Below are 115,343 nucleotides of genomic sequence, written 5' to 3' on the forward strand. Positions count from 1 at the left end.
TTGGGCCTGTCTTCTGTGCATTCATGGGCGTGGTATTCATGATCTGGGGCTTGTCGTCGCCGCACGGGATAAAGGACTTCACCTTCATTCTTGGCTGCGGCTTCCTGGCTTTCGGTGCTCTCGCCTATCGGCAAGCCCGGAGGTCGTTGGTCGTAGGGGATACAAGGCGCAGTGATCGTTAGGAAGTATTCGCCGGCGGTTGGCTTAGCCTTGCTCGAAGTGCGAGTCAGATCTTAGGGACGGCGACTGGCTTTCGTTATGCCGCTTTCGAGCGAGCGCCTTGAGGCGTCGTCTATTTACGGGGGAGTTGGATGCGATTTGTAGTCGTGGTTATGCTCTTTGTAGTTTCGCAGTGGGTGCATGCAACTACACCGATCCCGCCATCATCGCTGGTCGGTCTGTGGCAGTTTGGCGGACATACCGTTTGGGTGAAGATCAATGCAGACGGAACAGCGCTCCAGTGTCGGATTGCGCCGGGCGGTACTGTCTACCAATCCGAAGGGCGTTACGTCTTACCCCAGTCCATTCATTGGCAAAAAATCTGGGAGACAGACGAAATTACCTCGGCTGATGGGGAGATTACCCTTCATGGTAAATGGGGAAATTTTGCTTACCATCGCACTACAGAAGTCATGAGCTCCGCATGTCTCTCACCGCAAAATAAAGATAACGGACTCAACTAGATCGATCAGCCTCGTCAGTGAGGCTGCGATATCGTCTGCTTTTCAACCAAAGCGGACATTGTCAGAACGAAGCCAGGACTTCCCGAGTGAATGTTTCGCCGCAAGATAAAGAACTTCTGTGCAGGATCGATGAAGTCCTTCACTACATGTGGGATCCCATCGGCGTTGCCGGCATCCCCCAAGCCAGAGATGAGTACGAAAGCTATGTCCCACAGATCTTTCGATTGCTGAAAGCCACCGTAGACGGGAAGGACATCGCCGAATACTTGTATTGGCTAAGTACGGAACGTATGGGTGGAGGCGGCAATCGAGGTCGAGACGCGAAAGTGGTTGGCTTGCTCCTAGGATGGCGAGATCATCTAGATGGCTAGCTTAGTCAAAGGCTGTTTCCGACTCATATCGGGCATCGCGATAGCATCTGCAGCCCCTTAGGTTTGGCGCTTCCAAGCCCATGTTTGAGAAACATTCTATCGAGTGCTCCAGTCACAGGCATCAAGAGGCAGCGTTCGTATGTCGGCACGTCTTTGAGTCGTTGTCCTCAGGTGAATCAGCTCCCGACGGGTCATTCGGTGGCATGTCTCAAACTCGCCTCCACAGGGACATTGCGAGCTGGATCGAGACCGCCAATGTCGAGTCGAGCGGCCCTTTTCTTACCGTCCGTAGACCAGCGCTAAAATGACCCCGGACGGGGCGAGGGGCTAAGGCCATGTGGAAGCGGATAGTCGGCTACGGGGCGCTGCTGGCGGTGGGGACGCTCGCCCTGCAGTGGCTCGACTACCAGCGTCTGGCGCGGATGCATTCGGGCGACATCTACCTGTTCCTGGTCGCCGCTGCCTTCCTGGTGCTCGGCATCGTCCTGGGCGTGCGGGTCTTCGCCGCGCCAGCGGCGCTCACCTTTGACGGCAACCCGAAGGCGCAAGCGGCGCTGGGCCTGAGCGAGCGTGAGCTGGAGGTACTGCACGAACTGGCCGCTGGCCATTCCAACAAGGAGATCGCGGTACGCCTCCACGTTTCGCCGAACACGGTCAAGACGCATGTGGCGCGGCTGTTCGAGAAGCTGGGCGCGAAGCGGCGCACCGAGGCGGTTCGCCGGGCGCGCGAGCTTGGGATCGTGCCCTGACACCACGTTATTTGGGGTGAACAGGCCAAAATCATCCTTTCGGGCGATTGCCGGACACCGCCGGATCGCGCGCAATGGCGGCTCCATCCACCACTGGGGAGTAGCACCGTGTTACGCAACATTCTGAAATATGGCGTGATCGCCGGCCTGATCGTCGGCGGGTTCGAGCTCGTCACCTTCGTCCTGTTCTCCGGGATGCCGCCGCTGAAATACGGCATGGTGATTGGCTATACGACGATGCTGATCGCACTGAGCGCGGTTTTCGTCGGGATCAAACGGCACCGGGACGTGGACCGGGGTGGAGTCATCGGCTTCTGGCAGGGACTCGGGGTCGGGCTGGGCATCAGCTTCATCGCCGGCATTTTCTATGTGGCCGCATGGGAAGCCGTGCAGGCGATGACGCACATGGATTTTGCCACCTCCTATGCGCAGGCGATCATTGCGGCCGAGAAGGCCAAGGGCGCGAGTGCCGAGAAGCTGGCGAAGCTGACTACCGACATGGAGACGTTCAAGGTCCAGTACGCGAACCCGATGTTCCGCCTGCCGATGACGTTCGTGGAGATCTTTCCGGTCGGGGTGCTGGTGTCGCTCGTCTCGGCGGGGCTGCTACGTAACAGCCGGTTTTTGCCAGCGCGGCGGGGTTGAAGCTTTTATGTTGGAGGGCAAGTCGGGCGGTGAGTCAGGCGGGCTGCCGAGCTTCGGGCTTTTTGACTGCCCCTGGCACAAGTCGTCGGTACTCAACATGGTATTTGTCCGTGTGTAAGCTTCCAGGGCAAACCAGCTAAACGCTACCCACACCGGAGTCGACGCATGCCCATCCCTGCCACCGTAGGTGCCTTCGCTATCGTTCCCAGCAACGATCTGCCGGCTGCGATTCCGTTTTGGGAGCGCCTGGGCTTTGTCCGCACGGGCGGCGACGATAACTACATCATCATGACCGGCTGGGACTGCGAAGTGCACCTTACCCAGGCTGGAAGCGGCCCCTGGGCCGTTCCGGAGAAGCACAACCCGTTCGGTGTTTTCATCCGCACGCCAGACGTGGATGCTATCGCCGCACGCGTGGACGATTTGATCATCCGCCCGGGAGGCGTGCTACGACACCGCGAGTGGGGTCTGTATGAGGTCGGGATCTGTGGGCCGGACGGGCTTCTTGTTCGCATCGGCTGGCCGTCCCGTCTCATGCAAGGCGGCGAAACCAAAACATCAAGCTGACGAACCAAGCAGACTTTGCATCCGGAACAACAGTGAACCCGTGGATATGGCAATACCCACTGGAGCCGCCCAATAGGTTGGTTGGAGCTACACTCGCCGAATGGATTATCAACTCATCATCAAGTTCTGGCGCAAATCTCTGGCCGATGAAGCGTTTCTCGCGGTGATTGAAGGCAAGTTGAAGGAGGCATTGGGCGATGCCGTCGAACTGGAAGGCTACGATGTCAGTCCAAAAGAGATCAATCTTTTCATGCTCGCGTCTGATCCGCGACATTCCTTTCGACGCTCAAAAGACGTTCTGGAAGGATTGGGTGTTCTGAACGGCATGTCGGCCGCCTTCCGCGTGGCAGGCGGCGCCCAGTTCACATCCATCTGGCCGCCACGTGCCACTCGAAAGTTCAAGCTGCCGTAGTGCCAGTGGAAGCCTGACAGTTTGTTGTGTTGATGGAACTCCTCAAAGCGGTCACGTATTGCGAGGCAAATAGATGCCTAAATCGGTTACTCGGCAACAGCGCCGGTTGGCGGAGAGACGCAACGAAAAGCAGAAAGCGTCGTCTGAGAGTGCGCGCGCAATCACGGCTCGTAGAGTTGCCGTGCAAGATGCTTGGCGTAGCAGGCACATTACACCTCGCAGTCCCTGGCAAAAATTCACACTAGTCTGCGAAGTCTTGTTTTATGTCTTTGGTGGTCAGCTTGTAAGGTTTTTATATACGCCAAGCTGGTCTGCCAAACGAAAGAGCCCACAAAAATACTGAGCGATGAAGGCGCATTTTCAAACCGAAGCGAGTACCTGTCGATCCTCAACTCGAGGAGGGTCGGGTGCCACATCCGTCTGACCGGATCAAACTTCTGATCGAAGAGAACGCCGCTGAGATCGCTCGCCTGAATCGGCGCATCCGTGAAACATTTGCCACAAGAGATGCAAGCCCTAAGAAGAAAGAAGAGTGGTCACGAGCCTGCGAGGTTTATCATCATAGATACGACGAACTGGCTTTTCCCGGTGGGTACAAAGGCGCTCTGGATCGCCTGGTCGCAGGTGATATCGAGACGATGGAAGCCGCCATCTGCTTTCTCGAGGTCAGGCCCTACTTTTTCAGATCTGGCTACATGTTTGATGCGCTTCTGCGCAAGGCCAAGCATGCGCCTCTCAGTCAGGAGCAACGTGCCCGGCTACAGATCGTCATCGACGAAGTCCGAGCCTGGAAGGCGTCAAAACGCGAGAAGCAAAAGCAGGACGAAGCCGGCATTTGATTGGCAACCAGACTGTCCGCTTCACGAGCGGACAGTCCCAAGTAAACGCGCTATCGGGTGATCAGCCATCTCATCAACCTGCCACGCACAGGTCTCACGGCTGCCCGCCAGCGCGTATCGTCGCCTCATTGATCGCGCGCACCTTGGCTTCGTCCACCTTTTCGATCTTGCGGTCGTAGGTGAACAGGCCGTTGTGCTCGCCCTCGACATCGGTGATCTGGGTGTAGACGCTGCCGGACATGCCATTGGCCACGCCTTTGTCGCGCAATACGGCAGTATTGGCGACGTAGCCGGCGTTCAACGCGTCGCGGTCCTTCACATCCCCATAGGGATTGATCGGCGTGTTGGGCCAGACATGGTCGGGAATGCCCAGGGTCAGGCCGCCATGTTCGCCGTCGATGGCAGCACGCTGTGCATCCGGGCTGGGCAGGCCGGGGCCTTGGTAGTCGTGCACGTCGTAAACATCGCCGGCGTGTGGATCGCCCTTGGTGTCGCAGCAGTTAGCGCCGCTGCGCGCATCGACCAGACGCGAGGGATCGAGTTGCTTGATCTGCGTGGCCAATTCGGCGGCAGCGGGAATGCTCCATTGGCCCCAACCTTCGTTGAACGGAATCCAGCCGATGATCGAGGTTTCGCCCTTGAGCTGATCGACGATGGCCGAGACGTCGGCACGAAAGGTCGCCTTGTCGGCATCACTGAGCTTGTCGTTGTTTCCCGTAGGCAGCGCCGGCATGTCCTGCCATACCATCAGGCCGATACGGTCGGCCCAGTAATACCAACGTGCCGGCTCCACCTTGATGTGTTTGCGGATGGTGTTGAAGCCGAGGTCTTTGGTCTTCTGTATATCGAACTTGAGTGCCGCATCGGTGGGCGCGGTGTAGATACCGTCCGGCCAATACCCCTGATCCAGCGTGGCCAGCAGGAAGGTCGGTTTGCCGTTCAATACGATGCGGTTGCGCCCATCCACCTTCGCGATGGCAATGCTGCGCATGCCGGCATAGCTGGTGACTTCGTCGCGTTGATCACCTTGCGTGAGCGTGGCCTTGAAGGTGTACAGGAAAGGATCCTGCGGGCTCCATAGATGCGGATGCGCGACAGCCAAGTGCAACGATTGCCCGGCTGGCCCACTCGCCTCGCCCACCGCCTTGCCATCCGCATAGGCGGTGACGTGCAGCTTGGCTGCACCAGGATGGCCGTCCACTTTTGACGTGACAGTGAAGGCATCCAGACTGCGAACCGGTGTGAAGTTCAGTTGCGCCAGGCTGGTAGCCGGCACCGGCTCCAGCCACACCGATTGCCAGATGCCCGAAGCCGCGGTGTAGAAGATGCCGTCCGGTTTCAGCCGTTGCTTGCCGACCATCACGTTGGCGCCGTCCACCGGCGCATGCACGGCAACGATGATCTCCTGCGCACCCTGTGCGTGAAGTGCCGAGGTGATGTCCGCACTGAAGGACGTATAGCCGCCCTTATGTTGCGCCACCTGCTTGCCGTTGACGTAGACCGTGGCGTCCTGCCCCACTGCGCCGAAGTTCAGTCGCACATGTTGTCCGTGCGCGGTGAAATCAGCCGGGATATCTACCATCCGACGATAGAACATGAAGTCCGAATGGGCTTGTACGCCCGATAGCACCGACTCGATCGGATAGGGCACCAGCACCTTGTCCTTCAGCGTCTGGCCGAACGGCGGTGCACCTTGCCCCTCGTTCGATGCGTATTGCCACAGCCCGTTGAGATTCATCCATTGTGGATGCTCCAGCGAGGGGCGCGCCAGCTGCGGACGGGGGTACCCGGGTAACGCGTTGCTGGGCGACACCTCAGCCGTCCACGGTGTCGCCAGTGGCGCCGCTTTGCCGTTCCAGACAGTCGCTTGATTCGACGCGGCCATGGCCGTCGAAGCAATACTTGTGGCCATGGCCAAGCCCATCCACACACTCGCGTGCCATATTCCGATCTTGATTGCATTCATGGCTGTTTCTCCGACATGGATCGCGGCGCATCCTGCGGATCGGTACCCCACGCCTTGTTTGGCTCGGGTCCCATCGTGAGTACCAAGGTGGCACCTTTCGCGATGTCGGCGTGGCTGAACCACGGTTTGTTCCATGGCTTGCCGTTGAGCGTAGCGGACTGGATATACATGTTCTGGGCCGAGTTGTTGCGCGCGACGATCTCGAAGATCTTGCCGTTACCCATATGCAGGCGGACGCGATCGAAGATCGGGCTGCCAAGGATGTAATCGGGGCTGGAAGGATCGACCGGATAGAAGCCCATCGCGCTCAGCACATACCAGGACGAGGTCGAACCTTGGTCGTCCATGCCGGGATAACCGTAACCGGTCGCATCGCTGCCGTACATGTCGTCGAGAATGCGGCGGGTCAGCGCCTGCGTCTTCCAGGGCTGTCCGCTCCATGCATAAAGGTAGGCCGCTTGCTGGTCCGGCTGGTTGCCTTGCACGTATTGCCCGATCAGGCCGGTGCAATCGCGGCAGACGCCCTTGGCCTGGTAGGGCGTGGAGAAGAAGGCATCGAGCTTGGCGTTGAACGCATCGCGCCCACCGAGCAATCCCATCAAACCCTGCACGTCGTGCGGCACCAGCCACAAGGTGGACCAGCCCGAGGCTTCCTTCATCATGAAGTTGTAGTACGGCTCGCCTGGATCGAAGGGTGAAATCCACTTGCCGTCATCGGTGCGCCCACGCATGAAGCCTACCGACGGATCGAACACGTTGCGGTAGTTGGCGGCGCGGCGCATGAACATCTGGGCGTCGTCCGTCTTGCCGAGCCGCTGGGCGATATCGGCCAAGGCGTGATCGTCCCAGGCATATTCGAGTGTGGTGGCGGCGCCTGCCTTGCCACCAGCGTAGGGCGGGCTGGGATTGCCTGGCGGAATGATGTCGGAGATCCAGCCGTTCTTCATATACTCGGCCAGGTATCCGCGTGGCCCCTTGGGATCGGTCGCGTTCTTGCGCAGGTACTCGTAGACGGCAGCGTAGTCGAACGAGATGCCGCGCTGCCATGCGCCGTCATAGAGGAACGAGGCATGGTCGCCGTGGAACGAGGTATTCATGTAGCCGGTGTCGCGCGCACGATCCAGCTCGGACTGCATGATGTCCTGCACGACCTTCGGTTCCAGCAACATCAGCAAGATGACCTGGTTGCGACCGGTATCCCAGAAAGGCACGGGGCCATAGCGGTCGTAGCTGGCGACCTGAACCTTGCCATCGGTACCGGTGAAGCGATCGCCTTTGCGCGCGATCAATCGTGGGCTGGCGAAAGCGTGATACAGCGTCGAGTAGAACAGCGTGCGCTGCTTCGGCGTGCCTCCCTCGACTTCGACGCGATCGAACAACTTCGCCCATGCTGTTCGCGCCTGATCGTGCGTACGCTCAAAATTCCAATCAGAACCCGCGGCACGCAGTCGCTGCTCGGCTTCTTCGGCGCTGTGGCCGTGAGCAATCCGCACCAGTACCTGCTCACCCGCCTGCGTGTCGAAAGTGACATAGGCTCCCGCGTAGTTGCCCGATACCGTGCGCCGATCGGCCTGGACGTCCTCATTACCGAGCCCGCGATTGCGCTCGTCCTGTTCTGCATGGAAGGTGCCGAAGCTGGCGAACGGTCGCGAGAACTCGGCAACGAACCAGGGACCGTCCGAGTCGTACTCCTTGCGCCCGCCCATGGTGGCCACACCGCGAATGGTGCGATCGCCGACCACTTCCACGTTACCGCCGGCGCGACGCAGGTTGACGACGACGTTCGAGCGATGGCTTGCCGGGAAGGTGAAGCGCATCAGGCTGGTCCACTGCGTCACGGTCAGTTCGACGTGGGTGTGGAACGTGGCCAGATCCACCGCGTAATAGCCGGGCGACGCTTTCTCGCTCGCCTTGTCGTAATACGACTGCGCATAGTCCGGCGGCATGGTCCAGTCGCCTACGACCGGCATGATCATCGGCGCGGCGCGCGCGCCATAGGTCGAGCCGCCGCCGGTAAACCCGATCATGGTCGGCCGGGCATAGCCGTACGCCACGGCCACGCCCGTGGGATAGCTGAGATCGGCATTGATATTGACCGGTGCCGCCTCGGTCGCGCTTTGCGGCAGGCTCGCGCCCGGCGATGTCATGCCCGAATACAACGGCTCGCCCGGTGGCGGTGCGTTGCCGATCAGCTTTTGTTGGTCCAACGGTGCTGTACCGACCAGTGGATTGGCTTCATCGACCGTCGCAGTCGAGGGTAGCGAGGTCGTGCTGTTCTTGGCGTGGCTGACGCCGATGCAACCGGATGCCATGGCCGCCAGAGCGAAGGCTAATACAGCGCGATGGCGACGACGTGTGGGAGGGGGGATCATCAGTTCTTCCTGCTGTGGCACTGAGGAAAGCTTCAAGAGGTGCTCTTCGCATCAGACGGCAACGTTGAGAGCAGAGGCGCTGGGCCCCGGCCTGCGCCGGGGCGACGATGGACACCGCCGTTGCGGGATCGAGCGCGAAGCCCGACCCCGCGTACCTCGTTCAATCACCCTCTCCGAACTTGTACGTGACACCCACGTAGTACTGTCGCCCGGCATATTCGAGTTGATACAGGCGTGCCGTCGTATCGCCACCCAGATACTCGCGCGGCGTGGACTTCGTCACGTTGATGACCGACGCGGTCAACATCAGGTGCTTGTTGAACTCGTAATCACCGTTCAAGTCGAGCTGGTGGTAGGGCTGCGTATAGATCGGAAGACCCGACGACAGTCCTTGCATGGTCCGACCCGTCCAGTTGCTGGTCGCGCGCAGCAGGAGACCATTCTTTTCATAGAACAACGAAAGGTTCGCTGCAAACTTGGCGCTGCCGATCAGCTCCGATTTACCGACCGCCGTATCGCCCAGCGTGACCGGCGTTTCGCTGGTCTTGTTGAGCGTGTAGTTGGCGATGTAGCCAAAGCCCATCTGGAAGGTGTGCTGCGTGTAGATTTCCACGCCCTTGGATGTGCCGGAGCGGCCGTTGGCGTTGGTGCTGTATTGCATGAAGTTCTGCTGCGTGCCGCCGACGTCGACATTGATGTTATCGACGGTGACCGGAACGACGAAGTTCTTCACCTTCTTCTGGAACACATCCACGCCGACGACCGATTCGGGTGCGTAGTACCACTCGCCCGCCAAGTCGAACTGGGTGGCTGTGAAAGGCTTCAGGTCCGCGTTGGCGCCGCTGCCGTACCAGCCCGGCAAGGGTGCGCCGAACTGCTTGCGGTCGTTGTAGTAGTCCTGCGTGTTGTTGGTGAGGCTACCGAGCTGAGCCAGGTCGGTGTAGTTGGCACGGGCCATCGCCTGCGATCCGGCCGCGCGTATCACGAAGTTGTTCGGGAGCGTCCAGGCAACGTTGAAGCTCGGCAGGAGCTTGTTGTAACGCTTGCTGGTGGAGGCATTGGTGAATGTCTGGATCACCGATTGCTCGCGCGGCAGGTATTGGAAGTCACCCGGTGCGCACGGGCCGCCGGCGATGTTCTTGCCGGTGGTCGGACAGATCAGGATGTTGCCGCCCGCATCGTGGTAGTACACCGCGTTGTTGGTGGTGATCTCATCGGCGACGGTGAGGTCTTGCTTGGTGCTGACAAAACGCAAGCCCACGTTGCCGCGTAGCGTGCCGGTATCGAAGTTGGCCTGGACATAGGCGGCCGAGATCTTTTCCTGGACCGTGGATTTGTCTTCGGGATGGTTGTACAGCACCCGGTCGTAGGTGGAGTTGAGATAGTTGTAGTAAGCCGGGAAATTGATCGCCGGGAAGGTGCTGTCGTTGTACGCCTCGGTGTGACCATCGAGCGTGTTCGGCAGCAGGAAACCCGCAGGTAGCTGGCCGGCATTCGGATCGCAGGTCTGAAACTGCAGCGTGGTGCCTTTGCAATACCAGCGCAGTTCGTTGTTCTGCTGCTCGGCGTGATTGTCGCGGTACTTCACGCCGAACTGCAGCGATTGCATCCAGCTGTTATCGAAGGCCCAGGTGAAATCCAGCTGCGCGAAGTTCTGCGAGGTGCTGGTATTGACCATGTTGGAGCCGGTGGAACCAAGATCCACCTGTCCCTGACCGGCCAGCATGTTCTGCAGCACGTTTGGCGACGCGGTGATGGTCGGCGTGCCGTTCAGCGTCCACGCGGCCCCGTTGCTACCGTCCACCCACTGGCCGTTGACGAAGTTGCGCGGCTTGGCGGCCATACCCAGCTCTATCGACGGGCCACCTGTCGCCCAGGTACGGCCGACGTTGAACGATCCGCTGAGGCTGCCGCCGTTATCCCACTCACCTTCGAGGTTGAGAGTCTGCGATGTGGCCTTTTCGACCGAGTAGTTGCCGTTGAGCCACGGAATTTCGGTGGAGCACACGTCCACCGCCTGTCGTTGCGCACCGGTGACAGGATTCGTCGTCGCGTTACAACCCTGGCCGGCGGGCGGGAGGACGTAGTTCGCGCCGGTGACGATGGTGTGCGACGGATCGAAGGTCAGGCCGTTGGGGGCAAGCAACCTGCCTTGCTGGTCCGTGAAGTCGTTGTTGCTGGGCAGTCCCCACTCGGGAACCTCCAGGGTATTGGTGATCTGGGTCTGCTGCCGCTGGAAGCGAAAGTAGTTACCGGTCAGCAGGAAATGGTCGCTGGGCTTGAACTGCAACGTGGCCTGTGCGCCCTTGGACTTCAGGTCCAGCTGATTCCGGCTGGTGGCGAACTGCTGCGGCATCCAGTAGCCCGAATAGCCTTTACCGGACTGATCGACCACACCGCCTCCCGGCCACAAAGCCAGGTTGGGTGCGACGTCGGGGCCGTATTGCTGGCCATGCACGTTGGTCGGCTGGTGGGTACACGTTGTCGGATCGGTACAGTTGTTGTCCCACCAGTGCCAGCTCGATGCATTGGCCGTGTAGTCGATATCCCGGCGCTTCAGATACGAGCCCGCGACGAGCACGCCGAACGTCTGGTCCTTGTTCTTCCACGACCACAGCGCCGAGCCCTGGGGCGTGATCTTGCTGCTGTTATCCGAGCCTGCCGCATTGACGGAAACGAAGCCGTCGTTCGCTGCCATTTCCAACGGACGGCGCGTGTGCAGGTCGACGTTGCCGCCGATGCCGCCCTCGTCCAGGCGCGCCTCGAGGCTCTTGTAGAGCTTGATGTCCGAGAACATGTTGGCCGGCATCAAGGTGTAGTTGAACGAGCGCGTCAGGCCGGCCGAGGTATCGGCCGAGGCCACGTAGTTGCCGTTTAATTCGGTCAACGTGAGCTCGGGCGCAAGGCCGCGAATGCTGACTGTCTTGCCTTCGCCCGATTCGCGCGTGATGACTACACCGGGCACGTGCGCAAGCGCGTCGGCAATGTTCTTGGCGGGAAACTGCGCGATGTTCTGCGCGTTGATCACCTCGACGATCGAGTTGGAATCGCGCTTGTCCTGCATGTTCTGGTCGATCGACTGGCGAAAGCTCGTGACGACGACCGTATCGAGCGTCGTGGCATTGGCCGCGCTCCCGGTTTTCTCCTTATCGGATTTCTTGTCCTTGCCGTCTTTCTTCGCCGTTGCGCTATCGGTCGACTGGGGCGGTGTTGTCGTTGAGGTCACCGCGGGCGCGGAGGTCTGCGCAAAGGCGATCGTGGGTATTCCAAGGCCGCCCCCTGAGAGAGTCGCCAAGGCAAGCGCGACGTATAACGGCTTGCGCGTAAACACGTATGGCAGGTAAGTCATTTTCTTGAATCCCCTACTTTGGTGCGCGCCAGTTTTTTGGAGTCGGCGCGGTGATCCCCCGTTTGATCACATGCAGCAGATGCTCGATTTGTGCGGTAGACGCTCTCCTTCCCCTCAAATTTGGATCGATCTAATTTTTTGGCGTTCAATGAGCCCACGATCAGTAAGCGTTGAATGGCTAAATGCGCAGGGACGCGCTATTGCGAAGGGCGAGATCGGCGCTGCGAAGACGTGTGGTGCGAGCTGGCAACAGCTCCCGCGAACGCGGGCGGGCGCGATGTACGAACGCCTGTCATGACGGGATTGCGAGCGGTTTCTGGCTTCATGTGACGGCTCCCCATTTCTCTCGACCTGCCTGGCGGGAAGCAACGACATCCAGGGCGGCGCTAACGCGCACGTCCCAAACTCTCCCCACCCCTGGTCCAAGCCGGTCAGTCCCATCGCAGCCGCGATGTGATCTGAATCACACCAACTTGGATCGATCTAAATCCCCTGGCGGCAAATTAGACCCAGAAAGCGCAAGGTGTCACGCTGCGGCGCAAAAACGCGACGTCAGATCGTTGGGGGTTGCGTGGGCTGGATCTGCGGCAGCAGCTCAGGTCAAGCGGGCATGTCGAAGTCGCCAATTTCAGGCTGTCTGGTGCGATCACCGAGAGCCGAATGCACCCGTTCGGAGGAGATTTCAGCAGTTAGGCGAGCGTGATGTGGGCGACGACTCTCCGTGCCACACCCGGCAATGTCTCACAACAACGCAACCACCAAGACGAATGGTAAGCACCCAATGAACATAACTCGCGCGATCAAGCCGCCCCGTCGGATGGCATAAGGCATTTCGGGACCCGTCACATCGGAGTCGAAGATCATATCGAGCACTTCCAAAGCATGACCCATCGTCCAAGGCTGATTCTCGAAATAGGTAGGCTCAAAACGCCGCAGCTTCCATGCCGTCCAAAAGGCGACAGCGTTATATAAGGCAACATAGAACCAAACGACCATGAATCTTTCATTGAAAGTCATCTGAGGGCCACAGTATTCCTTCGATCAATTGAGGCTATCAGGAAACATCCCTAGACCTTCCGCAAGAGCAACCCTTTCAAATAGTCGCCTTCGGGAAAGTTCAGCGATACGGGATGGTCGATATCTGCCGTAAATCGTTCGATCAGCCGCATATCGGCTCTCACGTCCCAGGCGCTACCCGCCACGACCTTCTGAAACAATTCGGCGGTCATGCCGCCGGAGCAGGTAAAGGTGGCGAGGTGACCGCCTGTGCGCAGCAGTTTCATGGCCCACAGGTTGATGTCCTTGTACGCACGTGAGGCGCGTTCCACATGCTGCGCCGTAGGGGCAAATTTCGGTGGGTCCAGTACGATCAAGTCGTAGCTTCGGCCCTCATCGCGTAGCCGACGCAAGTATTGAAAGACATCGGCCTCCATCCATGTGGCGCGTTCGCTGGGCAGATCATTCAAGCTCAGGTTGACGCGTGCGGCGCCGAGAGCGTCACCGGAACTGTCCACCGATAACACCGAGCGAGCGCCGCCACGCAATGCGGCCAGGGAAAAACCACCCGTGTAGCAAAAGCAGTTCAGCACATCCGCGCCGTTGGCCAGGCTGCCGATGCGGTGTCGATTGGCGCGCTGATCAAGATAGAAACCCGTCTTCTGACCTGCCGCGACATTGACGCGATAGCGCAGGCCATGTTCGATAATATCCGTGACCGCCGGCAGCTCGCCGCGCAACAAGCCGCTGCGTAGCGGCAACCCTTCCAGTTCTCGTACATCCGCATCGGAGCGCTCGTAGATGGCTTGCACGCCGGTGAGTGCCTGCAGCTCGTCGCAAAGGACATCGCGCCAGGATTCCGGACCGGCGGCGAGCAACTGCATCACCAGCACCTCGCCATAGCGATCGACGATCAGGCCGGGAAGCCCGTCCGACTCCCCGTTCACCAGGCGCATGGCGTCACTCGCATGATCCATGCCGCTGCGTAGCTCGATCGCTCGACTCAAGCGCCGACGGAAAAAATCCCGATCGATGGTTTCACGCTCATCGAAACTCCAGAAGCGCAGGCGTATCTGCGATTCACCGCTCCATGCCGCCCAGCCCAGAAAGCGACCGTTGGTGTCCAGCACCCTGACCGTTTCGCCTGATCCTGGCGTACCTGCCGGCGGGTTCATTGCTCCGGAAAATAACCAGGGATGTCGGTGCAGCGCGGTTTTTTCGCGGCCTGGGTTGATTTTTACGACATGCATGATGATTGATCCGGAATGCCACGACGTTCGACGCTGACTGCCGGATCACCGTTGCTCAGGTGATAAGGGGTCACATGCATTGGAGAGTACATGGGATTGTCGCAAACGCTGGCATCGCACCGGTGTAAAAAGGCCGATATTTTTTGCTGCCGACAACGCTGGCCCTGGTGTTCATGGGATCGACACCTTGCCTTCAAGGTATTTCGAATGGTCTCCTACTCGTCATTCCGGCGTAGGCCGGAACCCAGTGGCGACATTATTGGGTTTTCGTAAAAGCGATGAATTTTACTCGCGAAAACCAACAACCGAAGTCACTGGGTCCCGGCCTACGCCTGGATGACGATAGGAAAAAACCGAGGTTATTCGAGGCATCCTTTGTGGAAAGGGTGCTCAAAAAGAATACGTGCGTCGCATTATTATCTGAACGCCAGAGCCCATCGGCGTTATTCGGTTGCGGGCCGATTTGGAAGGGACTATACGGTGACAATCGGCATTGTGCATGCCGGAGTTACGGGCACGTCTCTGGCCGCTTTGCTCTATCAAACTGTGCCCGCCAAGAAGGGAGAACACCGTTATGAAAATGGTCTTCGCTGGACTGGTTCTGATCGCTGGGACGCTCACTGCGAATGCCGGCGACATCGGCAATGCAGGTGAGCAGCAGCATGGCCTTGCCAACGCGCCGGTATGTCCACCAGGGCAAGTGGCAAAGTTCGTCGGCGTAATCAATGGTCACGCTACCTGGGAATGCGTGCCTGCGGGCACTTGAGCGACCCCACACGTTGGTGGATAGACTCTTCACGCTCGAAGTATGAGCGTGAAGAGTCACCTCCGGCCGCAAGCATCGTCAAAATTTTCTGCGCTTCGACTTGATGTTCAACTCGCTGCTCATCTCGGTTTCCGGATAAAGTTATTCGATCCCCGACTTGAGCAAGCCGAATGGATCCCTTCTCCGATTCGCAAGCCGTAGCCCGCTACACCGAAGGCCCGCCACGCATCGTGCCAGGCTACGAAGGCATGCAACGCATGACGACGCTGCTGCTTGCCGAGCACGTGCCGGAAGACGGCCGGGTACTGGTACTGGGCGCTGGCGGCGGGCTGGAGTTGAAAGCCTTCGCGCAGGCCCAACCAGGTTGGACCTTCGACGGTGTCGACCCGGCTCCCGAGATGCTGAAGCTCGCCGAGCAAGTCCTGGGGCCGCTCGCCTCACGAGCTACGTTGCATCAGGGCTATATCGATGACGCTCCGACCGGGCCGTTCGACGCGGCGACCTGTCTGCTGACCTTGCACTTCTTGACGCTCGAAGAGCGACGACGAACCGTGGCCGAAGTGCACCGCCGCCTGAAGCCTGGCGCGCCCTTCGTGGTCGCACACCTGAGTATTCCGCAAGGGGAAGGCGAGCGAGCGCTTTGGCTATCACGATACGCCGCCTTCGTGGTGTCCTCCGGTATCGATCCCGACAAGGCAGCGGCTGCACGCGCGGCGATCGACACCCAGCTGACCTTGCTCACGCCGGAGCAGGACGAAGCGATTCTGCGCGAAGCAGGTTTCTCGAATGTCAGCCTGTTCTATGCCGGTTTTACGTTTCGGGGCTGGGTGGGCTACGCCTGAGCTGGTCGAGGTACGCGCAAAACATATCCGCCATGGCGTCGGCATAAGTCTCGATCTCGATCTGGGCTCGAGGGCTTTCCGAAAAATCCTTTCCTACCGTACTGAGCGTTGTCGTCATCAACTCGCCCGCCAGCGTGCGAATAGCTTCTGACGCTTCGGGCAATACCTCTTGCATGAAGACCTGGATGGTTTGCTGTCCGGAGGCTTTGGCCGCCTGCGCCTCGGGCGCGTCACGATAGAGCGGCGCGGCGTCATTGAGCGCCACCCGCATTTCGGCCTCTTCGCATTCCGAACGAATGAAGGCGTGGACGAGGATGCGCAGCCGATCCAACGGTGGTCGCTGAACGTCCTCGAGGATGTCGCGCAGCAAGCCAGTCGTCTGGCGCCACTCGTCGCTCTGCAATCGAAAGAGAATCGCCGCCTTGTTCGGGAAATACTGATACAGCGACCCGACGCTCACTCCGGCCTTCTCCGCCACCCGCGCCGTGGTGAAGCGCTGCGCGCCTTCCTTCGCCAAAACCTGAGCAGCCGCTTCCAGAATGATGGCGATAAGCCCGGTCGAGCGAGCCTGTTTTGGCTGTTTTCGCGGGGAAATCGGGGGGTTTCGGCGATCGGTCATGGCAGCGTGACAATGCGAATAGTGAACCTGACGAATTCGTCGCATTCTATGCCGACGCGCTCACAGACGCACTTCAAACCGGAGATTTGCATGACCACCCTCGCTACCACCCCGTTGGCCCCATTGCTGGATCGCTTGTTCAAAGAGGCCGATGCCGCATCACCAGCAACGATCCCTGCACTGGCTGCCCTCTCTGCCGAAGAGCATCACCGGCTGATGCGGAGCAAGACCGACTACATCGACTTTTACGGTCAGCTCAAGGACCTCCCTCTCGCTGTTTCGCGAGAGACTGGCGTGCTGCTCTATATGCTGGCGCGCAGCGGCGGTGCGCGAACGATCGTCGAGTTCGGTACTTCGTTCGGCATCTCGACGTTGCACCTTGCCGCGGCTTTACGGGATAACGGCGGTGGCCGCTTGATCACCAGCGAGTTCGAGTCGTCCAAAGTGGCGCGCGCCCGGGAACATCTGACGGCTGGCGGTCTTGTCGATCTGGTGGAGATTCGGGAGGGCGATGCACTGCAAACCTTGCGCGTCGATCTGCCCGACACGATCGACCTGCTGCTGCTCGATGGCGCCAAGGCGCTCTATCCCGAGATTCTGCACCTGGTCGAGAGCCGCCTCAGGCCGGGTGCCTTCATCGTCGCCGACAATGCCGATTACAGTCCTGACTATCTGGCATACGTGCGCTCGCCGGCCAATGGCTATATGTCCATACCGTTCGGCGAGGATGTGGAGCTGTCCATGCGGATCGGCTAGAGCTCGTCTGTCGACCTCGGTTGTGGTGGCGCGGTCGCGGCTTCAGTCGCGACCGCAACCTCCCAGGACAGCCAGGCATCCGATCGCGGCAACCGACTCATACCTCCAACCGATCATCAGGACGTGCAACAAGCGTGTAAAGCACCGGCATAAGAAAGACGCTGATCAGGAGGCGCGTGAACAAGCCGCTGACGATGACCAGGGCGAACGGTCGTTGGGTATCCGTACCCACGCCTGTGGCCAGGGCCGCAGGCAGCAAGCCCAGTGCCGCGACGAGTGCCGTCATCATGATCGGCCGCAACCGCAAGATGGCGCCTTCGCGAATGGCCTCAGTGAGCGGGGTGCCGCCGCGGCGAAGTTCGTTGACGTAGGAAATATAGACGACCGCGGTCTGTACCGAGACACCAAACAAGGCCAGGAAGCCGACACCGGACGACACCGAGAACGGCGTACCGGTGATCCACAGTGCCACGATGCCACCCACCGGCGCGGACAGCAGCACGCCAAGCACGGTAATGAAGGGAAACTTGAAGTTGCTGTAGAGCGTGAACAGCAACAAAAAGATCAAGCCGAGTGTCAGTGGCAGAATGATATTCAGCTGCGCCCGCGATGCGGTGTATTCCGTGTATTCGCCACCCCAGTCCAGACGGTAGCTCTGCGGCAACTTCACCTTGGCGTTCACCTGTTGGATGGCGTCCTCCACCGCACCGGCAAGATCGCGACCCTCAACGGAGAACTGCACGCCGATGTAACGCGAGTTGTCCTGGCGATAGATAAATGACGCGCCGTTGGTCACCTGGATATTGGCAAATTCCTTGAGCGGTATCTGTTGCCCGGCTGGCGTGGTCACCAGCAGGTTCCGGATTTCTTCGGGGTTGTTGCGGTACGGCTCATCGAGTCGCACAACAAGATCGAATTCCTTCTCGCCCTGCACGACTTGCGTGGCCACGTCGCCGCCAATCGCCGTCTGGATCAGGCCATTGATGTCGGAGACGTTCAGGCCATAACGAGCGATCTGGGCGCGATTAATGTCGATGGTAAGACTGGGCTGCCCGAGCTCACGTACCAGCGTGACGTCGCGAATGCCGCGCACGTGTTCCAGCAGCTGTTTGATGGCCTTGCCTTTCTGCTCGAGCGTATCGAGGTTGGAACCAAAAACCTTGACGGCCAGTGCGCTTTTCAGACCGGTTTCCGCTTCGTCCACCGCATCTTCCGCCGGCTGGGTGTAGTTGAAAATGATCCCAGGGAAAGCCTCCAGCTTATGGTTGATGGCCTCGATCAAGGCGGCCTTGTTGCGGTACGAGCCCGTCCATTGCGAATAAGGCTTGAGGCCCACATAGAACTCGACATTGAAAAAGCCGGTCGCATCCGTGCCGTCATCCGGACGGCCAAGTTCCGACGCGACGGTGGTGACTTCGGGAAAGGAGCGCAATATGTCGCGCACTTTTGGCGTCACCTTCGATGCCTCTTCGAACGAGATGGTGTAAGGCATCGTTGCGCGCACCCACAACGCACCCTCGTCCAGTTGCGGCATGAACTCGGCGCCAATGCGCGGGATGAGCAGCAACGAGACGACCAGCACGATGCCCGAGGCAGCCGCGGTACCCCAGGGGCGCGCCAGACAGAAATCCAGGCCCTTGATGTAGATCGACTTGATCGCCTCGAACACGCGATTACGCCGTTCGCGGACGCCCTTGCGCATGAATACGGCGCAAAGCACGGGCAGCAAGGTCAACGTAACCACCAGCGAACCGACCAACGCGAAAATCATCGTGTCGGCCATCGGCTTGAACAACGTGCCGGAAGGCCCGGACAACACATAGATCGGCAGGAAGCTGACCACGATAACCGCAACGGCATAGAACAACGGTCGGTCCACTTCCGCGGCGGCATCGCGGATGATCTCCCTGACGTTGATCGGCGTGCCTTTGCGCTCGGCGATCTGGCGGAAGATGTTCTCCACCATGACGACCGCGGCATCGACAAGAATGCCGAAATCCACCGCGCCAATGGATAGCAGGTTGGCCGAAGCGCCCTGCAGATCCAGACAGATAAAGGCGAACAGCAGCGCCAGCGGAATCGTAGTGGCGACGATCAGGCCCGCGCGAAAATCGTAGAGAAAAAAGATAAGAATCACCACGACCAGCAACATGCCGCGCAGCAGATTGTCTTCGACGATCCTGGTAGTCAGCGTGATCAGATCGGTGCGGTCGTAGAACGGTACAACCTTGACGTCCTTGGGCAGGATCTGGTCGTTGAGCTCGCGGGTTTTTGCCTCGACGCGCTTCAAGACATCCTGGGTTTTCTCGCCGGTTCGCAACAGGATCACGCCTTCGACCGCGTCATCCTGCTTCTCGTAGCCGAACTCGCCGAGGCGAGGCGCGATGCCGATCGTTACGCGGCCAACGTCTTTCACCAGCACCGGCACGCCGTCGTGCACTGCCACCACCACGTTGCCGATGTCTTCGAGCGTTTCCATGCGACCGGCGCCGCGCACGTAGTAGAACTGTCCACCTTGCGAGTAAAAGCCGCCACCGGCATTGGCATTGTTGGCCGTCAACGCGGCCTCGACCTGAACCGCGGACAGTCCCACCGCCGCGATCTTGGTCTGGTCGAGCAACACCTGATACTGCATGGTGCCGCCGCCAAACCCGGAGTCGTCGGCGACGCCCGGAACGGATCGGTACTGCGGTTCGACCGTCCAGTCCTCGAGCGTCTTGAGGTCCATCGGCGAACGATCGGTGCTTTGCAGTACGTAGCGATAGATCAGGCCCGAAGGCGCGGACAACGGCGATACCGAAGGCGTTACCCCGCTCGGCAAACTCAGGTCGCCCAGGCGGTTGAAGACTTCCTGGCGAGCGAAGTTGTTATCCGTGCCGTTCTGGAAGGTGAGAATGACGTCGGACAAACCGTAGAGCGAGATGGAACGCGTGGTGGTGGTTTTCGGCACCCCGTTCATCCCGCGCTCGACCGGCACTGTGATCAACCGCTCGACTTCTTCGGCAGCATGTCCCGGCCATTGCGTGATGATTTCCACGATGGGTGGCGACAGATCGGGATAGGCATCGACCGGCAATCGCTGGAGCGAGCGCACACCGGCGCCCGTCAACAACAGCATCATGAGGATGACCACAAATCGTTGCGCCAGCGACGCGGCGACGATCCGGTTCATGACAGACGCCGTTCGCGACGGCGGCAGGTTGGATGGCTGCTGATCGCTCATTGGTTCTGCATGAACTGGACGAAGATGCCACCATCGACCACGACCTGCTCCCCAGGCTGCAAGCCGGAAGGAATGTCGAACTGGTCACCGACACGATAACCCACGCTGACCGACCGTCGCGCAAAGCTGCCATCGCGCTGGACGACATACACGAACGGCAGGTTCTCTTCGTCGCGCAGAATGGCCGACACCGGGATCAACAAACCTTCCGCCTCCTGTTGCGAATGAATCTGCACGCTGACGTACATCTGCTTTTTCAGCAGGCTTTGCGGGTTGTCGACAACGACACGTACCGGCACCAGACGCGTATCGGGATTCACCAGCGACGAGATATTGGTCACCTTGCCGGCGATGCCTTTTGAGTCTGCGGCCGGCATGACATCGGCCATATCGCCAACGGCCACCGACGGAAGGTCGGCGGCGGAAACCTGTGCCATCACCCATACACGCGACAGATCGGCCACGGTAAAAGCGGGCGTGGTGCCGGCCTGCAGAAGCTGCCCTGGCGCGATCTGCCTGTCCACGACGGTGCCAGCGATCGGCGAGCGGATGACGCCATCGATGTGCGAAATCGGCCGGCCCTGCTCGATCGCCTTGATCGTCTGCGGATCGACGTGCAACGAGATCAGTGCCTGCAGGGCGGCCTCGAGATCGGCGTCGGCGTTGGCGGCGTCGGTTTCGGCCTGGTCCTCTTCGCGCTTGGCCACGCCCTGGTGCTCGACCAGATCCTTTTCCAGATTGGCGAGCCGACGCGCGGTGTGCGCGGTGGTCAACGCCTTGCGATACGTGCTGATGGCGGTGGCGAAATCCGGCGAATCCACGATCGCCAATGGATCGCCTTTCTTGACATGGTCGCCAATGTCGACCAATAGCCGCGATACCGGGCCGGAGATCGGTGCCAGCACGGCCGTGGCGTGATCGTTGTCGAAATCCACGGAGCCGGTGACTTCCACCGTTCGCTGGAACCGCGAACGCACAACGGTATGCAGGCCGACGTTCTTGCGCTGATCCGGTGTCAGTGTCACGTTGCTCGCCGTGGCCGAAGCAGTCGATGCGCTGTCATCGCTTTTGCCGGTGCAGCCGGCAACCGCCAGTACAAGCAGCGCGAAGGCAGCGGCCGGAATCGGCAGGCGTTGTCTTCCACGTTTCAACGAGGGCGCTCCGTAAGGCGATTTATTTTCCATTTTTATCCTGGGCTAGATCCGCGCGATTCCACCATCCGCCACCAAGCGCTTGAAATAGCGCAGCGGTGTCGGCATAGCGGCTGGCCTGGGCTTGCACCAGATTGATCCGCGCTTGCTGATAGGACTGTTCCGCACTCAACAACGAGAGATAGTTCGCATAGCCGGCCTGCCATTGCCGCTGCGATAGATCCAGCGTTCGTTTGGCGGCATCCGCGGCGGCGGCGGCGGCTTTCAGACCGGCGGCATCCTGGTCGAGCGCCACCAGGGTGTCGGCGACATTCTGGAACGCGGTCATCACGGTGCTGCGATACTGCTCGGCAGCGGCCACATAGTTCGCCTTGGCGGCGCGTTCCTGATGCAATAGCGTGCCACCCTGGAAAATCGGCGCGGTGATATCCGCACCCACGCCCCAGAAGCCTGTGCCCGAGTTGAACAATTGGTCCATGGCCAGGGCCGTGTTGCCGGCGTTGGCGCTCAGCACGATATTGGGCAGGCGATTGGCGATGGCGATACCGATCTGCGCGCTGGCCGCATGCATATTGGCTTCGGCCTGCAACACATCCGGGCGCTGCGCAACAATCTCCGAAGGCAGGCTCAGTGGAAGCTCCTGCGGTAACTTCAGGCTCGAAAGATCAAAGGACAGATCCGCCGACTGGCTCGGAAAGCGGCCGACCAGTACGGCCAGCAAGTCGCGCTGCTGCTCCAACTGCTTGAGCAAGGGCGGCAGCGTCGCACGGGTTTGCTCAAGCTGCAATTCCTGTGCGGCCAGATCCAACCCGCTCGCATAACCCTTGTCGACCTGATCGCGCAGGATCTTCAGCATGTGCGCATTGAGGTCGATGAGCTCGCGCGTCGCATCCACCTGCGACTGCAAGGCGGCGAGCTGCACGGCTGCGGCCACGACGTTCGTGCTCAAGGTGATCTGCGCCGCTATCGTCTGGAACCGGACCGCTTGCTCCTGCGCCTGCGCCGACTCCACCGTTCGGCGATTCAGGCCGAAGATATCCGGTACGTAGGAAACACTGACCTGCGGCGTGAACAGGTTGTACTGAAAGGCATTCGAACTAGGCGTTGGCGCAATGGTTCCGGCTTGCTTCTGACGGGTGGCCGAGAAACTCGCCGTCACGCTCGGGTAGTAGGTACCCCGCTGCGCCAGCACATTTTCTCTCGCTGCCGACAACGCCGCCTGTGCCGCTTTGAGGTCGTGATTGTTGGCAAGCGATTGCTCGATCAGCTCGTTGAGCGGCTGAGAGTGAAACAGCGTCCACCAGTCCCCGGGAATCTGCGCTCCGCTGGCGAAGCGCTGCGCCTCGCCGCCCGCCACGTTCGCACTGGCGACGGTTTCGGTGATGGGGTGGGCCGTGTATCGATCGACCTCCGGCGCGGCAGGCCGCTTGAAGTCGGGCCCCACGGCGCATCCGGCCAGCAGCGACGAAGCCATGACCATGGCCAGGCGCAGGCGGTACGGCAACAACCTGGGGGCGAACCGGGAGCCAGTCATACGAGAACCACTCTGCTCTATCGACCCGCGTGAATCACGCATGGGCCTCGGCCACACTCTATCGCCACTTTCGCTCTCCCCCGATGGTCGCGGAGATATAACACATGGCCGTTGGACATCTTCACGGAGCTACGGCGAAAGTTTTCGCGATGGCTTGTGGCTGTGGGGTGGCTTGAAGAGCCCCCCTCACCCCAGCCCTCTCCCCCGGCAAAGCCAGGGGAGAGGGAGCAAAAGCGCGCAATGTTGAAGCCTTGCCTCAATCAGCCCCCTCTCCCCTGGCTTTGCCGGGGGAGAGGGTTGGGGTGAGGGGGCGCATGCGACGAAGCGAGCCCTATCCCGATCACCCAAAGCTAGGCGTCCTTGCGATTCCACCACCCGCCGCCCAGCGCCTGGAACAACGCTGCCGTGTCGGCGAAACGCGCAGCCTTGGCCTGGATGAGTGCCAGGCTCGCCTGCCGCCAGGTCAGCTCGGCGACAAGCAAGCTGCTCTCGCTGATGTCGCCCAGCGCCTGTTGCTTGCCGGCTATCTGCAAGCTCCGCATGGCCGCGCGCTCCGCACGCTCCGCGGCAACCAGTGCTTCGCCATCCGCCTGGATCGCGTGGAGCACATCGGCGACGTTCTGCGCGGCGGAAATCACCGTGCTTCGGTACTGTGCCGCCGCCTGACGGTAACTCGCCTCGGCCGCGCGCTGCTTGTGCTTCAGGGAGCCGCCGTCAAACAACGGCTGCGTCAGGTTGGCCCCGATGCTCCAGAATCCGGTGCCTGTCGTGAACAGTGAACTGGTCTGTTCCGAAGCGCTGCCCAGGCTGGCGCTGATCTGTACATTGGGCAGCCGATTGGCCAACGCCACACCGATCGCCGCACTGGCGGCATGCAGTTGCTCTTCGCTGGCGCGTACATCCGGTCGCTGCTCGACGAGCTGCGCCGGCAGGCTAAGCGGTAGTTCTGCCGGCAGGTGCAGGCTTTCGAGGTCGAACTGCGCTTCGATCGGCTGATCGGGCATGCGCCCGCTCAACGCGGCGATCAGGTCACGCTGTTGATCCAGTTGCTTTCGAAGCGGCGGTAGCGTCTGTCGCGTTTGTTCCAATACCGCAACTTGTGCCGCGACCGACGCTTCAGCCACGTCACCCAGCACCTGTTGACGCCGCAACGTATCCAGTACCTTGGTTTGCGCATCGATCATCTGTTGCGTCGCATCGATCTGCGCATGCAGCGAGGCTTCCTCGATCGCTGCGTTGACCAGATTCGATGTGAGCGTGAGATAGGTCGCCTCCAGTTCAAAGCGCTGTGCGTTGGCTTGTGCGACCGCCGACTCGACTTGTCGCCGCGTTCCGCCCCACAGATCGGGTGCATAGGACACACTCACCTGCGCCGTGGTGAGGGTGTAGAGGTTGGCGTTCGATGAAAGGGCACTGGCCACTTCGCTGGCGTTCTTCTGGCGTGTTGGATTGACGCCGGCCGAGACGGTGGGGAAATAGGCGCCGCGCTCTGCATAAGCGTTTTCCCATGCCACTTGCAGCGCGGCGTGCGCCGCTTCGACGTCGGGGTTGTGTTTCAATGCATCGTCGATAAGCGCATCCAGGGGTGCGGAACGGAACAAGGTCCACCACTGGCCGGGTATGTCCATCGACTTGACCAGGCGTTGTGTGTCGCCACTGCTGTCGGAACCGGCAGGAGCATAGTCCGTCGACTTGGGCGCCTCAGGCCGATGATAGTCAGGCCCCACTGCACAGCCGGCGAGCATGCTGCTTGCGCCGATCGACAGCAGCCACATGATTGTTGTCTGCAAGGAACGCATGATCAGATCTCCCTCGGCGGGTTCGGATGGCGTCGGCGACGCTCGACCGTGCGTTCGAGCACGTCATAGAACGCTGGAAGAATGAAGAGTGTCAGCAGCGTGGCGATGATGAGGCCACCGACGACCACCGTCGCCAGGCCACGCTGCACATCGGTGCCGATACCGGTGGCCAATGCCGCCGGCAGCATACCCACGCTGGCAACGGTCGCCGTCATCAAGACGGGGCGAAAGCGCTCCTTGGCGCCCAGCAACACGGCATCGCGTACGCCGTGCCCGTCGCGGCGCATGCGGTTGAAGTTCGCCACCATGATGATACCGTTCTGCACCGCTACACCGAACAGCGCGATGAACCCCACCGCCGTTGCGATGTTGAGCGTTTCGCCCTTCACATGCAGCGAGATCAGACCGCCCAGTGTCGCCAGCGGCACCACCGCCAGCACCAGCAACGCCTGCCGCAGGTTGCCGAACTCGGCAAACAGCAGCACTGTCATCACTGCGAGTACAAGGCCCATCACCAGCACCAGTCGCGCTTGTGCGCGCTGCTGGTTCTCGAACTGGCCCGCCCATTCGAGCCGGTATTTTTGCGCATCGAATTTGACCGTCTTGCCGATCTTGTCCTGCGCGTCGGCCAGATAGTCGGATAATGCGCGCCCACGATTGTCGATACGAATGGTCAACTGGCGATGTCCCTGCTCGTGCGCGATCGTGCTTTCGCCCGTCTGCAACGAGATTCGGGTGAGCATGGCCAGCGGTACGCGCGCGCCGGAAGGCGCCGTAACCACCAGCTGGCCCAATGCATCGGGATCGGCCGCCACCTGATGCGGTACGCGCGCGGTGACGTTGTAGACCCGGTCTTCGACATAGGCCTGCGTAATGGGTGCGCCGCCCACGCCGGTTTCGATCAGCGTATTGATGTCGGCCACGTTGATGCCATACCGCGCAGCGGCTTCGCGATTCACCGTTACCGTCAGCTGTGGGATAGGCGCTTCCTGAAAGATCGATGCATCGGCCGTGCCGCGTGTATCGTGCAGCACATCGACGATCTCGTTGCCGATCCGGCGGAGTTCCTTGAAGTCGTCGCCATAGATACGCAGCACCAGCGGGCTGTGCGCGCCACCGACCATGTCGTTCTCGCCATCGATGATCGGCTGGCTGATACCGACGCTGATGCCGGGAATCTGCTGCAGGCGCTGGTTGAGGCGGCGTACGAAGTCAGCCTTGTTTTCACCCGACGGCCAGGCGTCGTAAGGTTTGAGCCCCACACCCGATTCGATATGCGAAGGTGTCCAGGGATCGCTGCCGGTATCGTTGCGGCCGAGCTGGGTGACCACGTAACTCACTTCGGGAAACTCACCCACGACTTTCCGGTACTCGCTCGCCATCTCGCTGGCTTTTTCCAACGACAGGCCACTGGGGAGCTGCACTTGCACCCACAACGAACCCTCGTCCAGGTCCGGCAGGAATTCACGTCCGATACTCACGCCAAGCACAACAACCGCGATAAGCGCAGCGCCTGCGATGCTGTAAGAAATGCGCGGCCGTCGCAGCAATTGTTCCAGCGACTTGAGATAGCCCGATTGTAGACGCTCCAACGGCTTGTTGTGGAACATCTTGCGCGGCTTGCGCAGCGCCAGAAAAGCCAGTGCAGGTACCAGGGTCAGCGAACACAGCAACGCACCGAGCAAGGCGTAACCGACCGTATGGGCCATCGGCGAGAACAGCTTGCCTTCGGCGTGTTCGAACGCGAGCAGCGGCGCGTAGGCCGTCACGATGATCAGCGTGGCAAAGAAAATCGACCGCGCCACCGGCTTGGTCGCCGCCATGATGTCCGACTCGTGCAACATCGATTGCGGCCGCGCTTCGCGCTTGCGCAGGATCGCCTCGGTGACCACGATGGCGCCGTCGACGATGACACCGAAGTCGATCGCTCCCAGCGAAAAGAGATTCGCCGGCATCTTGGTGAAATGCATGACAATAAAAACGGTAACCAGCGCGAACGGGATGGTCACCGCCGCGACCATCGCGCTGCGCGGGCTGCCGAGAAAGAGAATCAGCACGATGCAAACCAGCACCACGCCTTCGATGACGGTATGCGACACCTTGCTTACCGTCGCCTGCACCAGGTCATCGCGATCGATGAACGGCACGATGCGCACTCCCAAAGGCGCCAGCTGTTTGTTCAGCTCGTCGACCTTGGCGTGAATGTCCTTGAGCACCAGGGACGGATTTTCGTACTTGAGCAGGTCGACGATGCCTTCGATGGTGTCCGGGTTGTTGTCCTTGCCCAGAATGCCTTCGCGAATCTGGTGACCATACTGCAGCTTGCCCAGGTCGCTTACCCGGATCGGATTGCCATCGTGCTGCGTCACGACGATGTCGCCCATATCCTTGAGCGAACGCATCAAGCCTTCGCCGCGGATCACATAGGATTGCTCGCCACGCGTCACCCGACCACCGCCGGCATTGGTGTTGTTGGTGCTGAGGGCGGTGATGACATCGTTCATGCCCACGCCATACTGCAAGAGCTTCTGCGGATCGACTTCGAGCTGGAATTCCTTGGTGAAGCCACCGAAGTTATCGACGTTCGCCACGCCAGGCACTTGCTGCAAGGCGGGGATCACTTTCCAGTGCTGCAGTTCGGATAGCTGCATCAGGTTCTGGCTGTCCGATTCGAGCGTGTAGCGATAGATCTCGCCGGCAGGGCCCGACACCGGATCGAGCGATGGCGTGACGCCGGCAGGCAAGGTGACATTGGACAACCGTTCCATGACGCGTTGGCGCGACCAGTAGTCTTCCGCGCCATCGCGAAAAACCAGGGTGATCAACGACAAGCCGAATGTGCTGCTCGAACGCATCGAGACCAGACCGGGCGTGCCGGCGAGCGCGCGTTCCAGCGGCGTGGTGATCTGCTGTTCGATTTCTTCGGCCGCCAGGCCGGGCACCTGGGTGGTGACCTGCGCGGTCACGTCGCTGAGTTCCGGATAGGCCTCGATCGCCAGCTGCGTCCAGGCGTAATGGCCGTAGATCACGACCAGGATCGCCACACCGAACATCAACGTGCGATTGTGCAAGCACCATTTGATGAGCTTCTCAATCATTGATCAGCACTCCACCGGCGACCACGATACGGTCGCCCGGCTGCAGTCCCTTGGTGATACGCGCCTCGCTGCCGATATCCTGGCCAAGCTCCACCACGCGGCGCACGAATACCCATGGCGAGACTTCGACCAGCACGGTGACGCTGTCGTTGTTCATCAGCAGGGCCGACTGCGGCACCAGCAAGGCCTGCGGCTGCGGCACCTGAAAAGTGGCGGTGGCGAACATGTTCGGCTTCAGCGCACCGTCCGCGTTCGGCACGACAATGCGCGCCTTGACGCGGCGCGAATCGGCATCGAGCACAGCACTCACCGACTGTACGGTGCCGTGGAAATCACGGCCCGGCCATGCCGGCAGCGTCACGCCCGCGTGCAGATTCGGCACGATCAGCCGGGCTTCGTTTTCGGCCACGTTCGCGGTAACCCAGACATGATCCAGGTCGGTCACGGTCATCAATACGGCGTTCGGATCGTTGGCGAACGAGCCGACCGCCGTCGACAACGTCGTGATACTGCCATCGGCGGGCGACAGCACTTGCATGCGACGCATATCGCCCTTACCAGTAGAAACACCGCCAAGAGACGCCAGTCGCGTCTGCGCGCGCGTGTATTCCGCTTGCGCTTGCACGAACGTGCTGCGCGCCGTTTCCAGGTCTTTTTCAGCGGCACCACCGGCTTCTTTCACCGCCTCGGCGCGTTCCAATGCTTTCCTGGTCAGGGCGAGCGCATCGGTCGCCTTGGTGCTATCGGAGGTCGCCTGTGCGTAGTCGCCCGAGACAAGGACCGCGAGCACTTGTCCGCGCGATACACGATCGCCCAGCGCAACCTTCAGTTCGGCAACCCGCCCGGTCAGCGGAGCAAGCACGTTGACCGTATGCGCCGGATCGGCTTCCACCATGGCCGGCGTCATCAGCGGCTGGCTGACGTCGCGCAGCGCCACGCTCTGCACTTTCAGCCGCGTGCGCAGCGGAGACTTTTCAGGCACGCGCCATTGCCCGTGTTCGGCCATGACTGCAGGCGCGAGATCCTGCTGATCGGATGTGTCGTGCGAGCACGCCGCGACCGACAACGACAAGGCCACAGTGAAATAGATGTGCGGTAGTTTTTTTTCTGAGCGAAACAACATGGTTATTCCCCTGATGGGATCGGGCACAAACGCACCCGCTGCAGCTGGCGGCTACAGGGAAGGCGAGCAGAGGGGAGGCATGAGGCTCAAGAGCCGTGAGCGCACCCGTCCGCGGTCAAACCGCTAACGGTCGCCGCATCCGGGCATGGCTCGGAAACAACGTCAGTGCGGTCGGTGAATCGGAATAAGATCGCTGCTAGGGTCTGGGTCCAAGGTCGTTTGTTTCCTTTGGTCGGGCGGGAGGCAGCATCGAGCAGCGCGGTCGGCGCGTGGCGTCTACGCAGCTTGCCGACGGTCGTCGGTGGAGACCGCGTAGGACGGCGGCTTCGAATGAGCGTGGCTGATCTGCGCGATGGACACTGTCGCGACCTCACTCAACGGTTGGGGCACCGTTACCTTCAAGACCGCTTGGGAACGTGCACGTCGAACGCCCAGCAAACGCCGGCCGGCCACATGCAGGCGCAAAAGAATTTCGCGAAGGAGCTTCATAGCCCATCTCCTTGTAACGGCGCCTGTGGCAACCGTCAGGAGTGGGCCGGTCTTCCCTAGTCCAGGAAAGCGCCAGCCGACCGCAGGCGGTCGCCGCAGACAATCAGCTTGTTATGCAATGCCGGCACCCGATGCTCGCGGATGTCGACGTTGCGACTAGGGTAAACGTCCATATGCCTTGGTTTGATCAGACAGAAAACCGGTCGCACGTGGCGTCCGGTGGCGCGAATTGTCGTGCTGCGTTGCGGCAGAGTCAACCCGCGGCGAGATGATCGGAGGTTACGCTGTCGTGTAGCTGACAACGAGGCTGAATTACTGTTCCGCATGCTGAACATGGTCGAACTTCGCCGAGCACATGCTGTAGTTCCTGCGATCGCGAGCGGCGTTTAGTTGCCTGTCGTTTACTGCAGGAGGGCTTGCGATGCGTAGCTTTGCATTGAGGAATATTCGGTCCATTCGTCGCACGCTGCTGGTTCGCCACTGCGCGGCTGCGTTGGCCCTGGCCATCGTGGGCGTTTCTGTCGCGCCGAAGGCGGAGGCGGCCGTGTTCGTTGGCGTAACGATTACCACGGCGCCACCGGTGTTGCCCGTCTATGTGCAGCCGGCGATTCCCGCGCCGGGCTACATATGGACACCGGGTTACTGGGCCTGGGGCGACGATGGTTATTTCTGGGTGCCGGGCACCTGGATATTGCCGCCCTATGTCGGCGCACTGTGGACACCGGGATATTGGGGTTGGTCCAGCGGCGTCTACATTTTTCATGCAGGTTACTGGGGCCGCCACGTAGGTTTTTACGGCGGCATCAATTACGGCTTCGGTTACACCGGCGTCGGCTATGGCGGAGGCTACTGGGGGCACGGCGGCTTTTACTACAACCGCTCGGTCAACCAGATCAATAACGTGCACATCACCAACGTCTACAACAAGACGGTGATCAACAACGTCACGGTCAATCGCGTGAGCTACAACGGCGGCAATGGCGGCATCAGCACGCGCCCGTCATCGCAAGAAATGGCTTATGCGCACGAGCAACATACCGCACCGATGGCCGCGCAGATGCAACAACGCCAACTGGCAAGCCAGAACCAGTCGCTGCGTGCATCGTTCAACCACGGCGCACCACCGATTGCGGCTACGGCGCATCCGGGTGCCTTCGCCGGTCACGACGTCGTCGCTGCACACGGTGCGCCACAGGCGAACGCAGCCCACGCCATGGCGATGCAGAACCATGCGACGACTGCGCCGAATCGTCTCAACGCATTGCCTTCGGCCGGCTTCGCGCATCCCGCCAACGGCCAACGTCCCGGTATGCCGAACAACGGCGCGAATCGCTTCAACACACAAGCTCATGCCATGCAGACCGCGCACGCAGGCCAGCCACAAATGTCACCGCATGCGAGGCCGCAGGCGTTCGGAGAAGCGCGCCCACCGGCCATGATTCACCAAGGCGAACCGCGGCCTGGCGGCGCCCCTCATAGCGCGCCGCAACCGCATCCGAGTCATCCGGGCGGAGGTCAGCCGCACGAGCGACATGAACGCTGAGCAAGCGAGCAAGGCCGTGCCATACGGCCTTGCTCTTGCGACATCTACTTATCCAGCAACCTGCTTTCGATGCGCCGATCGGGGATGAACCACAACGCGGCAACCACCGCATAGAGCACGCAGGAAATGATCGGGTTGTAGATCGCCAGCACAATGGCGATCGCATAGATGACGATCGATGATTTGCCTTTCCAGTCCGAGCCGAGTGCTTCGGCCAGTTCGCAATCGGCACCACCATTGGCTTCGATCAACGAACGAGACAGCGGCACCCACGACACGGCGGTGAGGAAAAGAATGAAGCCATAGAAGATGGTCGGCACCAGCGCCGGATGCGGGTGCGCTTCGTTGAGCCATGCGGTGGCAAAGGGAAGCAGCGACAGGCTGAACAGGAAAAACAGGTTGGCCCACATCGCCTTGCCGTTGATGCGTTTCACCAGCTGCAACATGTGATGGTGGTTGTTCCAGTAAATGCCGACGTAGATAAAACTGAGGATATAGCTCAGAAAGACCGGCCACGACTTCAATAGCTCAGGCCAGGTCGGCTCGGCCGGTGTCTTCAGTTCCAGCACCATGATGGTGATGATGACGGCGATCACGCCATCGGTGAATGCTTCAAGTCTGGATTTCTTCATGCCATCCCCCAGGAACGCCCCATCGGAGACAGTGTGCAACAGCGCGGCAGGATCGTAAATCGAGTGCGTGCTGCTTTGAGCTTGCTGATCTTCGTATATGGCCTTGGGCTGGTGTCGTCGAACGTGGGTGGCGCGCCGCACGCAAGCCAGGCCCCGGCCTCTGGCCGGCTCAGTCCGACGCCTTGAAGCTGGCCAACTTGTCGCGCAGGAAGGTTGCCGATTCGATCGTGTGCCCATCCGGAAAACGGATCGTGTATTTGATGCCGGTGACGGAAGATTCGGTCGCACAGTAGACAATGAAATCTTCGGCGGTCTTTACCCGGCTTCCAGCCATGCGCAGCTTGAGGCGCATATGCGATGCCGCCTGTTCGGCATTGTAGGAGGACCCGTTGCGAATGAAGGACACGTCTTTGAGACCTTCCACGGAAGCGATCAGATAGTTGATCTTCTGCTGCTCGATGTCCTGATGCTGGATGTCCTGCCGGGCGATCGCCGGGGTCAACATGGCCAGCCATAGCAACCACATGGCCATGACTGTGCGAACAAGCCCACGATGCTGCCGTGTCGAGAAAGTAACAGGTGCAAGCATCAAGTGTTTCCTTTCGTCCGGCGATTCAGAGCATGCCATCGATAGGCAGCAGCCGGAGCAAGGCTACCTCAAGGCGGCGTTGCAGGGCCGCGTCCGGATCGTGGTTGTAGCGCAACGGCTTATCGCCATCGCTTGCCTGCCACTGCAAGGCATGGCTATGCGGTGAATCCGGATTGCGCAGCACGACGTGATAGGCATTGGCAGGCAGCACCGCGGAATCGAAGAACTGGGCTACCGCCTCGGCCAATGCCGGCGAGTCCACGATAATTCCCATCTCCGTATTCAACAGCTTGGAGCGCTGGTCCATATTCATCGAGCCGACGAAGACCTGCCGCCGGTCCACTACGATGGCCTTGGCATGCAGGCTGACGCCTGAGGACGTGCCGCGCGCCGTCACCTTCTGGCTCGTACCCGCCGCTGGCCGAAGTTCATAGATCAGCACGCCCTTGTGCAGCTGTGTCGCGCGGTAGCGCGAATAGCCCGTGTGTACGGCTGGCTCGTCGGTGGATGCGAGTGAGTTGGTCAGCACCTTCACCGTCACGCCTCGCGCAACCAGATCGCCCAGGTAGTTCACGCCGTTGTCGCCGGGAATGAAGTACGGCGATATCAACAGCACCTGTTGCTGCGCACCGTCGGTCACGGCCTTGATCTGCGGACCGATGCGCAATGCCGGTTCGTCATGATCGGTTTCGATTTTCTCCGGCTGGTCGGCGACCAGTACGGCCGTACCCCAGAACCAGGCACCAGGATGGTCCGCCGAGGGGCCATTGGGGAGTTCATCCAGCGTCGACTGGGCGTAATCCGATTGCGCGAACTTGCGCGCGTCGTGCGCGAGATCGGTGCGCAGCTTCGCCAGGTCATAGTGATTGGCGTGGTTGCCATGGAAGGCCTTGAGCGGATAGGCCGCGTCGCAGTTCCAGTAGTCGTCGAATGTGCGCGAGGCTTCTTTGACCACCGGGCCAATGGCGATCAGGTCGAGATCGCGGAAGTTGGTGTTATCGCCGGCATCGAAATAGCCGTTGCCGATATTTCGCCCACCGACCACGGCCACATTGCCGTCCACGATAAACGACTTGTTGTGCATGCGCCGATTCAGACGGTGCGCATCGACCATGAATTGCATCGCCTTGGATAAGAACGAAGGGTTGTGCGTGGAGAACGGATTGAAAAGTCGTATCTCGATGTTCGGATGCGCATCGAGCGCATCGAGCATATCCACCTCGTTGCGGACATTGATATCGTCCAGCAGCAGGCGCACGCGCACGCCGCGATCGGCCGCCTGCAGGAGATGCAATGCCACCAGCCGGCCTGTCTCGTCGTTGTCGAAAATGTAGTACTGCAGGTCGATCGAATGCTGCGCGTGATCGGCCAGTGCGATACGGCTCAGCAGCGCATTCGTATTGAGCGTCAACAGGCGGAATCCGGATAGATCCTGATGCTGGTCGACCTGCGCATGGATGTAGCTACCCGTCGGTGTCGCCGTGGCCGGCGGCAATGCCTTGGATGGGTGTTTGCTATCGGTCGGGAGTGACGCGCAAGCGCCTATCGCCAAGGCGACTAGCGTGACAATCAGAGAGCGCGTGCAACGCAACATGAAGTCCCCGGGATCGGATGGACAAGTGCGGCAAGAACCAGGCGGTCCTCAGGTCTCGCACCGGCTCAACATGATCCAGATGCTGTGAAGACGAGCGCAAGACGCTCACCCGGCATGGTGGTCATATCGGTCAGCCAGGGCATCCGTGGCTTTGACCAGCACATCGACAATCGCCGGGTCGGCGGCGCTGTGGCCCGCCATCACAATGTGAAAGTCCGCTTCCGGCCACGCGCAGGCCAGGTCATAGGCACTCTTGACCGGGCAAATGATGTCGTAGCGTCCTTGGACGATGGTCGCCGGGATATGGCGGATACGTTCGACGTCGCGCACAAGCTGATCGGGTTCCAGAAAAACCGCATGACGGAAATAGTGCGCCTCGGCCCTTGCGACGCTTATCGCTACCTGTGGGTCTTCAAAGTTGCCGGCCTCGTTGGGATCGTGCAGCAAGGTCGTGCTGCCTCCTTCCCAATAACTCCAGGCCTTGGCCGCCGCCAGGCGTACTGCGTGGTCGGGGCTATCGAGTCGACGCCAATACGCCTCGACCATCTCGCCGCGCTCCTGGACTGGAATGTGTTCGAGGTAATGCGCCCAACGCTCGGGAAAGATCCACGAGGCGCCGCCGTCGAGTTCATTGAACCAACGCAGCTCGCCCGGCCGGCCAAGAAAGATCCCGCGCAATACCAGGCCGATCACCGGCTCCGGATGCTTCTGCGCGTACGCCAGCGCCAGGGTCGAACCCCACGAGCCGCCGAAGACCACCCAGCGTTCGATACCGAAATGCGCGCGGATGCGTTCGATATCCGCAACCAGATGCCAGGTCGTGTTGTTGCGCAGCTCCGCATGTGGGGTCGACTTGCCTGCGCCGCGTTGATCGAACAGTACGATGCGGTAACGCGCCGGATCGAAGAAGCGACGGTAGTAAGGAGACAATCCCACGCCGGGACCACCATGGAGAAAGATCACAGGCAATCCATCGGGGTTGCCGCACTCCTCTACATGGAGCTCGTGAAGCTCGTCGACAGCGAGGCGGTGAGTGGCGTAGGGTTCGATCTCGGGATATAGCTCGCGCACAGGTCCGTTCCCAGGTTTTCGCCTGAGCATACCTGCCCGCATGGATCGAGCGAACAGGACGCCTAAGACAAGCCTAAGCAAACCGCCGGTCCGCATCACCCCTATGCAACAGAACTGTAAAACGGGCCTCCCACGCTAACAGGCTTACGTCACCCACCGTGTAGGCCACCATGCAAAGCCGTTTCCGCCGCTCGCGCGTTCGCGCGCAATCCCTTGTTCTTCATCCAATAGTTCGCGGTATTCGGCAATGGCATGCCCCCCTTTCCCTGGCCATGCTGGCCGGCTTTTGCTTGAGCGCTCCCGCCTTCGCCGACGATGCAACCACGGCGGCAGCGACCGCGCCGGCTGTGGCGACCAGCAAGCAGCCCAAGCAGCTGGAAGAGATCGAGGTGCAGGGTGCGGTCAGCAACTCGGCGCTGACCCAGGCGCCGACCCAGGCCGACCTGACCATCACCCAACCGCAATCGGTGATCGGGCTGGACTGGATCAGCAACCATGTGGCGCCAACGGCGGACTACGCCACGATCGCCGCGATCGCCCCAGGCGTCACCAATGTCAGCACGGCCGGACCGGGCCTTGGCGAATCCAAGCAGATGACGCTGCGCGGCTTCAACGATAACCAATACAACGTGACCTACGACGGCATTCCGTTCGGCGATACCAACGATTTCAGCCATCACACCAGCAGCTACTTCCCGGCCAAGATGATCGGCCAGGTGCTAGTTGATCGCGGTCCCGGCAGCGCCAGCACCATCGGTGAGGCCACCTTCGGCGGCACCGTGGCGCTCAGTTCCAAGGATCCGCTGGACTCGTTCTCGTTCATCCCTACCCAGAGCTTCGGCAGCTACGGCACCTCGCTGACGCATCTTGAAGTCAACACAGGTCGCTTGGATGACCTGGGCGGCGGCAAGCTGATCGCCAGCGCCCAGTACATCAGCACCGACACTGCCAAGACGGATGGCGATACCTCGCGCAAGACCGGCTACATCAAGTATGTGCAGCCGATCGGCACCGGCACCGAGATCACCTTTCTCAGCAACTACAACTACATCCGTTTCAACAACCCGGACCTGAGTTCGCTGACGCTGAAGCAGATCGCGCAGCTCGGTCGCAATTTCGGCCTCAACAACGATCCGACCAGCACCAACTGTGCCTGCTATAACTTTCAGACCAAGCAGACCGATCTCGAGTACCTGGGTGTGCACAGCGCACTGTCGGAGACCTGGTCGCTGGACAACAAGGTCTATACCTACGCGTACGACAACACCAGTCACGAAAGCCCGTACGTAGGTACCAAGGCGTCGCCGACCAATATGGGCGGCTATATCAAGATCAACAATTACCGTGCCTGGGGCGACACCTTCGCGCTGGTGCACGCCGACGACTACGGCCAGTTCCGCACGGGCGGCTGGTACGAGTACACCAACAACCAGCGCAGCAGCGTTGCCGTCGACTACGGTCGTGATCAGGCCATCGACGTCAAGGCCGGTCAGCCGCTGCAAGGCAGCTTCAACGCCAAGGGCGTGTATAGCGGTCCGTACAAGTACATCATGAAGGACCAGCTGCACACGGGGCAGCTCTATGCCGAGTACGAGTGGCACCCGATCAACGGGCTGAGCATCACCCCAGGCGTGAAATACCTCGATATCAGCCGCGATATCGAGGCACCGATCAACCAGACCAGCAAGGTTCCGTTGCGCTACAGCCAGACCTGGGACAAGACGCTCGGCTATCTGACCGCCAACTATCTGCTGCGCGACGACTGGAGCATCTATGCAACGGCCGCGCAGGGCTTTCTGACGCCCAACCTCAATGAGTTCTACGTACCGGATCCGTCGCTGAACAAGGCGCACCCGGAGCAGACGATGAACTATCAGTTCGGCTCGGTCTACAAGACCGATCGCTTCAATGCGGATGCCGACGTCTACTTCATCAACTTCAAGAACTACGCTTTCTCGACCACGATCCCAGGCACCACCGATGCGGTCTATTACGTCGCCAAGGGCGCCTATATCAAGGGCATCGAAGCGGAGATGACCTACTACGTCGGCGCCGGCACCAGCGTGTTCGCCAACGGGTCGTTGCAGGACGCCACCTTCAAGGGCTCGCGACTGGACATCCCCAACGTGCCCGACCGCACGGCAGCCATCGGCGTGCTGTACGAGAACGACGGTTTCTTCGCGTCGCTGTTCGACAAATATGCCGGTAGCCAGAAGGGCTACAACTCGAGCTTCAACCCCGATCAAGCATCGTCGGTCACCTCGACCATTTCGACGGGTGGCTTCTGGCAGGCAGCGATGAGCGTGGGTTACGGCCAGAACCTGAGCGGCTCGGTGATCAAGAGCTACAAGGTTCGCCTGCAGGTGGACAACCTGTTCGACGCGCACAACCTGGTGATCAACTCGGTCAGCGGAAGCACCGGCTCGTACTACGTGTTGCCGGGCCGCAGCTGGTTCGCCTCTGTATCGCTGGCACTCTGACAAGGCAACCGGAATCGAATCATGAAACATATCCTCAACCGTCTTGCCTTCGTTCTGATCGCTGCCCTCGCCTGCACCGTTACTCATGCGCGCGACGCCCATCCGACCGAGGTTTATCTGAGCGCCAGCCAGGTCAACACCGTGCTCGCCATGCTCCCGCCGCCCAGTGCACCGGGCAGCGCGGAAGACCAGGCCGATCGCGCCACCACCGATCGTGCGTTCGCGCAACGCTCCAGCGCCGATTTCGATGCAGCGGAGCAGGAAGAGAAGTTCGATGCCTTCGCGTTCGCGTCAGTGGTAGGCCCCGGGTTCCAGGCCGACAAGCTCCCGCACGTAGCTGCGCTTTTCAAGGAAGCCGAGCACGAGACCAAGGAAGCTGTCGACACCTCCAAGAACCATTGGCGGCGCGTGCGGCCTTGTCCGCCCGCGTCGGCCTGCGCGATGAATCCCGAGCATGCCTCGAAGAAAAGCTTCGGCTATCCCAGCGGGCATTCCAGTCGCGCCACGGTCGACGCCATCCTTCTGACGCAGTTGTTTCCACAGGACGGCGACGCCCTGATGCAGCACGCCAGGGACATCGGCTGGCGACGCGTGGTCAAGGGCGTGCACACATTGCAGGACATCTATGCCGGGCGGATGTTCGGCCAGGCCTTGGCCAGCGCGATGCTGACCTCGCCGGCGATGCAGCATGATCTTGCGGCCGCCGCCGCGGAACTGCGTGCCGCCGGTTTGACCGGCGACGCTCATTCGACACCTTGATCTGGCTGCGACAAGGGACCCGAACTACCCGCTTACCCGCGACTGTCACAAACCTGTAAGACAATCGCTCGTGGCGTCGTGTCCCACCCGGCCGACGATGCAACGACAGCCATTGGCGGAGTGACACGTGCATATCATCCTGATTGAAGACGACCAGGAGCTCGGCGCAGCAATACGCCGGGCTCTTGAGCGTCTCTCGTACACGGTGACATGGTTGCTCGATGGCGAGGGCGCCGTGGCCGCGATGCGCGACGAAACCGCCGACCTTGTACTGCTCGATCTCGGTCTCCCCGGCAAGGATGGCCTGGATGTGCTGGTCGAGGCGCGCCGTGCCCGTATCCGAACGCCAGTGCTGATCCTTACCGCACGCGATGCCGTCCAGGCGCGCGTACATGGGCTCGACGCAGGCGCCGACGACTATCTCACCAAGCCGTTTCATCTGGACGAACTGGGAGCGCGGATCCGTTCGCTCACTCGCCGCATGCAGGGCCTGGCCGACAACCGCATCGAGGTGGGTTCGCTATGCCTCGACCTCGCCACGCTGGAGGTGACTTTTCGTGGCCAGCGTGTCGACCTGACCCGGCGCGAGTTCTCGTTGCTGCAGGCGTTGATGGAACGCGCCGGTCGGCTGGTGCGGCGCGATTTTCTGGAGAGTTCGCTTTACGGCAACGACAAGGTTGTGGGCGATAGCGCCCTGGACGTCATCGTTCATTCGCTACGACGCAAGCTGAGCTTCGAGACGATCCAGAACATACGCGCCTTCGGCTACATGATTCCACGAGAACCGCAATGAGGCACCCCAGCCTGCGTGGACGGCTGCGCTGGTTGATCGTGACCATGCTGGTGCTCGTGCTGCTTCCGCTCGCGCTCTACAGCTTTCGCCGTACCACGGCAGAAATGGAAGAGCTGTCCGATGGGCGACTGGCGCAGGCGGCGCATACGATCGGCTCGTTGGTCCAGCGAACCGGCGTTCGCGCCTTGATCGGCAATGAGGCGCTGCTGGTTCCGGTGCAGAAGAAATCGACGCTGCGCAGCTTGGGGGAAGTGCGTACCGACGAGTCGGAAGTCGGCTTTCAGGTTTTCAACGGGCGGGGACAGTTGCTCCTGGGAACGGCCAATCTTTCGACCTTGCCGTCGTCCGCGATGGATCGTTCCGAATTTCTCGACCTGAAAAAAGCCCATCACATCTGGCGCGTCTTTACCTTTGTCGATAAACCCAATGACATGGTGATCCGTGTGGCGGATCGCTACGACACACGCGAGGAGATCGTTCACGCGCTGTGGCTCGACCATGGCCTGCCCTTTTTGTTCGGTTTGCCCGTGCTCGCGCTGCTGGTCGGCTGGGCGGTCAAGCGCGGCCTGCAGCCGTTGACCGGCCTGGCATCGGCGCTGGCGGCACGTGAGCCGGGCAATCGCGAGCCGATTACCCTCGATCATTCCCCGCTTGAACTTCAACCGGTGCTTGCCGCGCTCAACGAGCAAATCGAACGCCAGGAAAACGCGTTGGAACGCGAGCGACGCTTCAGCGCTGACGTAGCGCACGAACTGCGCACGCCTGCAGCATCCATCACGCTCAATCTGGAGAGCGCGATGGCAACGACGGACCTGGCCGAGATCTACGACAGCATTGCAGGTGCGCAAAACAGCGTTCGCCTGCTCTCGCGACGTATCGAACAACTGCTTGCGCTGGCGAGGCTCGAAGCCAATGTCGCGACCAACCAGCCCGCTACGATCGACTTGCTCGAAATCGCCAGTGACGTCATTGCCGAGCTGGGTCCTTCCATCGCCGGCAGCGGCGTAGCGCTGGGCCTGCCGCAACGACAGTCTCCCGTATTGGTGCAAGGTTACGACGCCGCACTCGCAGCGCTGCTGCGCAATCTCCTTGAGAACGCGATTCGACATGTTCCGCGTGGCGGACAGGTTCAACTGGCGATCGAGCAGAACGCGCATGAAACGACACTGGAAGTGATCGACGACGGCCCCGGTATTCCGCCGGAACGCCGCCATGCCGTGTTCGCGCGCTTTCATCGCGAAGCATCCAGCCGAGGCGACGGCTATGGCCTGGGGCTTTCCATCGTGCAACGCGTCGCCTGGCTACACCGTGCGTCGATCGAGCTGCTCGATTCGCCTTTGGGCAAGGGACTGAGAGTCAGGGTCGCTATCCCGCTCGGAGCGTAGCGACCCGGCCCCTCACGACGCCTCTCGCCACTCCCGTATGACCACCGGGACGGATTTGTACGACGGCGTGCCCGATTGGGGGTCATGGTCGTCCAGCCCTACCAGGCAGTTGCCTTCCGGGTAATACATCGCCACCGTGCCGCGGGCGATCGGATAGGACACGGCGGTAAAGCCAACCACCGAACGCTTGGCCCGGGTTGCAGAGGTTTCGACGACGATGCGATCGCCGTGTTTGAGGCCGCGCGCGGCGAGGTCGTCGGCATGCATGAAGATCACATCGCGGCGACCGGTAATGCCACGATAACGATCGTTGAGACTGTAAATAGTGGTGTTGTACTGGTCATGCGCACGCAGCGTGGTCAGCACCAGCGTGCCGTCTTCCAGACCGTCGTCTTCCTCGATGCCCGGCGCCACCAGGAAATGCGCCTTGCCATCCGGCGTGTTCCACTTGCGCTCGGAGGCTGCGATAAACAGGCGGAAGCCGCCCGGCTCGCGTACGCGCTGATTGAAATTGGCGAAGGCCGGAAACACGATTTCGATCTTGTCACGGATGCGGTCGTAGTCGGCGATCAGGTGATCCCAGTCCACCTGTGTGTTGGGCAAAGTCGCCTTGGCCATCTGAGCGACGATCCAGGGCTCCGAGCGCAGATGTTCCGAGGCCGGCGTGAGTCCGCCACGCGAGGCGTGGACCATCGACATGGAATCCTCCACCGTCACCGACTGCGCGCCTTCGGCCTGCATATCGATTTCAGTGCGGCCCAGGCATGGCAGGATGATCGACTCCTTGGCCAGGATCAGATGCGAGCGATTGAGCTTGGTGGCGATATGCACCGCCAGATCGAGCTTGCGCATTGCATCGAACGTAGCGTCGGGATCGGGCATCGCTACCGCGAGGTTGCCGCCCAGGCATATCAACGCCCGGGACTGGCCGTCGCGAATCGCCTTGACCGCGGCCACGGCATCGTGGCCGTGTTCCGGCGATGTGTCGAAACCGAATGCGAGCTTCATGCCCTTGATGAGCGCGGCATCGGGTTTCTCGGTAATGCCGACGGTGCGATCGCCCTGCACATTGGAATGGCCGCGCAACGGGCAGATGCCCGCGCCTTCGCGGCCGAGGTTGCCGCGCAGCATCAGCAGGTTCGCCAGCTGCTGCACATTCTGCGTGCCGTGACGATGCTGGGTGATGCCCATGCCGTAGCAGATGATGACGCGCTTGGCCTGCGCGTAGATCGAACCGGCGTGCTCGATATCGGCACGGGACAGCCCGCTCTTGCTTTCGATATCGCTCCACTGCGCGGCACGGAGGTCGCTGGCCAGCGCCTCGAAGCCGGTCGTGTTCTCGGCGATGAACGCACGATCGAGCAGACCCTGGCCGCCGCCGGCGATGTCCTGCGCATCGGCATCGAGCAACCATTTCATCATGCCCTTGAGAAACGCCAGGTCGCCGCCGCAGCTCACCTGGTAGTACGTCGTGGCCAGCGGCGTCTCGCCGCCTGTCATCATCTCGACCGGGCTTTGCGGCGAGGTGAATCGCTCCAGGCCGCGCTCGGGCAACGGATTGATCGCGACGATGGGGACGTTGCGCTTGGCAACCTCGCGCAAGGTCGCAAGCATGCGCGGATGGTTGGTGCCCGGATTGTGGCCGATGCAAAAGACCGCATCGCAATGATCGAAATCCTCGATCGTGACCGTGCCCTTGCCGACGCCGATCGACTGGGGCAGGCCCACGCTGGTGGCCTCGTGGCACATGTTCGAGCAATCGGGGAAGTTGTTGCAGCCGTACTCGCGCACAAACGCCTGATACAGGAATGCCGCTTCGTTCGAGGTACGGCCGGAGGTATAGAACTCGGCCATGCGCGGGTCCGGCAGCGCACGTAGCGCCGCGCCGATGCGTTGCATCGCATCGTCCCAGCCGATCGCCACATAGGTGTCGCTACCCGCGTCATAGGCCAGCGGATGGGTCAGGCGGCCAAGCCCTTCGAGCGCGTAATCACTGAGTTGCCACAGCGACGTTACCGTGTTGGCCTGAAAGAATTCCGGCTTGACCCGCTTGGCGGTGGCTTCCCACGACACCGCCTTGGCGCCGTTCTCGCAGAACTCGAAAGAACTGGTGTGCTTGGGGTCGGGCCAGGCGCAGCCGGGGCAATCGAAGCCGTCCGGCTGATTCATCTTCCTCAACGCCAAAGCTTCCCGACCCACTGCGAGCTGGCCGCTGATGGCCTTGGCCACGGCCCGTAACGCACCCCAGCCGCCGGCGGGACCTTCGTACTCGGATACGCCTGGGATCTCGGTTTCATTGCTCATGGCGCGGACTCTGCAGGGTGTCAGGGGGGAGCGGCTGACCGTTTTTGGCCGACTGGCCAGCCAAGCCATAAGAGTAACTCCGGGAGCGTGAGGGACGTAGGCCCAGATGGTCGCAGCGAAAGAAATGGCCGTCAGATCAGGTCCTTGTAGCCGGCGCCGATCGATGTAACGTCGCTAGCATCCGGCTGCGGTATAAACCGGCGCATCGGATTGTTCCGGTCACAGGAGAGGACGAGATGAGTCACCCATGGACATTGGTCTTGCCGGTTGTACTGGCATTTTCGGGCTATGCATCCGCCCAGGCGACACAGTCACCACCCCTTGGCACCCAGGCGCATCAAGTCACGGTCCAGTGCACGCTTACCCATACGACGGATGCCCCTTGCACACAGGAAGCACGACGCGACTGTGCCGGCGATGCAAAGCTCAAACAAATCGTGCCGCATACGGCAATGCCGGTGACCGAGGGCGTTGACCAGCACGCCGATTCGCTCGTGCGTTATGTCGCGATCTATAGCTGCTCACGCTGAGCGCGACGGAATGGGCGCAATTTCAGGAAACCCTTTAAACCTTCCCTAGCAGCTCTGTTCACTCCTGAATTTCACATCCCCAGCCATCGTTCTGCCCGGCAAACGCTTCGGCCTCATCGGCCAGCAACGCCTCGTAACCGGAAATATTTTCGTGGGTAGGGACCATGAAGGGATGGGCCTGGACCTGCCACGGCAGTTCGTCGTGTTCTTCGTATTCGGAGAACGACACTTTCTGGCCGTTGCGCAAGAGCAGGACCGCAAATTTCAGGGCGGCGTCTTCGGTGGGAAAGATGACCGAGAAGTCGATTTCGCGCGGCGTCTCCAGGTTGTCGCCCTGCTCGCTCATCTGACGCAATACGTCGCCGTTTTCATCATCAGGAAAAGCTACTTGATGGTTAACCATGGGTTCTTCGATCCGCTCGGTCACAGGATGGGTGGCTGCAAGCCTACCGCGATATACCGCGAGACGTCAGACGGCCCGCATGGCGCGAAGGCTCGTTCAGCCCGACGTGAGCCAATCGACGCAACGATCGATGTCGCTCGATGCGTGCCAACCGTGCAGCGCGATGCGCAGATAGCCGTCGCGGGTGCTCGCGCTGATGCCTTGCGCCTCGCCACGCTGCAGTAATGCGTCGATCGTGGTTTGTTCCAGCGCAAACGAAAGTACGGAGCCGACACGATGGGCCTCGACCAGGCGCTTCAGACGCGTCGCTTCGTTGACCCAGGCCGGATATCGCAAGAGCCGGTCGAGCAAACGCAGTTGCAGCTTGATGACATGATCGCGAATGGCGGCCGCACCACCGGCGACCAGCAATAAATCGATCGACGCCGCCAGTGCGCCGCAACCGAGAATGGTCGGACTGCCCGCTTCGAGATAACGCCCATCGTCGGCCCAGAGGTTTTCTTGGATCGCCTGGACGCCGCCCTGGGAAAAACTGGCGGGTGCCGATAGCCAGGTGCCCAGCGGCAGAAGCTGCCGACGGAAGTTCGCATCGGTCCACAGCAGGCCCTGCCCCTGCCCACCCAGCAACCCCTTGTGCCCACCGGTAGCAAAAGCGCTGGCGTGTTTGAGATCGGGCACCATCGTACCGGCCCCCTGAATGCCGTCGACCACCAGGTGCACGCCGCGCGCGCGGCACCCGTGGCCGAGTTTGGCCAGATCCAGGCGGATACCGTCCTGAAAGCGCACCCATGACACAGCCACGATACGCGTGTTCGGCGTGATCGCATCGAGCAGGAGATGCTCCGGCTCGATCATGGCATCGGGCACGCGATGATTCGGCCACAGGTCGACTTCGGTACAGCGCACGCCGCGTTGGTTCAGTGCCAGCCAGGGCAGGCGGTTACTCGGGAACTCACCCGCCGGTATGACGACCTCGTCGCCGGCCTTCCAGGGAAAACCATAGGCAATGGCTTCCAGTCCGGTCGAGGTGCAGGTCACCAAGCTCACATCCTTGGCCGCCACGCCCAGCAAGGCCGCGCCGGCGTTGCGCAACTTCTGCTGCACGTCTAGGAAATCGTTCTGCCAGCGCAGTTCCCACGGCCGTAGCTCGGTCTGCAGCAAGGCCATCAACGCATTGGCCGCGACACGCGGCATCGGGCCATCCTTGCAGTGCGACAACCATAGGCCACCGGCGGGAAACTCGAATTGCGCGGGCGAAATAAGCGGGGCGATATCGGCAGACACGAGCGAACCTTTGCTCAAAGCTATCGCTGCTATCTTGCAGGACGGCGCGTTATCTCGCCAGTTCCTCGGCGGCATTTAACAAAGGCTGGCCGGATACACGAATGATGCCCGAGTACGGCGTTTCGAATTCCAGTATCAGAAATACCGAGCCGGCAAACGCCAATGCGGAACAGACGAGCACGACGCGCACGGAACGATTGTGTACGGTGAACGCGCCCAGGCCGACAAAGATCAGAAAGACCCAGGCTGCGACGACCACCAGCAACAGTACGGGTACCGATTGCACGCTCTGCTCGGAGGTGACGACACGTTCACGGCTCAGGTCGCCGCTTAGCGTCAAGGCACGTGCCTGAAACCAGCGCTGCGCGTCGTTGGCCGGTTTGAGCGCCAGGATCGACTGTTGTAATTCTGTCAGCAAGCTCAGGTTGGTCAGCGGAACCCGAAAGACGACCTCCGTGACATTGCCATCGGCTGCGACGCGGCTTGTTGCGCGATTCAGAAAGGCGCGCAGCTGGTCGCGCGCCGGGCGGGCTTCATCGCCATAACCCGACAGCGCCCGGTCCACCATGACGATCGATGTGGATACGGCGACGACATCATCGGTTGCGCGATCGAACGAGGATCGCGCCGAGGTAATCATGAAACCCAGTACCAGTGCCGCCAGCGTCGACATCATGCCGATGCCGATCTGCGCCGAGTTGCGCGCGTCGTTGGACAGGTGATCCCGCGGCAACCGTGGCGCCAACCACGCGCCCAGCCACAGGCCGACCCAGGCCAGCACAAAGACGCCCAAGCTGATCGCAATCGCGGCCATAACCCCTCGGAGCCAGTCCGGCTCGGGCGAGTTTGCCACTTTCCGGAAAGCCTGTGCTTAGCGCTTATGGCGTAAGCGCGCCGCGAGCTAGCCGTATGGCTTGCCTGGCCAGGGATTGATCCCGTCACGCAGCCAATGCAGCGTGTCCGCCCAGAAACCCTGCGTATGCCGGGCATGGAACAGGTCGAAGTGACCCACGCTCTCCCGACCCAGATCATGTGGTGACAGCATCACTTCGGTCTTTGCTGCCGCTCCGTAGTAACCCAGGGAGCGCCGCACGGCCGAAACGGTGCCCAGTTCATCGTCGCTGACGACCACGGCGAGAATGGGCGCCTGAAATGCGGCGAAGCGTTCCAGTACCACCGCTCGACTGGCTTTGGGATAGCTGCGTTCGGTACGTGCGCCCTTGAAGCTCCATTCGTTGGCGACGCCGGCGGGCAGATCTTCCAGCCAGCCGAACTTGCGGCCCGGAAAATAACCAAGCAATGCCGTAACCGCGGGCATGACCACGTGCCATTTGAAGAACAGCCTGGCTCGCTGCTTCGCCGCGTAATCGGGCCAGTACGCATATTGCGCGCCCACGGTGAGCATGCGTTCGACCAGGTGCCCATTTTCCGCCAGGCCCGGAAGAAAGCCACCGACGCTGTGACCGACAACCAGCAAGGACCCCTGCCTCCGCCGCTGATTGGCGAAGCGAATCGCCGCATCAAAGTCGAGTTGCCCCCAATCGCGCCAGCGATATCCGCTGCCACGCAGCCGCTCGGGACGCGACAGGCCAATACCGCGGTAATCGTAGGTCAGGACATCGAAACCCGACGCGGTCAGAAAGCGCGCGTAGTAATGGTAGTAACGAGCCAGCACGCCAGTCGCCGGATTGATGACCACCAGTCCGAGAGGCACTGCGGTCGCGGTCGGCCACCAGTGGCCACCGAGCGCGACGCCGTCGTCGCAACGAATGGTTATCGCTTCTGCAGATTCGGGTGCGACAGATGCCATGGGGATAGGCAGGCTTGTGCCAAAACGAAAGTATTTAAGATTAAGGGTTTGCTGTCGCCGGCACCACGGTGCCCTGCGCGATCGCGCACAGGATCTCCTCGCCATCGCGAACCGCGAATATCTCGCACTGGCATACGGCCTGGCGTTTGCCCACGGCCTTGGCATGAGCACGCGCGACAAGGATCGAGCCAAGCGCCGGCTTCAGATAGTTGATCTTGAACTCCGAAGTCAACGCGTTGCCGCCAAAGGCCAACCCACCGGCGAAGGTGATCGCGTTATCGGCCAGATAACTCAGGACGCCGCCGTGAACGAAACCGTGCTGCTGCTTGAGATGATCGACGATCGGCAGACTTATCTCTGCGGTGCCGGGTCCTGCCTGCGTCAGTTGTGCGCCGAGAAAGCGACTGAACGGCTGGGCGTCGAAAACCTGCTGGGCGAACGCGCGTAGATCCTCCACGACTCGATCCTTTCATTACGTCGAATGAGGGCTTCGATTCTACGGGATCTCGACCATGCATCTCCTACCCGTCATCCCCCGCAGGCCGGGATGACGATGAATACTGAAGCTATTTTGCTGCTTTCGGTTTATTGGCGTGAAATCCTCGGCGGCTTTCGCCGCCGAGGACTGAGACACAACGGCGTTTACTTCACACCAACAAACGACTTCCACGCGCTGAGCAGGTTGTTGGCGTCCACCGAACCCAATCCGGTGGCAAAGCTCCAACCCGGTTGCGCGGCGAAGGCTTCGGTCTTGGCGCTGTACTTCTTGCTCGGATCGGTCGACATCAGGCCGAGCTGGCCCGGACCGAGCAGGAACTCCGGATTGGTGATGTAGAAGTAGCAATCCGGCGTCGGGGTGGCCGCGCCATTCAACTGATAGCACTGGGTGGAGATACTGCCGCGCACCACATTGTGGAAGACGCACTTGGCCGTACCCTTGGTGCCGTTATCGGAACTGCAACCGTCCAGCGTGGCCGGTGCCGTGCCGGTCGGGCCGCCGTATTCCTTGGCCGCGAGTGCGTACAAGGTCGGTGCTGCATTGCCCTGATTGGCAGGCAGGCCCGCTTCGGACAAGCCCTGGTCCATCAAGGCCTGGATACCGGCAAACATCGGTGCCGACAACGAAGTGCCGCCTTCGAGCACGGTGGGGGTGGTGAAGTTGGGTGCGCACGGATCGGCCGCCGTGCACAGGATCACGGCCGAGTGCTGGCCATACGAACCGGCAAACAAGGCCACGTCCGGCACGTCGCGCGATTGGTCCTTTGCCGTTCCCTTGACCAGACGCTGCCACACCGGTTTCGCGTCCACCGAGGATGGGCCGCCGCTGCCGCCCTCGGAGGTGGTGTAGATGCTGAGCGGATCGAACACGACCGCCTCCTTGCAGAAGGCGATCGAGTCGGTGAAGCCAAGCGACTTGGCCGCCACGTCATTGCCGCAGGACTGGTTCCACGGAATTTCCGGCACATACGAAAGCGCCGATCCATAAACGTCATTGATTGTCGAACTGAAGTATTTCTTGGTCGTGCCATCGAGCACGTCGGCGGTGTCCGTGCCGCCTACCGTCGTGACATTCGGCGACGTGCCGAGAGAGTTGGCGTCGATACCCGCACCGTTGATCACGCCACCATTGAAGCTCGGGTTGGCACCGGAGTCGCCGCTGGAGACGAACACTGATATGCCTTCGGCATCGGCCTGCGCCCACATCAGATCGATCGCGCTCTTGCTGGCCGCATCGGTCGAACCTTCGCCGAAGCCGTAGCTGGCACTGATGATGTTCGGACGGCTCGTGCCGTTGATCAGGTTGGTCGCCGCGGTGAACACACCACCGAAGAAGTTGTTGCTGTTGCCACTATCGCAGGTAGCCACCACGATGTTTGCGCCCGGCGCCATCGCGGTTGCCCACTCCGCATCCAGTACCGTTTCGGTAAAGTCGGAGTTGGGACTGGCGATATTCGGATCCACGCAGTTGGTAAGGCCATCGGCCTGCGGCTGCACCTGTGAGAACGTTCCGCCGAAGCTGCCCAGATTGAACTGGCTGACAAAGTTGGTCCAATCGCCGGGCACCATCGACTCTACGTCGACCACCGCGATGGTGATGCCCTTGCCGGTAATGCCGCTGCTCTGCAGCTTGTCGACACCGTAGATCTTGGCCAGATCGTAGGGCGCGAAGCCGCGTTCGCCGGTAGTGAACGGTACGGCATCCGGGCCCAGCTTCGCGAGTGAGGACTTGGCGAAATTGGTCTTGCCCGGCTGCTGCGGCACCGCGAACATCCGCGTCGACGGATTGAACTGAGCCACCTGTGGTGCCGTGTGCTGCGGATCGGGATGGATATCATTGAGGCCAGCGACACCGACAATGACGTCATTCAATGCCGTCGGGATGCTGATATCGCCGGCATTGGCGATGTGCACCGCGTTGTTGATGGTGTAGCGGTTCTCTTGGGTATGGAAGGCCTGCCTGACCGCGCCGGCCGTACCGCTGAAATCGATCTGCATCTTGTTCGGGTAGACGCCGTTGACGGTAAAGCCCTGCGCCTTGAGCCAGGACGATACAGCGGCGATATCGGCATCGCTGACGCCGAAGGTCTGGCCGAACTGTGCCGGCGTCAGCCATTGATGAAATTTCGCGGACGAGGGATCGTGCTGGTCGGCAATCAATTTGCTCAATGCGTTGGCACGCAGCCCGCTGCGCTTGAGCACTAGCTGCATATGGTTCATTGGCAGCGAATCGGCCACGGTCTCCGTGGGTTTCGTTTTTGCCACCAGCCCCAGATGGGTGTTGGCTACCGCCGTCAACGCGCGATTGTCGATGGTCGCGGTGACACGCGGCGCTTCGTTAGTGTTGATACCCGCAAGTGCGGCTGTCGCCGTGTCAGTGGCCAGGCCAAGACTCGGCAGTACAGCTAAAGCAGCGGCAATCGATGCACCGATCACAAGCTCGTTTTTCATGACTCTCTCCCAAAGATGATGCCAAAAGGAAATAACGAGTCCCCCTGTGATGTTGCGTCGTACAACAACGTTTTGTGTCTCTTTTCGACTCCAGTGGTTTCGCGATGCCTCTTGTTGCAGGGCGCATGCTTCCAGCCATCTCATCGGACAGCTTTATGGAAGTCGCATTGGATATCCGTTGTACTTCGGCCTGCAGCCAAAGGCAGGCGATCATGCTCATGCATCAACAAGATCGTCTAGTGCTTTGGCGGCATTTGAACGCTGCGTTTTGATGAAACAAACTGAAACGGTGAACACGCACGTGAATTTGGACGTCCAAATGATGGACGGCTATATGTAACGGTTTGTAACAAGGCGCGTATACGTAACCTCTTGCGTGAAACGCAAAATTTTCTGTAGCAAATGCAACAAAAAAGGCCGCTGACGAATCAGCGGCCTTCGCTTGGAGTCACGGGAGCGTTAGTTGGTCGGCGGTAGATACTTGCCAAACCAGCTCAGCGCACGTTGCAACACATCGCGCTGGTTGGCCGGGTTGACGAAACCGTGGCCCTCGCCCGGGTACACCACCAGCGACGTTGGCACATTCTGCGCACGCAGCGCATGCCAGAACTCGAACGACTGCGGTGCGGGACATTCGGCGTCACGCTCGCCGACCACGATCAGGGTCGGGGTTTTCGCCTGCTTGATGAAATTGATCGCCGAGCTCTTTGCGTACACCTTCGGATCGTCATAGACCGACGCACCGAAAAACGGCGTCATCCACTGATCGATCAGGTTCTGGCCGTAGTAGCTCTGCCAGTTGGAGATGCCGGCGCCGGCCACGGCGGCGTGGAAACGCTGCGTCTGGGTCACCGAGAACATCGTCATGAAGCCGCCATAGCTCCAGCCCGTCAGGCCCAGGCGCTTGTCGTCAACCGGCAGTTTCTTTTCAATCGCATCGACGCCGGCAAGGATGTCGCGCAGGTCGCCATAGCCGAAATCCTTGCGATTGGCCTGCGTGAAGGCCTGGCCCTGGCCATAGCTGCCACGCGGGTTGGGCATGAACACGAAGTAGCCCAGCGCGGAGAGCGGTGCGCCGCCAAAACCAACCCCCGGCCAGCGCGGGATCACCGCACTCGACGGGCCACCGTGCACGGTAACGATCATCGGATACGACTTGGACGGATCGTAGTTGGCCGGATACAGCAGCCAACCCTGTACGTGGAAACCCTCGTTATCCCATTCCACCGATTCGGCCTTGCCCCACGACGGCTTGAGCGCGGCGTTGATCGACGTCACGGCCGGCGGCGCCTGCGTATCGAGTGCACCTGCGTGTACTTCGGCCGGATGCGCGTAATCGCTTTGCACAAAGGCGACCTGCTTGTTGTCGCGGCTTAGCGAGAGCGACATCGACAGATCGCCGCTGCCGATACTGGAGGGCACGGTGAAGAACGTGCGTGTCGGCTTGGCCGTGCTGGCTGTCACCGCATACTCGGCGACCTCGCTCTGACCGTTGCTGACCTGCGACACCACCAACTGGTTGGCGCCGGACCAGCTGAACCATACCGGCGTGACGTGCGTGCCGGTCGTAAGATTGGTCGGCGTGGCATTGGCACTTACGGCGGTGCTGTAGATATCGCCGCCGGTCGCACCCTGATCGCTCATCAGGCCACCGATAAAAGCGATGCGGTTGCCATCGGGTGAGAAGCGCGGCACGGCCATCTGCAAGCCGTGCAACGGGCCGCTGACGGTGGCCGGGTCGACGACGACCGTGTTTGCGGTACCCGGGATCGCGTTCTGCACATACAGCTTGGAGATCCACCAGTTGTTGTCGCCGGGCGGCGGCGCTGCGGTATAGGTAAAGCGCTTGCTGTCGGGCGACCAGGCGTATTCATAGACGTGCAGCGACACGGGCGTGACCTGCTCGATCGTGCCGCCATCGGCCGGCAGCGTCGCGATGCGCTGTTCGACGATATTGTCGACGCCGATCTCGCCGACCGAAGGATCCGCTGCGGCCGTGGCGCTCGCGCGACGGTCCGAGCCTTCAACGTAGAGGAACGAAAGTTTCTTGCCATCCGGCGACCAGGTCAGCGCGTGCGCGTAACCGTTGAGCGTGCCGAGCCGGCGCGGCTTCTCGCCGGCCTTGTTTGCATCGACAACATAGACGCCTTTGTCGTGCTTGCTTGGACCATTGCCGCTGGCCGGCTTGCTGACGCAGTCGGCGATGAAGGCCAACTGGCGCGCATCCGGCGACCAGGCAATGGCGCTGCCGTTGCAGTCGGCCGCATTGCCCACGCCGATTTGCTGCACGCCGCTACCGTTCGCCGTCGCCAATTCGATCTGGGCGTGCTTGTCCTTGTGGCGAACCCAGGCCAGCAGGCGGCCATCGGGAGAAAGCTCGCTTTCGTCGATGCGCTGCGACTTGGCAAGCTCAACCAGCAAGTCGTTGATGCGTGGGTCGGTGCCGTTGTTGGCAGCAGCCGGAACATCGGGCGTGGCAAATGCGCTGGTGACACAAAAGGCCAGCAGCGCCGGTAGCAAGCGAGCGGATCGAGGCATGGTCGAATCTCGTGGGACGGACGAAAGTCGACACGCTAGCAGCTTGGTTTGGCTCGATCCAAGTCCAGGAAGTTACGATCTGCAATGCCCGCTGAAAAATCCTTGAAACTCAAGGCTTGGCGGTTGCAGGCATCGCTGCATGCTGCAGTGCCTCACGCTCGGCGATCTTGGCGCGGATGGCCGGGATCGCCGCCAGGGTGGCACGCTCGCCTTCCAGGATCGCCCTGTCTTTCTGCTCGAAAGCGGTCGCACCGATGCCGCCGACCTTGGGCCGGATCACTACATCGGCGCGCGCCAGCTCCTGCGCACCGAGCTTCTCGCCCATGATGTTGATCGACTGGCCGATGGTGCCGAGCATGCCGTCGGGTTTGTTGTCCGCCGCTTTGGTCGAGATATCCACCGCGATCACGATGTCGGCGCCAAGCTGGCGTGCCGCATCTACCGGTACCGGGCTGGAAACACCGCCGTCGACATAGCGTTTGCCGTTGATCACGGCCGGCTCGAACACGCCCGGGATGCTGCTGGACGCACGCACCGCCTGGCCGGTATTGCCGCGCACGAAGACCACGCGCTGACCGGTGTCCAGTTCCGTCGATACCGCGGCGAAGGGCAGTTTCAGTTTGTCCATCGGACGGTTGTCGACCAGTTGGTTGACGTAGTCCTGCAGCTTCTGACCCTGCACCAGGCCACCGGAGAACAGACGCACGTCGCGAACCTTCGATTCGTCCAGCGAAAACGCCTGCTCCTGTAGCTGGAATGCATCCATGCCGCTGGCGTACAACGCACCGACCACACTACCGGCGCTGGTGCCCGATACCACGTCCGGATGAATGCCGCTGGCTTCGAGCATCTTGATCACGCCGATATGCGCAAAGCCTTTTGCGGCACCGCCGCCCAGCGCCAGGCCGATACGCAGCTTTACCGGCGTTACCACCGCTGCGGTGGTTGGCGGCGGTGGCTTCTTATGGCCGAGCACGCCGCAGCCGCCGATCAGCGCGACGGCGAGCAAAGGCATCAAACGACGTGCGCAAGCGGCAGGACTCATGGATCACTCATGGAAAAAGGGGAAGCGCGCGGCATTGTAATGGCCGGTCCGCTCCGCATAGATGGCAAAACCCGGGCGTATTCGCGCCCGTTGCCGGCCGTTAAGAGCTGTAGAGCTGCTCGGCGCGCTTGAACAGGATCCAGCTGGTGGCGATGTATTTGTCGCCCCCGCGTGGCCGGTTGCCGCGATGGGTATGGGTAAATGCAGCCGGCGCGATCAGCAGGCTGCCGCGACGCGGCGCCACCTTGCGATTCTGGTGCAGGAACTCGGTTTCGCCTTCGGTGAACGCGTCGTTGAGGTAAATCGTCCACAACAGGTGCCGATGCAACGTCTGCGCGTCGGCATGGCGCGGGAACAACTCGCAATGCCAGTACGGATAGCCGCCCTGGTCGGCACGGTAACGCTGCAGGTTGATATCGCCCGGCATGAAGACCTGCCGTGCCAACGCGCCCAGCTCTGCATCGCTCATGCTGGCGATGTCATCGGCCTGCAGGCGGCGCAGCTGGCCGTCCGAACCCGGTACCTGCAGCATCAGGGGAGCAATCAAGGTATAGGGATAGCGGCGCAGGTACGCGGTGAGTCCCGCCAACATGGCGAGGTTCAACGTGACTTCGTTATCGCGCCAGCCCGGTTTGCCGCTGATCGTGATATCGCTGGAACGCTTGAGCTGCGGATAGACACCACCACCGACCTGTCCGTCCACCGCCTGCCCGCTGGCTTCGAACGCGTCGATCAGTGCCGCGCATTGCGCGGCACTGAGGGCGTCTTCATAGACCTCGATAAAATCGGCGGTCATTACGCCTTGGCGCCGTCGGCCTGCTGGTGATAGTGCGTGGCCACCTCGACTTCCTGCTTCGAGCCGAGAAATACCGGCACGCGCTGGTGCAGGCCATGCGGCTGAAGCTCCATGATCCGCTCGCGACCGGTGGTCGCCGCGCCGCCGGCCTGCTCGACAATGAACGCCATCGGGTTGGCCTCGTACATCAGGCGCAGCTTGCCGCCCTTGGACATGATCTTGGCGTCCAGCGGATAGAAGAACACGCCACCACGGGTCACGATGCGATGCACGTCGGCCACCATCGAGGCCACCCAGCGCATATTGAAATCCTTGCCGCGTGGACCGTCCTTGCCGGCCAGCAGCTCGCCGATATAGCGCTGCATCGGCGCTTCCCAGTGGCGCTGGTTGGACATGTTGATGGCGAACTCGGCCGTCTCGTTCGGGATGCGGATATCGCGGCGGCTGAGGATGAAGCTGCCGACTTCGCGATCCAGCGTGAACTCGTGCGTGCCGTGCCCGAAGGTCAGCACCAGCAAGGTCGCCGGGCCATAGACCACATAACCCGCCGCGAGCTGGGTTGTCCCCGGCTGCAGGAAGTGCTCCATCTTCGGCTCGGTCACGCCATCGGGGCAGCGCAGCACGGAGAAAATCGTTCCGACGGAGATATTGACGTCGATGTTCGACGAACCGTCCAGCGGATCGAACAACAGCAGGTGGTTGCCCTTCGGGTACATGTCCGGGATCTGCTGCGGATCCTCCATTTCCTCCGAAGCGCACGCGGCCAGGTGGCCACCCCAGGCATTGGCCTCGAGCAGGATCTCGTTGGAGATCACATCCAGCTTCTTCTGCGCCTCGCCCTGCACGTTGTCGCTGCCGGCGTTGCCCAGTACACCACCCAATGCGCCTTTGTTCGTCGCTACGGCAATGCGCTTGCAGGCACGCGCCACCACCTCGATCAGCAACGACAGCTCGTTATTGATGTGACCGGCGCGGCGTTCCTCGATCAGGAACTGGATGAGGGAAATGGACTTCATGGTCGGCCCGATGGAAGAAGGATGCGTATTGTCGCTGGTGGGACTGAATGCTGCCAGTTGATGCGAGAGGCCCCCTCTCCCCAACCCTCTCCCCTGGCTCTGCGGGGGAAGGGGGTTGGGGTGACGGGACTGGATGCTCCCCGGACCATTCCCTACTGACAACACGTTGGCAGCAGCCCCCCTCCATGATCTCAACATCAGCGGAGGGAGAGGTCATGCGAGACACGGTTTATTTCTTGGCTTTTGAAGGATTTGCGGACTGGCAGGCCGCGCTGGCGCTGTGCGAAATCCGTCGCCCCGGCGATTGGCAGTTGCGCACCGTCGGTTTCTCGATGCAACCGGTGGTGTCGATGGGCGGGCTGCGCATGTTGCCCGAGCTGACCCTGGAACAACTCGATGCCGATGACGCCGCCTTGCTGATCCTGCCTGGTGGCCATCTATGGGAGCGACGCCAGAGCGAGAGCGCACTGGCGGCCATTGCCCGGATGCATGAGCAGGGCGTGACCCTGGCGGCTATCGACAACGCCGTGTTGGCACTGGCACGTGTGGGCTTGCTCGAAGCGCGTCGCCACACCGCCAGCTGGCCGGGCCAGATCGCCACGCACGTGCCGCAATACCACGGCCAGGGCCGTTACGACGATCGCGCACTGGCCGTGGCCGACGGCGGCGTGATCACCGCCAGTCATCTGGGTAGCGTGGAATTCGGACGCGAAGTGATCCGGGCACTGGATCTGTACAGCCCGATGGATCGCGAGCATTGGTATCGCATGTTCAAGCTTGCCGTACCGCCGCCGTGGTTGGGCAGCGGGCAGGCGGCGGCCTGAAGGAGGGCGTCATGGGCAAGGCATGGCAACGCGCGTTGATGACGGCCTACCGGCCGATGCAACTGCGCGGAATGATGGTCGAAGGCCAATACCGGCTGCCGGCCACCACATCCGAAACACGACTACCGCAGCGGCGCATGCTGCTGCTCGCACTTACCGCCGGATGGTTTCGGCATCGCTCCAAGGGAAATCCATGATCAAGACTTATCAAGGCAGCTGCCATTGCGGCGCGGTCCGTTTCGAAACCGATCTCGACCTGGCCGCAGGCACCGGCAAATGCAACTGCTCGTACTGCGGCAAGACCAGGCAATGGGGCACCATCGTCAAGCCCGATGCGTTTCGCATGCTGACTGGCGAAGAAGCATTGAGCCATTATCAGTTCAATACGCAGAGCATGCATCACCTGTTCTGCAAGCACTGCGGCGTACATGCGTTCGGCCGCGGGCATCTGGAGGTTCTCGGCGGCGATTTCATCTCGATCCACGTCGCCTCGCTGGACAATGCGTCGGATGCCGAATTGGCAGCCTCGCCCGTGCACTATTCGGACGGCCGCAACGACAACTGGCAGAACCCGCCGGCCGAGACGAGGCACCTGTAGCCATGACGAGGCGGCCGACCCGTACCCATGACCTGTGTCGCAAGCCCTGCGACCGCGGATCGGTCATGATGCGTGCATGCGACGCGCCGACCGCCTCTTTCTTATCATTCACGCCTTACGCGGGCGCCGCACCGCCTTGCCGGCGCGGCAGCTCGCCGAGACGCTCGACGTCTCGCTGCGTACGGTCTACCGCGACGTGGCCGACCTGCAGCTATCGGGCGTGCCGATCGAAGGCGAGGCCGGCGTCGGCTACGTGCTGCGCAAGGGCTCGGACATCCCCCCGCTGATGTTTACCGCCGACGAGCTCGAATCGCTGGTGGTCGGCACGCGCTTTGTCCGCGCATTCGCCGGCGAACGGCTGGCTGAAGGGGCCAAGGCCGCGCTGCTGAAAATCGAGGCCGTGCTGCCGCCCGAGTTGCGCGAGCGCGCCGCGCATACGCGTATCTACGCGCCGGTCTGGCGTAGCAAGCAGGCATCGGATTTCGCCGGACTGATCGACCGCCTGCATCAGGCCATCGCCACGTCGCAGGTCCTGCAACTGGAGTATCGCGACGAAGGCGGTCGCAGCAGTTCGCGCGAGATCGAGCCGCTGTGCCTGTCGTTCTGGGGCGGCGCGTGGACCTTGGGCGCATGGTGCCGGCTACGCAGCGATTTCCGTAATTTCCGCCCCGACCGCATCGCCGAATGCCGCCATCTGGACGAACGCTTCGTCGAACAGGACGGGCGCAACCTTGCTGCGTATCTGCGTTCGGTGCAGAACGAATACACAGCGATGGAGTGAGAGGATTGTTCCGGGAATAATGCGATGATTGATCGTATTGTCGTGATCGCATCGTGGTGATCGCATGGTCCTTGGGGAATCCGCATCGTGAAGAATCTGCACCGTAGCGCGCTTTGGCTCACCGTCACCCTGGCGCTCGCCGCACCTGCCTTTGCCGATGCCACGCATGACACCGATGCACGCTTTCGTCAGATCTATACGCAAGAATGGGCGTGGCGCAACGGCCAGGCCGGCGTACAGACCTCGGGCGAGACACAGGTCAACAACGGTCGGCTCGATCGCGTCGATGCCGCCAGCCAGGTGCAGCGACAGAACGAGTGGCAGCAGGTGCTCAAGCAGCTGGACGGCATCGATGTAAAGCAGCTGTCGCCGGAAGAGCAGATCAACTACGCGGTGTATCGCGCACAGATCCAGAACCTGCTGGCGGCCCAGCAGTTCAAGCAGTGGCAGATGCCGTTCAATAGCGACTCGGCGTTCTGGAGTGACGTCGGTTACGAGCTCGACAGCGACAACCTGCATAACCTCAAGGATTACCGCAGCTATCTCGATCGGCTCGGCCAGGTCCCTGCATACTTCTCGCAGGAGATCGACAATATGCGCGATGGTCTGGCGCGAGGTTTCAGCGTGCCGCGCGAGGTGCTCAACGGTCGCGATGTGTCGATCGCCGCGGTGGCCGAACTGAAGGATCCGACCCAGAGCAGCTTCTACAAGCCTTTCCTCAAGCTGCCGGACAACATCGAGCCCGTCGATGCCGAACAACTGCGCAAGCAGGCGCGGGCGCTGATCGCCGACAAGATCATTCCAGCCTACGCGCAACTGCTCGCTTTCTTTCGCAACGAGTACGTGCCCAAGGCGCGCACCACGCTGGCGGCTGAAAAGATGCCGGACGGCGAGGCTTGGTATCGCCAGCAGATCATCGAATACACCACGCTCGACGTCACGCCTGGCGCAGTGCACGAAGTGGGCTTGAACCTGGTCGCCAAGCTGCATGACGAGATGGTCAAGACCATGCAGGAGACGGGCTTCAAGGGCAGCTTTGCCGACTTCCTGCATTTCCTTCGAACCGATCCGCAGTTCTACGCCAAGACGCCCGATGAGCTGCTGATGCGCACCGCCTGGGTGGCCAAGCAGGTCGATGCGCAACTGGGCCACTACTTCGGCCGTCTGCCGCGCCAGCGTTTCGCGATCGTGCCGGTGCCCGACGATATCGCGCCCTACTACACCTCCGGCCGCGGCGGCGCGAGCACGTACCTGGTCAATACCTACGACCTGCCCTCGCGCCCGCTCTACAACATGCCTGCACTGACCTTGCACGAGTCCATGCCAGGCCATTCGCTGCAGCTCGCGCTCGCCCAGGAGCAGCACGACCAACCCGACTTCCGTCGCAATGGCTATATCTCCGCCTACGGTGAAGGCTGGGGTTTGTACTCGGAGTATCTCGGCAACGAGATGGGCATCTACAAGACGCCTTACGAACGCTTCGGCTATCTCACTTACCAGATGTGGCGCGCGTGCCGCCTGGTGGTGGATACCGGTATCCATCACCTTGGCTGGACGCGCCAACAAGCGATCGACTACATGACGCAGAACACCGCCTTGTCCGATCGCGAGATCGCCAACGAGGTCGATCGCTACATCAGTTGGCCCGGGCAGGCGTTGAGTTACGAACTGGGTTACTTGAAGTTGCTGGAGTTGCGCAAGAAAGCCGAACAGGATCTCGGGCCGAAATTCGACATTCGGCATTTCCACGACACGGTGCTGGCGCTGGGGTCGGTACCGTTGCCTGTACTGGAGAAGCGCATCGACCGGTTTATCGCCGAGGGCGGGCCGGCGCCGGATGTTGGCTGCGATTGCGCAAAGAAGAAGTAGTCAAGGCGAGGAATGATGCGTCGCCATCACTACCAGGTCCAACGCAGCCCCGCATTCGCATACAGACTGTCCCGCTTTGTATTCGTCGTGCGCCTCACCGCCATCTGGCCGCCGCCTGATGCATAAGCGGTCAGACGCGCCGTCAAACGCGCGGTGACACCGGCCGACAATTCGACACGACTCGCCTGAACAACCGCCGGCACCGAGCCCAGATCGTCGTAGCCGGTGGTCGCCCGCGCGCCCCAGTCGCGCCACCAGTTCACCGCGACATAGGGCTGCCAGCGTTGTCCGCTGGCGGTGGTCCATGACCACTTGCCACGCAGCCCGACGCGACCCGTATTGCCATAGGCGCTGCCCAGCGCGACTTCGCCCAGGCCATCGTCGCCGGAACCGAAGCGGCTTTTTTGCCAGATCACCTGAATCTGCGGTTCGAGCACGAAACCTGGACCGAGCGCGGCCCACGGAAACGGATAGCCTGCCTCCAGCGAGCCGAGCAAATCGGTACCCCTGGTATCGAGGCTGGTATTGGATGTATTGGCACGACCGCGATAACTCGTCGCCTGCACCACGCCGTCCACATACCAATCGCCTGGGCCGTAATGCGTGAAATAGGCGCCGAACGAGGTGGCGTAGAGCCTCAATGTGCCGGTCTGTTGCATCTCGTAGCCGGTGGCTTCGTCGTTGGTCACCAGTCCGCGCACATCCGCGCCGGCACTACCGTAAGCCAGGTAAGCTCCCATCCGATCGGCATGGCCCGATATCCATTCGCCCTGCCACAGGTCGGCACCGACCTGGATGCCATACATGTCGCCATCGGCCCGAGGCGCAGCAAAAGACCGGTAGCTGTGGTTGAAACTGTTGGCAAATACGCGTGCCCACACGGACGGTCCGTGATCGCTATCGGCATGTTCCGATGCCATCAGCGCGCTGTCTCCGATGCGTTGGTCCAACGTACCCAGTTCGAATTGCGCCAGATCGCGCGCCACCGGCATCACGGAACTGTAGGTGGCGATCTGTGGACCGATGATCGGATACACGCCGGGAGGCAACACGGGTTCAACCGGCGGATCGATGGGCAGCACCTCTTCCGGAGGACCCGGCGGCTCGGGCGGAACGACGAACTCGTTGCGCAGATACCAGCTGTCCACATTGCTGCCATCGGCACCACCACGGAACAGGCGATAATCGAGTGCGCCGCTACGCAGCTCGCCGGCGAGCTTGAACGCGTCGGTCGTTGTTGTTGCACCATTGATCGCCGATACCACCAGAACACCGTTACCGGTGGTCTCGCCTATCGTCGAGGCCGTGTTGTGCGCGATCACTGTCGTCGATCCTGTCACCGCACCGCCGTCAATGATCAATCGGTCCGATGGCGAATCGTCGCCCCCCATATACGTGTTCAGTTCAAGCACACCACCCTGGCCGACGTAGTTGCCGCGTATCGTCAACGAGCCATACTGAGTGTCGCCAATGACGGGATTGCCAGGCCACACCCGGCCCTGGTTCTGAACATCGCCGCCGATCACGCCAAAGCCCGACAAGGTCGCGCCCGGCGCCACCGTTACCGTGTTCGACTGAATCGAACCATCGATTGCAAGGGTACCCGCCACTATCCGGGTCGGCCCGGCATACGTCTGATCGCCGCTGAAACGCACTGTTCCCGGCCCGAGTTGGTCGACGCCGCCGGTGCCACTGATGATGTTCGAATAGGTCAGGTCATCGGAACGGTTGAACGCCAGCGTGCCGTTGTCCGTGATATTGCCGATAACGCTGCCGGTCGTACCGCCATGGCCCAGTTGCAGCACGCCGGCGTTAATCGCGGTGCCGCCCGTATAGGTATTGTCGCTGGCGAGAATCGTGGTGCCCGTGCCTGTCTGCGCCAGCGAGCCACTACCGGAGATCATGCTTGAAAGGGTCAACGTATCGGCGCGATCGATACTCAGCGAGCTGTTGTCGAGGATCGTGCCGACCACGCTGCCGGTACTGCCGCCGTTACCCAGCTGCAGTCCACCGGAGCCTTGCTCAATCGTGGTTCCGCCGGTGAACGTGTTGTCACCCGTCAACACGGTGACACCCGAACCTGCGACAGACAAGCTACCGCTGCCTGAAATGGTTCCATCGAAAGTAACGGCATCGGAGCGATTGAACTGCAGCGAAGCATTGTCTACGACATTACCGACAATGCTTCCGGATGTTCCGCCATCGCCCAACTGCAATTGACCGGCGTTGATGGTGGTGCCACCCGCGTAGGTATTGCCGGCCGTCAGCGTCAATGCACCTTGCCCGTTCTTGATCAGCTGCCCGGGGCCGGTCAGCACACTGGCAAGCGTGACGTCATTGAGCTGAGTATCGAATGTCGCGCCACCCGCTCCCAAAGGATTCAATCGCGGGGAAACATCGACCGTGCTGCCTGCCGCCCACTGCAGGCCGCCTCCATCGAGCGTGATGTTGCCCGCACCGAGGTTGTCGAGCGTCGCGAAATTGATCAGGCCACCGGTAACCGTCGTACCGCCTGCGTACGTGCTGGCGCCGGTCAGAGCTAGCGTGCCGGGGCCGATCTTGGTGAATCCTCCGGCACCGCTCAACACCGAGCTCACCGTGGCGGTCGCATCGACGCCATCGACATCAAAGATCCGATTGCCGGTACCGGCCAGCGTGATGCTGGGTATCGACACCGTCATATCGGAACCCTCTGCATAGTTGCCGAGGGTTCCGGCATTCCAGTTGAAGTTGCGGGTTCCGCCACCGGCACCCGGTTGGATCGTCTGCGCCAGTAGCACGCCGCCATTTAGATTCAGCGTCGCCGTCGCCGTGCCGGCCGCGCGTGCGTCGCTGCCGAGTGTGAGGGTCTGTGTGGTGACGGTCGCATTGTTGATAGTCAGGGTGCCCGACGCCGAGCCGGTTCCGGCTGTGCCATCGCGCAATCCGAGCACGATCGAGGTTGCGTCCAGCGTGCCCTTGTCCAGCGTCAAGGCGCCAACACCTGAAAATGAGCCGCTTCTCGATTCGCCGATCGTCAGGTTGGTCACTTTCGCATCCAGCGTCCCTCCACTGAGATCGACGGTGCCTGAAGTGTTCGCGTTACCGGTACCGTTGATACCGATATTCCAGTTGGCGACAGGGCTGGCTCCATCGACACCGCGCAATGCCAATGTCGCATCCCCGGTGCTGCTCTGAAACGATAGCGTGCCACCGGTTCTGGATGCCGTACCCACATTGATTGTGTCGGCGTTGATGCTGTTGCTTTTGCCGAGGCGTACGGTACCGAGATTCTGGAACGCACCGCCTGCGCCGTTTGCTACGCTGCCTACGCTGAATGATGACGTTGTAATGGCATTACTGCTCTGCGCAAGAAAGAGCGTTCCACTGCCGGCTCCGGTATTGCTGCGCCCGCTCACGATGAACGTTTGCGTGGGGTTGTTGAAAACAAAGTTCGTCAACCCGGTCATATCGAGCTGCATACGCGAGGTCGCCGATGTGCCACCCAAAATGAAGCCGGTCGTAGCGCCGGTATACGTCAGTGTGTAGCCTGGCCCGGTTATCACGCCATTGACGTTATTGCCGACCGTGACGGCCGAGACCGTCTGGTTACCCGTCAGTACATACCTTGGGCTGCCACTCGTCAGGTTGATCGTCTGGGCATCGACTGTCCGGCCGGCCATGCCCATTCCGGCCGCAAGCAATCCGAGACATATCGGTCGTAGTCGCTGCGACGCGAGAGCAAGGAATTTTCGGTCGAGCGCATCGGCAGCAATAAGGCCGCCCATCCCTGGGCGTTCATGCAGGCGGCAACGAAACCCTTTTTTGACTTGCATGACCTCGCCCTCTATTTGAAAAGAAGCACTCGGTACTGCAATCCCGTCCGTGTCGCGCAGCCATCAATCGTCGGAGCGGGTGTTGAATCGGTTGCTTAATACGATAGGGAAACTCGAAACATTCGCCCCGAAAAGGCGCCTATGCAAAAGAGCTTGGTGGTTACATAAAGCAATCCGCCGCGCCGTGCAATATAGCGCTCATTGATATGGGCGTTTATTTAATAGCAATTGTAGATAATGTCGAGAAGTCCTCAGAATCTCCCCCGCTTCCACGAGCCCATAGCGGAAAATACGCCATCCCGGCGTATCAGCCCATGCAACAGGGCCGCTCCCAGATGAGCAAGCACCACCCCGAACAGCAACAGTGCCAAGGTCACGTGCACAGCATGCAGTAGCGCATACAACGGCGCGCTCTGCGACACGATCGGAGGCAGGTGGATCGAGCCGAACAGGCTGATCGGATAGCCGCCGGCCGACAACATCGCCCACCCGATCAGCGGCAGCGCGAACATCAGCACATAAAGCAGCACATGCGACGCATGCGCGGCGAGCTTCTGAATGGCCGGCAGATCCGCAGGTAAAGGCGGCGCCTTGGTAACCAGCCGAACGATCAAACGGATCGCGGCCAGCACGAGAATCAGAATGCCCAACGGCTTGTGCAGCTCATACAGCCAACGCCGCGCATCGGAGGCGGTCGACATCATGCCAACGCCGACAAACAGCATGGCCAGGATCATCAGCGCCATCAGCCAGTGCAGTGCGCGCAGGGCAAGCGAGAAACGGATCGGCGTGTTCATCAGCGTGCTCCTTCCAGAACAGAACGTGCGGCCGCGTCTTTGGACAAGGCGCTCGGCGGCGTGGGCTGTTCACCGGCACGACGGGTGAACGAGCGCGCATAGGCGGCCGAACGTGCGGCAAGCAGCGGGTCGTCGGACGCGGATATGCCGGCCGGAAGGATCAACGGATCGAAAGTGACATCGCGGCACGGGCCGTTGTCTTCGAGCGACGCGCGGTCGAGCACCAGCGTGCCCACATCGACCTGTTCGCGATCGGCCGGCCATGGCTTGGTCGCATCATTGGTCGAATCACCCGGTTGAGCCAGCGTCACGATGAGTTCCCAGCGCAACGGTTGTTGGCTCAGGCGTTGAATCGCATCGTCGAACAGAAAGTTGGGCTGCGTCTTGTTGAGGTCGGCCAGCTTGGCCTTGTCGATCTCGACAAACGGCGCCTCGGGCTTGAGCGACCAGCGCACGGCGCGTGTCTGCCCTTCGCTGTTGGTGAAACGAAACGCGTTGATCGAGTAATACGTGCTGGCCGCGAAACTCGCCGCGAACGGCGCGTCGTGCAGCCACTTTACGAAAGCACGCGTTTCCGGATGGGCCGCCATATAGGCCTGCACGCGTGCCGGGTCGGGCTTGCCGGTGGCCTTGTCCGGCGCGGTGGCCAGCTGAAAATCGACAAACGACTGCGGTGTAGCGATCGGGAAAATCGGCGTGTCGTCCATCGCGGTGCGCCAGATCTCGCCATTGGTCTGTTGAAAGCTCAATGCGATGGCGTGGAAGCCCGGCACGCCATCGGGCGAGTTCGGGTCGCCAACGCCAAGCGAGAAGCGTCCAAAGACGGGCGTGCGTCCCTGAGCGAATACCCCGGCCCTGGACAGGGCCGTGCCGTTGCCGTTGGCATCGAAATGCCCGGCGAAGCACAGGCCTTTTTCGTGCGCGCGGCGCACGCCAGGGTGGACCCCATGGGTTTCCAGGGCATCCACTATCCGGCCCCCCGATATGCGTGACGGGCTGAGCCAGCCGGCGGCCCAGACAAACAAGCCGGCGATGACAGCGAGGATGACCCCGATCAATGCGCCCTTGGCCAAGGTTTCGGGGCGGCGGGGAGGTGTGGGTTCGGACATGGCTTGGGCTCCTAGAGTGGCTAGTACCGACCAGGGCGAGACGCCGCAGACGCGGCTTTATTCCCGATGGAATAAATTCCAGGTTGCGGCGTCACATCACGGTACTCCGGAACCGGCCCCATGAACCCCATCAACGACGACGATCTGCGTGAGCTGCTGCCGGCCCTGCGGCGTTTCGCGCTATGGCTGGCCCGCGACGCCGCGACGGCCGACGACCTGGTCCAGACCTGCATGGAAAAAGCACTGTCGCGCTGGGCTTCGCGCCGCGACGGTGATCTGAAGGCCTGGCTGTTCTCGATCCTGTATCGCCAGTTCATCGACGACAAACGGCGCGCCAAGCGTTGGGGCCGGTTGTTCGACGCTTTTCGGCGGGATGACCTGGAGCAGGAACCTTCGGCCGAAGACACCTACGCGGCGCGCAGTGCGCTGGGCAGTTTCGATCAATTGAGCGACGACCAGCGCGCGGTGTTGCTGATGGTCACCGTGGAAGGCTTGAGCTACGAAGAAACCGCTGCCGCGCTGGATCTCCCGCTCGGTACCGTCATGTCGCGCCTGTCACGGGCACGCAAGGCTTATCGCGAGTTGACCGGCAACGGCAGCTCAACCACCGCGTTGCGGAGGGTGAAATGAATCCGTTTGTTCCTACCGAAGACGAGCTCCACGCTTATGTGGATGGCCAGCTGGACGCCACCCGGCGCAGCGATATCGAGGCATGGCTGGCCGAGCATCCCGATCAGGCCGCCGAGGTCGCGCAATGGCGCCGCCAGGCCGAGATGCTTCGCACCGCGCTGCCGGCTTATCTGCTGCCAGCCAATCCAGCGCTCGATCCTGTCGCGGTGCGCCGCACCGTGCACCGCCGTCGACAGCGGCGGCTTGCGCTATGCGCGTCGCTGCTGATCACCCTGGGCGCCGGTGGCATGGGTGGTTGGCAGGCCCGCAATGTCAGCCTGGCGGCGGCCCATCCGCCCATGCAGGACGCGCTGGAGGCTTATCGGACCTTTGCCACCGACCGGCTACGTCCGGTGGAAATGGATGGCAGCCACGCCAATGCCCTGGAAAGCTGGCTCTCGGGGCGGATCGGGCGACCGATGTCCCTGCCGAATCTGGGCTCCTACGGCTTCAAGTTGCTCGGCGGTCGCCTGCTATCCACCAGCGATGGCCCGGCGGCCCTGGTGATGTACGAGGACGAGCAGGGGCAACGCATCAGCCTTTATGTCCGGCCCAGCACCCGCTTTCCGGGCGACCTCAGCGGCTCACGGCAGGACAACGGCCTGTTGGCCAAGTATTGGTTCCGCAACGGCTATGGTTTTGCCGTGGTGGGCCGGGCGGATGACCCGCGGACCTCGGTGGTACAGGCGGCCATCCCCTCGGCGACGTGACGGGCGCGTTATGGCAACAACTTCACCAGTGTGGTAAAGTTGCTATCAACTTCACACAGGAAGTTACGTGGCCATGCATTCCGCCGTCACCCATACGCCGCAAAAGAACGGCCCGGCCGACCAGCCGATCGAGGAACTGGGCGGCGCCGCATTGCGTGCCTTTTTCCGTCTTGCCGATGCCTGGGAGCTGCGCATCGTCGACCAGCGCAAGCTGCTTGGCGGCCCGCCCGAATCCACCTTCTACAAGTGGAAGCGCGAGCAGGACGGCACACCCGGTCGCGACGTCATCGAACGTATCAGTTATCTATTGGGCATCTATAAAAGCCTGCATATTCTGTTCAGCGATCCGGATCAGGCCAACGCCTGGGTCCATCGGTCGAATCAGGCACCATTGTTCGGCGGGCACACAGCGATGGAACGGATGCTTTCTGGCAACGTCGCCGATCTCTATGTCGTGCGTCAGTATCTGGATGCGCAGCGCGGCTGACATTAAAGCTGTACTGGATGAATCTGTGCGGCCTTGAGAGATACGCTACGCTTAAAGCGAGTCGCGTCGCAGTCAGCGATACTCCCGATTGCTATGCTGTGATTTCCGATTCGCCAGGCAGGGAATTGCCGAATGACCCAGCTACCGCCCGTCAAACGCATCCGCTGGATTCACGCCTACCGCATCGTTCCCAGCCGCTTTCCGCCGGTGGGCGTGTTCGATCGCATCGCCGATCCGCGCGATCTGGATGCGATCTTCGCGATCGAGGCCATGACCAATCCGCGGCTGCGCCAGGAAGCGGGCGAGCTGAGCCTCGTGCCGCCCGAGCGCCGTATCAGCGGCCCGGGCAGTACGCCGGTGATGGCGGCATTCACGCATTTGAATCCCGATGGCAGCCGTTTTTCCGATGGTAGCTGGGGCGTGTTCTATGCCGGGCATAGCGTCAACACCGCCGTGGAAGAAACCGTCTATCACCGCGAGCGCTTTCTGGCCGCCACCTCGGAACCGCCATGCGACCTGGAGGTGCGCTGCTATCGCACCAGCATCAATGCCCTGCTGCATGACCTGCGCGGCGGCTGGCCAGCGGAGCATGATCCCAACAGCTACGTCGCCAGTGTCGCCTTGGCGCGAAAGCTGCGCTCGCAGGGTTCGGACGGGCTGGTCTTCGACAGCGTGCGCGATCCCGGTGGCGAATGCGTCGCCGTGTTCTATCCGGACCGCGTCGCGCCCTGCGTGCAGAGCGAACATTTCATCTACCGCTGGGACGGCACGCGGGTCAGCCAGGTGCTGTCGATCAGCGAGTGGAAGCGGCGCTGAAGGGTGTGAAGTCGGCCACTGCGTGGCCTGTAAAGGGGAAAGAGTAAAGGGGAAAGAGCAAGAGCCATGAACTGCCGACTCGAAGCTTTTCCCCTTTACTCTTTACAGCGCCGAAGGCGCGACTTTACAGGCCACGCAGTGGCCGACTTTACCGCCCCATCAAGTATCAGCGGCCGTCGACCAACCCTCACGCGTGCCGCGGTTGAACACACGATCGACATCGAGCACATCGCCCGCCGCATGCGCCGGCTCGTCGAGCAGCTTGGCGTAGATCGGCGTGAAGTCCGGACGCGTCGCGTCGAACAACTGCTCGAAGCTGTCGATGACGAAGTAGGTCTGCTGGAACGTGTCGATGCGATAGCGCGTGCTCATCACGCGCTCCAGCCCGAAGCCGATGCGATTGGGCGCCGCCGAGTCGAGCGAGTAAATCGATTCGCCCTTGGAGCTGACGATGCCGGCACCGTAGATGCGCATGCCGGCGGCGGTGTTGATCAGGCCGAATTCCACCGTGTACCAATACAGGCGCGTCAGATTCATCAACGCTTCGGGGCCGATCGCAAAGGCCTTCATGCCGCCCTTGCCGTAGGCCTGCATGTAATCGGCAAAAACCGGGTTGAGCAGCAGCGGCACATGCCCGAACAGATCGTGGAAAAGATCGGGCTCGCTCAAGTAGTCGAGCTGATCGGGCTTGCGGATCCACCAGCTGACCGGAAAACGACGATTGGCCAGGTGATCGAAAAACACTTCGTCGGGGAGCAGGCCTTCGACCGCCACCAGCTCCCAGCCGGTGGCCTTGCCCAGCACCTTGTTCAGATCGGCGAACTTCGGAATGCCGCCGTCACCCAGGCCAAAGCGCTCGACGCCGGCCAGGAATTCATCACAGGCGCGCCCTGGAAGCAGCTCGCGCTGACGCTTGAACAAGGTGTCCCACACCTCATGGTCGGTGCGGCTATAACCGGACCACGGCTGCTCGACCACGCCGGTGGCGTAAACCGGCACATAGCCGCGATCGGTCTGCTGGTGTTCGACGCGACGGGGAGTGGTGTCCATGGCGGCCTCGGTAGTTCTTCAAGCGGAGCAACAGAATACGCCCGGCGAGTCGCACGATGGTTGTTTTATTGCATCTATTCCTCGCATAGGTGCAATATTCAACCTATTGATTCGATATTATCGGTGAAATATTGCATGATCGAGCTCGATCGCACGGATTTACGCATGCTGGCGGTATTGCAGGGCGAGGGCCGTATCACCAATGCCGAGCTGGCCGAGCGGGTCAACCTGTCGCCGTCGGCCTGCCTGCGCCGGCTGCAACGACTGGAAGGCGAAGGGGTGCTCACCGGCTATACCGCCCAGGTCGACCCGCAGGCCGTCGGGCTGGGGCTGCAGGCGTTCGTTCGCGTGCAGCTGGCCAAGCATGAAGCCGAGGCGGTCGAACGCTTCGCCGCGCAGGTCAACGCCTGGGACGAAGTCGTCGCCTGCTATGCGCTGACCGGTGACATGGACTATCTCCTGCAAATCTACGTCAGCGACCTGCAGGATTTTTCGCGCTTCCTGTTGGACCGGTTGCTCAATGCGACGGGCGTGGCCGACGTCAATTCGAGCTTCGTGCTGCGTACCGTGAAGCGCTCGCCGGCGTTGCCGTTGAAGCAGCTGGAGCATTAGGCATTCCTCAAAAAGTTGCGTGGCTTTTTGTAGGAATGGCGACCGCAATCGCGTCAACTAACGGTAAACTAACCGGACCGATGAGTACCGACACCGTTCCTGCCCGAGTCAGCGACCCGATTCGTCCCTTGCGCTACCTGTGGCGCGTGCCGCTGCTGCTGCTGCACGTCGTGCTGGGTGTGCTGCTGTGCGGCGGCATCCTGACCTGGAACCGCCATCAGGTGATGAAGAACGGCCGTGAGCCGTTTACGCACCGGATGATTCGCTGGTGGTCGACCGTACTGCTGCGCATCTTCGGATTGCGCTCGGTGCGAGTGGGGCAACCGCTGGCCGATCCGGTCATGTTCGTGGCCAACCACACCTCGTGGATCGACATCGAGCTCCTGCATAGCCAGCGCGCGGCCTGTTTCGTCGCCAAGGCCGAAATCGCCCACTGGCCGCTGGTTGGCTGGCTGGCCGCCGCGGGCGGCACCATTTTCCACCGCCGCGGTAGCAACCATTCGCTGGCGGCGGTGATGCAGGTGATGGTCGACCGCCTGCATGCCGGCCGTTCGGTCGCCGTGTTCCCTGAAGGAGGCACCGGGCACAACGGCGTGCTGCGCGTTTTCCATGCGCGCATCTTTCAGGCCGCGTTGGATGCGGAAGTGGCCGTGCAGCCGGTGGCGCTACGTTTTGCGCGCAACGGTCGCCGTGTCGTCGACGCTGGCTTCCGCGAAAACGAGAACTTCATGCAGAACTTCCTGCGCCTGCTCGGCGAAGCGCCGCTGGATGCGGAGGTGCATTTCCTCGAGCCGGTACCGGCGTCGCCGGATGCGCGCCGTCGCATGGCGGAGTACTCGCGCGAACGCATTGCCGCCGCGCTGGAAGACAGCCCGCAATGACGTTGCCCTCAGGTAAGGACTTTCGTCCGCCCTGGCCGCTGACCAGCGGTCACATCCAGACCATGCTTTCGTCCAGCGGCGTGCGCCGCCAGCTGTTGCCCGGTCGCGCGCATAGCGTGCAGGACGGTGCCGAGCATGTGGTGGTCGACGGCGGCGACGGTGTACGACTGACCGGTGCATACACTGCCCAGCACGTGCAAAAAGAAGCACGCGGCCTGGCCGTGCTGTTCCATGGTTGGGAAGGCAGCGTCGACTCCACCTATGTGTTGCAGACCGGCAGCCGCCTGCTGCAGGACGGCTGGGACGTGTTTCGGCTGAACTTTCGCGATCACGGCGACAGTCACCAGCTCAACGAAGCACTGTTTCATTCGTGCCGCATCGACGAGGTCGTCAATGCGCTGGCCGATATCGCGCGGCGGTATCCCGCACGGCCGATGGCACTGGCCGGCTTCTCGCTGGGCGGCAATTTTGCCTTGCGCGCCGCCTTGCGTGCGCCGCAGGCTGGCATCCCGCTCGTTTACGCGCTGGCCGTGTGCCCGATCATCGATCCGGGCGAAGGCCTGTTCTCGCTGGAAGAAACCGCGCCGTGGTTCTACCAGGCGTACTTCATGCACAAGTGGCGCCGTTCGTTGAAGACCAAGCAGGCCGCCTTCCCCAATCGGGAATTTTTCGAGCTGGCCGAACTCAGGCAAAGCCTGCGTGGCCTGACCGAAGCGCTGGTGCTGCGCCATACCGACTTCGGTTCGCTGCAAGCCTATCTGGACGGCTATTCGGTGGCCGGCAATGCACTGGCCGCGATGCCGATCCCGGCCACCATTCTTACCGCCGAAGACGACCCGGTGATTCCCGTGTCGAGCTTTCGCAACCTGCAATTGCCATCGAACGTGGAACTGGATATTTCCCGCTACGGTGGCCATTGCGGCTTTATCAGCGGCTTCAACATGACCAGCTTTACCGACGACTACATCGCTGCGCGCTTCAACGCCGTAGCGGACGCACGCTGAACATCCGCGTGCGCATGGCGACAAGACGAACCTTGCTCTTGACGTCGATGTATCCCGGGCGTGACGATGTCGAACTCAGGAACGGGTCCGGGGGGACTTGATGTCGGCAGGTACACGCATCGCCGCAGCGTGTTTTATAACGGCATTTGGTTTGGCGGCATTCGCTTCGAAACTACCACCCGCTGTTGCATCGACAGAGAGTCGCATCATGACTGAGCACGCCAAAGGCACGTTCGACGTCAAAGTGCTACCGCAGACCGACGACGTCGCTATCGGCGATCCCTCGATCGGCCGCTTCGCCCTGGAAAAGCAGTTCCACGGCGACCTGGACGCGGTCAGCAAAGGGCAGATGCTCGGTTCGCGTTCGGACAACAGCACCGGCGGTTACGTCGCCATCGAGCGCATCAGCGGCAGCTTGTCCGGCCGCAAGGGCAGCTTCTCGCTGCAGCACATAGGGACCATGCAGGGCGGGAAGTCGACCATGGATGTGCAGGTCGTGCCCGGCTCGGGTTCAGGCGAACTGGAAGGCATCAACGGCCGCATGACGATCATCGTCACCGACGGCAAGCACGCCTACGACTTCCAATACTCGTTGCCCGTGCATTAATCGGCGAGCACGCAACGACCTTGCGCCCATTGCCGTAGTGCTTCGACCTGCTCGCGCATCAGCACCGACAAGGGGCGTGTGGAACGCAGGGCATCGAGCAAGGCCGGCTGCGCTATCGGCTGCCCACTGGTGCTGGCGTCGTAAAGCGCGCTGACAATGCTCTGCTCGATTTCCGCGCCCGAAAACCCGTCGCTGGCCGCGGCCAGTGCGGGGAGATCGAAGGCCTCGATCGGCAGCTTGCGTCGCTTCAAATGCAGGGCGAATACCTGCTCGCGCACGTCCTGGTGCGGTAGATCGACAAAGAAGATCTCGTCGAAGCGGCCTTTGCGCAACAGCTCGGCAGGCAATTCGTGGACCGCGTTGGCCGTCGCCACGACGAACACCTTGGACTTGCGTTCGGCCATCCAGGTCAGCAGATAACCGAGCACACGGCGAGATACGCCACCGTCATCGCCGCCGCTGGCCAGGCCTTTCTCAATCTCATCGATCCACAGCACGCATGGCGTCAGCAACTCGGTGCTGGCCAGCGCCTCGCGCAGGTTTTTTTCGGTTTCGCCCTGGTACTTGTTGTAGAGCGAACCGAAATCCAGGCGCACCAACGGTACGCCGAACCCGCCGGCGATCGCCTTGGCGGCCAGGCTCTTGCCGCAGCCCTGCACGCCGAGCAACAACACGCCCTTGGGCGGGTCGAGCATCGGGTTGGGTTCGGCGGCGAGAAACACCGTGCGTCTGCGCTGCACCCATTCGCGCAAGCGCGCGACGCCGGCGATATCGGCGAAGCTGGCGGTCGCGTATTCGTAGTGCAGCAAACCGGAACGATTGAGCAGCTCGAACTTCGTCTGCATCAGCTCCGGCAGATCGTCGGCTCTCAACGCCCCGTCGTTGTAGATCAGCTTGCGCACGATGCGCCGTGCATCCGGAGCGGCCAGACCCAACAGATTGCGTACGATCGTGCGCGCGGCATCGCCGTCCACCTCGACCCGGCGGCCGTGTTCGCGCTGATAAGCCAGCGCTTCGGCCCGCATGATCGCCGCCAGCTCCTTGATGTCGGGCAACGACAGCGGCACGCGCAGCGCCAGTGCTTCCAGATCGTCCGGTAATTCGATCTTCGCGCCGACCAGTACGATGGTGTGCGCGGCCGAACGTTGGCGTTGCACGATTTCGCGTAGCTGGCGAAGGCTCATCGCATAACGCAGCAGCGGGTGCATGTCGAACAGCAGATAGATGCCTGCGGCGTTGGCTGCACGGATGGTTTCCAGGGTGGAATCGACATCCGGCGCACTGGCATGATCGTCCTGCCCGAAGTCGAGCCGCGAGAGGCCGTCGGTCAGGGTCCAGCGCCACAACGGCCGCAGCGTTTGCGAAATGACATGCCGAAAACACTCGATGACGCGTTGCTCGTCGATCGTCTCGATCACCAGCAGCGGGGTCGCCGCGCGTACCAACGTCGTCAGGTCTTGCAGTTCACTCATTACCGTATCCCTGTCCCTGGCGCGCACCTTAGCAGACCGGATAGCACCGAACGACGGGCCCCGGAGTGATGCCGACAGGCGCCAACGCAGGGCCTGGGGGTATGATCGGCTCTTCGAAATCTCCAGGGATAATGGCGATGCGCAAACGGGCATGTGCTCTGTAAGGCAGCCGGCCGCCTGGCCGACGTACGGCCGTTGCCCGACGGCAGCTTGCTGGTCAGCGACGATCTCCGTGCTGCGTTGTATCGCGTAACCTACGGGCCATAATCTTTCGTCTTCGCAGAACTCAAGGAATCACCCATGCAGTTGCGCAGCGACAGTTTCCAGAACGGTCAGGCGATCCCAGCCGAGTTCGCTTTCGCCAGGCAGGCCTCGCCGGTCGAGCTCTCCGACAACCGCAGCCCTCACCTGGCTTGGCGCGATGCGCCGCATGAGACGCGCTCGTTCGTGCTTACCTGTCTCGACTACGACGTGCCCAGCAAGCCCGACGACGTCAACCAGCAAGGGCGTACCGTGCCGGCCGACCTGCCGCGCGTGGAGTTCGTGCATTGGCTGATGGCAAACATTCCGCGCGAATGCGGCGAGTTCGAAGCCGGCGCCTGCAGCGATGGTGTCGTGGCGCGGGGCAAGCGTGTGCCGTACGGGCCACCCGGCAGTGTGCAAGGTATGAACAGCTATACCGGCTGGTTCGAAGGCGACAAGGACATGGCCGGCGAATATCTCGGCTATGACGGTCCCTGCCCGCCGTGGAACGACTCCATCGTGCATCACTATCATTTTCGTGTGTACGCGCTCGACGTGGACAACCTGAATCTGGCCGACGGATTCACGCTGGACGCACTGCGCACGGCGATGGCCGGCCATGTGTTGGCCGAAGCCGAAGTCATGGGCACGTACAGCCTCAATCCGGCCGTAAAAGCCTGAAGCACGAAACGGTGCGTCCTTAGTCAGGATATGAAGCCAGATGAATGGCCGGATGAATGGCCAGATGAATGATAAGACGCATACAAACCGTGAAAGCTCCTCTCTTCACGCCCACAAGGCACGGGCAAGGGAATGATGGCTATCACACCTGCCGTTGCCGATGACACGCCGACAGCGGGGTGGTAGCCATAGAGGAGAACACCCATGCTTCATTACGCCCTGATTTTTCTGGTGATCGCGCTTATCGCCGCGTTCCTCGGCTTCGGCGGCATTGCCGGTACAGCGGCCATGATCGCGAAGGTGCTGTTTGTCATTTTCCTCGTGCTCGCCATCATTGCGTTCTTCCGTCGCGCAAGTTGACCGAACGGTTCCCTACCGCACCGTGCGCCATGGTCGCCGCGGTGCCGCATAACCCGCTAAAGTGAGGTCCAGCATGCCTACGGAGAACGACATGACCAAGCAGATCCCAGCGCGCGAAGCGGAAGCTACCGGCCGCATCGAGGAAGGCGCGGAGCGCATCAAGCAGGCGACCTCCGACGCGGTAGCCAGCACCAAGGAAACGGTCAATCGCACTGCCGACCGGGTCGAAGAAGGGCTGCATCGCGCTACCGACAAGGCCGCCGGTGCCGCCACGCGGGCTACCGAAAAAGCTGCCGATATCAGCGAGCGCGGGCGCGAAGCCTATGACGATGCGATGGATCAAGCCGATCTGTGGCTGGAGCGGGCACGCGAATATGTGCGCGAGAAACCCGTACAGTCGGTCGCCATCGCACTTGGCGCAGGCTGGCTGTTAGGCCGTATCCTTCGTCGCTGATGCGACCGAAGGAGGCCATCCATGCAACAAGCCGGGCCGGAGGAGGCCGCCGGTCCGACCGGTGGCGAAGCACCCCAGCAGCCGAAACCATCGAATTTTCTCGATGACATAGGCCGGCTTGGCCGCGCCTTCAAGCAGTTGTTCGGCGCGCAACTGTCATTGCTTTCGGCCGAACTCGGCCTGGCGCGCAGCGCGGTATCCTGGATGCTTGCCGCGGGGCTCGTCGCCACCGTCGCCGGCGTTGCGCTGGGCCTGACCTTGCTGGGATTGGTCGGTGTCGCCTTGGCACAGTGGTTCGGCTCCTGGCTTTGGGCACTGGGCGCGCTGGCGATACTGCAATTGTCGTTACTGCTCGGTGCGCTCTGGCTCTTCCGCCGTTGCATGCATTGGATGAGCCTGCCGGAAACACGCGGCCAGTGGCGCGCTATCGTGCACGACACGGTACAGCGTGCCGATATTCGTGCAGCCGCCGATGCACAGGAACGTGCCGGCGCGCGGCAAGGGGAAAGACCATGAGCATCCACAAAAAAGTGGCCAAGGTGCGCGAAGCGCAGGCGAAGATGAGCCTGGCGCGCCAGGCTGTCGTCGAACCCGCATCCGCCTTGCTGGCGCGTAGCGAGCGCTATCCGCTGATGACGGTTGGCGCGGCTGCCGGAGCCGGCGTGATACTTGGGCAATTGAACGTGCACCCGTTGCGCATCCCCGGCCTGGGTTCGCTGCTCAGCGGCACCGCCGCGGAAATCGTTGCGTATGCCACGCGAATGATCGCCGAGTTCGCCAGCCAGGCCGGCGACAACGTGGCCGACGATGGCATCGACGACGCGTCATGAACGTACCGGCGCCGCCTGATCAGATACCGCTCCCCACGGCGGCCGAACCGATGATCACGGTGCCTGCCGAGGCTGTGCCCAAACTGCAACGCAAGCTCTCCCAGCGCCTGCAGACCATGCAGGCGACACGCCGCCACCTGCGTGCGATCCGGGTGATCTTGAACATGCTGCTGGCGCTGGCGCTGCTTTATACGATCACCATCATCAAGGCACTGCTGATTCCCCTGGTACTGGCTGGCTTTATCGGCCTGGCACTCAACCCCATCGTGCATTTCGGCGCACGTCGGCGCATCCCGCGCTGGCTGACCGCCAGCGTGCTGGTCATCGGGTTGATCGTGGGCATCGGTGCCGGTATCGGCATGCTCGCACCGTCGGCGATTCATTGGTTCCACGACATGCCCGCGGTGATCAAGAACCTGGTGCCGAAGCTGAAAAGCGTGGTCGAGCCGATCGAAGCGGCCAACCGCGCCACGCAAAGCCTGGTCGGCACGCCGGTGCGTGCGCAACCACCACGGCCGGCGGCATTGGCATTCAACGTGTGGGACGTGGCATCGACTACGCCAAAGGTCGTGGCGGCGGTGCTGACGGTGATCCTGCTGGTGTTCTTCTTTTTGATCTACGGCGACCTGATCCTTCGGCGTCTGGTCGAGGCCTCGCCCGGATTTGGCTACAAACGTCACGCCGTAAGCATCGTGCGTGGCATCCAGAGCGAAGTGTCGCGTTATCTGCTGACCACGATGCTCATCAACGCAACCCTGGGCGCGCTCACCGCTGGCATGCTCTGGCTGTATCACATCCCCGACCCGCTGCTGTGGGGCACCGTGGCGATGATGGCCAATTTCATCCCGTATGTTGGCGCGATCACGACCACCTCCGTACTCGCGCTGGTCGGCCTGATGAATATCGACAATCCCGGCCAGGCGTTGCTACCGGCGCTGACATTTGCGGCCATTACCGCGGTCGAAGGCAACCTGATCACGCCGTTGATCCAGGGTCGGCGCATGCGCCTGTCGCCGATCGCCATTCTGCTGTGGCTGCTGTTGTGGGGCTGGCTATGGGGCATCCCCGGCGCCTTGCTTGCCGTGCCGATGCTGACCAGCACCAAGCTGATCGCCGAGCGTGTGCGTGGCTGGGGCTGGTTTGCACAGATGGTGCAGCGCTAAGCCTAGGGCTGCGCCGACGCGCCGAGTTGCTCGCTCAATGCATGGGCCATGGCCTGCAACGGATAGTTCTGTTCCAGCTGCCGATCCATTTCGCCGAAGACAGGCGTGGAGATCGTCCACCCCAAAGGAATGGGATAGTTGCCGTGGCACAAACGGAAATGCCACAGCATGTCGCCGGCAGCGGGGTTGCTGTCGGATGCGTGCAGGGCATTTTTCAGCTGTACGCGCGCATATTCGCCACGCGCACCGCGCGTATCGAGCAGCGCCAGCAACGGCGCGGTCGCCTCGCCGCTTTCGTTGTCCTTGGGCGTAGGTTCGCTCGCCGGACACGCCGCGGAGAACCACGGCTGGAATCGGTTCTTGTCGTGTTGATCGATGAAATCGCTCATATCCGGATCGTTGCTGATATGCAGCACGATAAAGCGCAATGCGATGGCTCGCTGTTTCGCGACCGCACGCAGTTGGCGCATGACTTCAAGCAATGTCGTGGTACCTGAGTTCTCGAAGTAGCCGCCATCGACCAGTTGCAGGCGTGAAGGTAACGGTGCATTCGTTGCCGTGCTTTGCAGCGTGCCGGCCGGGCTCACGTAGGTAAAACGTGCGCTGTTCAAAACCACCTCGCTCAGCGGCACGCGTGGATCGAGCCATGCCGAACCATCGAAGGCAGCAGTCCACGGCTGTGCCTGCGGCGAGGCCATCGGATAGAACGGATGCTGGATAAAGCGTCGTCCTTCGGCCACGGTGGTGCTGTTGAGAAACAATGCCGGCGTGCGTGTGTTGGGCTGGCCGTTCGCATCCACATACATCGCACTGAACGATTCGGAAAAATCGTCCACGTGCTGTGCCTTCGCGGCGCGTTCCCATGCGCGGGTAAGCGCACGCGAACGATCGTTGAACCAAGCGCCCGGCAGCCAGCGCTGGGTGAAGTCGACAAACATCATGTTGGCCAGCGTCGGCGCGAGGTAGTCATGACTCAACAGGCGCTGGCTGTCCGCTTCCAGCGAGGCCGCCGTACTGGCATGGCGCAACATCGTTACATAGGTCGCCAGACCCAGGCTGCCGCCCGAAACACCGCTGCCTGCGAACAGGTAGCGGCCGAGCAAAGGTTCAGCCTGTCCTGCGGGGTGTTCGGCATCGATCAGGGCGGTGAGCCGGCTCAACACCAGCGCCGTCCACGCAGCACCACGAATGCCGCCACCTTCGGCCGATACCAGTACGACCGGGCACGGGTCATGATCGGCGCAACGATCGGACAACCACGCATTGGCGTAATCGGCAAAATGCGGTCGCAGATCCGGCGGCGGTACGTCCGGGGTCTGATGCGTGCTCATGTGCGGGTACTGCCGCACCATATGGTTATCGTTCAAATGCAGCGCATGCAGTGCCGCGCTGAGCAGCAACAACGTGGTGAGCAAGGGCCAGCCGCGCCGATCGACGATCATGCACAGAAAGCCGCCGCTGAAGCACAAGAACGCCGAAGCGATCAGCAGGATCGCCAGCGGGCCGATGCCGTCGAGCAGTTCGGGCCACCAGGCAATCAAGACGAGTGCGATGAGATTGCAGGCTACGGCGAGCAGCGAGAGTCGCAGCGGTGTCTTACCCAGGTCTCGTACACGTGCGACGCGAACTTCCTCGGCTGGCCGTTTGGCGACGGTGGTGTTCTTCTGAAGGGCGTGCAGCATCGGCCGGCGGACGATGAAGAACAGCACCATGAGAACCGACTCGACCAGTAACAGCGACGCGCGCCAGTCGCGTCGTATGCAGTCACCAGTTGCAGTACACGGCACATGCGGCACCTTGAACAGCGCCAACAGATAGCCGAGCAGCACCAGCGCCGGTACCAACGCACCCAGCACCCTCGGCGTCCACTCGCGCAGGCCTGCGCCGCTTTCATCCTGCAGCGCCGGCCAGCGCGGGTAGTTCAGGCGATACGCATTGCGTGCGGCATACCAGATGGTCAGACCCGCCAATGCGCTGCTGCACAGTAGCGCCAGGAATCGCCAGTTATTGGGATCGACCCAGACGGCGATCAGGAACAGTTCCGAGGCCTGATCCACACCGACGGCGACAAACACGGCGATAGCCAACACCAGCAGCGGAATCCGCACGGGCCTGGCGTGATCGAGCCATAACGGGAGGTGGGACCCTAGCCAGCGCGCGGCAACCCATAGGGTCCGGGCCAGGGTGGTGAAAGCTTTTGCACCCATCGAACTTCCCCGACGATACCGGCCTCATGGTACGCCAGGCGCGGTGACAGGCGACCCTGCGCTGTGTCACACCCTCGGACTTGGGGTCTCCCAAAGCCTGCGATCCCCTGGTTATGATTTGCGCAACAAGAGGGAATCTCGAAGAATTTCTCAAGTCGTCATTCCGGCGCAGGCCGGAACCCAGTGGCTTTATGGCCGGTTGTCGCGAAGGCAATAACAGCTGCTCTTGCTCTATCGCGAGAGCCGGAAACTGAAGCCACTGGATCCCGGCCTGCGCCGGGATGACGATGGAAAAACTGAGGTTATTTCAGGTTCCCAAAAACCGCCCACTCCTGGACATGTCGCCATGCGCTGGATTCTGCTGACCGCCACGCTGTTTGCCCTGGTCATTTGCTTTACCCGGCACACTGGCGGTGCCATGGGTGCCTGGCTGCTGCTTAGCCTGCTCGGCATCTTTGCCACGGTGCTTGCCTTCGTGCAGGCGCGTATCAGCGCCAGCTCGCGTGACGATGGCATGCTTTCCGAATACGACCTGCAACAACTGCGTGCCGGCAAGGAACCGCTGAAGCACCAGCGTGACGATGCCTGAGCGTGTTGCCAGCCTTGAAAGGCTGCGGTCGCGACTGAAGTCACTCCTACAAAGCTAGCCAGGCACAGCTATCTTGTAGGAGCGACTTCAGTCGCGACCGCCCCGCCACAACAACAAACTGAAATCGCCTATTGCCGGATATCCACATCCTTGGTTTCGCGCAGGAACAGCAGGCCGATAAAGAAGCACACCACGGCCACGCCGATCGGATACCACAGGCCGTAGTAGATATCTCCCTTCCAGGCCACCAGCATGAAGCCGATGGTCGGTACGAAGCCGCCGAACCAGCCGTTGCCTATGTGATAGGGCAGGCTCATCGAGGTGTAACGGATACGCGTGGGGAACATCTCCACCAGCCAGGCCGCGATCGGCCCGTAAACCATGGTGACGTAGAGCACCAGGATCGCCAGCAGGATAACCAGCATCGGATAGTTGGCTTGCGACGCATCCGCTTTTTCCGGATAGCCCGCGGTCTTCAGATCGGCAGCCAGCTTGGCGACGAAATCCTTGCTCTGCGCGGCAAACGCCTTGCTGTCCAGGCCGCCGCCTTCGAACGATTCGAGCGTGGTATTGCCGAGCTTGATCTGGGCAACGCTGCCGGCCGGCGCGGCCTGGTTGCTATACGGAATACCCTTCTTCGCCAGCGAACTCTTGGCCACATCGCAGGAGCTGGTGAATTTACCCTTGCCGACCGGATCGAACTGGAAACTACAGGCGTTGGGGTCGGCGATCACCACGACCGGTGCGGTAGCGGCTGCTTGCTCGATCGCCGGATTACCGAAGTGGGTAATGCCCTTGAAGATCGGGAAGTAGGTAATCGCCGCCAGCAGGCAACCGGCCAACACAATGGTCTTGCGGCCGATGCGATCGGACAGCCAACCGAAGAACACGAAAAAGGGCGTGCCGATAAACAGCGCCGCTGCAATCAGCAGGTTCGCCGTGGTGGCATCGATCTTCAGGCTCTGGGTCAGGAAGTACAGCGAGTAAAACTGGCCCGTGTACCACACCACCGCCTGGCCCATGGTGGCGCCGAGCAGGGCCAGGATCACCAGCTTCAGGTTGCTCCAGCGGCCGAACGCTTCGGTCAGCGGTGCTTTCGAACCCTTACCCTCGGCCTTCATCTGCTGGAACACCGGCGACTCATGCAGCTGCAGGCGGATATACACCGACACCGCCACCAGGATGGACGAAATCAGGAATGGAATGCGCCAGCCCCAACTGTCGAAGCTCGCATCGCCCAGCCCCAGGCGCGTCCCCAGGATCACCAGCAGCGAGAGGAACAGACCGAACGTCGCCGTGATCTGGATAAAGCTGGTGTAGAGGCCACGCTTGCCGGGAGGCGCGTGCTCGGCAACATAGGTTGCCGCGCCACCGTACTCGCCACCCAGTGCAAGACCCTGTAACAGGCGCAACGCGATCAGTATCACCGGCGCGACCACGCCGATGCTGTCGTAACCGGGCAAGACGCCGACCAGGAAGGTCGAGGTGCCCATGATGACGATGGTGATCAGGAAGGTGTACTTACGGCCGATCAGGTCGCCGATCCGACCGAAGACGATGGCGCCGAAGGGACGCACCGCAAAGCCGGCAGCGAATGCCAACAATGCAAAGATGAATTGGCTGGTTTCGTTGAGGCCGGTAAAGAAGTGCTTGCCGATCAGCGCGGCGAGCGATCCGTAGAGATAAAAATCGTACCACTCGAAAACGGTACCCAGGCTCGATGCAAACACCACCCGCTTGTGGCTGACATCGAGACTTGCTTTTGCGCCGGCGGCGGTCGTGGCCATGGATGCTCCCGTGATCGAATGATGAACTGCCGTGATGCCGAAGGCGGTCGAACGTCGACCGCCTTCCTGCCTTGCATAGATCAGAACTTGTACAGGCCGTTCAAGCTGACCTGGTTGCCTGTGGTGGTGCGAACGACCGCGCCATTGGTGGTCGAATCGAGCTTGTCATGCAGCACTTCGACGCCCAGTTCGTATGCACCGGCGGCGTATTGCAGGCTCAACGCGGCCTGGCGGTTCTTCAGGCTGCCTGTTGCACCCTGGCCGATCCAGCGGACCACATCGTCCTTGCTCGGATTGACCATGCTGTAGAACGCATTGACGCTCCAGTTCTTGGTGAAGTTGTAACCGGCCTGCACGAAGCCACCGGATTCCTTGATGTCACCGAACTGCGACTCGGCACCGAACACCTGGCCCAGGGCATTGCCGGTGTAGACCAGCGCCTTGAGGTTCCACGGACCCGGCTTCCAGTTCGCACCGATTTCAAAGGCGGTACTGGTGATATCGGTCTTGATCGGCGGATTGGGAACCGTGTCGCCCACACCGTGCAGATCCATCTTGCTGTAGTGGCCTACGGCGAACGCCAGCCAGTTCTCGCCTTGCGCATGCAGGCGCGCTTCCAGCTGCGGCCGGAAGCCGGCACTGCCGGCGGTGCCGAAGTTGGTGGTGTTGCCCGGACCGCTCCACGAGCCTTCGAACGCCGCCAGATCCAGGCGCCACTGCGTACCTTCCGCACCGTGGTTGAGGTCCTGCATCAGGATCGCGCCCGGATAGCGCCAACCGATCACACCGGTGGAGAAGCCCAACGGAAAGGCGATGTGCGAGAGCGAGGTCGGGATCATGTCGAGCGGGAACAGCAGATCCCATTCCTGACCGATACGCACCGTGGTGCCGGAGTTCGGATTGATCAGGTCCATATAAGCCTGGCGCAGGCGCGGGATGGCCTGCTGCTGCGCATAGGCACCGGTACCATTGAAGCCGCCGAAGAAATCCATCTCGAGACGACCGGACCCGACCCAGTCGCCGGTGAACTTCGCGCCGGTGAAATCGAGCCAGAAGCGTGTATTGCGAATATCCACGCCGCTCAGCGACCCCTTGTTACCCGGTACGGGGTATTCCGCGTTCTGGCCGTTGCCGTAGTTGAAATTCTTGCTCTGGCTGAATGCGCTGGCGTTCAGCCAGCCATGCAGCGCGACCGTAACGCCCGGCGCAGTGACGAACTGCGGCTTGGCCGCGGGTGCCGGCGGCGCGGCAGCCACGGTCTGCACCTGTGCCTGCGCGGTCTGTGCCGTCTGCTGCGCCTGCGTCGCGGTTTGCGTCGCCTGTGCGGTTTCGGCCCGCTGCTGCTGGATCATCCCCTTGAGTTCGGCCAGCTCCTGTTCGAGCTGGTCGACACGCTGTTCGAGCTGCTTCTCGCGCGGCGTCGGTGCCTTCTTGTGTTTGGTCTGGTCCGCGGCATGTGCCCCCATCGGCAACGACAGGGCAAGGGCGATACCGCATGCGATCGCCGTATAACGGCTACCGAAACGTCTGAAAACCATGTTCTTGCCTCCCCAGGCTATGGCTAGCCGAGCATGGGTTTAGCGGCTTTGGCGCGACTATTCCCCAATAGTCGAAACTCGACCAAAGTCGATAAGCCGTGGCGACGTCCCGATCACCGGCGGCGGGCTAAACTTCCAGGCCGATATCGGCAACGCAAAGCCTGCAACTTGTCATTCCGGCGTAGGCCAGAATCCAGTAACGTCAGCGTTCGGCTATCGCCAGGCACCGCATCCGGAAAACCCGGGCGCCCGGCACTATTTTTCAGGAGTCCCCATGTCCAAGCTTTACCCGGTCAAGCCCGAATTCGCCGCCAAGGCCCGCATCGGCAAGGAGGAATACCAGCGGCTGTATGCCGAATCGGTAAACGACCCGGAAGGCTTCTGGAAAAAGATCGGCGGGCGCCTGGACTGGAGCCGCCAACCCGGCAAGATCAAGAATGTCTCCTACGATCCCACGGATTTCCGCATCCGCTGGTACGAAGACGGCGAACTGAATGTCGCCGCCAACTGCCTGGATCGCCACCTGGAAAAGCGCGGCGACAAGACCGCGATCATCTTCGAAGGCGACGATCCGAACGACTCGCGTCACATCAGCTATCGCCAGCTGCATGAAGAAGTGTGCAAGTTCGCCAATACCTTGAAGCATCTGGGCGTGAAGAAGGGCGATCGCGTGGCGATCTACCTGCCGATGATTCCGGAGGCGGCCGTCTCGATGCTGGCCTGTGCGCGCATCGGCGCCGTCCATTCGGTGGTGTTTGGCGGCTTCTCGCCCGATTCCCTCGCCGGCCGCATCGCCGACTCCACCGCCAAGGTCGTCATCACCGCCGATGAAGGCGTGCGCGGCGGCAAGAAGATCCCGCTCAAGACCAATGTGGATGCCGCCTTGCAGCGCCCGGGCACGAACAGCGTGGAGACCGTCATCGTGGTCAAGCGCACCGGCAGTGCGGTGCCGATGCAATCGCCGCGCGACCGCTATTACCACAACCTGATGGAAGGCCAATCGGCCGACTGCCCGGCCGAACCGGTCGAGGCCGAGCATCCGCTGTTCATTCTTTACACGTCCGGTTCCACCGGAAAACCCAAGGGCGTGCTGCATACCTCCGGCGGTTACCTGGTCTATGCCAGCTACACGCACGAGATGGTGTTCGACCTGCGCGAGGACGATATCTACTGGTGCACCGCGGACGTGGGCTGGGTCACCGGCCACAGTTATGTCGTCTACGGCCCGTTGGCCAATGGCGCCACCACGGTGATGTTCGACGGCGTGCCGAACTATCCCGATACGAGCCGTTTCTGGCAGGTGGTCGACAAGCACAAGGTGAGCCTGTTCTATACCGCACCTACCGCGATCCGCGCATTGATGCGCGAGGGCGAAGGTCCGGTCAAGAAAGCCTCGCGCGCCAGCCTGCGCCTGCTCGGCTCGGTCGGCGAGCCGATCAATCCGGAAGCTTGGGAGTGGTACTACCGCGTGGTCGGCGACGAGCGCTGCCCGATTGTCGACACCTGGTGGCAGACCGAAACCGGCGGCATTCTGATTACCCCGCTCGCTGGCGCGATCGATGCCAAGCCGGGCTCGGCCACCTTGCCGTTCTTCGGCATCAAGCCGGCGGTGGTCGACACCAATGGCGCGATCCTGGATGGCGCGACCGAAGGCAACCTGGTCATCACTGATTCGTGGCCGGGCCAGATGCGCACGGTGTACGGCGACCATCAACGTTTTATCGAAACCTATTTCACGGCCTATCCGGGCAACTATTTCACCGGCGACGGCGTGCGCCGCGACGAAGACGGTTACTACTGGATCACCGGCCGCGTCGATGACGTGATCAACGTCAGCGGCCATCGCATCGGCACAGCCGAAGTGGAAAGCGCGCTGGTGTCGCATCCGAAGGTCGCCGAAGCGGCGGTGGTCGGATGCCCGCACGAGATCAAGGGTCAGGGCATCTATGCCTATGTCACCCTGGTCGCTGGCGAGAACGGCACCGATGAGCTGCGCAAGGAGCTCATCGCCTGGGTGCGCAAGGAAATCGGCCCGATCGCCACGCCGGACTACCTGCAGTGGGCGCCCGGCCTGCCCAAGACGCGCTCGGGCAAGATCATGCGCCGCATCCTGCGCAAGATCGGTGAGAACCAGCCCGATCAGCTCGGCGATATTTCCACGCTGGCCGATCCGAGCGTGGTGAAGAACCTGGTCGATGAGCGCTTGATCAAATAGGAGCGAGGAATGGTAAACAGTAAATGGTAAATAAGAGCATCAAGCTGAATTCTTGGCTCTCTCTGTTAACTATTGACCGTTTACTGTTTACCCAAACATGCCCGACATATTGATTGCCGATGACCACCCGTTGTTCCGCGACGCATTGGAACGCGCGGTTGTCGCTGCCATTCCCGAAGCACAGGTGCATAGCGCCGACAGCGTGCCGAACCTGCTCGAGCTGATCGAACGTTACCCCGATGCCGAGCTGCTGCTGCTGGACCTGCATATGCCCGGTGCGAGGGGCTATTCGGCGTTGGCGCATATTCGCGGCCAATATCCCGGCCTGCCGACGATCGTCGTCTCCGGTCATGAAGAAGCGCAGGTCGCCCGACGGGCGCTTGCGCATGGTGCATCGGCCTACATTCCCAAATCGACCTCCGGCGACGACATCATTACGGCGATCCGCAGCGTGCTCGATGGGGATGTGTGGTTACCTCATCGTCTGATGGGCGGCAACGACGTCGCCTTGAAGCCTGATGAGGCAGACGTCGCCGCTCGCATCGCGTCGCTTACACCGCAGCAGTTTCGTGTCTTGACGATGATCGCCGAAGGCCTGCTCAACAAGCAGATCGCGTACGACCTCGGTGTGTCAGAAGCCACGGTGAAAGCGCATATGACTGCGATCATGCGCAAACTCGGAGTCAACAATCGCACGCAGGTAGCGTTGGCTGCCGGCCATCTTGCGGTCGATCAAACGGCGATTCCATCCGTGCCTGAAGATTCGGACATCTAGTCAGTTCGCTCCGCATCAGGCAGTACGATCGAGGTGCATGGAGTCATGGCAAGAACTCGAAGCAAACCTTCGAGTTCTTGCGTGTCACATGAAAGGCCCTTGCCGCATCAATCGCGATTCGGCGTGTTTTCCGAGAAGTACTCATAGTTGTCGGCGTTCGCAATGGCGCGCGCCGGATCGTTCTGAGCCAATTGACGCGCGGCGGTTTGCCCGTAGGCGTGGTCCTGTGTACCGGCAACGATGGTGAAATGGCTGAGCTCGTGGACGAGGGTGCCACCGCGCGAGTCCGTGCCGGCTTCAGGGGCTGACCAGAAGGCGCCGCAGACATAGATGTCATAGGGGCGATTCGGATAAACGTAAGCGTAGATCCCTCGATCCGAACAGCCGCAATCGACCGTGATTCCTGCATTGTCGACCGCCAGTTTGATCTTGCCGACCTTGTCCTTGACGCTGGCATATCGTTGGTTATCGTGATTGCCGAACCAGTAGCGATATCGGTTTCCAGCCGACGTGCGGGACATCGCCGAATGAGCCCCATTGATCATTTGCCCGGCAGCTCGCCTGGCGCCCTGGATGGCTCGGGTCTGATCTGCGGTACAACTGCGAAACTTGGTGTCGCCGACGGCGACCTGGCTGAATATCGCGGCAGCGAACTTTGGCATGCTTGGTGCGACATCGATGGTGATGGCATTGCCGGTAGTTGCTCGCTTGCGGCTGACCTGCGTGTTATCTGCCTTGTAGCGCACTTCGAAACGGCCACCTTGCGTCAAGTCGTACGCGTGCGCGACATCGACCTTCATCGCAATCGCCTGACCGGGTGCAAGGCGTATGAGGTCGCTTTCATCGCCACCGGCCCGTTTTACCAGCTTGCCGATGTAGTCCACCGGCTGGCCGTCGTGGGTCACGTCGAGCAATGGTGCGCCAAGGCTCCCTTCAAACTCGATCGGCAGATCCCAACGCGAGATACGTTCCTCCACATCGCCACGATTGGTCGCCGTCACCGTGATGCTGGAAGCAGCAGCACCGAGCGATGTGTCGGCTTTGAGTTCTATGTCGACGGTCCCTGCAAGAGCGACATTCGTCAAAGCTAATGCCGAAACGACGCAGGCTGATAAGAATACCTTCTTCATTGCAACTCCCTATACGGATGGTGGGAGTCATAATGTGGTGAATATCAAACTCAGCGAAGTCGGCTCATATCCCTTCGTCGTGACGACAAAGGATATCGGGCATGCATCCCGTCTCTGAAGACGATGCAGTCGTAGATGCCTCGAAACAGGATGCCTTCGCCACGACTTCGGTAAGAAGCCCTACGTTACCGTCGTTGCTCTTTTGCGAACCAGCACGCTGAGCAATGCGCTCAACGCAGCCGGCCGAATCGGTTTGTGCAGCATCGCGTCTCTTACACCGCAGAAGTTGCGTGTCTTGATGATGATCGCCGAAGGCCTGCTCAACAAGCAGGTCGCGTACGACCTCCTCGCAATCATTGCCACTGCCGAGTACGACGCAATGTCGTCGCGCGGATATGCGATCTCCGCTCGATTATGGAGATTTCAAGGTCGATACAACCCGGATTGAGAGAGTGAACTCTTTCCACTTCGTCCGTCATGAATTACCGTCGCCGCCACGCGCGGAGCCTGATCATAACGAACAGGCTCCTGAGTATGTCCCTTTTTGGCGATCTTATTCCAAATACATCGGCAGCAAGCTGGGTGGAGCGCTCTCGGCAAGCTTACGTATCGCGCTCATGGAGAGATTACTTCCCGTTTGCTTGATCAACTGGAACCCAAACACGCATCCGGAGAGCACATTACCGTAGCCCGCCGCCGTTCCAAAACCGCGAATGGAAGAAAGCTTATGGCCTGGATATCCCGCCCGAAATTTGGTGAGCAACTTGGTTCCGCTTCGATCGCCGTATCTCGGCGTTGTGGAACCATCCGTTCTGACGAACGTCACTGCCGCGATCGCATTCGCGTACTCACATATAACATTGACGATCGGACTTTTTTCGTTCCATTGGAAATTCCGCATTCCGCCGTTACTGCCAATACTTTCTTTTTGGGCTGGCCCGTAGTTGAGCGTCATGCCATCGATAAACTCATAGTGGCGTATCTCCAGTAGTGATAGCGGAGCTTTGGGCACAGCGACATTTCCCATGCGCCGAGGAACTGGCACCTTCTTGTCGAAATATGATCCGCATAGAGGCGAAAAGATTTCTCGGTCCAGGCGGACCTCCACTTTATCCGGATACATGGCCGCATCCATGTATGGCCATATCGCCCTGATGTCCAGAGCGGTCAATTGATACTGCGCCTTGGTCTTGAGGACCGAAGCAAGAGGCTCATTCCGTTTGTCTTTGGTTTCTGGATTCTTGTTTGCAACGTCCGTCAGAATGCTTTCTACTGTTCGGTCTACGTGATCACCATAGATAATCGCCCTTTCGCTCAATTTTTTTCGATAGAGGTCTATGGTTTTTTCTTCGAAACCGAGCATCTTTCCCGTGGTCACCAGATCTCTCAGCAAGCCAAGATGCATGTTTGCTGCAATGGTGTACATGTTTATCAGCGACTTTTCGTGCCCTTTTGTCGCGAAGCGAGGCATCATTGCTGTGAACGTGCTCTCGCAGCTTATGCTGAAGGTTTTCAGATCTTCCTGCGCTCTTCTCTCGGTCAGTACTATGTAATCTGCCGACAGATCTGTCATACCCTTGAGATCACTTGCTATCAATGAGTAGACCGCTTCGGTGATCTTTGTATCGACAATGCTATTGATGCTGTCGATGATTCTTTTCCACCTCTGCTCCGGCGTTTCCTCCGGGCCAGGAATGACCAACGCACCTATGGTGCTGAGAATGCCTCCGACATAAGGGATAAGGCTGACTGCCTTTAGCGACACTTGACGCAGAATACTAAAAAAAAGTTCGTCACTGCTGTCTAGCTCTGCATTGAACGTGGCGCTGTCAGGCAAGTTCTCCTGGGCCAAGGCAGGCGTTACGATACCGCTTGCCAGCAGCGGTGAGGCCACTATACAAGCGGAACTCACACCTGTCCTTTTCAGAAAAAGTCTTCTGGAAAGGTCGGCGCTTTGGTGGGTCTGTTTGTTTTTCGTATTCATAGAAATTCCTTTTTCTATTCGACGGTTATCCCTCACCCGGCTAAAAACATACTCGTGCAGAGCGCTATAAACCATAGCTAGCGCGGTAGCGGCTTCTCAGGCATGTGTAAGGATGGAGCGCAAAGCTTTACGTGGCTTTGTCGCGTCGGCCATCTGTCGGCTCTTCGGATCGCGTTCGTCTGGTCTGCGCAAAGCGCGAAGTTCGCCGTCAGGTCAATGTCGTCGATCGTTTGCGAACAAGTGCACTCAGTAACGCTCGCAGTGCAGCCGGTCGAATCGGTTTGTGCAGCATCGGGTAGCCCAACGCGCGCGTCTGCTGTTTCAAGTCGCTGCTGCCATCGGCCGTGATCATCACCACGGGTGGGAGTTGGGCAATGTTATGACGCAAGTGAGCGATCGCCTCCAGGCCGTTCATATCGTCGGTGAGATGGTAGTCGGCCAGGATAAGATCGATCGGACCATGCTGCAGCTCTGTCAGTGCGTGCTGGACATCGACCGCGGTCCTGCAATCGACGCCCCAGCGTTGCAACAGCGCACGCATGCCTTCGAGAATCACCATGTCGTTGTCCAGGCAAAGCACGGTGAGCGGCAACTCTTCGAGCGACACGGTCTGGCTGACGATGCGGCGTGGCGCAACTTTCACTTCCGCGCGCGGCAGCCTGATCGAAAAGCGACTGCCGTGCCCTGTGTGCGACGTGAGATCCAGGCGGTGACGAAGAATGGCCGCGATGCGCTCGCAAATGGACAGGCCCAGGCCCAGGCCTTTCTCACCCCAGGGTGATGGGTGATCCAGGCGCTGAAACTCGCCGAATATGCGCGCTTGCTGCTCGGCTGCGATGCCAGGCCCGGTATCGCAGACGTCGATTCGTACTTCGTTGCCGACACGCCGTGCGCCGAGCAGGACGCCACCGCTTTCGGTGTAACGCAGCGCGTTGGAGATGAAGTTCTGCAGGATCCGTCGCAACAGCTGTGGGTCGCTTCGCACCGCCAGTTTGGTTGGCACGACATGCAGGCGCAGGCCGCGTTGTTCCGCGACTACGGCAAACTGCGCACGCAACGAATCGAACACATCCGCAAGCGCAAACAGGCCGATATCCGGCCGGTAGCTACCGGCATCCAGTCGTGAGGTATCCAGCAGCGCATCCAGCAAATCTTCTGCTGCGCGAAAAGACGCGTCGATACGTTCGGCAAGCTGGTTGGTCTGGCTGTCCAAACCAGGTTGTTGACGAAGTGCGGCAGTAAACAGACGAGCGGCGTTCAGCGGTTGCAGAAGATCGTGACTCGCCGCTGCGAGAAAACGCGTCTTGGATGCGTTCGCCGCTTCTGCGTCTCGCCGCGCATTGGCGGTGGCTTCAAGTGCCTCGCGCAACTCGGCAGTGCGTTGTTCGACGCGCTGCTCCAGATTTTCGTTGGCTTCGATCAGCGCTTGTTCGGCGTGCTTGTATGCTGTGACATCGGTATACGTCGTGACATAACCGCCACCCGGCAAGGCGCGGCCGCGCATTTCGATAACCGTTCCATCGGGTCGAATGCGTTGGAACAGATGCGGCGAACCCACATGCATAAAGCGGATACGCTTGGCGACGTGCGCCTCGACTTCGCCGGGCCCGCATTCACCGTGCTCCGCGTTCCAGCGGATCAGGTCGGCCACCGGTACGCCCACGTAGACCATCCCGTCAGGGTAGTCGAACAATTCCAGGTAACGCCGGTTCCATGCCACCAGGCACATCTGCGCGTCGACCACGCTGATGCCTTGCGAGACGTTTTCCAGGGTGGTGGAAAGCAGCTCGCGATTGAACCGGAGCTCTTGCGAGGCTTCGTCCATCAGCGCCATCGCTTCGGCGATGTCCAGGCCCGAACCTGATAGCGCCCCCATCAGGATACGCCGCGCGCTGGCCGCGCCGACGGCCGCAGCAAGCAGACGCTCGGTGTATTGAATCAGCGAGCGGTCGGCCGATTCGCCACCTTGCAGCACCCGTCCGCTGCGCTCGCCATATTCGGTGAAAGCCCGCTCCGCACTGCGGTCGCCCACGATACGTTCGGCGATGGTGCGCAGATCGCGCACCGAGACACGTCCGCGCCAGTCACCGGCCCCGGTAGCGCCAGTGACGTAGGGCGCCACGAACATCGCCGCATGCAGCCGCTCTTCGAGGCTTGGGCGAAAGCGTAGCGAGACGAACACCAGGCAGCCGATGTTGGCGAGCAGGGACCAGAAGGTGCCATGCATCACCGGATCCCACCCGCTCAGATGAAACAGGCCTTGCGGTCGCAGCCAATGCCATCCCAGCGGACCGGTCTGCAACCACGTGGCGGTGTGATCCATCGCCGGGAACAACAACGTATACGCCCAGACGCCAAACCCCGCCAGCAATCCGGCGACGATGCCGCGGCGGCTCGCGCCACGCCAGTACAAGGCCGAGATGATAGCCGGTGCAAATTGCGCAACCGCGGCGAAGGCGAGCAAGCCCGTAGATGCCAGCGAAGCGGAGTCGTCCACGGCGCGGTGGTAGACATAGGCGAGGCAGGCAAGGCCGAGAATCGAGATACGACGCACCAGCAATACGAGTTGCGAAAGATCCGTCCGTTGGTCGAGTCGAAAACGACGGATGCGCAGCAACGCCGGCATCACCAGGTCGTTGCTGATCATGGTCGACAGCGCCACGGAAGAGACGATCATCATGCCGGTGGCAGCGGAGAACCCACCGACAAAAGCAAGCAGCGCGATACCGCGGTCGCCCTGCGTCAGCGGCAGATTCAGCACCCACGCGTCGGGCATGCCTTCGCGCACCGATGGCAGGTGTAGCCCGGCCGCGACGATGGGCAGCACGGCGACGCTGATGATCGCCATGTAAAGCGGCAGCATCCAGCGGGCGCGGCGCAGATCGCGTGGGTCCTCGCACTCGACCACGCCGATCTGAAATTGCCGCGGGAGACAGAACATGGCGCAGAACGCAAGTAGCGTCTTGGCAAAGAAGCCCGGCGAAATGCCGTCGGCCAGTTGCTTGACCGGTAGGGTAGCGGTCACTTGCAGTCCTGGGCCGTGCCATAACGCGTAGCCGGCCAACACCACGAAGGCTACCAGCTTGATCAGCGATTCCAGCGCGATCGCCAGCATCATGCCGTGGTGGTGCTCGGTCGCATCGATAGTGCGCGTACCGAACAGGATCGCAAACACCGCCAACAGGATCGCCGTCCACATGGCGCTGTCGCCGAAGGCCGGAACATCCGGCGATCCAAGCACCGCATACGACATCGATACGGCTTTGAACTGCAGTGCGAGATAGGGAACGATCGCGATCATCGCGATGACCGCCACCAGCGCACTCAAGCCATGCGATTTGCCAAAGCGTGCGCCGATGAAATCGGCGATCGAGGTGATGTTGCGCTGCTTGGATACCAACACCAGTCGGCGCAGCAGGCCATAACCGAACACATACAGGATGATCGGTCCGAGATAGATCGGTAGATAGCTCAGGCCATCGCGTGCGGCCGTGCCGACCGCGCCGTAGAACGTCCACGACGAACAATAGACGGCCAGTGCGAGGCTGTAGATGACCGGGCGCAGCTTGGGTTGGCGCGGATACAGCGGGCGTCGGTCGCCCATATAGGCGACAACGAACAGCAGTCCCAGATAGGACAGCGACACCAGCAACAGCAACCAGCCTGCGATCACATCAATACCCCCGTGTCGACCGGTGCCTTCCAGGGCGAGGGAGTTGCCATTCCCTTCGCCGGCGCGCTTGTGTCAATGGCCGCTTGGCCGGCACCATGCGCCTTATGAAGACAGTGGAAGGCCAACCGGTAACGAAAGTAGCAGAGCACTTGCGTCCTGACGAGTTGCACATTTGGCGGATGGTCTACGGCCACCACCAGGGACGCGAACCGCTGCGCGAGTTGCTCGCCGCCTATCTGCGCTGCGACGCCGGCGAGGTGCAGCTGATCGAGTCGGAGCATGGCCGCCCCGAGCTCGCCTCGGTGCACGCCAGCAGCCTGTTTTTCAATTGGTCGCACAGTGGCGATCAGGCCGTCCTTGCCATTGGCATCGACGTCCAACCCGGTATCGACATCGAGCGTTTGCGCCCCCGGCCGCGCGCGCTCGAGATTGCGCGGCGCTATTTCGATGCCGAGGAAACCCGTGCGCTCGAAGCGGCTGGCGAAGATGCACGAAGCGCCGCGTTCCTGGAGTTATGGACGGCCAAGGAGGCCGTGCTCAAGGCGCTTGGGCGGGGCATCGCCTTCGGACTCCATCGGCTGCGTATCGCCATCCAGAGCGACCGGTTGCACCTGCGCTGGCTGGACGATGACGACGCGCAGGCCTGGCAGCTTTACCGGCTTACGCTGGACGCCGCACATATCGGTGCGATCGCATGGCGGGGCGGCCCGCGAGCGCTTCGATACGGGACACTTGCCGACCGCTAGCGATTGGCGCACTGTTGGCGGTCCACAGTGCCGAGTCTCGTCGGCCGATTCGTAAAGCATCCATGACCCTGCTGAGCGTCAACGTCAACAAGATTGCCGTGCTGCGCAACTCCCGCGGCGGCACCGAACCCGATATCGTGCGCGCCGCGCTGACCTGCATCGAAGCGGGTTGCGGCGGTATCACCGTGCACCCGCGTCCCGACTTACGCCACATTCGTCCGGACGACGTTCGCGCACTCGCCTCGGCGATACGCGGCCGTGTCGAATACAACATTGAAGGCAACCCTTTTGCTCCAGCCCGTGGCGCCTATCCCGGCCTGATCGAGCTGGTTCGCGAAGTGCGTCCTACCCAGGTGACGCTGGTACCGGACGGCGACGGCCAGATCACCTCCGATCACGGCTTCGATATGCAAGGCGATATCGAACGACTGGCGCCGCTGGTCGCCGAGCTGCGCGCCATCGGCAGCCGCGTGAGTCTCTTCGTCGACGCCGGCACGACCCGCTTTGAGGCAGCCGTCGCGATCGGCGTGGAACGTGTCGAGATCTACACCGGTCCTTACGCACAGGCCTTTGAAGAAGGCCAGGCGCAGGAGCAGCTGACGCTTTGCGTGGAAACAGCGCGGCGCGCGCAGCAAGCGGGGCTGGCGGTGAATGCCGGGCACGATCTGAGCCAGGCGAATCTCGGCACCTTCAAGGCGGCGATTCCCGGTCTGGCCGAGGTGTCGATCGGCCATGCCTTGATCGGCGAAGCCTTGTACGAAGGGCTCTCCACCACGGTGCGCAACTATCTGCAGATCCTGCGCTAAGGATCTGTTCGCGGCGCCTCCGCGTCAGGCATAAAAAAACCCCCGCACAAGGCGGGGGCTTTCGGGTAACGCTGCTTGCGATCTAGAAGATCACTGGCCTTCGGTAAAGCCGATCTTGGTCAGACCATAGCTTTTCGCGTCTGACAGCACGCGGGCTACATTCTCATACGCCACGGCGTCGTCGGCGTTGATCTGTACTTCCGGCTGTTTGGCCGGATCGCCCATCGCGCCGATCAGCGACAACTGGCCTTTCAGCTGATCTTCGCTCACCGGCGTGTCGTTCCAGTACAACGCGCCGGACTGATCGATCTTCAAGCGCACCGGCTCCGGCGGGTTGTCAGGATTGACAACGTTCGGGTTCGGCTGCGGCAGATCGATCTTCACCTTATGGGTCAGCATCGGTGCCGTGATCATGAAGATGATCAGCAGCACCAGCATCACGTCGACCAGCGGCGTGACGTTGATGTCAGCCATCGGTCCCTTACCGCTACCACTACTAAATGCCATAACTGCTTACTCCTTGCCGGTCGTGATGAAACCGACATGGACCATGCCTTGCTCCTTGGCGGCGCCAAGAATCTTACGCACGATCTTGTACTCAGTGGTCTTGTCCGCGCGGATCTGCAGTTCCGGCTGCGGCGATTTTGCCGCCGCAGTCGCAAACTGGAGCTTCAGCTCAGCCTCGTTGACCTCTGCATCGTTCAGATACATCGTGCCATCGGGCTTCACTGCCAGATCCATCGGCTCAACCGGCTCGTTATCCGCAACCTTCGGATTCGCGGTCGGCAGCGCAACCGTGATCCGATGAGACATCAGCGGCGCGGTGATCATGAAAATGATCAGCAGCACCAACATCACGTCCACGAGAGGCGTGACGTTGATTTCCGACATCGGACCGCCGGAATTGTCTCCGGAGCTCATCGCCATGGGTCAATCCCTCACTTCTGCTCGACGCGCGCGCCAGTAGCGAAGAAGTCGTGCAGGTCGTGCGCGAACTCGTCGAACTGAGCGTAGGTCAAGCGGTTCGAGCGGTTGAAGAAGTTGTACGCAAGCACGGCCGGGATAGCGGTGAACAGACCGAACGCGGTCATGATCAGAGCTTCACCCACGGGACCTGCCACAGCTTCCATCGACGCATTGCCCGATGCGGAAATCTTGATCAGCGCGTGGTAGATACCCCACACCGTACCAAGCAGACCGATGAACGGTGCCGACGAACCGACCGTGGCGAGCAGGGTCAGGCCGCCTTCCAGACGCAGGCTCTCACGAGCCACGGCCTGGCGCAGAGCGCGGTCGATGAATTCCGAACGGCTCAGCGACTCGGCGAGACGACCGCCACCGGCAGCTGCCTGCTGGTGATGGGCGACGGCCGACGCGGCGTCGAGGGCGATCTTCGAGAAGGGTTCGCCCTTGGGCTGAGCCTCGAGCTCGCGGATCGCATCTTGAGTGGAGCCATTGCCCCAGAAGCCGTTGATCACCTTGTCGGCGCGGCCACGGACCATCGAGTTACGGATGGCATTGGCGATGATGAAGTACCAGGAGGAGAAGGACATCACCACCAGCACCACGAACACGATCCAACCCAGCGGATCGAAGTTGTGGATGAGGTGGTCGAAACCCATCGACTTCATGGCTTCGGCGTTGGAGGTACCGCCACCGGCGGCAGGAGGAGTTTGCTGGAAGAACATAACGCTACCCTTGGAAAGTCAAGCGTGAACTGTGACTGTAACTGGAATTACAGCTGGTTAAGATTGAAGTTGATGGGAACGCGTGCGTAACCCTCAACCTTTTGCCCATTCCTTGTGGTCGGATTGAAGCGCCACTTGCGTGCCGTTTCGATCGCGGCCTGATCGAGCTCGCGGAAGCCCGAAGACTTCTCGACCTTGATGTCCTTCGGCGAACCGTCGGTACCAACCAGAATCATCAGCGTAACCGTGCCCTCGTGACGCTGGCGAATGGCCTGCGGCGGATACTTGGGCGGATTACGGCTGTTATAGCTGAGATCCGAGCTGGCCTGAATCTCCGTCGGCGGAGCCGGCGGTGAAGGCGGAGCCGGCGGCGGCGCAGGAATCGGATTGGACGACGCTTCTTCAACAGCCGGCGGCGGAGCCGGCGGCGGCGGTGTCGGCGGCGGCTTAACCATCTGGATGATTTTCGGCGGCGGCTGCTTCGGCGGTTCCGGTGGCGGCGGCGGCGGCGGAGGGGGAGGCGGAGGCGGCTCGATGAAGTTTACCTGGACTGTACGCTCCACCTTCTTATCTGCTGCCTTCGGAGGTGCCATAGGCGCCACCAGCAACAGGAACGCGAACGCATGCAGCGCGATGGCAACAGCCAACGCCCAGGTACGCCTCCAATTGAACGGCCCTTGGCCGGTTGATTCGTTACTTGAGGCCATCTGTCATTTTCTGGAGCGGGTCATTCGGAATGACGTGGTCGCAGCACCCGGCAGCAAATTCATCTCCCTGAGGGATATGACATTTGCCACTAGACACGTACAAGGAAAGTATCCAACGGTACAACAGCACATGGCGTTTGTATAGCACTCTGAACGCGGTCGAAACGCATATGCACCGCGGCCTGAGCGCCTACAAATACCGTGTTTTATTTGCTGGCTCCTGCCTGCTTCAGCCAAGCCTTCGCTTTGTCGGCCGTCTCGGGTTGCTGAGCGGCTTTTTGCATGGCGGCAACTGCGCCGGGCTTGTTCTTGAGACCGCGTTCGGCCTCCGCCAGCAGCATGTAAGCCGTGCCCTTCTTCTGCACGCCCTTATCAATGCCCTGCTGGATGAGGCTCTTCGCCTCGCTGAATTTGTCTTGGCTCAGCAACAGTTGGCCAGCGCGTACCGCGGCCTCACCGTCTTTGGCCATCGGCATTGCCTTGCGATAGGCGTCGATGGCTTCGCTGTTGTTCTCGGCGACATAAGACGCGTCGCCCAGCAACTTGTAGTTGTCGTAGCTCGGCTGCACGATGCCCTTGCTCATGCCCTCTTTGAGCACGCCGGCTGCCTTGACGGCATTGCCCTTGGCATCGTTACCTTCTTGCCCGGTGACCAGATAGAGCTTGGCCAGGTTCACGTAGCTCTTTTCGTCTTTCAGATTGCCCGACGCGCGCTGCTTTTCCATCAGCGCAATGGCTTCCGGATACTTCTGCGACTGCATCAGCACGGCGACGGCGTTGCTCATCGCGGTGGTGTCGTTCGGGTTGGCGGCCAGCTGCTGCTGGGCGAGCTGAGCGGCCTGGTCGGTCTGACCCGACTCGGCGTAGCTGGCCATCAGGATCTGGTTCCAATTGTCGTTCGGCTTGTCCGGCGACAGCGACTGCGCCTTCTTGATGGCGGCGATGGCTTCCGGATATTTCTCGAGGCGGTATTCGGCGTTGCCTTCGAGCGCATACGATTCGGCGGTTTCTTTCTTGCCTTCGGCGCGCCACTTGGCAATCGTGTCGAGCGCCGGCTGGTACTGCTCGCTGGCAATGTAGAACTGCGCGAGCATGTATTCGAGCTGGAAGTAGGTGTCGTTCGGCATCGTGCCGTTATCGAGCGAGCGCTTCAGCAGATCGATCGCACCCTTCACGTCACCGTCGTTGTAGTGCACGTTGGCCAGACCCTGCAGGGCCAGCGCCTGGGCGTATTTGCTTTTGCTCGAGTCGGCGATCGGCTGCAGGATCTGCGTCGCCTTTTCCTTGTCCTGCGCGTTGACCGCGTCCAGGCCTTCGTTCAAGGCCTTCTGATCCTTTTCGCTGGTCAGGTCGAGCTTGGGTTCCGTGCGGGTCGCGTTCGGATACAACGCTTCCTTCTTGTCCTTGTCCTTCGAATTCGCATTGCTGTCGCGCGCCATCACCGGGCTGCTCGCAACGGTCAGCGCGATGATTGCGCCGGCCAGCAACTTGATTACGGGAACATGCTTCATGAACGACGGAGCCTCTGTGTAAGGTTTCTCGCACAAACTGTGCGGGGGATCACTGAGCGTAACCTGATGTGCCCCATCAGGACAAGTCGCAGTGCCGCAGCAAAGGTTGTTAAATATCAATTAGTTGCAGGATACGCCAGCGTATTTGCCTGTTTTTCCCTGCACTTATATCGATCTTTGTTGTCGTATAAATCCTACTTTTGCTTTCCAAGCCACTTCGCGGTGCCGGCAGCCGAGCATATCGGCCAGGTGGTCGTCGGCTTTAGAAATGGATTGGATAGCTGCGTACGCTAACGTACTAATGCACTAATACGTGTATACAAAAATATGACCGGACGGTTTTCCCGCAATCGCGGCTCGTCCGGTCATCGAGACAAGGGCTGGCGCGATGCCGTGCCAGCCCCCGGGTTCAGACGTCCAGGTTGGCGACCTTCAGCGCGTTCGCTTCGATGAAATCGCGGCGCGGTTCCACCGCCTCGCCCATCAGCATCGAGAACATCTGATCGGCGGCGAAGGCGTCTTCGACGCCCACCTGCAGCATGCGGCGGGTTTCCGGGTTGACCGTGGTTTCCCACAGCTGCTCCGGGTTCATTTCACCCAGACCCTTGAATCGCTGGATCGTCCGGCCCTTCTTCGCTTCCTCGAGCAACCAGGAGCGCGCTTCGGCAAAGCTGAGCACCCCACGCGACCCATTGCCTCGCCGCACGACCGCATCGGCCTGCAGCAGGCCGGCAAGGTCCTGGCTGGCATGCAGGATCGGGCGGTACTCGCCGCTGGCGAAGAACGTCTGCGGCAGCAGCCAGGTATGGCTGAGGCCATGCTGGTCACGCACCACTTCCAGCGCGGCCGGCTGCTCATCCAGAGCCGGACGCAGGCTGACGCGATAACGGGGCTTGCCCAGGCCACTGGCAGCCAGGCGCTTGGTGAGCCCATCGATCCACGTCTGCATGGCGCTGGCATCGCTCCACAACGCCGGCTCCAGTGCGGTGTGCTCGATCATGGCGTGGAGCAGATTGCTGTCGAAGCGATGGCTCAGACGACCCACCTGGTCGAGCGCCAGCTGGTAGTCGCGCAGCAGTTTTTCCAGCGCCTCGCCAGTTACGGCGGGAGCTTCCGGACCCACCTGCAACTCGGCGTTGTCGACTGCGTTGGAAACCAGGTACGCGTTGAGCGCCGCATCGTCCTTGAGGTACATCTCCTGCTTGCCCTGCTTGAGCTTGTACAGGGGCGGCAGGCCGATATAGACGTGGCCGCGCTCGATCAGCTCCGGCATCTGACGGTAGAAGAACGTCAGCAGCAGGGTGCGGATGTGCGAGCCGTCCACGTCCGCGTCGGTCATGATGACGATGCGGTGATAGCGCAACTTGTCCGGGTTGTATTCCTCTTTGCCGATGCCGGTACCTAGCGCGGTAATCAGGGTGCCGACTTCGGCCGAAGACAGCATCTTGTCGAATCGCGCCTTCTCCACGTTGAGGATCTTGCCCTTCAACGGGAGCACGGCCTGGGTCTTGCGATTACGGCCCTGCTTGGCCGAACCGCCTGCGGAGTCACCCTCGACCAGGAAGAGTTCGCAAAGCGCCGGATCCTTTTCCTGGCAGTCGGCCAGCTTGCCCGGCAGGCCGGCGATATCCAAGGCACCCTTGCGGCGAGTCATCTCGCGCGCCTTGCGGGCGGCTTCGCGGGCGCGGGCCGCATCGACGACCTTCGAAGCGATGGCCCTGGCCTCGCTGGGGTGTTCCAGCAGGAACTCGCTCAGCTTTTCGTTGACCGCCTGCTCCACCGCGGTTTTCACCTCGGACGAAACCAGCTTGTCCTTGGTCTGCGACGAGAACTTGGGATCGGGCACCTTGACCGACAGCACCGCGATCATGCCTTCGCGCATGTCGTCACCGGAAAGCGCGACCTTGGCGTTCTTGGCCAGGCCTTCCTTCTCGATGTAGCTGGTCAACGAACGGGTCAGCGCCGCGCGAAAGCCGGTGAGATGCGTGCCGCCATCGCGCTGCGGGATGTTGTTGGTGAAGCAGAACATCGTCTCCTGGTAGGAGTCGGTCCATTGCATCGCCAGCTCCACGCTGATGCCGTCCTGCTGGGCGCTCAGGCTGATCACGTTCGGATGCAGCGCGGTCTTCAGTTGGGCCAGATGCTGCACAAAGGAGCGAATACCGCCCTCGTACGCAAACACATCCTCACGCGGCTCGGGGCCACGCTCATCCTTCAACTCGATGGTGACACCGGAGTTGAGGAAGGCCAGTTCGCGCAGACGCTTGGCCAGAATGTCGTAATGGAAGTCGGTATTGGTGAAAGTACCGGTGCTGGGCAGGAAACGTACCGTGGTGCCGCGCTTGGTCGATGGCCCCACCACTTTGAGCGGGTAAAGCGGCTCGCCCAGTGAGTATTCCTGCTGGTGTTCCTGGCCTTCGCGGTAGATCGTCAGCCACAGATGCGAGCTGAGCGCGTTCACCACTGACACGCCCACACCGTGCAGACCACCGGAGACCTTGTAGGAGTTCGCATCGAACTTGCCGCCGGCGTGCAGCACGGTCATCACGACTTCTGCCGTCGACCGGCCCTCTTCTGGATGGATGTCGACCGGGATGCCGCGGCCGTTATCCGACACGCTGATCGACCCGTCGTCCAGCATGGTGACGATGACATGGTCGCAGTAGCCGGCCAAAGCTTCGTCAATCGCGTTATCGACGACCTCGAACACCATGTGGTGCAGGCCGGTGCCGTCATCGGTGTCACCGATGTACATGCCAGGGCGCTTGCGCACCGCTTCCAGACCTTTCAGAACCTTGATGTTACTTGAGTCGTAATTGTCGTTGTCGCTCATGCCCTGCCCGTTTTCCTGGCGCCAGCGGCCCCGCCCAGCACGGCGCCTAAAGGCCGAACGGGGGCATAATTTGTCGATTATAGCAGGGGTGCGATCATCCCCTGTTCCACGTGGAACACTTGGGCTGGGACGGACTGCAAGGCCGCCGGGAGCTCGGTTCCAGTCAGCAGGACCTGCGCTCCAGCAGCCCTGAGTCGGCGAACCACCGATGCTTGATGCGTCACGTCGAGCTCCGACGCGAGGTCGTCGAGCGCAACGATGGGCCACTCGCCCCGGCGCTCGGCGAAAAGCGTCGCCTGTGCCAGCACGCATGCCAGAGCAGTCAGCTTTTCCTGGCCACGAGACAGGTGCTCCCGCAACGGCGCACGCTCAAAGGCAAGGGACCAATCCGCGCGATGGACGCCGAGCGTCGTGTGGCCTCGGGCGATATCTCGACCACGCTGTGAGCGCAGTTCTTCTGCCAGCGCACGCCCCTCCCCCCAGCCTCGTTTGTAGCGAAGTTCGATATCGCCCAACTCGGGGAGCAACTCGGCGACTTCCGCAGCGAGCCTGGGCCGCAAAAGGTCCAGATAGGTCTGCCTCTGGGCGTCGATGAGGGAACCTGCCTGTGCGAGCTCGGCTTCCCAGGGTTCCAGCAAGGCGTCGGTTATGAGATCACCGGAGCGCAACAAACTGTTTCGTTGTTTCAGGGCGCGCTGGTACCGGCGCCACGCCGGAAGAAAAAGCTGTTCCACGTGGAACACGCCCCAATCGAGGTAACGGCGCCGTTCTTCGGCCGCCCCCGCAATCAATGCATGAGAGCCAGGCTCGAAGCAAACCACGGCGCAATCACGAACTAGTTGCCCCATGGCGACGCTTTCGCCGTCGACCCGTGCTTCCCAGCGTGATCCATTTCGCCCCAAGCCCAATCGCACTCGTCGCTCGTCGTCATGACGCAGCTCTGCGAATATCGAAAGCCCCGTTGCGCCACGCTGCAACAAGGCCTCCTTCGCCCCGGTGCGGAATGACCGCGCGTGAGACAACAAGAAAGCCGCCTCCAGGACGCTGGTCTTACCGGCCCCGTTGTCACCGATAAAAACGTTGATTCCGAGTCCCAGCGCCAGATCCACATCGGAAAGGCAACGCAAGCCGTGAACACGCAATTGCTCAAGGCGCATCAGTGCGGTGCCCCGATATGAGAACGCCGGAGCGTCTTTCGACGGCTCCGGCGCTCCAGGCCAGCCCACTGCCTGTGTTCATGCACTGACGTACCGCCAGTCAGAGGCGCAGCGGCATGATGACGTGACGAGCCTGCTCGTTCTCATCTTCCTGCACCAGGCAGCTCGATTGTGCATCGCGCAGATTCAAACGTGCCTTGTCGCCACGAAGTGCGGACAACGCATCCAGCAAATAACCGACGTTGAAGCCTACGGCCAGATCGGAAACCACCGTATCGGCTTCCAGCTCCTCCACCGCTTCTTCCTGCTCCGGATTGTGCGCCACGATGCGCAACTTGCCCGGGGATAGCTCCAGCTTTACGCCGCGATACTTCTCGTTCGACAGAATCGCCGCACGCTGCAGTGCTCCGCGCAGTACTTCGCGATCGAGCACCGCTTTCTTGTCGGCACCCAGCGGAATCACCGCTTCGTAATCCGGGAAACGTCCGTCGATGAGCTTCGAGGTGAAAACAACATCGCCGCGGCGCACACGCAGATGGTTACGACCAAACTCCAGTTCCACCTGGCCGTCGCCAGTTTCGAACAGCCCCACCAACTCGTTAACGCCTTTACGCGGAATGATGATCTGTCTGCGTGCGGACACTGAACTGTCGAGCTGTGTTTCCTTCAAGGCCAGGCGATGCCCGTCCGTCGCGACGCAACGGAGCGTGTGCTCCTGGAGATCCAGCAACATGCCGTTCAAGTAATAACGCACGTCCTGATTGGCCATCGCGAACGACGTGTGTTCCATCAAATCGCGAAGCACCTCTTCCGGTAGCGATACACGTTCGACCAACTCGATCTCGTCGATCGTCGGGAACTCGGTCGCAGGCAGCGTCGCCAGTGTGAAACGACTCCGTCCTGCATTGAGTGCAATGCGGTCGCCGTTGAGCTTCAGCTCTATGCGGGCTCCGTCGGGCAACGCACGCACGATGTCGAACAGCTTGCGCGCCGGAATCGTGATCTCACCGTCGGCCAGCTTTTCAGCTTCGGTAGTGGCGATCATTTCGACTTCGAGGTCGGTGCCGGTGAAGGACACTTTTCCGTCAGCAACGCGAACCAGCAGATTGGCAAGAACGGGCAAGGTCTGCCGGCGTTCGACGACGCCTACGACTTGTTGCAAGGGTTTGAGCAGAGCTTCTCGTTGAATGCTGAATTGCATGTGGGCGCTTCCCCTTTACTGCTGTTCTGTTTTTAAAAGAAAGAATAGTAGTGGCAGTAGGTGCCGTGGATAACTTTTAAACCCGAGATTTTCTTTTAAAAACAAAATCTTAGGCGATTTCTACACTGTGTTCCGAACGACCTGCTTACTGTGGGTGTTCTGTGGATAACTTTAGGGGCCGTTTTCGTCCACCTATTATCCACAGCTTGCCCCTGGGGTTATCAAGCGTTTTCCCCATCTTGGCGCACTTCGAACTCAACCGGTAAGAATGCGGATGAGTTGCTCCCAATCCTGCCGCATCCGGGCGTCGGTTTCGCACAGTTTCTTGATCGTCCGGCACGCGTGCAGCACCGTCGTATGGTCACGACCACCAAATGCATCGCCAATTTCCGGCAGGCTGTGCTCGGTCAACTCCTTGGACAAGGACATAGCGATCTGACGCGGCCGTGCCAGCGAACGCACGCGGCGCTTGGACAGCAGATCCTGCAATCGAACCTGGTAGTAGTCCGCCACGATCTTCTGGATGTTGGGGACCGTTACGGCTTGTGCGTGGGTCGCCAGCAAATCGCGCAGGGTCTCTTCGGCAAAATCCGTGGTGATCGGACGACCGTAGAAATTGGCGCGCGCCGCCAGCGTGTTGAGCGCCCCTTCCAGGTCGCGCACGTTGGAACGGATACGTTTGGCCAGCAGCATCGCTACGTCTTCGCTGACGGCAACATTTTTCTCGTGCGCCTTGGCCAGCAAGATCGCCGCGCGTGTTTCGAAATCCGGCGGCTCGATCGCGACCGAAAGGCCCCAGCCCAGGCGCGACTTCAATCGCGGTTCGAGCTTGTCGACTTCTTTCGGGTAGCGATCGCAGGTCAGGATGATCTGTTGCTTGGACTCGAACAGCGCATTGAAGGTGTGGAAAAACTCCTCCTGCGTGGTGTCCTTGCCGGCAAAAAACTGGATGTCGTCGATCAGCAGCGCGTCGACCGAACGGAAGCGGCGCTTGAACTCGTCCATGCTCTTGGTGCGCAGGGCCTCGATCATCGAACCGACGAATTGCTCGGAGCGCAGATACAGCACCTTGCAATCGGGATTGCGCTCGCGCATCAGGTTGCCGGCAGCGTGCATCAAGTGCGTCTTACCCAGACCGGTGCCGCCGTAAAGCAGCAGCGGGTTGTAGGCGCGACCCGGATTCATCGCCACCTGCATGGCGGCGGCCTTGCCCAGCTGGTTCGATTTGCCTTCCACGAAGGTCTCGAACGTGTAATGCGGATCCAGGTTGTGATGGAACACCGGCGCGGGCGCCACCGTTTCACTGAACGACGTCGCGGCCTTGGCCACCGGGGCTGCGGCGCTGGCGGGTTTGGGCGGCATGCGCGGAGCGCTGGAACCGACTTCCAGCCTGACCGCCAGATCGTGCCCGGCCAAGTGGCTCAGCATCGCCTGGATCTTTGGCAGGTAACGCTCGCGAACCGTGTCGAGAGTGTAGGAATTGGGCGCGAACAGCTGCATGCCGGCCGCGTCGTCGCGTGCCTGTAGCGGCATCAGCCACGTATGCAGGTCCTCGGCGCTCAATTCGCCCTCGAGACGCTCCAGACAGCGCCGCCACAGATCACTCATGAATAATTTTCAACCACGAAAGGGGCGCTTGCGCGCAGGGTGGACCGGGAAGTCTAGCAGCACGCAGGCCGCTCAAAGTGGAGGATATCCACATGGATATCCACAGGGTTCCCAGGCAGCCCATTGTGGCGGATTTGACATCCCACTCGAAAGCCTTGCATAATTTCCAACCTTTTTACCCACATACCAATAGGAGGAAGCCATGTCGAAGCGGACCTTCCAGCCCAGCAAGCTCAAGCGCGCCCGCACGCACGGCTTTCGTGCCCGTATGGCCACGGCCGATGGTCGCAAGATTCTGAACGCCCGCCGTGCCAAGGGCCGCAAGCGTCTGATCCCGTAAGCGGCACGCGACTATGCGCGCCGCCGGTTTGCCGCGCGATGCGCGGCTCCGCCGCGCTGGTGATTTCGCTGCGTTACGCCAAAACAGCGGCCGCTCAGGCGGGCGCTGTTTTGCTGTGCGTTATCGCGGCAATGGCCTCGATCATGCCCGTCTGGGGCTGGCCATCTCCAAGCGCGTCTCCAAGCGCGCAGTGGATCGCAACCGCCTGAAACGGCTGGTTCGCGAGTCATTTCGTCGCATCCGTCACGAACTACCGCCGATCGATGTCCTGGTCATGGGCCGCGACCACGCCGCTGGCCAGTCGAGCGCCGAATTGCTGGCCGATATCGATGCCCTCTGGGCCAGGCTCAAGCCGTTGAAGCTGGACGATTCGGCCGGCACAATGGTCCGTTGACCTTATTTCTTTTGTTTGCTGCGGGCTTTGTGCCGTGGCGCCCACCCCGGACCGCTCCGCGATGAATCAAACGCGCACGTTTCTTATCTTCGCCTTGTTGGCTTTGGCGTATCTGTTATGGACTGACTGGGAGAAGGACTACGGCCCGCAGCCCGCTCCGGTAGCTGCCAACACCAGCGCGGCACCGTCAGCCGATGGCACGGTACCCGGCGCCAGCGGCAGCAACGCGGCGATTCCGACGACCGGCGTCGGTGGCAAGGAGCAACCGGCGCAGCTGATCACCGTCAGCAACGACCTGCTGCGTCTGACCATCGATACGCGCGGCGGCAGCGTGGTGCGTTCCGAACTGCTCAACTACCCGGCTGAGCCACGCACCAAGAACAATCCGAGCCCGGCGCCGGCACGTCTGCTTGACGACGATCAGACTCACTTCTTCACCGCACAAAGCGGCCTGGTGAGCGCGCAGGGCAATGCACCCGATCATCGCGCGGTGTTCCAGAGCGCGCAGACCAGCTATACGCTGGCCAACGGTCAGAACGAACTCAAGGTCGACCTGACCTGGACCGGTGCCGACGGCATCAAGGTCACCAAGACCTACACGCTCAATCGCGGCTCCTACGTCATCGACCTGGCTCAGCGCGTCGACAATGCCGGCAGCGCCAGCTGGCAGGGCAACGCCTATCAACAGCTGCAGCGCCTGGCGCCGGCCACCAGCAAGAGCTGGTTCCAAAGTTTCAGCGATCCGTCGTCGCACAGCTTCTTCGGCGCCGGCTGGTACAGCCCGCAGGACAAGTTCGATAGCCTTAGCTTTACCGACTTCGTAAAAAAGCCGCTCAACCGTTCCGTTACCGGCGGCTGGGTGGAAATGCTGCAGCATTACTTCTTCGTTGCCTGGATTCCCAAGGCCGACGAAGCAAGCACTTTCTCCACCAGCGTGAGCAATCCCGACACCGCCACGCCGACCTACCTGATCCGTTCGGTTGGCCCGTCGATGACCGTGGCACCGGGCCAGAACGCGACGTCGAGTGCGCGCCTGTACGTCGGTCCGAAATTGCAGGGCACGCTCGACTCGATCGCCCCGGGTCTGGAGCTCTCCACTAACTATGGCTGGCTCACCGTCATCGCACAGCCGTTGCATTGGCTGCTCTCCCAGCTCCACGCCTTCGTCGGCAACTGGGGTCTGTCCATCATCGTGCTGGTGCTGCTGATCAAGGCAGCGCTGTGGAAGCTCACCGCGACGCAGTTCCGCTCCGGCGCGAAGATGCGCAAGCTGCAACCGCGCGTCAACGCCTTGAAGGAGCGCTACGGCGACGACAAGGTGAAGATGCAGCAAGCCATGATGGAGCTGTACAAGAAGGAGAAGGTCAACCCGATGACCGGTTGCTTGCCGGTGCTGGTGACCATGCCGATCTTCTTCGGCCTCTATCGTGTGATCATGGAAAGCGTCGAGCTGCGCCAGGCGCCGTTCTTCGGCTGGATTCACGATCTTTCCGCGCCCGATCCGTTCTTCGTGTTGCCGGTACTGTATGTATTGGTGATGCTCGCTACGCAGTGGCTGACGCCGCCAGCCGCCGGCATGGATCCGGCGCAGGCGAAGATGATGAAGGTGATGCCGGTGCTGTTCGGCGTGATGTTCTTCTTCTTCCCGGCCGGTCTGGTGTTGTACTGGGTGACCAACGGCCTGGTCAGCCTGGGACAGCAGTGGTTTATTACCCAACAAGTCGAGCGGGCGGACCAGAAGGTCAAGACCGCTTGAAGAAAAGGGCCGCGAAAGCGGCCTTTTTTCTGGGCGTTTCTCCCGTCTCAATTCGTCTACCATTCCACGCATGAGCCACAGCAACGACACGATTGCCGCGATCGCTTCCGCTGCCGGCGCCGCCGGCGTAGGTGTGCTGCGCGTATCGGGCCCGAATGTCCCCGCTATCGCCAATCAATTGTTGGGCCGCGAGCCGCGACCACGGCAGGCGCATATGAGCGCATTCCGAGACGCCAAAGGCCAATTGATCGATCGGGGTCTGTTGCTGCACTTCCCCGCTCCGGCGTCCTATACCGGCGAGCACGTACTCGAATTGCAGGGCCATGGCAGCCAGGTATTGCTCGACGCCCTGCTTCATCGTGTTTGCGAACTCGGTGCGCGTCTCGCGCGGCCTGGCGAATTTACCGAACGTGCTTTTCTCAACGGCAAGCTCGATCTCGCGCAGGCCGAGGCGGTAGCCGATCTGATCGCCGCGCGCTCGCAAGCTGGCGCACGCGCTGCTTTGCAATCCATGGAAGGTGTCTTTTCGCGCAAAGTGGATGTCTTGCTGCACGCCTTGATCGCATTGCGCGTGCATATCGAGGCAGCGATCGACTTTCCCGAAGAAGAGATCGACTTTCTCGCCGATCCGGCGATCACCGCACAACTGCACGCGTTACGCGCGCAACTTGCCGACCTGCTGCGCGAAGCCAAACGCGGTCTGCGCTTGAACGACGGCTTGCGCGTTGCCATCGTCGGGCGTCCCAATGCCGGTAAATCCAGTTTGCTTAACGCGTTATCGGGCAGCGAACGCGCCATCGTGACCGATATCGCCGGAACGACACGCGACGTGCTGCGCGAATCCCTGCAACTGGACGGGATTGCACTCGAGTTGGCCGATACCGCTGGCCTGCGCGAAACCGACGATCCCATTGAGCGTGAAGGCGTGCGCCGCGCGCATGGCGAACTCACACGCGCGGACGTCGTACTGCTCGTTACTGACATCGAGCATGCGCAACGCGATATGGCCTTGCTGGCGAATGTACCGTCGACAGTGGAACGCCTTGTACTCATCAACAAGATCGACATCGACGCCACCCCGGAGCACGCCGAGAGACGTGGCGATGCCATGTGGTTGTGGATCTCAGCCAAGACCGGCGCCGGCCTCGACGCCTTGCGCAATACGCTCAAACAACTCGCCGGTGCGGGCAGCGGCGAAGGCGCCTTCAGTGCGCGACGTCGCCATGTCGTGGCGTTGCAGCAGGTAGCCATCCATCTCGATCGCACCGCCGAGATTCTGGACACCAGCCGCGCCGGCGAACTGGCTGCCGAGGAATTGCGCCAGGCGCAGCAGTCACTCGGTGAAATTACCGGCACCTATAGCAGCGACGATCTGCTTGGTGCGATCTTCAGTTCGTTCTGCATCGGCAAGTAGTTCGCCGACTCGCCATTGGTTCGCGAAATGAACCTCGGTGACACGAGCGTGAGATTTATCCACAGCTTTGCTGTCACACCTTATAAGTAGGCGCTAACATATTGGGTTTGCTAGATAGTCCTTGCGAACCCAGGCATGTTCTCCCTTATTTTCGGCGGCTTCGGGCTGTCTACGCTCTGGTTGATCCGGCCCTTCTGGCGTCTGCTGCGGCCCCTTTGGCGTCGTGGCGAGCCGATGGCGATCGGTGGTGCCGGTGCCATTCGCTTTTGGCTGAGCGTGCTGCTGGTATTGCTCGCAAGCGCAACGCTGGAAGGCGTCGTCATCGACTGGGTGACTGCCGGAGCGACCGTTGGCGGCTCGGTTTGCCGTGCCCTCGCGACCGGTCTCGGTGGCCTGTTGGGGAGTGCCTTGGCAGCCTTGCTTGCGCTCGTGGTGCTGATCGCCACCTTGCCTTGGTATCTCGGCGTCTCCTGGTCGGTAGCGCTTGCCCGCATCACTGACATCATCGAACCCTTGGGGGCTTTGGCAGTCGAGGGCGTACAGCGCGTGTTCGCTCGCGCGGGTGCTTCGCGACGCCCGCGTTCGGGGGCGGTGCGCCGCGCGGATCGTCCGCAGCGTCCGCGACGAGCGCCCGCACCGCCGGTAAGCGTCGAGCCGTCAGTTGCGGCACCAGAGCCCTCCCGGCCTGGCATTGACCGTGGCCCTGCGCCGCGCGAACGCGTGATCGACCAGCCCTGGTTACTGCCCAAGACCATCCGGCCATCGTCAGCGTCGCCTGCGCCCCGCCGTGAAATTGCGCCGAGGTCGCCATCGGTTTCCACAGGGGCCATCGTTGCGGCAGTCCAAGCGTCGCAGCGCGCACAGCATGAATCGTTTGCATCGGTGGGCGCCGGAGCGATACTTGAAGCGGGTGAAAATCTCCAGCGCGACGAGCCAAGCATTCCCGCTACGCCCGTCGAGGTGCCGGAGACATACGCTATCCCTGCGCAGGCATCCGATACCGAAACATCGATCGCACCGGAGCCGGCGCGATGGTCGCGTGCAATCACACCCTCCCCGATACGCGCGCTCGGCTACGCAGCGAACGATGAGATCGTCGAAGCCGCTGCGAAGCCTGTGACCGTTGCGACATCTGTCATCGCGCAACGATCTCGCGTCGCGGCGCATTTGCCCGGGTTGGATCTGCTTTCCGCGCCGCGTCAGCAGAGTTCGTCGATCGACGACGCGCAGTTGGCGGAAACCGGCGAACTGATCGAGCAGCGCCTGCGCGAATTCAAAGTACCGGTAACCGTGGTCGGCGCGTCGGCGGGGCCGGTCATCACGCGTTTTGAAGTCGAGCCCGCAGTAGGCGTGCGCGGCAACCAGATCGTTGCGCTGATGAAGGATCTCGCACGCGGTCTCGGTCGCACCTCGATCCGCGTTGTCGAAACCATCCCCGGCAAAACTTGCATGGGATTGGAGTTGCCAAACGAGCAACGGCAGATGATCGCGCTGTCGGAGATATTCGACTCCAATGCCTACCGTGCTTCCGATTCGCTACTGACGCTGGCGATGGGCAAGGGCATCACCGGTGATCCCGTGGTGGCGGATCTGGCCAAGGCGCCGCATATGCTGGTCGCCGGCACCACCGGCTCGGGCAAGTCGGTGGCGGTCAACGCGATGATCCTGTCGATGCTCTACAAAGCCACGCCTGACGACGTGCGCATGATCATGATCGATCCGAAGATGCTGGAGCTCTCGGTCTACGAGGGCATTCCGCATCTATTGGCGCCGGTAGTCACCGATATGAAACTGGCGGCCAACGCGCTCAACTGGTGCGTGGCGGAAATGGAGAACCGCTACAAGGTGATGTCCGACCTGCGCGTGCGCAACCTGGCTGGTTTCAATCAGAAAGTGCGCGAAGCACGCGCGGCCGGTCGGCCGTTGATGAATCCTTTCCCGGCGCATCCGGAAATTCCCGAGATGCTCGATACGCTGCCGATGATCGTGGTGGTGATCGACGAGTTGGCCGACCTGATGATGGTGGCCGGCAAGAAGATCGAAGAACTGATCGCACGTCTCGCGCAGAAAGCGCGTGCCGCGGGTATTCACCTAATCCTCGCGACGCAGCGTCCGTCGGTCGATGTGATCACCGGCCTGATCAAAGCCAACATCCCCACGCGCGTGGCGTTCCAGGTCTCATCGAAGATCGACTCGCGCACCATCCTCGACCAGATGGGCGCGGAAAGCCTGCTCGGCCAGGGCGACATGTTGTTCTTGCCGCCGGGCACGGGTTATCCGCAGCGTATCCATGGCGCGTTTGTCGCCGACGAAGAAGTACATCGCGTGGTGGCATGGCTCAAGCAGTTCGGCGAGCCGGACTACAAGGATGAAATCCTTGCCGGGCCGCCGAGCGAAGGTTCCGGCGAGCTATTTGGCGAGGAAAGTGGGGACGCCGAGCTCGACCCGCTTTACGACGAGGCAGCCGCATTCGTGCTGCGTACACGCCGCGCGTCGATCTCGTTCGTGCAGCGTCAGTTCCGCATCGGCTACAACCGCGCCGCACGCCTGGTCGAGGCGATGGAAGCGGCGGGTCTGGTGTCGTCGATGGGGATCAATGGTCAGCGCGATGTGATTGCGCCCGCGCCGATGGAGTAAACCAGACTGAGCGTGTAGGGGCAGCTTCAGGGAACTTCGAGCAACCTCAGTTTTGCATCGTCGTCCCGGCGACGGCCGGGACCCATTCCGCAGTCATTCGCCTGTTAGATGGCGTATCGCAAGCGTCTGCATTGAGGAGTGGGTCCCGGCCTTCGCCGGGACGACGAATTAGAAAAGGTTTTTAGAGGTCTCCTGAAGTTGCTCCGTCTTATTGCGCGTTGTCCTTGGTCACGAGTTTCAGCGGTACAGCAACGCTCTTGTCCACGCTCTGATTGCTCAGCAGCTTTTGAGCGGTTTCCACGCCGAGGCGGCCGATTTCACTGGGCTGTTGGGCGACGGTGGCGGCCATCTTGCCGTCCTTCACCGCCTTGATGCCATCCGGCGTGCCGTCGAAAGCGACCACGATGATATTGCCGTGCTTGCCGCTATCGAGCGCGCGCAACGCACCCAATGCCATCTCGTCGTTCTGCGCAAAGATCGCATTGGCGTCGGGATGCGCCTGCAGTAGGTTTTCCGTGACCGAGAGTCCATCTGCGCGATCGAAGTTGGCCGGCTGCTGCGCAATGATCTTCAAGCCATCTTTCTGCGCCTCGTCGTCGAAACCCTTACCGCGATCGCGCGCGGCAGAGGTACCGGGCACACCCTGGAGCTCGAGCACATTGCCCTTGCCCTGCAACTGTTCGGACAGGAACTTCGCCGCCATGGCACCACCGGCGAGATTGTCAGAAGCGATGTGCGAAGCGACGCTGGCGCCGTCGACGGTGCGATCCAGTGTTACCACTGGAATATGGGCATTATTCGCCGATTGCACGGCACCAGCCAGCGCGGATGAATCGGTCGGATTGAGCAGAATCACACCGACCTTCTTCTGGATCAGGTCTTCGACGCCGGAAATCTGCCTGGCCGGATCGTCCTGCGCATCGACGACGACCAACTGCAAGCCAGCGGCCGCCGCCGCTTTTTGCGCGCCGTCCTTCAACTCGACAAAGAATGGGTTGTTCTGCGTGGAGATGGCCAAACCGATGGTCTTGTTGCCACCCGCTGCGCTCGACGACGATGCAGCCGGTGCGGAGGCTTCACCCGGGCCCTGCTGACTGCAGGCGGCAGCGAAGACGACGAATGTGGCCGCGGCAATGAGCCTTAGTGTGCGCATGATGGTACTCCTTCGGTAATACGGGGATTGTCTGGGGACTATTTGCGGCGATCGATCAGCACAGCGATCAGGATCACCGCACCCTTCACGACCTGCTGATAGAACGACGATACGCCCAGCAGGTTCAAGCCGTTGTTGAGAAAGCCGATCAGCAGCACGCCGACCAGGGTGCCGAACAACCAACCGCGTCCGCCCGACAGGCTGGTGCCGCCGAGCACGACGGCGGCGATCGCATCGAGTTCGTAACCGCTACCCGCGGTGGCCTGTGCCGAGTAAAGCCGCGAGGTGAGCACGATGCCGGCGAAAGCGGAAAGCAGGCCGGAAAGACCATAGACACCGAGCTTGATCGCCCAGACGCGTACGCCGGACAAACGCGCGGCTTCTTCATTGCCGCCGATGGCGAAGATATGTCGACCGAACACGGTACCGCGCAGCACAAAGCCACAGACCGCGAACAGCACGAACATCCAGATCACCGGGATGGGAATCAGGTGGGCGACATAACCATCACCAAGCAACGCGAACCCCGGATTGGAGACACTGATCGGACGACCTTGGGTGTACGAAAGCGTCAAGCCGCGCACCAGCGTCATCATGCCCAGTGTGGCGATAAAGGGTGCGACGCGGCCCCACGACACCAGCACGCCGTTGACCAGGCCCAGCAAGGTACCCATGCCCAGGCCGGCACAGATGGCCAGCCCCGCGCTCTGCCCCGCTGCCATGACACCTGCGGTAATTGCGCCGGAAAACGCGAGCAAGGCGCCGACCGACAGATCGATACCGCCAGTGAGGATCACGAAGGTCATGCCGAAGGCGATCAAGGCATTGATCGACACCTGGCGCAGCACCGTGAGCAAGTTGCCGGTAGTCAGGAAATCGGGGCTCAGGATGCTGAGTGCGATTACCAGCAACACCAGACCGATCACCGAGCCCAGACGCTGCAGGAGGGTCAGCGTGTTATCCAGGCTGAAGCGTGAGGGAGGTGTTGGAACGGTTGCGTCGGCCATGTTCGGAGTCTCGATAGATAGCTAGTCTTGTAGGAGCGACTTCAGTCGCGACATGTGAGCGAACGGTCGCGACTGAAGCCGCTCCTACAAATTCTTTCAATGCCCGCCGGTCGCGGCACGCATGATCTCTTCCTGCGTGGTGGCAGCAGCTTCCAGCAATGCGGTCGCACGCCCTTCATGCATCACCAGGATGCGATCGCTCATCGCCAGCACTTCGGGCAGCTCCGACGAAATCATCACGATGGCCACACCTTGCTCGGCCAAACGGTTGATGATTTGGTAGATCTCCGCCTTGCCGCCGATATCCACGCCGCGCGTGGGTTCATCCAGCAACAACACGCTCGGCTTGAGCGCGAGCCATTTGGCCAGCACCACCTTCTGTTGGTTGCCGCCGGAGAGCGCGCGGACGTCCAGCTCCATATCGCGGGTACGGATATGCAGTTGTTCGATCAATTCGCGCGCCTGCGTGCGCTCGCGGCCGCGATCGATCACGCCCAGACGTGCCGGGATATGCGCCAGGCTGATGTTCTCGCGTAGCGACAGATCCAACACCAGGCCCTGGCCCTTGCGGTCTTCGGTGACAAAACCCATGCCGGCATCGATCGCCTGCACCGGATTGCGTATGGCCAATGGCTTGCCGTCGAGGGTGATGCTGCCGGTCCGCGGCTTGCGCAGGCCAAACAACAGGCGTGCGAGTTCCGTGCGGCCCGCACCCATCAGGCCCGATACGCCAAGCACTTCACCGGCGCGCACGTCGAAGCTGATATCGCGGAGGTAGTCGTCCCCCAACCCCTGCACCGCCATGCGCACGCGCCCTGGCTTGGCGTTACGCGAAGGAAAGCGCGCTTCCAGACTGCGTCCAACCATCATGCGCACGACTTCGTCCAGATCCAGCCCGGCCACGTCGCGCACGCCGACGAACTGGCCATCGCGCAAGACGGACAGCCGATCGCACAGCGCGAAAATTTCTTCCATCCGATGCGAAACGTAGACAATGCCGGTGCCGCCCTCGCGCAGTTCGCGAATCAACGCGAACAGTGTCGTCGTCTCACGTTCGGTCAGTGCGGCAGTGGGCTCGTCCATGATCAGCACGCGCGCGTTCTGCGCCAGCGCCTTGGCGATCTCCACCATCTGCTGTTGGCCGACCGACAGCGTGTCCACCTTGGCATCGGGCGACAACGCCTGCATGCCGACGCGAGCCAACCACTCGCGCGCCCTGGCTCGCATCGCGCGTTGCTGCAATACGCCGAAGCGACGCAGCTCGCGGCCGAGGAAAAGATTCTCGGCCACGGTCAGGTTGGGGATTAGATTCAGTTCCTGATGAATGATCGCGATGCCATGTTTCTCGGCATCGGTGGGCGAGCCGATCGTTGTCGCCTGTCCATCGACGCGAATCTCGCCTTGATCGGGTCGATACTGCCCGGTCAGGATCTTCATCAGGGTGGATTTGCCGGCGCCGTTCTCGCCCATCAGCGCGTGGACTTCACCCGCGCGCAGTTCGAAATCGACGCCTCGCAGCACTTGCACCGGCCCAA

93 protein-coding genes and 1 pseudogene (1 of these 94 running past the window's edge) are annotated in these 115,343 nt (G+C 61.2%); 43 read left to right on the forward strand and 51 right to left on the reverse strand.

Going from position 1 to position 115,343, the window contains the following annotated elements; genetic code table 11:
• Positions 1-1,389: 1,389 nt before the first annotated feature.
• The 5 genes from ACZ6WW_RS10495 (at position 1,390) to ACZ6WW_RS10515 (ending at position 4,266) form a co-directional block, all read left to right on the forward strand.
• The gene (locus ACZ6WW_RS10495) at positions 1,390-1,803 is read left to right on the forward strand and encodes a helix-turn-helix transcriptional regulator (RefSeq protein WP_465274147.1); all 414 of its coding nucleotides are present in this window, start codon (positions 1,390-1,392) and stop codon (positions 1,801-1,803) included.
• A gap of 108 nt (positions 1,804-1,911) precedes the next feature.
• Positions 1,912-2,448 (forward strand): DUF4199 domain-containing protein, encoded by a 537-nt coding sequence (locus ACZ6WW_RS10500; protein WP_465274148.1) that lies wholly within the window; start codon positions 1,912-1,914, stop codon positions 2,446-2,448.
• Positions 2,449-2,613: 165 nt separating this feature from the next.
• A complete protein-coding gene (locus tag ACZ6WW_RS10505) occupies positions 2,614-3,015 on the forward strand; it encodes a VOC family protein (protein ID WP_465274149.1) in 402 nt (133 codons plus the stop codon).
• 100 nt (positions 3,016-3,115) lie between these two features.
• Positions 3,116-3,427 carry a hypothetical protein gene (locus ACZ6WW_RS10510; protein WP_465274150.1) on the forward strand — a complete coding sequence of 104 codons (312 nt, stop codon included), beginning with the start codon at positions 3,116-3,118 and terminating at the stop codon, positions 3,425-3,427.
• A gap of 407 nt (positions 3,428-3,834) precedes the next feature.
• On the forward strand, positions 3,835-4,266 hold the full coding sequence (locus ACZ6WW_RS10515) for a hypothetical protein (RefSeq protein WP_465274151.1): 432 nt from the start codon (positions 3,835-3,837) through the stop codon (positions 4,264-4,266).
• Between the two features lie 94 nt (positions 4,267-4,360).
• On the opposite strand, the gene ACZ6WW_RS10520 is transcribed toward ACZ6WW_RS10515, so the two are convergent.
• The 5 genes from ACZ6WW_RS10520 to ACZ6WW_RS10540 form a co-directional block, all read right to left on the reverse strand.
• Positions 4,361-6,232, reverse strand: a complete 1,872-nt coding sequence (locus tag ACZ6WW_RS10520) for a glycoside hydrolase family 2 protein (RefSeq protein ID WP_465274152.1) — start codon at positions 6,230-6,232, stop codon at positions 4,361-4,363.
• Entirely contained in the window at positions 6,229-8,604 is a 2,376-nt protein-coding gene (locus tag ACZ6WW_RS10525) for a GH92 family glycosyl hydrolase (protein WP_465274153.1), read from the reverse strand. The genes ACZ6WW_RS10520 and ACZ6WW_RS10525 overlap by 4 nt, the downstream gene beginning before the upstream one ends.
• A 160-nt stretch (positions 8,605-8,764) precedes the next feature.
• Entirely contained in the window at positions 8,765-11,953 is a 3,189-nt protein-coding gene (locus tag ACZ6WW_RS10530) for a TonB-dependent receptor (protein ID WP_465274154.1), read from the reverse strand.
• Between the two features lie 741 nt (positions 11,954-12,694).
• On the reverse strand, positions 12,695-12,949 hold the full coding sequence (locus ACZ6WW_RS10535; protein WP_465274155.1) for a hypothetical protein: 255 nt from the start codon (positions 12,947-12,949) through the stop codon (positions 12,695-12,697).
• Between the two features lie 71 nt (positions 12,950-13,020).
• Complete coding sequence (locus tag ACZ6WW_RS10540; protein ID WP_465274156.1) at positions 13,021-14,199, reverse strand: class I SAM-dependent rRNA methyltransferase; 1,179 nt, start codon at positions 14,197-14,199, stop codon at positions 13,021-13,023.
• 574 nt (positions 14,200-14,773) lie between these two features.
• Between ACZ6WW_RS10540 and ACZ6WW_RS10545 the strand changes: the two genes are divergently transcribed.
• Positions 14,774-14,965: a hypothetical protein gene (locus ACZ6WW_RS10545; RefSeq protein WP_281851253.1), complete on the forward strand. Its 192-nt coding sequence runs from the start codon at positions 14,774-14,776 to the stop codon at positions 14,963-14,965.
• A gap of 170 nt (positions 14,966-15,135) precedes the next feature.
• The gene (locus tag ACZ6WW_RS10550) at positions 15,136-15,807 is read left to right on the forward strand and encodes a class I SAM-dependent methyltransferase (RefSeq protein WP_465274157.1); all 672 of its coding nucleotides are present in this window, start codon (positions 15,136-15,138) and stop codon (positions 15,805-15,807) included.
• On the opposite strand, the gene ACZ6WW_RS10555 is transcribed toward ACZ6WW_RS10550, so the two are convergent.
• Positions 15,776-16,426 carry a TetR/AcrR family transcriptional regulator gene (locus ACZ6WW_RS10555; protein WP_465274158.1) on the reverse strand — a complete coding sequence of 217 codons (651 nt, stop codon included), beginning with the start codon at positions 16,424-16,426 and terminating at the stop codon, positions 15,776-15,778. The two genes, ACZ6WW_RS10550 and ACZ6WW_RS10555, sit on opposite strands and share 32 nt — an antisense overlap.
• 90 nt (positions 16,427-16,516) lie before the next feature.
• Here ACZ6WW_RS10555 and ACZ6WW_RS10560 point away from each other — a divergent pair, with 90 nt between their 5' ends.
• A complete protein-coding gene (locus ACZ6WW_RS10560) occupies positions 16,517-17,182 on the forward strand; it encodes an O-methyltransferase (protein ID WP_465274159.1) in 666 nt (221 codons plus the stop codon).
• Between the two features lie 97 nt (positions 17,183-17,279).
• Here the strand turns inward: ACZ6WW_RS10560 and ACZ6WW_RS10565 are convergent, their stop codons facing one another.
• The 7 genes from ACZ6WW_RS10565 to ACZ6WW_RS10595 form a co-directional block, all read right to left on the reverse strand.
• Entirely contained in the window at positions 17,280-20,354 is a 3,075-nt protein-coding gene (locus ACZ6WW_RS10565; protein ID WP_465274160.1) for an efflux RND transporter permease subunit, read from the reverse strand.
• Positions 20,355-20,401: 47 nt separating this feature from the next.
• Positions 20,402-21,556, reverse strand: a complete 1,155-nt coding sequence (locus tag ACZ6WW_RS10570) for an efflux RND transporter periplasmic adaptor subunit (RefSeq protein WP_465274161.1) — start codon at positions 21,554-21,556, stop codon at positions 20,402-20,404.
• Between the two features lie 22 nt (positions 21,557-21,578).
• Positions 21,579-23,090, reverse strand: coding sequence for an efflux transporter outer membrane subunit (locus ACZ6WW_RS10575; RefSeq protein ID WP_465274162.1), 1,512 nt, complete (start codon positions 23,088-23,090; stop codon positions 21,579-21,581).
• Between the two features lie 350 nt (positions 23,091-23,440).
• The gene (locus ACZ6WW_RS10580) at positions 23,441-24,889 is read right to left on the reverse strand and encodes an efflux transporter outer membrane subunit (protein ID WP_465274163.1); all 1,449 of its coding nucleotides are present in this window, start codon (positions 24,887-24,889) and stop codon (positions 23,441-23,443) included.
• 2 nt (positions 24,890-24,891) lie between these two features.
• Positions 24,892-27,987: an efflux RND transporter permease subunit gene (locus ACZ6WW_RS10585; RefSeq protein ID WP_465274164.1), complete on the reverse strand. Its 3,096-nt coding sequence runs from the start codon at positions 27,985-27,987 to the stop codon at positions 24,892-24,894.
• On the reverse strand, positions 27,980-29,110 hold the full coding sequence (locus ACZ6WW_RS10590) for an efflux RND transporter periplasmic adaptor subunit (RefSeq protein WP_465274165.1): 1,131 nt from the start codon (positions 29,108-29,110) through the stop codon (positions 27,980-27,982). Before ACZ6WW_RS10590 ends, ACZ6WW_RS10585 begins: the two co-directional genes overlap by 8 nt.
• A gap of 276 nt (positions 29,111-29,386) precedes the next feature.
• On the reverse strand, positions 29,387-29,599 hold the full coding sequence (locus tag ACZ6WW_RS10595; RefSeq protein ID WP_465274166.1) for a hypothetical protein: 213 nt from the start codon (positions 29,597-29,599) through the stop codon (positions 29,387-29,389).
• Positions 29,600-30,020: 421 nt separating this feature from the next.
• On the opposite strand from ACZ6WW_RS10595, the gene ACZ6WW_RS10600 reads away from it, so the two are divergent.
• Positions 30,021-31,142 (forward strand): YXWGXW repeat-containing protein, encoded by a 1,122-nt coding sequence (locus ACZ6WW_RS10600; protein ID WP_465274167.1) that lies wholly within the window; start codon positions 30,021-30,023, stop codon positions 31,140-31,142.
• A gap of 44 nt (positions 31,143-31,186) precedes the next feature.
• Here ACZ6WW_RS10600 and ACZ6WW_RS10605 read toward each other — a convergent pair whose 3' ends face one another.
• The 4 genes from ACZ6WW_RS10605 to pip all read right to left on the reverse strand — a co-directional run bounded on the left by ACZ6WW_RS10605 (position 31,187) and on the right by pip (position 35,028).
• Entirely contained in the window at positions 31,187-31,774 is a 588-nt protein-coding gene (locus tag ACZ6WW_RS10605) for a TMEM175 family protein (RefSeq protein WP_465274168.1), read from the reverse strand.
• A 169-nt stretch (positions 31,775-31,943) separates the two neighbouring features.
• Positions 31,944-32,363 carry a DUF5329 family protein gene (locus ACZ6WW_RS10610; protein WP_465274169.1) on the reverse strand — a complete coding sequence of 140 codons (420 nt, stop codon included), beginning with the start codon at positions 32,361-32,363 and terminating at the stop codon, positions 31,944-31,946.
• 25 nt (positions 32,364-32,388) lie between these two features.
• Complete coding sequence (locus ACZ6WW_RS10615; protein ID WP_465274170.1) at positions 32,389-33,957, reverse strand: phospholipase D family protein; 1,569 nt, start codon at positions 33,955-33,957, stop codon at positions 32,389-32,391.
• 105 nt (positions 33,958-34,062) lie between these two features.
• Positions 34,063-35,028 carry a prolyl aminopeptidase gene (gene pip, locus ACZ6WW_RS10620; protein WP_465274171.1) on the reverse strand — a complete coding sequence of 322 codons (966 nt, stop codon included), beginning with the start codon at positions 35,026-35,028 and terminating at the stop codon, positions 34,063-34,065.
• Between the two features lie 290 nt (positions 35,029-35,318).
• Between pip and ACZ6WW_RS10625 the strand changes: the two genes are divergently transcribed.
• The 4 genes from ACZ6WW_RS10625 (at position 35,319) to ACZ6WW_RS10640 (ending at position 40,445) form a co-directional block, all read left to right on the forward strand.
• Positions 35,319-37,508: a TonB-dependent receptor gene (locus ACZ6WW_RS10625; protein WP_465274172.1), complete on the forward strand. Its 2,190-nt coding sequence runs from the start codon at positions 35,319-35,321 to the stop codon at positions 37,506-37,508.
• Between the two features lie 21 nt (positions 37,509-37,529).
• Positions 37,530-38,267, forward strand: a complete 738-nt coding sequence (locus ACZ6WW_RS10630; protein ID WP_465274173.1) for a phosphatase PAP2 family protein — start codon at positions 37,530-37,532, stop codon at positions 38,265-38,267.
• 127 nt (positions 38,268-38,394) lie between these two features.
• Positions 38,395-39,060: a response regulator gene (locus ACZ6WW_RS10635; RefSeq protein WP_465274174.1), complete on the forward strand. Its 666-nt coding sequence runs from the start codon at positions 38,395-38,397 to the stop codon at positions 39,058-39,060.
• Positions 39,057-40,445 carry an ATP-binding protein gene (locus ACZ6WW_RS10640; RefSeq protein ID WP_281851233.1) on the forward strand — a complete coding sequence of 463 codons (1,389 nt, stop codon included), beginning with the start codon at positions 39,057-39,059 and terminating at the stop codon, positions 40,443-40,445. Before ACZ6WW_RS10635 ends, ACZ6WW_RS10640 begins: the two co-directional genes overlap by 4 nt.
• A 12-nt stretch (positions 40,446-40,457) precedes the next feature.
• Here ACZ6WW_RS10640 and ACZ6WW_RS10645 read toward each other — a convergent pair whose 3' ends face one another.
• The gene (locus ACZ6WW_RS10645; RefSeq protein ID WP_465274175.1) at positions 40,458-42,749 is read right to left on the reverse strand and encodes an FdhF/YdeP family oxidoreductase; all 2,292 of its coding nucleotides are present in this window, start codon (positions 42,747-42,749) and stop codon (positions 40,458-40,460) included.
• A 236-nt stretch (positions 42,750-42,985) separates the two neighbouring features.
• Between ACZ6WW_RS10645 and ACZ6WW_RS10650 the strand changes: the two genes are divergently transcribed.
• Complete coding sequence (locus ACZ6WW_RS10650; RefSeq protein ID WP_465274176.1) at positions 42,986-43,279, forward strand: hypothetical protein; 294 nt, start codon at positions 42,986-42,988, stop codon at positions 43,277-43,279.
• 58 nt (positions 43,280-43,337) lie between these two features.
• On the opposite strand, the gene ACZ6WW_RS10655 is transcribed toward ACZ6WW_RS10650, so the two are convergent.
• The 10 genes from ACZ6WW_RS10655 to ACZ6WW_RS10700 form a co-directional block, all read right to left on the reverse strand.
• Positions 43,338-43,682, reverse strand: coding sequence for a ribonuclease E inhibitor RraB (locus tag ACZ6WW_RS10655; RefSeq protein WP_465274177.1), 345 nt, complete (start codon positions 43,680-43,682; stop codon positions 43,338-43,340).
• A 96-nt stretch (positions 43,683-43,778) separates the two neighbouring features.
• Positions 43,779-44,966, reverse strand: coding sequence for an aminotransferase class V-fold PLP-dependent enzyme (locus ACZ6WW_RS10660; RefSeq protein ID WP_465274178.1), 1,188 nt, complete (start codon positions 44,964-44,966; stop codon positions 43,779-43,781).
• Between the two features lie 49 nt (positions 44,967-45,015).
• A complete protein-coding gene (locus ACZ6WW_RS10665) occupies positions 45,016-45,780 on the reverse strand; it encodes a bestrophin-like domain (RefSeq protein ID WP_465274179.1) in 765 nt (254 codons plus the stop codon).
• 87 nt (positions 45,781-45,867) lie between these two features.
• Positions 45,868-46,776, reverse strand: a complete 909-nt coding sequence (locus ACZ6WW_RS10670; RefSeq protein WP_465274180.1) for an alpha/beta hydrolase family protein — start codon at positions 46,774-46,776, stop codon at positions 45,868-45,870.
• Positions 46,777-46,816: 40 nt separating this feature from the next.
• A complete protein-coding gene (locus ACZ6WW_RS10675) occupies positions 46,817-47,233 on the reverse strand; it encodes a PaaI family thioesterase (RefSeq protein ID WP_465274181.1) in 417 nt (138 codons plus the stop codon).
• Positions 47,234-47,418: 185 nt separating this feature from the next.
• Positions 47,419-49,725, reverse strand: a complete 2,307-nt coding sequence (locus ACZ6WW_RS10680; protein WP_465274182.1) for a S53 family peptidase — start codon at positions 49,723-49,725, stop codon at positions 47,419-47,421.
• A gap of 459 nt (positions 49,726-50,184) precedes the next feature.
• Complete coding sequence (locus ACZ6WW_RS10685; protein WP_465274183.1) at positions 50,185-52,263, reverse strand: S9 family peptidase; 2,079 nt, start codon at positions 52,261-52,263, stop codon at positions 50,185-50,187.
• Between the two features lie 109 nt (positions 52,264-52,372).
• Positions 52,373-53,308 (reverse strand): patatin-like phospholipase family protein, encoded by a 936-nt coding sequence (locus tag ACZ6WW_RS10690; RefSeq protein WP_281851217.1) that lies wholly within the window; start codon positions 53,306-53,308, stop codon positions 52,373-52,375.
• 100 nt (positions 53,309-53,408) lie between these two features.
• Positions 53,409-54,104, reverse strand: a complete 696-nt coding sequence (locus tag ACZ6WW_RS10695) for a 2OG-Fe(II) oxygenase (RefSeq protein WP_465274184.1) — start codon at positions 54,102-54,104, stop codon at positions 53,409-53,411.
• Entirely contained in the window at positions 54,104-55,120 is a 1,017-nt protein-coding gene (locus tag ACZ6WW_RS10700; protein ID WP_281851215.1) for a class 1 fructose-bisphosphatase, read from the reverse strand. Before ACZ6WW_RS10700 ends, ACZ6WW_RS10695 begins: the two co-directional genes overlap by 1 nt.
• A gap of 215 nt (positions 55,121-55,335) precedes the next feature.
• Here ACZ6WW_RS10700 and ACZ6WW_RS10705 point away from each other — a divergent pair, with 215 nt between their 5' ends.
• The 5 genes from ACZ6WW_RS10705 to ACZ6WW_RS10725 all read left to right on the forward strand — a co-directional run bounded on the left by ACZ6WW_RS10705 (position 55,336) and on the right by ACZ6WW_RS10725 (position 59,192).
• On the forward strand, positions 55,336-55,944 hold the full coding sequence (locus tag ACZ6WW_RS10705; RefSeq protein WP_465274185.1) for a DJ-1/PfpI family protein: 609 nt from the start codon (positions 55,336-55,338) through the stop codon (positions 55,942-55,944).
• A gap of 11 nt (positions 55,945-55,955) precedes the next feature.
• Positions 55,956-56,141 (forward strand): hypothetical protein, encoded by a 186-nt coding sequence (locus tag ACZ6WW_RS10710; protein WP_465274186.1) that lies wholly within the window; start codon positions 55,956-55,958, stop codon positions 56,139-56,141.
• Positions 56,138-56,542 carry a GFA family protein gene (locus ACZ6WW_RS10715; protein ID WP_465274187.1) on the forward strand — a complete coding sequence of 135 codons (405 nt, stop codon included), beginning with the start codon at positions 56,138-56,140 and terminating at the stop codon, positions 56,540-56,542. The genes ACZ6WW_RS10710 and ACZ6WW_RS10715 overlap by 4 nt, the downstream gene beginning before the upstream one ends.
• Before the next feature lie 76 nt (positions 56,543-56,618).
• Complete coding sequence (locus ACZ6WW_RS10720) at positions 56,619-57,323, forward strand: helix-turn-helix transcriptional regulator (protein ID WP_281851211.1); 705 nt, start codon at positions 56,619-56,621, stop codon at positions 57,321-57,323.
• Positions 57,324-57,410: 87 nt separating this feature from the next.
• Positions 57,411-59,192, forward strand: coding sequence for a DUF885 domain-containing protein (locus tag ACZ6WW_RS10725; protein WP_465274188.1), 1,782 nt, complete (start codon positions 57,411-57,413; stop codon positions 59,190-59,192).
• 29 nt (positions 59,193-59,221) lie between these two features.
• On the opposite strand, the gene ACZ6WW_RS10730 is transcribed toward ACZ6WW_RS10725, so the two are convergent.
• From ACZ6WW_RS10730 to ACZ6WW_RS10740, 3 genes are all read right to left on the reverse strand, one after another.
• The gene (locus tag ACZ6WW_RS10730; protein WP_465274189.1) at positions 59,222-62,854 is read right to left on the reverse strand and encodes an autotransporter outer membrane beta-barrel domain-containing protein; all 3,633 of its coding nucleotides are present in this window, start codon (positions 62,852-62,854) and stop codon (positions 59,222-59,224) included.
• Between the two features lie 404 nt (positions 62,855-63,258).
• A complete protein-coding gene (locus ACZ6WW_RS10735; RefSeq protein ID WP_465274190.1) occupies positions 63,259-63,804 on the reverse strand; it encodes a cytochrome b in 546 nt (181 codons plus the stop codon).
• Entirely contained in the window at positions 63,804-64,913 is a 1,110-nt protein-coding gene (locus tag ACZ6WW_RS10740) for a catalase family peroxidase (RefSeq protein WP_465274191.1), read from the reverse strand. Before ACZ6WW_RS10740 ends, ACZ6WW_RS10735 begins: the two co-directional genes overlap by 1 nt.
• Before the next feature lie 120 nt (positions 64,914-65,033).
• Here ACZ6WW_RS10740 and ACZ6WW_RS10745 point away from each other — a divergent pair, with 120 nt between their 5' ends.
• The 4 genes from ACZ6WW_RS10745 (at position 65,034) to ACZ6WW_RS10760 (ending at position 67,595) form a co-directional block, all read left to right on the forward strand.
• Positions 65,034-65,543 carry an RNA polymerase sigma factor gene (locus ACZ6WW_RS10745; RefSeq protein WP_465274192.1) on the forward strand — a complete coding sequence of 170 codons (510 nt, stop codon included), beginning with the start codon at positions 65,034-65,036 and terminating at the stop codon, positions 65,541-65,543.
• A complete protein-coding gene (locus tag ACZ6WW_RS10750) occupies positions 65,540-66,292 on the forward strand; it encodes an anti-sigma factor family protein (RefSeq protein ID WP_465274193.1) in 753 nt (250 codons plus the stop codon). The genes ACZ6WW_RS10745 and ACZ6WW_RS10750 overlap by 4 nt, the downstream gene beginning before the upstream one ends.
• A gap of 73 nt (positions 66,293-66,365) precedes the next feature.
• Positions 66,366-66,779, forward strand: a complete 414-nt coding sequence (locus ACZ6WW_RS10755) for an MbcA/ParS/Xre antitoxin family protein (RefSeq protein WP_281852801.1) — start codon at positions 66,366-66,368, stop codon at positions 66,777-66,779.
• A gap of 132 nt (positions 66,780-66,911) precedes the next feature.
• Entirely contained in the window at positions 66,912-67,595 is a 684-nt protein-coding gene (locus ACZ6WW_RS10760) for an RES family NAD+ phosphorylase (protein ID WP_281851205.1), read from the forward strand.
• A gap of 159 nt (positions 67,596-67,754) precedes the next feature.
• Here the strand turns inward: ACZ6WW_RS10760 and phhA are convergent, their stop codons facing one another.
• A complete protein-coding gene (gene phhA / locus ACZ6WW_RS10765) occupies positions 67,755-68,645 on the reverse strand; it encodes a phenylalanine 4-monooxygenase (protein WP_465274194.1) in 891 nt (296 codons plus the stop codon).
• 135 nt (positions 68,646-68,780) lie between these two features.
• On the opposite strand from phhA, the gene ACZ6WW_RS10770 reads away from it, so the two are divergent.
• The 4 genes from ACZ6WW_RS10770 (at position 68,781) to ACZ6WW_RS10785 (ending at position 71,749) form a co-directional block, all read left to right on the forward strand.
• On the forward strand, positions 68,781-69,257 hold the full coding sequence (locus ACZ6WW_RS10770; protein WP_465274195.1) for an Lrp/AsnC family transcriptional regulator: 477 nt from the start codon (positions 68,781-68,783) through the stop codon (positions 69,255-69,257).
• Between the two features lie 80 nt (positions 69,258-69,337).
• A complete protein-coding gene (locus tag ACZ6WW_RS10775) occupies positions 69,338-70,138 on the forward strand; it encodes a lysophospholipid acyltransferase family protein (protein ID WP_281851202.1) in 801 nt (266 codons plus the stop codon).
• Complete coding sequence (locus tag ACZ6WW_RS10780) at positions 70,135-71,142, forward strand: YheT family hydrolase (protein WP_465274196.1); 1,008 nt, start codon at positions 70,135-70,137, stop codon at positions 71,140-71,142. Before ACZ6WW_RS10775 ends, ACZ6WW_RS10780 begins: the two co-directional genes overlap by 4 nt.
• 208 nt (positions 71,143-71,350) lie before the next feature.
• On the forward strand, positions 71,351-71,749 hold the full coding sequence (locus tag ACZ6WW_RS10785) for a DUF3224 domain-containing protein (protein WP_465274197.1): 399 nt from the start codon (positions 71,351-71,353) through the stop codon (positions 71,747-71,749).
• On the opposite strand, the gene ACZ6WW_RS10790 is transcribed toward ACZ6WW_RS10785, so the two are convergent.
• The gene (locus ACZ6WW_RS10790) at positions 71,746-73,221 is read right to left on the reverse strand and encodes an AAA family ATPase (protein ID WP_465274198.1); all 1,476 of its coding nucleotides are present in this window, start codon (positions 73,219-73,221) and stop codon (positions 71,746-71,748) included. The genes ACZ6WW_RS10785 and ACZ6WW_RS10790 overlap by 4 nt on opposite strands.
• A gap of 300 nt (positions 73,222-73,521) precedes the next feature.
• Here ACZ6WW_RS10790 and ACZ6WW_RS10795 point away from each other — a divergent pair, with 300 nt between their 5' ends.
• The 6 genes from ACZ6WW_RS10795 to ACZ6WW_RS10820 all read left to right on the forward strand — a co-directional run bounded on the left by ACZ6WW_RS10795 (position 73,522) and on the right by ACZ6WW_RS10820 (position 76,952).
• On the forward strand, positions 73,522-74,145 hold the full coding sequence (locus tag ACZ6WW_RS10795) for a YbhB/YbcL family Raf kinase inhibitor-like protein (protein ID WP_465274199.1): 624 nt from the start codon (positions 73,522-73,524) through the stop codon (positions 74,143-74,145).
• Between the two features lie 204 nt (positions 74,146-74,349).
• The gene (locus ACZ6WW_RS10800; protein WP_281851197.1) at positions 74,350-74,505 is read left to right on the forward strand and encodes a DUF1328 domain-containing protein; all 156 of its coding nucleotides are present in this window, start codon (positions 74,350-74,352) and stop codon (positions 74,503-74,505) included.
• A gap of 91 nt (positions 74,506-74,596) precedes the next feature.
• Positions 74,597-74,959 (forward strand): ElaB/YgaM/YqjD family protein, encoded by a 363-nt coding sequence (locus ACZ6WW_RS10805; protein ID WP_281851196.1) that lies wholly within the window; start codon positions 74,597-74,599, stop codon positions 74,957-74,959.
• Positions 74,960-74,980: 21 nt separating this feature from the next.
• On the forward strand, positions 74,981-75,475 hold the full coding sequence (locus ACZ6WW_RS10810) for an ABC transporter ATP-binding protein (protein ID WP_281851195.1): 495 nt from the start codon (positions 74,981-74,983) through the stop codon (positions 75,473-75,475).
• The gene (locus ACZ6WW_RS10815; protein WP_465274200.1) at positions 75,472-75,789 is read left to right on the forward strand and encodes a hypothetical protein; all 318 of its coding nucleotides are present in this window, start codon (positions 75,472-75,474) and stop codon (positions 75,787-75,789) included. Before ACZ6WW_RS10810 ends, ACZ6WW_RS10815 begins: the two co-directional genes overlap by 4 nt.
• Positions 75,790-75,905: 116 nt before the next feature.
• Positions 75,906-76,952, forward strand: a complete 1,047-nt coding sequence (locus ACZ6WW_RS10820; protein ID WP_465274497.1) for an AI-2E family transporter — start codon at positions 75,906-75,908, stop codon at positions 76,950-76,952.
• Positions 76,953-76,954: 2 nt separating this feature from the next.
• Here ACZ6WW_RS10820 and ACZ6WW_RS10825 read toward each other — a convergent pair whose 3' ends face one another.
• Complete coding sequence (locus ACZ6WW_RS10825; RefSeq protein ID WP_465274201.1) at positions 76,955-79,159, reverse strand: hypothetical protein; 2,205 nt, start codon at positions 79,157-79,159, stop codon at positions 76,955-76,957.
• Between the two features lie 346 nt (positions 79,160-79,505).
• Here ACZ6WW_RS10825 and ACZ6WW_RS10830 point away from each other — a divergent pair, with 346 nt between their 5' ends.
• Complete coding sequence (locus tag ACZ6WW_RS10830) at positions 79,506-79,748, forward strand: hypothetical protein (protein WP_465274202.1); 243 nt, start codon at positions 79,506-79,508, stop codon at positions 79,746-79,748.
• Between the two features lie 128 nt (positions 79,749-79,876).
• On the opposite strand, the gene ACZ6WW_RS10835 is transcribed toward ACZ6WW_RS10830, so the two are convergent.
• Entirely contained in the window at positions 79,877-81,535 is a 1,659-nt protein-coding gene (locus tag ACZ6WW_RS10835; protein WP_465274203.1) for an MFS transporter, read from the reverse strand.
• Between the two features lie 80 nt (positions 81,536-81,615).
• Complete coding sequence (locus ACZ6WW_RS10840) at positions 81,616-83,073, reverse strand: hypothetical protein (protein WP_465274204.1); 1,458 nt, start codon at positions 83,071-83,073, stop codon at positions 81,616-81,618.
• 274 nt (positions 83,074-83,347) lie between these two features.
• On the opposite strand from ACZ6WW_RS10840, the gene acs reads away from it, so the two are divergent.
• Positions 83,348-85,288, forward strand: a complete 1,941-nt coding sequence (gene acs / locus ACZ6WW_RS10845) for an acetate--CoA ligase (RefSeq protein WP_281851189.1) — start codon at positions 83,348-83,350, stop codon at positions 85,286-85,288.
• Positions 85,289-85,385: 97 nt separating this feature from the next.
• Entirely contained in the window at positions 85,386-86,063 is a 678-nt protein-coding gene (locus ACZ6WW_RS10850) for a response regulator transcription factor (RefSeq protein WP_465274205.1), read from the forward strand.
• Between the two features lie 107 nt (positions 86,064-86,170).
• On the opposite strand, the pseudogene ACZ6WW_RS10855 reads toward ACZ6WW_RS10850, so the two are convergent.
• From ACZ6WW_RS10855 to ACZ6WW_RS10865, 3 genes and pseudogenes are all read right to left on the reverse strand, one after another.
• Positions 86,171-86,926, reverse strand: a pseudogene (locus tag ACZ6WW_RS10855) (M35 family metallo-endopeptidase); the annotation flags it as partial.
• Positions 86,927-87,746: 820 nt separating this feature from the next.
• Positions 87,747-89,177, reverse strand: coding sequence for an insecticidal delta-endotoxin Cry8Ea1 family protein (locus ACZ6WW_RS10860; RefSeq protein WP_465274206.1), 1,431 nt, complete (start codon positions 89,175-89,177; stop codon positions 87,747-87,749).
• A gap of 208 nt (positions 89,178-89,385) precedes the next feature.
• Complete coding sequence (locus ACZ6WW_RS10865; RefSeq protein WP_465274207.1) at positions 89,386-92,850, reverse strand: PAS domain-containing hybrid sensor histidine kinase/response regulator; 3,465 nt, start codon at positions 92,848-92,850, stop codon at positions 89,386-89,388.
• 104 nt (positions 92,851-92,954) lie between these two features.
• On the opposite strand from ACZ6WW_RS10865, the gene ACZ6WW_RS10870 reads away from it, so the two are divergent.
• Both ACZ6WW_RS10870 and ACZ6WW_RS10875 read left to right on the forward strand, forming a co-directional pair.
• The gene (locus ACZ6WW_RS10870) at positions 92,955-93,596 is read left to right on the forward strand and encodes a 4'-phosphopantetheinyl transferase family protein (protein WP_465274208.1); all 642 of its coding nucleotides are present in this window, start codon (positions 92,955-92,957) and stop codon (positions 93,594-93,596) included.
• A 62-nt stretch (positions 93,597-93,658) separates the two neighbouring features.
• The gene (locus ACZ6WW_RS10875; RefSeq protein ID WP_465274209.1) at positions 93,659-94,402 is read left to right on the forward strand and encodes a pyridoxine 5'-phosphate synthase; all 744 of its coding nucleotides are present in this window, start codon (positions 93,659-93,661) and stop codon (positions 94,400-94,402) included.
• 90 nt (positions 94,403-94,492) lie between these two features.
• On the opposite strand, the gene ACZ6WW_RS10880 is transcribed toward ACZ6WW_RS10875, so the two are convergent.
• The 9 genes from ACZ6WW_RS10880 to dnaA form a co-directional block, all read right to left on the reverse strand.
• On the reverse strand, positions 94,493-94,909 hold the full coding sequence (locus ACZ6WW_RS10880; protein ID WP_281851182.1) for an ExbD/TolR family protein: 417 nt from the start codon (positions 94,907-94,909) through the stop codon (positions 94,493-94,495).
• Between the two features lie 6 nt (positions 94,910-94,915).
• Positions 94,916-95,329, reverse strand: a complete 414-nt coding sequence (locus tag ACZ6WW_RS10885; RefSeq protein ID WP_281851181.1) for an ExbD/TolR family protein — start codon at positions 95,327-95,329, stop codon at positions 94,916-94,918.
• An 11-nt stretch (positions 95,330-95,340) separates the two neighbouring features.
• Entirely contained in the window at positions 95,341-96,090 is a 750-nt protein-coding gene (locus tag ACZ6WW_RS10890; RefSeq protein ID WP_281851180.1) for a MotA/TolQ/ExbB proton channel family protein, read from the reverse strand.
• A gap of 47 nt (positions 96,091-96,137) precedes the next feature.
• Positions 96,138-96,797 carry an energy transducer TonB gene (locus ACZ6WW_RS10895; protein ID WP_281851179.1) on the reverse strand — a complete coding sequence of 220 codons (660 nt, stop codon included), beginning with the start codon at positions 96,795-96,797 and terminating at the stop codon, positions 96,138-96,140.
• Between the two features lie 206 nt (positions 96,798-97,003).
• Positions 97,004-98,308 (reverse strand): tetratricopeptide repeat protein, encoded by a 1,305-nt coding sequence (locus ACZ6WW_RS10900; RefSeq protein ID WP_465274210.1) that lies wholly within the window; start codon positions 98,306-98,308, stop codon positions 97,004-97,006.
• 409 nt (positions 98,309-98,717) lie between these two features.
• Entirely contained in the window at positions 98,718-101,141 is a 2,424-nt protein-coding gene (gene gyrB, locus ACZ6WW_RS10905) for a DNA topoisomerase (ATP-hydrolyzing) subunit B (RefSeq protein ID WP_465274211.1), read from the reverse strand.
• Between the two features lie 77 nt (positions 101,142-101,218).
• Positions 101,219-102,298: a DNA replication/repair protein RecF gene (gene recF / locus ACZ6WW_RS10910; RefSeq protein ID WP_465274212.1), complete on the reverse strand. Its 1,080-nt coding sequence runs from the start codon at positions 102,296-102,298 to the stop codon at positions 101,219-101,221.
• Positions 102,299-102,398: 100 nt separating this feature from the next.
• Positions 102,399-103,499: a DNA polymerase III subunit beta gene (gene dnaN, locus ACZ6WW_RS10915; protein ID WP_281851175.1), complete on the reverse strand. Its 1,101-nt coding sequence runs from the start codon at positions 103,497-103,499 to the stop codon at positions 102,399-102,401.
• A 255-nt stretch (positions 103,500-103,754) separates the two neighbouring features.
• Positions 103,755-105,107, reverse strand: coding sequence for a chromosomal replication initiator protein DnaA (gene dnaA / locus ACZ6WW_RS10920; RefSeq protein ID WP_465274213.1), 1,353 nt, complete (start codon positions 105,105-105,107; stop codon positions 103,755-103,757).
• A 202-nt stretch (positions 105,108-105,309) separates the two neighbouring features.
• Between dnaA and rpmH the strand changes: the two genes are divergently transcribed.
• From rpmH to ACZ6WW_RS10945, 5 genes are all read left to right on the forward strand, one after another.
• Positions 105,310-105,447: a 50S ribosomal protein L34 gene (gene rpmH, locus ACZ6WW_RS10925; protein WP_019464789.1), complete on the forward strand. Its 138-nt coding sequence runs from the start codon at positions 105,310-105,312 to the stop codon at positions 105,445-105,447.
• A gap of 13 nt (positions 105,448-105,460) precedes the next feature.
• Complete coding sequence (gene rnpA, locus ACZ6WW_RS10930; RefSeq protein ID WP_281851172.1) at positions 105,461-105,841, forward strand: ribonuclease P protein component; 381 nt, start codon at positions 105,461-105,463, stop codon at positions 105,839-105,841.
• Between the two features lie 61 nt (positions 105,842-105,902).
• Positions 105,903-107,597 carry a membrane protein insertase YidC gene (yidC, locus tag ACZ6WW_RS10935; RefSeq protein WP_465274214.1) on the forward strand — a complete coding sequence of 565 codons (1,695 nt, stop codon included), beginning with the start codon at positions 105,903-105,905 and terminating at the stop codon, positions 107,595-107,597.
• A gap of 70 nt (positions 107,598-107,667) precedes the next feature.
• Positions 107,668-109,011 carry a tRNA uridine-5-carboxymethylaminomethyl(34) synthesis GTPase MnmE gene (mnmE, locus tag ACZ6WW_RS10940; RefSeq protein ID WP_465274215.1) on the forward strand — a complete coding sequence of 448 codons (1,344 nt, stop codon included), beginning with the start codon at positions 107,668-107,670 and terminating at the stop codon, positions 109,009-109,011.
• A 135-nt stretch (positions 109,012-109,146) separates the two neighbouring features.
• On the forward strand, positions 109,147-111,648 hold the full coding sequence (locus ACZ6WW_RS10945) for a DNA translocase FtsK (RefSeq protein WP_465274216.1): 2,502 nt from the start codon (positions 109,147-109,149) through the stop codon (positions 111,646-111,648).
• Positions 111,649-111,856: 208 nt separating this feature from the next.
• On the opposite strand, the gene rbsB is transcribed toward ACZ6WW_RS10945, so the two are convergent.
• The 3 genes from rbsB to ACZ6WW_RS10960 form a co-directional block, all read right to left on the reverse strand.
• Positions 111,857-112,801, reverse strand: coding sequence for a ribose ABC transporter substrate-binding protein RbsB (rbsB, locus tag ACZ6WW_RS10950; protein WP_465274217.1), 945 nt, complete (start codon positions 112,799-112,801; stop codon positions 111,857-111,859).
• 38 nt (positions 112,802-112,839) lie between these two features.
• A complete protein-coding gene (locus ACZ6WW_RS10955) occupies positions 112,840-113,808 on the reverse strand; it encodes an ABC transporter permease (RefSeq protein WP_465274218.1) in 969 nt (322 codons plus the stop codon).
• 96 nt (positions 113,809-113,904) lie between these two features.
• Positions 113,905-115,343, reverse strand: partial view of a sugar ABC transporter ATP-binding protein gene (locus ACZ6WW_RS10960; protein WP_465274219.1) — the 3' portion only. The gene runs 43 nt beyond the window's last position; only the last 1,439 of its 1,482 coding nucleotides appear in the window; its start codon lies off the right edge, out of view — the gene reads right to left on this strand; the stop codon is at positions 113,905-113,907.

Source organism: Dyella sp. NPDC103356, assembly GCF_055584465.1.

Coding starts and splice junctions, on each gene's coding strand:
- ACZ6WW_RS10495 (WP_465274147.1), top strand. CDS start 1,390: ATGTGGAAGCGGATAGTCGGCTACGGGGCGCTGCTGGCGGTGGGGACG.
- ACZ6WW_RS10505 (WP_465274149.1), top strand. CDS start 2,614: ATGCCCATCCCTGCCACCGTAGGTGCCTTCGCTATCGTTCCCAGCAAC.
- ACZ6WW_RS10510 (WP_465274150.1), top strand. CDS start 3,116: ATGGATTATCAACTCATCATCAAGTTCTGGCGCAAATCTCTGGCCGAT.
- ACZ6WW_RS10520 (WP_465274152.1), bottom strand. CDS start 6,232: ATGAATGCAATCAAGATCGGAATATGGCACGCGAGTGTGTGGATGGGC.
- ACZ6WW_RS10525 (WP_465274153.1), bottom strand. CDS start 8,604: ATGATCCCCCCTCCCACACGTCGTCGCCATCGCGCTGTATTAGCCTTC.
- ACZ6WW_RS10530 (WP_465274154.1), bottom strand. CDS start 11,953: ATGACTTACCTGCCATACGTGTTTACGCGCAAGCCGTTATACGTCGCG.
- ACZ6WW_RS10535 (WP_465274155.1), bottom strand. CDS start 12,949: ATGGTCGTTTGGTTCTATGTTGCCTTATATAACGCTGTCGCCTTTTGG.
- ACZ6WW_RS10540 (WP_465274156.1), bottom strand. CDS start 14,199: ATGCATGTCGTAAAAATCAACCCAGGCCGCGAAAAAACCGCGCTGCAC.
- ACZ6WW_RS10545 (WP_281851253.1), top strand. CDS start 14,774: ATGAAAATGGTCTTCGCTGGACTGGTTCTGATCGCTGGGACGCTCACT.
- ACZ6WW_RS10550 (WP_465274157.1), top strand. CDS start 15,136: ATGGATCCCTTCTCCGATTCGCAAGCCGTAGCCCGCTACACCGAAGGC.
- ACZ6WW_RS10555 (WP_465274158.1), bottom strand. CDS start 16,426: ATGACCGATCGCCGAAACCCCCCGATTTCCCCGCGAAAACAGCCAAAA.
- ACZ6WW_RS10560 (WP_465274159.1), top strand. CDS start 16,517: ATGACCACCCTCGCTACCACCCCGTTGGCCCCATTGCTGGATCGCTTG.
- ACZ6WW_RS10565 (WP_465274160.1), bottom strand. CDS start 20,354: ATGAACCGGATCGTCGCCGCGTCGCTGGCGCAACGATTTGTGGTCATC.
- ACZ6WW_RS10575 (WP_465274162.1), bottom strand. CDS start 23,090: ATGACTGGCTCCCGGTTCGCCCCCAGGTTGTTGCCGTACCGCCTGCGC.
- ACZ6WW_RS10580 (WP_465274163.1), bottom strand. CDS start 24,889: ATGCGTTCCTTGCAGACAACAATCATGTGGCTGCTGTCGATCGGCGCA.
- ACZ6WW_RS10585 (WP_465274164.1), bottom strand. CDS start 27,987: ATGATTGAGAAGCTCATCAAATGGTGCTTGCACAATCGCACGTTGATG.
- ACZ6WW_RS10590 (WP_465274165.1), bottom strand. CDS start 29,110: ATGTTGTTTCGCTCAGAAAAAAAACTACCGCACATCTATTTCACTGTG.
- ACZ6WW_RS10595 (WP_465274166.1), bottom strand. CDS start 29,599: ATGAAGCTCCTTCGCGAAATTCTTTTGCGCCTGCATGTGGCCGGCCGG.
- ACZ6WW_RS10600 (WP_465274167.1), top strand. CDS start 30,021: ATGCGTAGCTTTGCATTGAGGAATATTCGGTCCATTCGTCGCACGCTG.
- ACZ6WW_RS10605 (WP_465274168.1), bottom strand. CDS start 31,774: ATGAAGAAATCCAGACTTGAAGCATTCACCGATGGCGTGATCGCCGTC.
- ACZ6WW_RS10610 (WP_465274169.1), bottom strand. CDS start 32,363: ATGCTTGCACCTGTTACTTTCTCGACACGGCAGCATCGTGGGCTTGTT.
- ACZ6WW_RS10615 (WP_465274170.1), bottom strand. CDS start 33,957: ATGTTGCGTTGCACGCGCTCTCTGATTGTCACGCTAGTCGCCTTGGCG.
- ACZ6WW_RS10630 (WP_465274173.1), top strand. CDS start 37,530: ATGAAACATATCCTCAACCGTCTTGCCTTCGTTCTGATCGCTGCCCTC.
- ACZ6WW_RS10640 (WP_281851233.1), top strand. CDS start 39,057: ATGAGGCACCCCAGCCTGCGTGGACGGCTGCGCTGGTTGATCGTGACC.
- ACZ6WW_RS10645 (WP_465274175.1), bottom strand. CDS start 42,749: ATGAGCAATGAAACCGAGATCCCAGGCGTATCCGAGTACGAAGGTCCC.
- ACZ6WW_RS10650 (WP_465274176.1), top strand. CDS start 42,986: ATGAGTCACCCATGGACATTGGTCTTGCCGGTTGTACTGGCATTTTCG.
- ACZ6WW_RS10655 (WP_465274177.1), bottom strand. CDS start 43,682: ATGGTTAACCATCAAGTAGCTTTTCCTGATGATGAAAACGGCGACGTA.
- ACZ6WW_RS10665 (WP_465274179.1), bottom strand. CDS start 45,780: ATGGCCGCGATTGCGATCAGCTTGGGCGTCTTTGTGCTGGCCTGGGTC.
- ACZ6WW_RS10670 (WP_465274180.1), bottom strand. CDS start 46,776: ATGGCATCTGTCGCACCCGAATCTGCAGAAGCGATAACCATTCGTTGC.
- ACZ6WW_RS10680 (WP_465274182.1), bottom strand. CDS start 49,725: ATGAAAAACGAGCTTGTGATCGGTGCATCGATTGCCGCTGCTTTAGCT.
- ACZ6WW_RS10685 (WP_465274183.1), bottom strand. CDS start 52,263: ATGCCTCGATCCGCTCGCTTGCTACCGGCGCTGCTGGCCTTTTGTGTC.
- ACZ6WW_RS10690 (WP_281851217.1), bottom strand. CDS start 53,308: ATGAGTCCTGCCGCTTGCGCACGTCGTTTGATGCCTTTGCTCGCCGTC.
- ACZ6WW_RS10695 (WP_465274184.1), bottom strand. CDS start 54,104: ATGACCGCCGATTTTATCGAGGTCTATGAAGACGCCCTCAGTGCCGCG.
- ACZ6WW_RS10700 (WP_281851215.1), bottom strand. CDS start 55,120: ATGAAGTCCATTTCCCTCATCCAGTTCCTGATCGAGGAACGCCGCGCC.
- ACZ6WW_RS10705 (WP_465274185.1), top strand. CDS start 55,336: ATGCGAGACACGGTTTATTTCTTGGCTTTTGAAGGATTTGCGGACTGG.
- ACZ6WW_RS10710 (WP_465274186.1), top strand. CDS start 55,956: ATGGGCAAGGCATGGCAACGCGCGTTGATGACGGCCTACCGGCCGATG.
- ACZ6WW_RS10715 (WP_465274187.1), top strand. CDS start 56,138: ATGATCAAGACTTATCAAGGCAGCTGCCATTGCGGCGCGGTCCGTTTC.
- ACZ6WW_RS10720 (WP_281851211.1), top strand. CDS start 56,619: ATGCGACGCGCCGACCGCCTCTTTCTTATCATTCACGCCTTACGCGGG.
- ACZ6WW_RS10730 (WP_465274189.1), bottom strand. CDS start 62,854: ATGGCCGGCCGGACAGTCGATGCCCAGACGATCAACCTGACGAGTGGC.
- ACZ6WW_RS10735 (WP_465274190.1), bottom strand. CDS start 63,804: ATGAACACGCCGATCCGTTTCTCGCTTGCCCTGCGCGCACTGCACTGG.
- ACZ6WW_RS10740 (WP_465274191.1), bottom strand. CDS start 64,913: ATGTCCGAACCCACACCTCCCCGCCGCCCCGAAACCTTGGCCAAGGGC.
- ACZ6WW_RS10745 (WP_465274192.1), top strand. CDS start 65,034: ATGAACCCCATCAACGACGACGATCTGCGTGAGCTGCTGCCGGCCCTG.
- ACZ6WW_RS10750 (WP_465274193.1), top strand. CDS start 65,540: ATGAATCCGTTTGTTCCTACCGAAGACGAGCTCCACGCTTATGTGGAT.
- ACZ6WW_RS10755 (WP_281852801.1), top strand. CDS start 66,366: ATGCATTCCGCCGTCACCCATACGCCGCAAAAGAACGGCCCGGCCGAC.
- ACZ6WW_RS10760 (WP_281851205.1), top strand. CDS start 66,912: ATGACCCAGCTACCGCCCGTCAAACGCATCCGCTGGATTCACGCCTAC.
- phhA (WP_465274194.1), bottom strand. CDS start 68,645: ATGGACACCACTCCCCGTCGCGTCGAACACCAGCAGACCGATCGCGGC.
- ACZ6WW_RS10770 (WP_465274195.1), top strand. CDS start 68,781: ATGATCGAGCTCGATCGCACGGATTTACGCATGCTGGCGGTATTGCAG.
- ACZ6WW_RS10775 (WP_281851202.1), top strand. CDS start 69,338: ATGAGTACCGACACCGTTCCTGCCCGAGTCAGCGACCCGATTCGTCCC.
- ACZ6WW_RS10780 (WP_465274196.1), top strand. CDS start 70,135: ATGACGTTGCCCTCAGGTAAGGACTTTCGTCCGCCCTGGCCGCTGACC.
- ACZ6WW_RS10785 (WP_465274197.1), top strand. CDS start 71,351: ATGACTGAGCACGCCAAAGGCACGTTCGACGTCAAAGTGCTACCGCAG.
- ACZ6WW_RS10790 (WP_465274198.1), bottom strand. CDS start 73,221: ATGAGTGAACTGCAAGACCTGACGACGTTGGTACGCGCGGCGACCCCG.
- ACZ6WW_RS10795 (WP_465274199.1), top strand. CDS start 73,522: ATGCAGTTGCGCAGCGACAGTTTCCAGAACGGTCAGGCGATCCCAGCC.
- ACZ6WW_RS10800 (WP_281851197.1), top strand. CDS start 74,350: ATGCTTCATTACGCCCTGATTTTTCTGGTGATCGCGCTTATCGCCGCG.
- ACZ6WW_RS10805 (WP_281851196.1), top strand. CDS start 74,597: ATGACCAAGCAGATCCCAGCGCGCGAAGCGGAAGCTACCGGCCGCATC.
- ACZ6WW_RS10810 (WP_281851195.1), top strand. CDS start 74,981: ATGCAACAAGCCGGGCCGGAGGAGGCCGCCGGTCCGACCGGTGGCGAA.
- ACZ6WW_RS10815 (WP_465274200.1), top strand. CDS start 75,472: ATGAGCATCCACAAAAAAGTGGCCAAGGTGCGCGAAGCGCAGGCGAAG.
- ACZ6WW_RS10820 (WP_465274497.1), top strand. CDS start 75,906: ATGCAGGCGACACGCCGCCACCTGCGTGCGATCCGGGTGATCTTGAAC.
- ACZ6WW_RS10825 (WP_465274201.1), bottom strand. CDS start 79,159: ATGGGTGCAAAAGCTTTCACCACCCTGGCCCGGACCCTATGGGTTGCC.
- ACZ6WW_RS10830 (WP_465274202.1), top strand. CDS start 79,506: ATGCGCTGGATTCTGCTGACCGCCACGCTGTTTGCCCTGGTCATTTGC.
- ACZ6WW_RS10835 (WP_465274203.1), bottom strand. CDS start 81,535: ATGGCCACGACCGCCGCCGGCGCAAAAGCAAGTCTCGATGTCAGCCAC.
- ACZ6WW_RS10840 (WP_465274204.1), bottom strand. CDS start 83,073: ATGGTTTTCAGACGTTTCGGTAGCCGTTATACGGCGATCGCATGCGGT.
- acs (WP_281851189.1), top strand. CDS start 83,348: ATGTCCAAGCTTTACCCGGTCAAGCCCGAATTCGCCGCCAAGGCCCGC.
- ACZ6WW_RS10850 (WP_465274205.1), top strand. CDS start 85,386: ATGCCCGACATATTGATTGCCGATGACCACCCGTTGTTCCGCGACGCA.
- ACZ6WW_RS10860 (WP_465274206.1), bottom strand. CDS start 89,177: ATGAATACGAAAAACAAACAGACCCACCAAAGCGCCGACCTTTCCAGA.
- ACZ6WW_RS10870 (WP_465274208.1), top strand. CDS start 92,955: ATGAAGACAGTGGAAGGCCAACCGGTAACGAAAGTAGCAGAGCACTTG.
- ACZ6WW_RS10875 (WP_465274209.1), top strand. CDS start 93,659: ATGACCCTGCTGAGCGTCAACGTCAACAAGATTGCCGTGCTGCGCAAC.
- ACZ6WW_RS10880 (WP_281851182.1), bottom strand. CDS start 94,909: ATGGCATTTAGTAGTGGTAGCGGTAAGGGACCGATGGCTGACATCAAC.
- ACZ6WW_RS10885 (WP_281851181.1), bottom strand. CDS start 95,329: ATGGCGATGAGCTCCGGAGACAATTCCGGCGGTCCGATGTCGGAAATC.
- ACZ6WW_RS10890 (WP_281851180.1), bottom strand. CDS start 96,090: ATGTTCTTCCAGCAAACTCCTCCTGCCGCCGGTGGCGGTACCTCCAAC.
- ACZ6WW_RS10895 (WP_281851179.1), bottom strand. CDS start 96,797: ATGGCCTCAAGTAACGAATCAACCGGCCAAGGGCCGTTCAATTGGAGG.
- ACZ6WW_RS10900 (WP_465274210.1), bottom strand. CDS start 98,308: ATGAAGCATGTTCCCGTAATCAAGTTGCTGGCCGGCGCAATCATCGCG.
- gyrB (WP_465274211.1), bottom strand. CDS start 101,141: ATGAGCGACAACGACAATTACGACTCAAGTAACATCAAGGTTCTGAAA.
- recF (WP_465274212.1), bottom strand. CDS start 102,298: ATGCGCCTTGAGCAATTGCGTGTTCACGGCTTGCGTTGCCTTTCCGAT.
- dnaN (WP_281851175.1), bottom strand. CDS start 103,499: ATGCAATTCAGCATTCAACGAGAAGCTCTGCTCAAACCCTTGCAACAA.
- dnaA (WP_465274213.1), bottom strand. CDS start 105,107: ATGAGTGATCTGTGGCGGCGCTGTCTGGAGCGTCTCGAGGGCGAATTG.
- rpmH (WP_019464789.1), top strand. CDS start 105,310: ATGTCGAAGCGGACCTTCCAGCCCAGCAAGCTCAAGCGCGCCCGCACG.
- rnpA (WP_281851172.1), top strand. CDS start 105,461: ATGCGCGCCGCCGGTTTGCCGCGCGATGCGCGGCTCCGCCGCGCTGGT.
- yidC (WP_465274214.1), top strand. CDS start 105,903: ATGAATCAAACGCGCACGTTTCTTATCTTCGCCTTGTTGGCTTTGGCG.
- mnmE (WP_465274215.1), top strand. CDS start 107,668: ATGAGCCACAGCAACGACACGATTGCCGCGATCGCTTCCGCTGCCGGC.
- ACZ6WW_RS10945 (WP_465274216.1), top strand. CDS start 109,147: ATGTTCTCCCTTATTTTCGGCGGCTTCGGGCTGTCTACGCTCTGGTTG.
- rbsB (WP_465274217.1), bottom strand. CDS start 112,801: ATGCGCACACTAAGGCTCATTGCCGCGGCCACATTCGTCGTCTTCGCT.
- ACZ6WW_RS10955 (WP_465274218.1), bottom strand. CDS start 113,808: ATGGCCGACGCAACCGTTCCAACACCTCCCTCACGCTTCAGCCTGGAT.